Origin of the sequence: Pelomonas caseinilytica (genome assembly GCF_021353235.1) — a bacterium.
GTDB lineage: Bacteria > Pseudomonadota > Gammaproteobacteria > Burkholderiales > Burkholderiaceae_C > Pelomonas > Pelomonas caseinilytica.
Map to the genome: position 1 here is coordinate 113,051 of NZ_JAJTWT010000008.1, position 113,034 is coordinate 226,084.

Genomic DNA, 113,034 nt, shown 5'->3' on the forward strand with positions numbered 1-113,034 from the left:
GCATCATCCTGGCGTCCGCCGCCGGCGCCGTGGGCCTTCAACTGGGCGGTGCCGCGGCGCCCGGCATCACGCCCGACCGGAGCAAGACCTTCGACGCCGGCTCCGAACCCGACACCACCGGCGCTGCCGGCTCCACGGCCGGGGCGCTGCCCCAGCTCGGCCACCTGCAAAGCGTGGTCGGCCTGGTCTGGCGCTCCGTCGTGCTGTGGATGCTGCTGCTGGCGCTGCTGACCCTCGCCAATCTCGTCGGCTGAAGTGAATCTGCCCCCGGCCCAGCCCCGCGCGCTGAACGCGGCGCGTGTCTGGTCCGCCCCCCTAGGGGGCGGCGATGCTTGCGGCATTGAGCCGCAAGCACATCGCCAACGCGGGCCGGCTCGGGAGCGGCCCAGCGCTCGGCCCGCAATACCTCCGTTTCACCAGCTGCGGGTGGCGCGCAGCGCCATGAACAACTGACATGCATTTCCCCGACCTGCCGGCCCTCGCCGAGCCTGATCTCGCCGCGCGCGTCCAGCACGCGCTGGACCACAAGACCAAGCCCCTGGGTGCCCTCGGCCGCATCGAGGCCCTGGCCCTGCAACTGGCCCTCGTCCAGGGCGTGGAGCGGCCCGTCCTGCGCGAGCCCCAACTCGTCGTCTACGCGGCAGACCACGGCCTGTCGCGCCGCGGCGTGTCGGCCTACCCGCGCGAAGTGACGCCGCAGATGGTGGCCAACATGCTGGCCGGCGGCGCCGCAGTGTCGGTGCTGGCGCGCCAGCAGGGCCTGCGGCTGACCATTGCGGACTGCGGCGTGGATGCCCCTCTGGCCGAAGGCGCGCTGGACCTGCGCGTCGCCGCCGGCACGGCGGACGCCAGCACCGGCCCCGCCATGAGCGCCGAGCAGGCGCGGCAGGCCCTGCACCAGGGCATGGCCCTCGTCGAGCGCCTGCCGGGCAACGCCCTGCTGCTGGGCGAGATGGGCATCGGCAACACCTCGTCGGCCAGCCTGCTGATGCAGCGCCTGACCGGACTGCCCCTCGCCGACTGCGTCGGCCGCGGCACCGGCCTGGACGACGCCGGGCTGGCCCGCAAGCTCGCCGTGCTGGCCGAGGCACTCGCGGCCAACGCCGCGGCGCAATCGCCCCTCGAAGTCGGGACGGCCCTGGGTGGCTTCGAGATCCTGACCATGGCCGGCAGCGTCATCGCCGCGGCGGCCGGGCGCCGGGTCGTCGTCGTCGACGGCTTCATCACCACGGCGGCGGTCGCCCTGGCCGAGGCGCTGCGGCCGGGCGTGCTCGCGGCCTGCGTGTTCGCCCACCGCTCGGCCGAAGGGCCGCATGCCCGCTGGCTGGACCGCCTGGGTGCCCGGCCCCTGCTCGACCTGGACCTGCGCCTGGGCGAAGGCAGTGGCGCCGCCCTGGCCTGGCCGCTGCTGACGGCCGCCTGTGCCCTGCTGGCCGACATGGCGAGCTTCGAGAGCGCTGGCGTCAGCAACCGGGACTGAGCGGTGCGGCTGCTGCTGGTCGCCCTGCAGTTCCTGACCCGGCTGCCCGTGCGCTTGAGCGGCTTCCAGCCGGCCTGGCTGAACGACTGCGTGCGCCATTTTCCCGTGGTGGGCGCCGCGGTCGGCCTGGCCGGCGGTGCCGTGCTCGCCGCCGCGGCCCAGGCGTGGCCCGCCTGGATCGCCGCCGTGCTCGCCCTGGCGGCCACGGTCGCCCTGACCGGTGGCTTCCACGAAGACGGCCTGGCCGACACCTTCGACGCCCTCGGCGGCGTCGTGAGCCGCGACAAGGCCCTGGCCATCATGAAGGACTCGCGCATCGGCAGCTATGGTGCCCTGGCGCTGGTGCTGTCGCTGCTGCTGCGCGCCGCCCTGTTGGCCGTGCTGGCCACGCGGCCGATGGGAGCGGCGGTGGCCGCCCTCGTCGTGAGCCACGCCTTTGCGCGGACGGCGGCGGTCGGCGTCATGGTGAGCCTGCCCTACGGCGGCGACCTCGAGCATGCCAAGGCCAAGCCCCTGGCCCTGGCCGTGGCGCCGCGCAACCTCGGGCTGGCGCTGGGCTGGTGCGCGCTGCTGGCGGCCGGGCTGGCGGGCACCGGCACGCCGTGGGGCCGGCTGCTCGCCGCCGCGGCGGCCGCCGCGGTCGTCGCCTGGCTCATGCGTGGCTGGCTGCGGCGCCGCCTTGGCGGCTACACGGGCGATGGCCTCGGGGCCACGGAGCAGCTGACCGAGATTGCCGTGCTGCTGGCCTTCACGGCGTCGGTCTGATGGCCGGTTTCGCGGTGTGGCGCCACCCCAGGCCCCGCGGTGCCGAGGGGCGTTGCATCGGCGGGCGCACCGACCTGCCCGTCGACCCGCGCAAGGCCAAGCGGCTGGCCCACCGCATCCGTGCCCATGCCCGCCGCCACGGGCTGCCGCGCGAAGTCATCACCTCGCCGCTGGCCCGCGCGGCCGACGTCGGGCGCTGGCTGCGGCGCTGGGGCTTTCGCTGGCAGGTCGACGCTGCCCTCGCCGAGATGGACTTCGGCGCCTGGGATGGGCGGCCTTGGGCCAGCCTGCCGCGGGCGGAGTTCGACCGCTGGATGGCCGACTTCCGTGGCTTCGGCTTCGACGGCGGCGAGACGCTGGACGCGCTGCTTGCCCGCGCCGCGGCCTGGCAGCCGCCCTGCGCGCTCGCCGTCGGCCACGCCGGCTGGATCAACGCGCGGCGCTGGGCCGGCGCCCCGCTCACGCCGGCCACCTGGCCTCGGCCGCCGCGATACGGCGAGCGGGTCGACGTGGGCTAGCGGCGGGCGGGATTCTCGAGTGGCTGCTCAGGCGTCGCGGATGTCGGCGATGACGTCCTGGCCGAAGTCCGGCCGCTCCAGATAGCGCAGCACGGCCGCGGCCGTGGCCTCGGGGGTCTGCAACTGGCCGCCGGTCTTCAGGCCCTGGAAGCGAGCCTGCTCCGGGAACTGCGCCGGGTCGGCCCCGCGCAGCTGCACCTGCATGTCGGTGTCGATGACGCCGGGCGCCAGGGACACGACCCCCACGTCGGGCGCCTCCAGCGCCAGGGCGCGGCTGAGGTGGTCCAGCCCGGCCTTGACGGCGCAGTAGGAGGCGCTCCCGGCCATGGCGCGCCGGCCCAGTCCCGAGGAGATGTTGAGGATGCGGCGGCGGCCCACTCCCGCCGTGCCGGCGAGGAAGGCCCGGCTCAGGAGCACCGGGGCCTCCAGCCCGACGCGCAGGGCGGCCGACAAGGCGTCCAGCTCGGTCGCGGCCAGGGGGCCTGGAGGGCTCAGCAGCGCCGCGTTGTTGATCAGCGTGGCACTCTCCCACCCGGTGTGCTCGCGCAGCCAGGCCTGCAGGCGCTCGGCGGCAGGCAAGGGGTCGGCGAGGTCCAGCGTCCACTGCTCGGCCGGCAGTGCCGCATCGGCATGCCGCGCGATGCCCAGGACGGTGTTGTGCGGGGATTGGGCGAGCTGCTGCACGAGGGCCGCGCCCAGGCCACGCGAGCTGCCGGTGACGATGTAGAGGTGCATGGGAGAGACGGAAGGAGGCGAGGCCCGGCCAGTGTGTCAGAACTCCGGTGCGCAGGCGAAGCGATGGCCGCTGACGCTGAGTTCGCTCGCATGCAGCAACAGCCGCGGGCTGGCTGCGGCGGTGTCGGCCATGCCGTAGAGGGTGTCGCCGAGGATGGGATGGCCCAGGGCCGCGAGGTGCACCCGCAGCTGGTGGCTGCGGCCGGTCAGCGGTTCCAGCCTCAGCCGTGTGTGGTCGCCCTCGTGGCCGAGCACGCGCCAGCGGGTCTGCGAAGGCTTGCCGTGCTGGTGGTCGACCTGCTGGCGTGGCCGGTTCGGCCAGTCGGCGCCCAGCGGCAGGTCGATCAGGCCCTCGCCCTGCAGCCGGCCGGCCACGACGGCGACGTAGACCTTGCCGACACGGCGTTCGGCGAAGTCGGCGCTGAGCTCGCGCTGGGCCTGGGCGCCACGCGCGAACAGCAGCAGGCCCGAGGTGGCCTGGTCGAGCCGGTGCACGATGAGGGCGTCGGGGTAGAGGGCCTGCACGCGGGCGCTGGCGCAGTCGGGCTCGGTGCGGCCGGGCACGCTGAGCAGGCCGGCGGGCTTGTCGACGACGACCATGCGGTCGTCTGCGTGCACGACTCGCATCAGCGCGACGACACCACGATGCCAGCCGCGATCAGCACGAAGGCGGCGGCGTGGTACCAGGCTGGCGCCGTGCCCAGCATCACCGCCGAGATCAGGGCGGCGAACAGCGGGGTCAGGTTCACGAAGAAGGCCGCCGTCGCCGGCCCCGCCTCCGCCACGCCGCGGCCCCAGCAGCGGTAGGCCACGAGAGAAGGCCCGACGGCCACGTAGGCCAGGGCGGCCAGCAGTGCCGGGCTCCAGTGGATGTCGGCGGGCGCCACCAGGCGCTCCGCACCCGCGGCCAGGCCCGAGAACGCCGTGCCGTAGACGAGTTGCGCCATCAGGGCTTCGGCCCAGTTCCAGTCGGGTCGCTCGCCGGGGCGCAGCCCCGGCCCCGGCCGGGCCAGCATCCATGAGTACACGGCCCAGGTGAAGATGGCCAGCAGCATCAGCAGGTCGCCGGGCACGAAGTGCACCGCCAGCAGGGCCGCCGGCTCGCCGCGCGCGATCACCAGCGCGACGCCCGCGAGCGACAGGCCCGCGCCGGCGAGCTGGCGCGGCCTCGGCCTGACGCCGTATCCCACCGCACCCACGGCCAGCATCCAGACCGGCATGCTGGCGGTGATGAGCGTCACGGTCAGCGGCGACGACGTGTGCAGCGCCAGGTATTGCAGGGCGTTGAAGCAGCCCATGCCGAGGAAGCCCAGCCAGGCCAGGCCGCGCCAGCGCGACAGCAGCTCGCGCGGACGGCGCAGCAGCGGCAGCGTGAACGGTGCGAGCAGGGCCAGGGCCAGCAGCCAGCGCAGGAAGTTCAGCGTGAGCGGCGGGATGGCATCCCGCACGAGGCGGCCGACGACCGCGTTGCCCGCCCACAGCAAAGGCGGCAGGGTCAGCAGCAGAGCAAGGCGTGGGGTCAGCTTCATCCAGGGAAGACGGGCGGGCAAAGGGCTGGCACGATAGCCCACAACGCAACGAGGAGACCCGCATGAGTGAAAAGGCCATCGTCATCGACGCTCCCGGAGGGCCGGAGCAGTTGAAGCTCGTGGACATGGCGGTGGGCGAGCCGGGACCGGGCGAGATCCGCATCCGCCATCACGCCTGCGGGCTGAACTACATCGACGTCTACCACCGCAACGGCACCTACCCGCTGGCGCTGCCGGCACGCCTGGGGATGGAAGGCGCGGGCATCGTCGAGGCGGTGGGCGAGGGCGTCTCCCACTTGCGCGTGGGCGACCGCGCCGCCTACACCAGCCAGCCGCCGGGCGCCTACGCGACGGCCCGCGTGATGCCGGCCAAGTGCGTGCTCAAGCTGCCCGACGCCATCGACTTCGAGACTGCGGCGGCCATGATGCTCAAGGGCCTGACGGTGCAGTACCTGCTGCGCCGCACCCTGCCCCAGGGCGGCTTGCAGGCGGGCGACTTCGTCCTCTTCCACGCCGCGGCGGGCGGCGTGGGCCTCATCGCCTGCCAGTGGGCGCGAGCCCTGGGCCTGCAATTGATCGCCACCGCGGGCAGCGACGAGAAATGCGCGCTGGCGCTGGCGAACGGCGCCAGCCACGCCATCAACTACCGGCGCGATACGGCCTTCGCCGCCAAGGTGCGCGAGATCACCGGCGGGCGCGGCGTGAAGGTGGTCTACGACTCGGTGGGCGCCGACACCTGGGAAGGCTCGCTGGACAGCCTGGCGCCCTTCGGCCTGCTCGCGAGCTTCGGCGCCGCCTCGGGGCCGGTGCCGCCCATCCAGATCGGCACGCTGGCGGCCAAGGGGTCGGTCTACGTGACGCGGCCGACCATCTTCACCCACATCGCCACCCGCGAGGCCACGCAGGCCATGGGCGACGACCTCTTTGCCATGGTGTCCAGCGGCCAGGTCAGGATCCGCATCGACCGTCGCTACGCCCTGGCTGACGCGGCCGAGGCGCACCGGGACCTGGAGGCACGACAGATCGTCGGCAGCGCCGTGCTGCTGCCCTGACTGCACTGACGGGCGCGGTCGAGGCGGCCGTCAGTCGGCCCGGCCGACGTCGACCTCGAAGCTGAAGCTGGAGCCGAGGCCGGGTTCGCTTTCCACGGCCACCTCGCCGCCCATCAAGCCCACGAGGCGCTGCACGATGGTGAGGCCCAGGCCCGTGCCGCCGTAGCGGCGGGTGATGCTGCCGTCCGCCTGGGTGAAGGGGTCGAAGACCTGGGCAATCTGGTCGCGGGTCATGCCGATGCCGGTGTCGGTGACGGCCATGCGCAGGCGCAGCCTGTCGGCTGGGCGCTCGGGTTCGGCGGGGGCGTCGGCCAGGCCGATTTCGACGCGCACCTCGCCGCGCTCGGTGAACTTGAGTGCATTGCCGACCAGGTTGATCAGAACCTGGCGCAGCCGCAACGCGTCGCCCAGCAGCCGGGCCGGCACGTTGGGTTGCACCAGCACGTGCAGTTCGAGGCCCTTGGCATGGGCCTGCAGCAGCAGCGGCTGCAGCGCCTCGGTCAGGCAGTCGTGCAGGCCGAAGGGCTGCTCGTCGATGACGATGCGGCCCGCCTCGATCTTGGCCACGTCCAGCAGGTCGTTGATGATGGTCATCAGCCCCTTGGCCGAATCGTGGGCCATGGCGATGAAGCGGCGCTGGCGCTCGTTGAGGTCGCCGGACTGCAGCACCAGTTCGGTCAGGCCGAGCACGCCGTTCATGGGCGTGCGGATCTCGTGGCTCATGTTGGCGAGGAAGCTGCTCTTGGCCTGGCTGGCCGCCTCGGCCGCCTCACGGGCCGCTTCCAGGGCCGCCTGGCTGGCCTTGAGGTCGGCAATGTCGCGGGCATTGAAGAGCATGACGGTCTCGCCCGTGACCGGGTCGCGCATGGGCCTTGCGTCCAGCGCATGCCAGCGCGTGCCGGCCAGGGTCTGGAGCTCCACGTCCTGTCGGCAGGCCTCGCCGCGCTTCACGCGGGCGAGGATGCCGGCGGCATCCCCGGCGTGGGCGAAGAGCCGGGCGAACTCGCTCTGGCCGGGCGCGGGCGCCTCGTCGCCGAAGGTGAGGGCGGCGGCCGGATTGCGCATCAGCAGCTCGCCACGGCCCAGGCCGAAGACGGCGATGCGCACCGAGGTGTGCTGCAGGGCCTCGACGCCGCGCAGCATGGCGAGGTCGGCGCCGCCGCCGAGGGAGTCGGCCGCGAACAGCATGACCTGGCGGCGGTCGGGCGTGCGCATGCCGCGCGAGACCAGCATGACCGTGGTGGGTTCGCCCTTGGGGTAGAGGGTCCACTGCTCGCGCACGATCTTGCCCTGGGCATGGTCGGCGGCGGTGACGGCCAGGCGCTCGCGGACGGCGTCGCCATGCTCGGAAAAATCACGCGACAGGAACTCCTCGGCGCTGTCGGCGTGCCAGAAGCGCAGGGCGGCGGCATTGGCCCAGAGGTTGCGCTGCTGGTCGGGGTCGAAGACCCAGAGCGGGACATCGAGCCAGTCGTAATGGCCCAGGCTGGAGAAGTCGAGGAGCATCGGCGGTGATGGAGGGCGCGCGATTGTCGCCGCCCACCCCGCGGGGCCGCCGTGACTTATTGCGCTGGCGGCCCCACCTCGTCGGGGGGCAGGGCGGCACGGTAGGCGTGCCAGCTCGCGTGGCCGAGCCAGGGGCCGACGACCAGCAGGCCCGCGAACCCCGGCAGCATCGCCAGGACGACCAGGACGGTCACGATCAGGCCCCACTGCAGCATGACCAGGGGCTGTCCGAGGCAGAGCTTGAGGCTGGCCAGCCCCGCGCTCACCGCGTCGGTGTCGCGGTCCAGCAGCAGCGGCATGGCGATGACGCTGACGGCGAAGATCAGCCCGGCGAACAGGCCGCCGACGGCCAGGTAGGCGACGATGAAGCCGAGGTGGGAGGCGTCGAGCAGGCGCGAGATGGAGCCGGCGAAATCGGGCATGCCGTCGAAGCTGACGGCGAACACCACCAGGGCCGCGCGCCCCCAGAGCATCTCCAGGATGAGGAGGACCGCGCCGAAGATGGCGATCTGGGCAACGTTGTCCATCCAGGCGCCGAGGACGAGGTGCAGCGACACGGGCTCGCCGCGCTCCAGCCGCCGGCTCACGTCGTACAGGCCCAGGCAGAGCAGCGGGCCGACGAGAAGGAAGCCGGCGCACAGGGCCAGGGTGTAGATGGGGGCGTGGCGGAACACCATCAGCACCGCCAGGCCCATCAGCGCGAAGCAGGCGCCGAAGAAGAGGCCGATGGCCGGCTCGCGGCGCAGGTCCTGCCAGCCCAGGCGCAGCCACTGCCAGGGCGCGGCGAGCGGCAGCCGGTTCAGCCGCGGGCCGATCTCGACCGCAGGCGCCGGTACGTAGGGAACGTAGGGGCGGTAGGCGGGCGGGTCCTCAGGTGCGTCTGACACGTCGGAGTTCATCCAGGATCAGCAGGATGGCTCCGATGGTGATCGCACTGTCGGCGACGTTGAAGGCGGGGAAATACCAGCCGCCGGCATGGACCTGGATGAAATCGACGACGTAGCCGTGGATGGCGCGGTCGATGACGTTGCCCAGCGCTCCGCCGAGGATGAGGGTCAGGGCGCTGGCGAAGAGCTTCTGGTGGCCGTGGCGGCGCAGCAGCCAGACGATGAAGGTGGCGGCGGCCAGGCCCAGGCCCAGGAAGAACCAGCGCTGCCAGCCCGAGGCGCCGTGCAGGAAGCTGAAGGCCGCGCCGAAGTTGTGGGCCCGCACCAGGTCGAAGAAGCTGGTGATGGGATGGACGTCGCCGAGCCGGAAGGCGCCGAGGATGAGGATCTTGGTGAACTGGTCGGCCAGGATGACGACGGCGGCGATCAGCAGCCAGGTGGTCAGGCCGGCGGGCGAGGAGGACGAACGAGAGGCCATGTGTGGGGGCGCGGTGCGGGGGCGGTCAATGTAACTTGCCGGCAGGGTTGTTCTTGTAGGCGCGGGAGAAGCGGCGTAGAAGTGGGACCTCCCTTGCCTTGGAGATCGCCATGCGAAAGCGCATCTACTGGCTGCTGCCCGACCTGGGCAGCGCGCGGCGGACGATGGACGAGCTGCTGCTCGCCCGCGTCACCGAGCACCACATCCACTTCGTCGCCCGCGAGGGCGCTGCCATGGACGGCCTGCATCCGGCCAACGTGCTGCAGACCTCCGACCTCGTCGAGGCGGCCCAGGCCGGCGCGCTGATCGGCTCGGGGCTGGGGGCTGCGGGCGGCGTGGCGGCGGCCTTTGCCTTCGATCCGGGCTCGCCCGCCGCGCTGGTGATCGGCATCGCCGCGGTGGGCGCCATGCTGGGCACCTGGTCGAGCAGCATGATCGGCAGCTCGACCCCGAGCCGGCGGCTGAAGCGCTTCGAGCGCGCCGTCGACGATGGGCAGTACCTGCTCATCGTCGACGTGCCGCGCACGCGGGTGAGCCAGATCGAAGCGCTGCTGCAGCGCACCCACCCGGAAGCGCGCTTCGAGGGGATGGAGCCCAACGTGCCGGCGTTTCCGTGAGCCCCTCGCCCAGGCTTGCCGCGCTGGACGCGGGCAAGTCTGGGCGGTCTTGCAGACTGCGCAGCCGACGGAGCGGCCACGCTTCGATGCCGGCTCAGGCGATGGTGCGCGTTTCGCCCTGGCCGTGCAGGTTGCTGTCGCAGCGGCCGCACAGCGTCGGGTGGGCGGGATTGCTGCCCACGTCGGCACGGTAGTGCCAGCAGCGGTCGCACTTGCCTTGGGTGCTGGGCGTGACGACGACGCCGAGCTGGGCGGCCGACACCAGCTTGACCGCCGAGGTGATGAAGACGAAGCGCAGGTCCTCGCCCAGACTGCGGAGCAGGGCCTCGTCCTGCTCGTTGACCTGCAGCACCAGCTCGGCCTGGAGCGAAGCGCCCACGGCGCCGGTGGCGCGCACGGCCTCGATGGCCTTGTTGACCTCGTCGCGGATCTCGTGGATGCGCTGCCACTTGGCGAGCAGGCCGCCCTCGGTGGCACCGAAGTCCCAGTAGGTCTCGGTGAAGAGGGTGTCGCCCGCCTTCTTGCCGGCGAAAACCTTCCACGCCTCCTCGGCCGTGAAGCTCAGGAAAGGCGCCATCCAGCGCAGCATCGCCTGGGTGATCTGCCACAGCGCCGTCTGGGCCGAGCGGCGGGCCAGGCTCTTGGGCGCAGTCGTGTAGAGGCGGTCCTTGAGGACGTCGAGGTAGAAGGCGCCGAGGTCTTCCGAGCAGTAGACCTGCAGCTTGGCGACGACGGGGTGGAACTCGTAGCGCTCGAAGTGGGCCAGGATGTCGGCCTGCAGCTCGGCGGCGCGGGCGAGGGCGTAGCGGTCGACCTCCAGCAGCTCGGCCGGCGTGACGGCGTCGGTGGCCGGGTCGAAGTCGCTGACGTTGGCCAGCAGGAATCGCAGCGTGTTGCGGATGCGGCGGTAGCCGTCGACGACGCGGGCGAGGATCTTGTCGTCGCCGGCGATGTCGCCCGAGTAGTCGGAGGCCGCCACCCACAGCCGGATGATCTCGGCGCCGAGCTTCTGGGTGACCTCCTGGGGCTGGATGCCGTTGCCCAGCGACTTGCTCATCTTGCGGCCCTGGGCGTCGACCGTGAAGCCGTGGGTCAGCAGGCCGCGGTAGGGCGCGCGGCCCTGCAGGGCGCAGCTGAGCAGCAGCGAGCTGTGGAACCAGCCGCGGTGCTGGTCGTGGCCTTCGAGGTAGAGGTCGGCCTCGGGGCCGCTGGCATGGGCCGCGCCGGCATGGCTGCCCTTGAGCACGTGCTGGAAGGTCGAGCCGGAGTCGAACCAGACGTCGAGGATGTCGTTGCCCTTGGTGTAGTGCTCCGCCTCGTCGCCCAGCCAGTCGCGCGCGTCGAGCTGCGACCAGGCTTCCACGCCGCCGGCCTCCACCAGTTGCGCGGCACGCTCGATGAACTCCAGCGTCCTGGGATGCGCCTCGCCCGTGTCCTTGTGCAGGAAGACGGGCAGGGGCACGCCCCAGCTGCGCTGGCGCGAGATGCACCAGTCGGGGCGGCCGGCGATCATGTCGTGCAGCCGTGCGCGGCCGTTCTCGGGGTAGAAGCTCGTGGCCTCGATGGCGGCCAGGGCCGTCTGGCGCAGCGTCTGCGGGGCCTTGTCGGTCGTGAACAGGCCGTCGCCCTCGTCCATGCGCACGAACCACTGCGCCGCGGCGCGGTAGATGACCGGCGACTTGTGGCGCCAGCAGTGCGGGTAGCTGTGCGTCACCTTGGACTGGGCCATCAGCCGGCCGTTGTCGAGCAGGGTCTGGGCGATGACGGGGTTGGCCTTCCAGATGTGCTGGCCGCCGAAGAGGGGCAGGTCGGCGGCATAGGTGCCGTTGCCCTGCACGGGGTTGAGGATGTCGTCGAAGGCCAGGCCGTGGGCGATGCAGGACTGGAAGTCGTCCAGGCCGTAGGCCGGCGCCGAGTGGACGACGCCGGTGCCGTCGTCTGCGGTGGCGTAATCGGCCAGGTAGACGGGGCTTTCGCGGTCGTAGCCGGGGTGGACGTGGGCCAGCGGATGCTTGAACTTCAGCAGCTCGAGCTTGCGGCCGGGCACGACGGCGACGACGCTGCCTTCCAGCTGCCAGCGCGCCAGGCACTTCTCGACCAGGGCCTCGGCCACGACGAAGTAGCCGCGCGGCGTGTCGACCAGGGCGTAGGGCAGCTCGGGATTGAGGTTGAGGGCCTGGTTGGCCGGGATGGTCCAGGGCGTCGTCGTCCAGATGACGGTGAAGGCCTCCTTGGCCAGCGGCGGCACGCCGAAGGCGGCGGCGAGCTTGTCGGGTTCGGCGCTCAGGAAGGCCACGTCGACGGCCGGGCTCTGCTTGTCGGCGTATTCGATCTCGAACTCGGCCAGCGACGAGCCGCAGTCGAAGCACCAGTACACCGGCTTGAGGCCGCGGTAGACGAAGCCGCGCTCGAACAGGCGCTTGAGCACGCGGATCTCGCCGGCCTCGTTGACGAAGTCCATCGTCTTGTAGGGGTGGTCCCACTCGCCCAGCACGCCCAGGCGCTTGAAGTCGGCGCGCTGCTGGTCGATCTGCTCGGCGGCATAGGCGCGGCTCTTGGCCTGGACCTCGCTGCGCGGCAGGCCGCGGCCGTAGGTCTTCTCGATCTGGTTCTCGATGGGCAGGCCGTGGCAGTCCCAGCCGGGGATGTAGGCCGCGTCATAACCGGCCAGCTGCCGGGCCTTGACGATCATGTCCTTCAGGATCTTGTTGACGGCGTGGCCCATGTGAATCTGGCCGTTGGCATAGGGCGGGCCGTCGTGCAGCACGAACTTCGGGGCGCCGCAGCGCGCGTCGCGCAGCTTCTTGTAGACGCCGTGCTCCTCCCATTCCCTGACCCAGCCCGGCTCGCGCTTGGGCAGGTCGCCGCGCATGGGGAAGGAGGTGTCGGGCAGGTTGAGCGTGGAACGGTAGTCCGGGGTGGTCATGGCGTGCGGCCAGGCGTCGGGCCTGGCGGTCGGGAAACGGGGGAGGGCGAAGGCGAGCGGCGGGGCGCCGCTTCAAATTCGGTCGCGCGTGGTCTGGCGGCGCTGGGAGGCGTGGGTGGCCAGGAAGGCGCGTGCTGCATCCGTGTCGTGGCGAATCGCGGCCGTGAGCGCGTCCAGCCCGTCGTACTTGGCTTCGTCGCGGATTTTGTGCAGCAGTTCCACGCGGGCGAGTTTACCGTAGCCCCCCTCCGGCCCCAGCGGCCAGTCCAGGCAATGCACCTCCAGCAGCACCCGGCCGGCGTCCTCCACCGTGGGCCGGTTGCCCAGGCTGGCGACGCCCGGCAGGGCCCGGTCCGCCAGGCCGTGCACCAGCACCGCGAAGATGCCGTGGGCCGCCGGCTTGTCGTGCCCGAAGTCCAGGTTCAGCGTGCGGAAGCCGTCGGCGGCGCCCGGGGCGCTCTCGCCGAGCTGGCGGCCCAGCTTGCGGCCATGCCCGACGTGGCCCGAGATGGCGTAGGGCCGGCCGAGAAGCGCGGCGGCCGCAGCCATGTCGCCGGCCGCGAGCGCCTGCCGCACGGCCGAGCTGCTGACCCGCAGGCCGTGCACCTCGTAGCTCATCATGCGGGCGACGTCGAAGCCCCTGGCCCGGCCGGCGGCGTCCAGCGTGGCGTAGTCGCCCTGGCGCTTGGCGCCGAAGCGGAAGTCGTCGCCCACGAGGACGTAGCGGGCGCCCAGGCCCTCGCCGAGCACCTGGCGGATGAACTCCTGTGCCGGCAGCGAGGCCAGGGCCTCGTCGAAGCGCAGGATGACGACCTGGTCGACCCCGCAGCGTTCCAGCTCGACGAGCTTGTCGCGCAGCGTGGCGATGCGGGCCGGCGCCAGCTCGGGCTTGCCGGCCTTGGCGGCGAAGAAGTCGCGCGGGTGGGGCTCGAAGGTCAGCACGCAGCTCGGCAGGCCGCGGTGCCGGGCCTCGGATTGCAGCAGCGCCAGCATGGCCTGGTGGCCGCGGTGGACGCCGTCGAAGTTGCCGATGGTCAGCGCGCAGGCCGGCGCGATGCCGCGGTGGTGGAAGCCTCTGAAAACTCGCATGGCCCTCATTGTCCCCAGACCTCGGCGGGGCTGCCGACCCAGCGCCATTGGCCGGGTTCGAGATCGGCGGGCAACACCAGGGCGCCGAACTGGGGCCGGTGCAGGGCCTCCACGCGGTTGCCCACCGCCGCGACCATGCGCTTGACCTGGTGGTACTTGCCCTCCAGCAAGGTCAGGCGCAGCAGGGTGTCGTCGACGATCTCCGCCGCCTCGGCGCGGGTCGTCTCCGGCGGGCGCTGGAACTTGCCTTCCGGCTCTTTCAGCTCCACGCCAGCCAGCAGCTGTTCCGTCATGGCGGCGGTCAGGGGATGCTTGCAACGCGCCTCGTAAACCTTGGGCACGTGGTGCTTGGGCGACGTGAGCTTGTGGATGAGGCTGCCGTCGTCGGTGAGCAGCAGCAGGCCGGTGGTGTCTTCGTCGAGGCGGCCGATGGGCTGCAGGCCGCGTTCACGCAACGGCGCGGGCAACAGGCTCATGACGCTGGGATGGTGGCGAGGCTTTTGCGAGCACTCGTAGCCGGCCGGCTTGTTCAGCATCACCAGGGCCTTGTCGAAGAACGGCCAGTCCTGGCCGCCGACGGTGAAATGCAGGCCTTCGGTCTCGAACTCGGCATCGGGGTCGTCGACCACCTGTCCGGCCACCGCGACCTCGCCGTTCCAGACCAGGCCGGCGCACAGGCGGCGCGTGCCGAACCCCTGGCTGAAGAGGATGTGCGAGAGGCGCTGTTTCAAGGCTTGGGCTGGGCCTGCAAGGGTTGGATGCTGCCGCAGTCGGCGCCCAGCCAGCGGCCTTCGCCGCTGACGCGGGTGGTCTCGGTCTTGCCCTGGGCCTGGCGGCGGATGGTGACGTCGTTGGTGAAGCCCTCGCTGCCCCGCAGGGTCACCGTGGCATCGCCCTCGGAGGCCGGGTCGGTGCAGACGAAGTGCGTCTGGATGACGCTGCCGCTGCGCTTGACCTCCTGCGTGCACTTGCCCTGCTGGGAGACCGGCGCCACGTTGCGCTCGGCCTGCTCCTTGGTGATGCAGGTCTTGATCGTGATGGCGCCGCCCGCCATGTTCACGCTGACGCCGCGCTGGGCCATCATCTGCTCGATCATCTGGCGACGCTCGGGCGGCATGCTGTCCATGGCCTTCTGGGCCTCGGCCATCCGGGCCTGGTGGGCGGGGTCGAGCTGGGGCGTCTGCTTGAACTCCCACAGCCCGGGCTTCATCGTCTGGGCGTGGGCGGAAAGGCTGGCAGCGCCGGCCAGGCCGGCGAGCAGCAGCAATGCGTGGGCTTTCATCGGGACCTCCATGCGGGCCCGATCGAACAGGGCCCTAGGCAAACACCCCTGCAGTGTCCTGCATCCGGGCGCTGACTTCACCGAGGTGATGCAGCGTGTCGCCCCATTGCATCTCCATGACGGTCAGGCGCTTGAAGTAGTGGCTGCCGGCGTACTCGTCGGTGACGCCGATGCCGCCGTGCATCTGCGTGCACTGCTGGCCGACGAAACGCATGGACTGGCCGAGCTGCACCTTGGCCTGCGAGACCGCGCGGCGGCGCACCGCGGCCACGTCCCCGAGGCGCAGGGTGGCGTAGTAGCTCATCGAACGGGCCAGCTCCAGCTGCATCTTCACGTCGGCCGTGCGGTGGCGCAGCGCCTGGAAGCTCGCGATCGCCACGCCGAACTGCTTGCGCGTGTTCAGGTAGTCCACCGTCATCTCCAGGTAGCGCTCCATGGCGCCCACGGCCTCGGCGGCCTGGGCCGCGATGCCGATGTCCGCCGCCAGCTCCAGCAGGGCCAGGCCCTGGTCGGGGCCGGCGATGAGCTGGGCGGGCGTGTCCTTGAAGTGCACTTCGGCCGCGCGCGAGCCGTCGTAGAGCGAGTAGGGCCGCGTGTGCACGCCTGCCGCCGCGCGCTCGACGAGGTAGAGGGCCACGCCATGGGGGGCGTCGTCGCTGCCCGCCACGCGGGCCGGCACGATGAAGGCGTCAGCCACGTCCCCCGCCGGGACCAGGCTTTTGACGCCGGTGAGCTTGCCGTCCACGACGCGGGTTGCCACCTGCTGGAGGCGGTAGCGGGAGCGCGCTTCCTGGTGGGCCAGCACGACCAGGGCTTCCCCGGCGGCCATGCGGGGCAGCCAGGCGGCCTGAAGGTCGTCGGGCGCGCGCTGCAGCAGGGCGGGGGCGATCAGTGCGCCCTGGGCCAGCGGCTCCAGCACCAGGCCGCGGCCGAGTTCCTCCATCACCACCATGCCCTCGACGGCCCCGAAGCCGAGGCCGCCATGGGCCTCCGGGACCGCCAGGGCGGTGAGGCCCAGGCCTGCCAGGCCTTCCCAGGCGGCGCGGTCGAAGCCGCCGGACCGCTCGATCTGGCTGCGGCGCTCGAAGCTGTAGTCCTTGTCGACGAAGCGGCGCACTGCGTCGCGCAGGGCCTGCTGGTCTTCCGTGAAATCGAAATCCATGGGTCTGTCTCCTGCCGGCTTATCCGAGCACCGTCTGGGCGACGATGTTGCGCTGCACTTCGTTGGAACCGCCGTAGATCGTGGTCTTGCGGACGTTGAGGTAGGTGCCGGTGAGCGGGATGGCGTGCGAGGCGCCGCCGATCCAGGCGCCGCCCAGCCACTGGTCGCCCTGCCAGCCCGCCTCCATAGCCTCGTGCACGTGGGGCAGGGCCAGCGGGCCTCCGGCCAGCATCATCAGCTCGGTGTAGCGCTGCTGCAGCTCGCTGCCGCGGATCTTGAGCAGGCCGGCCACGTCCAGCGGCTGCTTGCCGGTGCGCTCGCCGGACAGCACGCGCAGCACCATCATCTCCAGCGCCACGACGTCGATCTCGCACAGCGCGATCTGGTCGCGGAAACGCGGGTCGTCCATCAGGCCTTCGGCCTTGGCGATGCGCTTGAGCCGCTCCAGCTCGCGCTTGGCGCGGTTCACGTCCGCGATGTTGGTGCGTTCGTGCGAGAGCAGGTGCTTGGCGTAGGTCCAGCCCTTGTTCTCCTCGCCGATCAGGTTCTCGGCCGGCACCTCGACGTTGTCGAACCAGACCTCGTTCACCTCGTGCTCGCCGTCGAGCATGATGATGGGCTTGACGCTGACGCCGGGCGACTTCATGTCGATCAGCAGGAAGCTGATGCCGGTCTGCGGCTTGCCTTCGGAAGAGGTGCGCACGAGGCAGAAGATCCAGTCGCCGTACTGGCCCAGCGTCGTCCAGGTCTTCTGGCCGTTGACGATGTATTTGTCGCCGCGGCGCTCGGCCCGGCACTTCAGCGACGCGAGGTCGGAGCCTGAGCCCGGCTCGCTGTAGCCCTGGCTCCACCAGACCTCGCCGCTCATGATGCCGGGCAGGAAGCGCTGCTGCTGCTTGGGCGTGCCGAAGGCCATGATGACCGGCGCCACCATCACCGGGCCGAACGGCACGATGCGCGGCGCGCAGGCGAGGGCGCATTCCTCCTCGAAGAGGTGGCGCTGCACGGCGTTCCAGCCCGGGCCGCCGAACTGCTTGGGCCAGGCCCAGCCGTGCCAGCCCTTGGCGCCGAGGATCTTGGCCCAGCGCTGGAGGTCGTCCTTGTTCAGGCGCAGCGCGTGGCGCACCTTGTGGGCGATGTCGGCCGGCAGGTTGGCGCGCACCCAATCGCGCACCTCGGCGCGGAAGGCCAGTTCCGCCGCGGTGAAGTTGAGGTCCATGTCTCGCTGTGTCGTCGTGATGGGATCCGGCCTTTTTAGCACGGTCGTTCGCTTCCTGGCTGTCCGGCCAGGGACAGCGGCGAGCCGGCCCCAAAAGCAAAAAGGCACTCCGTGGAGTGCCTTTGAGCGGGGAGCGCTGACGCTCGATCAGGCGGCCAGCTTGGCCTTGCGGCGGCGCAGTCCCGCCACGCCGACGAGGGCGACGCTGGTCAGGGCCAGGGTGGCCGGCTCGGGCAGCTTGCCGGTGCTGCTGCCGCCGCACACGCCCTTGTTGTCGACCGTGCTCGTGCACTTGCTGCCGGCCACGGCATAGAGCTTGAAGTAGTCGCCGCCGTTGTCCAGCACGCCGCGGTTCTCGGTGGCGATGCTGGTGCTGCTGGCCGAGGTCTGCTTGAAGCCGGAGTTGTAGGCGCTGATCAACCACCAGCTCGACGACTTGCCCGACGAATTGACCGTGTTGTAGGGGTTGGTGGTGTCGGTGATCATGTCACCGTAGTTGCCCACCAGCTCCCAGCCGGCCATGGTCGTGGAGGCCTGGCCCACCAGCGCGGTGGGGCTGCCCGTCGGCGTGCCGGCACCCGTCCAGCGGAACAGGGAGACGTCGACCTGGGTCGAGCCGTTCTGCAGCAGGGTCCAGTTGCTGCCCAGGCTGGAGCAGCTCTGGTCGTTGGCCAGGGTCTGGGTGGCGTTGGTGACGGTGTTCTTGCAGGTACCGTTGGAGGTGTAGCCCAGGCCGATGCTGCTCAGCACGGTGCTGGCGCTGAAGTTCAGCAGCACGGCTTCGGTGTTGCCGGTGTTGTCCAGGGCGTGGTTGGGGGTCTGGCTGCCGTCGGAGCTCATGCCCTGGCCGTTGCCGCTATACCAGACGAGGGCCGACGATGCCCAGTTGCCGGTGACGACGCCCGAGGTGTTGGTGGCGTAGACGCCGCTCAGCGACAGGCTCGGGTCGCCGGCATTGGTGCCCGACAGGCCGGTGACGTTGCTCTGATTGAAGGTCCAGACCGCGTGCGCGCTCGTCGATGCCAGTGCCGCGGCGGCACCCAAGGTCATCAGGCCCCAGCGGATTTTGCGGATCGTCATTTTTGGTTCCTTCGATTTTGTCGCCCGGCGGCGATGAGGTTTTCGGCAATCTCGTAGCAATCTCGGTGCCAGGCGAGAAATTCCTTGCCGGATAACGGCTTGGCAAAAACCACTCGTCCGTGTGCTAGAAATTGTAAGAAACCCCGACAGGCCGCCAAGCCCTTTGGACCCCTCAGTTGAGGGTGGAGAGCAGCTGTTTGGCCTCCGCCGCCGTGGCGAATGTCGCGTCACCGCGCAGCGCCGCACTCAGCTCGTCCTTCGCCTCGGCCTTGCGGCCGGCCTGGGCCAGCACGGCGGCCAGGTGGTAACGGATGTCGGGGTTGTCCGGCGCGCGCAGGCGGGCGTCGCGCAGCAGCTGCAGGGCGCGATCGGCCTTGCCCCCTCGGTGGTTGGCCCAGCCGGCGGTGTCCAGCAGCACGGGGTTGCGCGGATCGGCCTTGAGGGCACGCTCGGCGACGTCGATGGCGCCGGGGTCCTTCAGCTCGACCAGCACGTTGGCCAGGTTGTTGAGCACGCCCGGGTCTGCGGGGCTGGCCTTGAGGATGGCTTCGTAATGCCTGCGGGCGCCGGCGTAGTCCTTGGCGCGCACCAGCAGCTCAGCGGCGGCGCCGTGCACGGCGGCGTCACTCGGGTTCTTGCGGAGCCACGCGTCGGCCGAGTCGATGGCCGGCTTGAGGCCGCCGGCCTGCGCGGCCTGGGCCCGCATCAGCCGCGTCAGCGTGGTGGACGATTTGTCGATGTCGTGCGCCTTGCGCAAGGCGTCCAGGGCGGCGGCGCTCTGGCCGCGGCGCATCGCCACCTCGGCCAGCAGGTTGTAGCCCAGCGCCGACTTGGGGTTGGCCTCGACGACCTGGCGGGCCCGCTGCTCGGCCTGGGCGGTGTTGCCCTGGGCCAGCTCGACGCTGGACAGCATCGCGATGGCCGCGGGGTCGTTGGGCGTGCCGTTCAGGGCCTTCTCGAGCGAGTAGCCGGCTCCCTTGAGGTCCTGGGCCGCGACCTGCTGGCGTGCCACTTCGACGAGGCGCGGCGTCTCGAAGCCGGCACGCCGCGAGGCGTTGGTCAGCGTGGCGCGGGCGCCGGCTGCGTCGCCGTTGGCGAGCTGGGCGGCGGCATAGGCCTGCAGGGCTTCGACGTCTTCGGGCACCTTGGACAGCAGCACCTTGGCCGCTTCGATGGCGCGGGCCGGCTGGCCCTTGCGCAGATGCCAGGCCACCAGGGCGAAGTTGATGCGCGTCTCGCGCGGGCCGCTGGCGGCGGCGGCGCTGTCCAGCCACTTCAGCGCCTCGTCGTCCCGGCCGCGCAGCTCGTTGACCAGGGCCAGCTCGAACAGGATGCTGGTGTTGCGCTCGTCGTTCTTCAGCGCGTCGCGCAGGCGCTTCTCGGCGGCGTCGTAGCTGCCGGCCATGGCATCGATGCGGGCCAGGCCGAGTTTGGCCTCCAGCTGGCTGGGGTCCAGCTTCAGGGCCTTTTCGTAGCCGGCGCGCGCACCGGCGACGTCACGCGCCTGGCTCTTGGCGTAGGCCTGCACCATCAGCACGGTGGCGCTGTTGGGGTTGGCGCGGGCCAGCGTGTCGGCCACGGCCAGGGCCTTGGGGATCTGCTTGTCGCGCAGGTAGACGGTGACCAGGGCCAGGCCCGCGTAGGTCTGGCCGGGATCGGCCTTGTAGGCCTTGGCGAGCTGGTCTTCGGCCATGCCCGGCTGGCCGGACTGCAGCAGCGACAGGCCCAGAGCCGTGCGGTACTCGGGCGCGTCCTTGGCCTTGAGGGCGTCCTGCATGAGCTGCACGGCGCGGGCGTGGCGGCCCTGGCTCATGTGGGCCGAGGCCAGCATCAGCAGGGCCTGGCCGTCGCCGGGACGCGCCTTGACGTAGCCGTCGAGCAGCTCAATGGCGCGGTTGACGTTGGGCTCGGCCAGCGCCACCTGGGCCAGCAGCTTGATCAACGGGCTGCCCGGTTGCTGGCGAGAGGCCAGTTCCAGGAAGGGCTTGGACTTCTCCCTCTCGCCAAGGCTGTAGTGGGCCAGGCCGTTGAGCATCAGCAACTGGGTGCGGTAGCGGATGTACTCGATAGGCACCGGGTCCAGCAGGTCGGTGATGCGCTTGAGCGCGGCCCGGGCGGTGCGGGCGTCGCCGGCGCGCTCGGCAAGCACCGCTCGGAGATAGGCGCCGCGCGGATCGTTGGGCCTCAAGGTCTGCAGCTCGTTGACCTCGGCGAGGGCTTCGGCGTCGCGGTTCAGGTCGACGAGCAGGCCCGCGCGGCCCAGGTGCGACTCGGCATGCTTGGGCTGGATCTGGATGGCCCGTTCGTAGCCCGCCAGCGCCTGGGCCACCTGGCCGCCGGCGTGGTAAATGGCGGCCTTCTGGTAGAGGGCCTCGCCGTTGTCGGGAGCCAGCTTGATGGCATGGTCGGCCGCCGCCATGGCTTCGGTGAACTGGCGGGCGCGCACGCGCAGCGGCACTTCGGCGATCCAGCTGTTCACGTCCCCCGGGTTGAGGGCACGCGCATCGAGCACGGAGGCCATGGCCGCCTTGCCGTCGCCCATGTCGGACTGCGCCAGGGCGCGTTCAATGAGCAGTTGCTGCTGGATGCCCGCGGGCAGTCCGGCCGGCTGCAGGCGCGGGTCCTCCAGCATCTGCGGCTGCTTGCCCTGGGCGTTCATGGCCATGGCCAGGGCCACGGCCACTTCGGCCCGGTTGACGCCCAGGCGGACGGCTTCGCCCAGCTGGAACTCGGCGGCGGCAGGCTGGCTGTCGGCCAGCAGGGCCTTGCCCAGCAGCACGTGCACCGGCAGTTGGGTCTTGTCGGCCTGCAGGGCGTTCTTGAGCTGGATGATGGCGCCCGGGATGTCGCGCTTTTCGTACCGCTGCAGCGCGTCCTCGTAGAAGCGCGAGGCCTTGGCGGCGTCCTGCGCCTGGGCGGGCGAGGCGGCGCCGATCAGCAGGGCCGCGAGCAGGCCGGGCAGCGAGGCGCGAAATGAGGCGTGGCGAGGGGTCATCGAAGAGGCCGGCTGGATGAGGCGCCGGATTCTTGCAGAAGGCCGTCGCCGCTGCCGCGCCGGCTCAGTACCTGAGCTCCAGGGTCATGACTTCGTTCTCGCGCCGCATCTGGAAGCGGTTCAGGAAGCTGTTGCCCAGCAGCACGTGGCTCAGCGCCCCGGGGATGACGACGGCCTCGATGTCGCGTACCTCGATCTGGCCGATCCGCACGCTGGCGAGCTGGATGACATAGGCGGGCACGATGCCGTTGGCCGTCTGGGTGACGATGCGCTTGCCGTAGAGGTAGCGCAGGCCCAGCTTCTCGGCCTCGACCTGGCTGATGGCGACGCTGCTGGCGCCGGTGTCGACGAGGAAGGTCGTCACCTGGCCGTTGATCATGCCGATGGTCGTGTAATGGCCGCCCGGGCCCATGGCCATGACGATCTGGCGCGGCGGCGCCGCCGACGACGCCACCCGGCCCGGCGTGGCGCCCAGCAGGAGGGCCTCGCGCCGGCCGGCGACGTCGACGACGGCGCGCCCGTCTTCCAGCGAGATCAGCTTCACACCCTTGACCGTCGCGCCGACCTCGACGGTGCGTGGCTCGCCGTCGATGAGGAGCAGTGCGGCGCGTGAGCCCAGCATGCCGTTGAGCTGCACCTGGGCGGGCGGCGGCTGGGCCGCGGCCAGGCCGAGGGCCAGCAGCAGCGGCAAGGGCGCAAGGCGACGCATGGCGCTCAGTCCCGGAAGTTGGTGTAGCTCAGCGGCGTGTCGCTGAAGCTCTTCTTGAGGTGGGCGATGGCCGCCTGAAGGTCGTCGCGGTTCTTGCCGGTCACGCGCACCGCGTCGCCCTGGATGCTGGCCTGCACCTTGAGCTTGCTGTCCTTCAGCGAGGCCACGATCTTCTTGGCAAGCGTCGCCTCGATGCCTTCCTTGATCTTGTAGACCTGGCGCACCTTGTCGCCGCCCAGCTTCTCGATCTTGTCCTGCTTGTCCAGGAAGCTGATGACGACGTCCTGCTTGGTCAGCTTGCCGTAGAGCACCGCCTCGATCTGCTCGAGCTGGAACTCGCTGTCGCCGGTGGCGTGGATCTCCTTGTCCTTGAGTTCCACCTTGGCGCCCGTGCCCTTGAAATCGAAGCGGGTGCCGATCTCCTTGATGCTGTTGTCCACGCCGTTGCGGATCTTGACGTGGTCGGGTTCGAGGACGGTGTCGAAGCTGGGCATAAGTAAAAGCGGGTCGTGGGGTTGCGGTCTGCGAAAATTTTGCCGCTTGCGCGCCGCGCAAGGCGTCCAAAAGTGTCCCATGTCCTTGCCCGCCCAGCCCCCCTCAAACGGAGTGCCCTCCGTCCTCGCCGTCGAGAACGACGTCAATCTCAGGCCCTACAACACCTTCGGCCTGCCCGCCGTCGCCCGGCGCCTGGTGCGCATCCGCGAGGCCGCCGACGTGCGCCGCGTCGTCGACCACCCCGACCTCGGCCGCGCGCCCAAGTTCGTCCTCGGCGGCGGCAGCAACCTCGTGCTCACGCGCGACGTCGACGCCGTGGTGCTGAAGATGGAAATCCCCGGCATCCGGCTGCTGCAGGCCCGCGAGGACGCCTGGATCGTCGAGGCCGGCGCCGGCGTCGTCTGGCACGACCTCGTCTGCTGGACGCTGGACCACGGCTTTCCGGGCCTGGAGAACATGGCCCTCATCCCGGGCACGGTCGGTGCCGCGCCGGTGCAGAACATCGGCGCCTACGGCATCGAGGTCAAGGACCGGCTGGAGTCCGTCGAGGTGATGGACCTCGTCACCGGCCGGCCGGCGCTGCTGCCGGCCGAGGTCTGCCGCTTCGGCTACCGGGACAGCGTCTTCAAGCACGACGACTTCGGCGGCCTGGCCGGCAAGAGCGTCATCACGCGGGTTCGCTTCAAGCTGCCGCGGCCCTGGCAGCCGGTGCTGGGCTACCTCGAGCTGGAGCGCAAGATGGCCGAAACGGGCATCACGGCGCCCGATGCGCGGCAGATCTTCGACTGGATCGTCGCGGTGCGCCGCGCCAAGCTGCCCGACCCCGCCGTCATCGGCAACGCCGGCAGCTTCTTCAAGAACCCGGTGGTCACGGCCGAGCAGTGCCGCGACATCATCGGCCGCGACCCCGGCATCGTGCACTACCCCATGCCGGACGGCAGCGTGAAGCTGGCGGCCGGCTGGATGATCGACGCCTGCGGCTGGAAGGGCAAGACCGTCGGAGGCGCCGCCGTGTACGAGAAGCAGGCCCTGGTGCTGGTCAACAAGGGCCAGGCGCGCGGCGCCGAGGTCGTCACGCTGGCGCGCGCCATCCAGGAGAGCGTCTACGGGCGTTTCGGCATCCGGCTGGAACCGGAGCCGGTGGTGGTGTGAAGGTGAATCCTGCCGCCCGCGGGCGGCAGGCCGGCTCGATGATGGCCGCTTGCGTTCGCTGAGGGAGAGGGCGATGAGTGCAAGGACCGTGAGCCGGCGCGTGGTGCTGGCATGGCTGGCCGGCGCGGGGGCGCCCGCGCTGGCCTTGGAGCCGCTGCTGGCGCGCCCAGCGCCGACGGGCATCGACCCGAGGCCTTACCTGGTCAGCGAGAAGCTCGATGGCGTGCGCGCGCTGTGGGACGGCCAGACGCTGCGCTTCCGCAGTGGCCGCCCGGTGACGGCTCCGGCCTGGTTCATCGCCGCGCTGCCTGCGACGCCGCTGGATGGCGAGTTGTGGATGGGGCGGCGGCGCTTCGATGCGCTGTCGGCCGCCGTCCGCCGCGCCGAGCCGCTGGACGCCGAATGGCGGCGCGTCAGCTATCAGGTGTTCGAGCTGCCGGCGGGCGAGGGTGATTTCGAGCGCCGGGCCGCCGCGTTGCAGGGCCTGGGCGGCGGGGCCGTCGTGCCGGTCGAGCAGCTGCGGCTGCGCTCGAATGCCGAATTGCGGCAGCGCCTCAAGCAGGTGGTCGACGCGGGCGGCGAGGGCCTGATGCTGCACCGCGCCGACGCACCGCTGGCCGCCGGCCGCAGCGACCTGCTGCTCAAGCTCAAGCCACAGGCGGATGCCGAAGCCGTGGTCGTCGGCCACGAGCCGGGCAAGGGCCGCTTCGCCGGGCAGTTGGGCGCGCTGGACCTGCGGACGCCCGAGGGCGTGCGCTTCAGGCTCGGCACCGGATTCAGCGACGCCCAGCGCCGCGACCCGCCGCCCATCGGGGCGACGGTGACCTACCGCTACCGTGACCTGACCCCCTCGGGCAAGCCGAGGTTCGCCAGCTTCGTCCGCGTGGCGGAGGAGTTCTGAGCGGGGCGCTCAGCCTTCCAGCTTGGGCAGCCCGCCGCCAGGCAGCAGGCCCACGTCGCTGTAGACACCCAGCTTGCCGCGCGTGTCGCTGATGTCCAGGTTGCGCATGGTCAGCTGGCCGATGCGGTCGGCGGGGCTGAAGGGCGCGTCCTCGACCTTTTCCATGCTCAGGCGTTCCGGCGCATAGGTGAGGTTGGGGCTGCGGGTGTCCAGCAGCGAGTAGTCGTTGCCGCGGCGCAGCTCGATGGCCACCTCGCCGGTGACGGCGCGGGCCACCCAGCGCTGGGCGGTCTCGCGCAGCATGATGGCCTGGGGGTCGAACCAGCGGCCCTGGTAGAGCAGGCGGCCGAGCTTGCGGCCGTTGTCGCGGTAGAGCTCGATGGTGTCCTCGTTGTGGATGCCGGTGACCAGGCGCTCGTAGGCGATGTGCAGCAGGGCCAGGCCCGGGGCCTCGTAGATGCCGCGGCTCTTGGCCTCGATGATGCGGTTCTCGATCTGGTCGCTCATCCCCAGGCCATGACGGCCGCCGATCTGGTTGGCCTCGGCCAGCAGGGCCACCGGGTCGCGGTACTCGACGCCGTTGAGCGCGACGGGCATGCCCTCCTCGAAGCGCACGGTCACCTCCTCGGCCTTGATCGCCACGTCCTCGCGCCAGAAGGCCACGCCCATGATGGGGTTGACGATGCGGATGCCGCTGCTCAGGTGCTCCAGGTCCTTGGCCTCGTGGGTGGCACCCAGCATGTTGGAGTCGGTGGAGTAGGCCTTCTCGGCGCTCATCTTGTAGGCGAAGCCGTTGGCCGCCATGAAGGCCGACATCTCGGCCCGGCCGCCCAGTTCGTCGATGAAGGTCTGGTCGAGCCAGGGCTTGTAGATCTTGAGCGCCGGGTTGGTCAGCAGGCCGTAGCGGTAGAAGCGCTCGATGTCGTTGCCCTTGAAGGTCGAGCCGTCGCCCCAGATGTTGACGCCGTCGGCCTGCATGGCGGCCACCAGCATGGTGCCGGTGACGGCGCGGCCGATGGGCGTGGTGTTGAAGTAGGTCACGCCGGCCGTGCTGATGTGGAAGGCGCCGGCCTGCAGGGCGGCGATGCCTTCGGCCACGAGCTGGGCGCGGCAGTCCACCAGCACGGCCTTCTCGGCGCCGTAGAGCATGGCCTTGCGCGGGATCTCGTCGTAGTCGGGCTCGTCCGGCTGCCCGAGGTTGGCCGTGTAGGCGTAGGGCAGGGCGCCCTTCTTCTTCATCCAGTGCAGGGCGGCCGAGGTGTCGAGGCCGCCGGAGAAGGCGATGCCGACCTTCTGGCCGACGGGGACGGATTGCAGGATCGTGGACATGGTGGAACTCTCAGGCGACGAAAGGTTGCCACTCGGGGTGGCGCTGGATGTAGGCGTGGACGTAGCTGCAGGCGGGCACGATCTTCAGGCCCTGGGCCGAAGCCCATTGCAGCCCGGCCTCGACGAGGCGGGCTGCCAGGCCCTGGCCCTGGCAGGCCTCGGGCACGCCGGTGTGGGTGAAGGTGACGCGGCCGCCGCCGACGTGGTAGTCGAGCACGCTGACCGGCGTGGTCGGCAGCGTGAAGCGCTGGCGCTCGGGCTCATGCTGCGGAGTCATTCGGCAGCGGCCTTCAGCGCGACGGGATGGATCTCGACCGAGGCGTTCGCGGTGGAGACGTAGATGCTGCCGTCCTGGATGCTGATCTGCAGCTGCATGCTGCGCTCGGCCAGGGCGGCCAGGGCCTGGGACTGCTCGGCCGGGATCTGCCAGACGGCCAGCCTGGGCGCGCGCGTCAGCTTGCCTTCGAGGTTGCGCCACCACACCTCGGTGCTGGAGGCATAGCTGTAGACGCTCACGCGCTCGCTGCGGCCGTGGGCCTTCATCAGCCGGCGGTCGTCGGGTTGGCCGAGGTCGATCCAGTGCACCACCTCGCCGGTGAGGTCGAGCTGCCAGAGGTCGGGCTCGTCGACGTCGGACAGGCCCTTGGTGAACTCCAGCCGGCCGCGTAGCTCGTCGGCCGGCACGTTCAGCGCATAGGCCAGCACCCGGATCATGAGCCTCTCCTCGGTCTCGCTGGGATGGCAGGCGAGGGTGAGGTTGTGGTCGCCATAGACGTGGCGGTCCATGTCGGCGATCTGGAGTTGGGCTTTGTAGATGGTGGCCTTGAGCGCCATGCAGGGGCGGGCCTGCGCGGGCAGGCTCCTGTAACGAAGAGCAGCCGGGCATTATCGGTGCGAAGCCTCGTGGCATCATCCCGCCTCCCGTTGGAACCTTCGCAACCCGAGTTGCGCCCTCGTCATGAAACGCATCCTCCTTCCGCTGGCCCTGGTCTTCGCCGTTTCCGCCCAGGCACAGATCACCACCAACCCCAAGGCCAAGGTCGACCCGAAGAACAACAAGGTCAGCAACCCGGTCGTCGAGAAGCCCAAGGTCAAGCTGATGAGCCGCGACGAGCTGCGCGCCTGCATCGACCAGCAGGAGGCCAACAGCAAGGAGGCCGAGGCCATCAAGGCCGACCAGGCCGCCTACAAGGCCAGCGCCGAGCAGCTCAAGGCCGAAAAGGTCACGCTGGAAGCCAGCGAGGCCGCCCTGGGCAAGCAGGTCGACACCGTCAAGGCCGAGAAGGAAGCCATCCTGAAGGAGCACGAGACCCTGACCGCCGAGGCGCCCAAGCTCGAGAAGGCCGAGCTCAAGGCCCGCAACGAGGCCTATCTCGCCCGCACCAACGCCTTCGGCACCATGGTCGACGCCGTCAAGGCGGCCGACGCCGAGCAGGGCGTCAAGCGCAAGGCCTTCAGCGCCAAGGTCGACGCCCTGGATGCCCAGTTCAAGGCCATCGAGGAGCGCACCGAGAAGCACTACGACGCCAACGACAAGTGGAAGGCCGAGTGCGGCAACAAGCCCTACGACGAGAACGACGAGAAGGCCATCCGCAAGGAGAAGGCCGCTGCCGCCGCCGGCAAGTGACCGCCGCTCGCCGCTGACCCCTCGACGGGCCGCCTCCACCAGGACGCGGCCCGTCGTCTTTTCTGGAAGCCAGCCATGAGCAACCCGCTGCTGCAGGCCTGGACCGGCCCCCACGGCCTGCCGCCCTTCGCCGACGTCGCCCCCGCGCATTTCCCGCCCGCCTTCGAGGCGGCCCTGGCCGAGCACCGCGCCGAGGTCGACGCCATCGCCGTCCAGGCCGAGGCGCCGAGCTTTGCCAACACCGTGGCCCGCTTCGACGCCAGCGGCCGGCGCCTCGCCCGGCTGGAGCATCTCTTCTACACGCTGGCTGCCTCGGCCACCTCGCCTGAACTGCAGGCCGTGCAGCGCGCCCTGGCCGCGCCCCTGGCCGAGCATGGCAGCGCCATCTACATGCACCAGGGCCTGTTCCGCCGCATCGACGACCTGTTCGCGCGGCGCGACGGCCTCGGCCTGTCGCCCGAGCAAGGCCGGCTGCTGGAACGGGTGCACCTCGATTTCCTGCGCGCCGGGGCGCGGCTGGCACCGGCGGCGCGGGAGCGCTATGCCGCCGTCATGGCACGCCTGGCCGAACTCAACACGCGCTTCGCCCAGAACGTGCTGGCCGCCGAGAACGGCTATCAGCTGCGCCTGGCGACCGAGGCCGAGCTCGCCGGCCTGCCCGGCTTCGTCCGCGCCGCCGCACGCCAGGCCGCGGTGGAGCGCGGCCTGGGCGAGGGCGTGCACGTCGTCACGCTGTCGCGCTCCCTCATCGTGCCCTTCCTGAGCTTCAGCGCCCGGCGCGACCTGCGCGAGCAGGCCTGGCGTGCCTGGGTGGGCCGCGGGGACGGCAGCGGGCCGGACGCCGCGGCCACCGACAACCGCGAGATCTGCCGCGAGATCCTCGAACTGCGCGCCGAGCAGGCACGGCTGCACGGCCACGCCTGCTATGCCGACTACGCGCTGGAAGACACCATGGCGCGCGACCGCGGGGCCGTCATGCGGCTGCTGGAGCGCGTCTGGCATCCGGCGCTGGCCGCCCAGTCGCGCGAGCGCGAGGCCGTGCTCGCCGCCATGTCGGCCGCGGGCGCCAGCCACGCGCTCGAGCCCTGGGACTGGCGCTTCTACGCCGAGCAGGCGCGGCGTGCCCGCTTCGAGCTGGACGAGGCCGAGGTCAAGCCTTACTTCCCGCTCGATCGCATGGTGGCCGCGATGTTCGACTGCGCCGGTCGCCTGTTCGGCCTGCGCTTCCAGGCCCGGCCCGACATCGCCGGCTACCACCCCGACGTGCGGGCCTACGAGGTCTTCGGCGCCGACGGCCGCCTGCGCGGCCTCTTCCTGCAGGACAACTTCGCGCGCCCGACCAAGCGCAGCGGCGCCTGGATGAACGCCCTGCGCTACCAGAGCCGGGCCCTGGGGGCGACGCCCGTCATCCTGAACAACAACAACTTCGCCCGCGGCGCTGCGGGCGAGCCCACGCTGCTGAGCTTCGACGACGTGCGCACGCTCTTCCACGAGTTCGGCCACGGCCTGCACGGGCTGCTTTCAGACGTGGAGCACGAGCGCCTGTCCGGCCCGCAGGTGCTGCGCGACTTCATCGAACTGCCCTCGCAGCTCTTCGAGCACTGGATGGCCGAGCCCCAGGTGCTCAAGGCCTTCGCCCGCCACTGGCAGACGGGCGAACCCCTGCCGGATGCGCTGCTGGACAAGCTGCAGGCCGCCCGCCAGTTCGGCCAGGGCTACGAGACCCTGCGCTACACGGCCAGCGCCCTGGTGGACATGGCGGTGCACTCGCTGCCCGCCGCGCCCGACGACGTGGTGGCCTTCGAGCAGCAGACCCTGGCCGCCTGGGGGCTGCCCGCCGAGGTCGGCCTCAACCACCGCCTCACGCACTTCCAGCACCTCTTCAGCAGCGCCGGCTATGCCGCGGGCTACTACGTCTACCTTTGGGCCGAGGTGCTGGACTGCGACGCCTTCGAGGCCTTCACCGAGGCCGGCGACGTCTTCGATGCCGGCGTCGCCGCGCGGCTGCTGCAATGCATCTATTCGAGCGGCAACAGCGTCGAGCCGGGCGAGGCCTTCCGGCGCTTCCGCGGGCGCGACCCGGTCGTCGAGCCCATGCTGAAGGAGCGCGGCCTGCTGCCTGCCTGACGTGAAGCGGCCCCCGGCCCAGCCCGCGCGCTGAACGCGACGCGTGTCTGGTCCGCCCCCCGAGGGGGCGGCGATGCTTGCGGCATTGAGCCGCAGGCATCGCCAGCGCGGGCCGGCTCGGGAGCGGCCCAGCGCTCGGCCCGCAATACATCCGTTTCATCCGCCGGTGGTGGTGACAAGCGCCATAGACAACTGAGACGGCCGTGCCGGTCAGCCCTGGCCGGCGGCCTCCGCGGCCCGCCCGGCTACTTCAGGCCGCCGCTCAGGAACTGCTGCAGCCGCTCGCATTGCGGCCTGAGCAGCATCTCCTTGGGGTTGCCTTCCTCTTCCACCCGTCCCTGGTGCAGGAAGAGGCAGTGGTTGGACACCTCGCGGGCGAAGCCCATTTCGTGGGTCACGACGATCATGGTGCGGCCCTCGGCGGCGAGGTCGCGCATGACCTTGAGCACCTCGCCGACCAGCTCGGGGTCCAGGGCCGAGGTGGGCTCGTCGAAGAGCATGACCTCGGGGTCGACGGCCAGGGCGCGGGCGATGGCCACGCGCTGCTGCTCGCCGCCCGAGAGCTGGGCCGGGTAGACGCCCGCGCGGTGCGAGACGCCGACGCGTGCAAGCAGCGCCTGGGCCCGCTCGACCGCCTCGGCCTTGGACTTGCCGAGCACATGCACCGGTGCTTCGATGACGTTCTCGAGCACCGTCATGTGCGCCCAGAGGTTGAAGTTCTGGAAGACCATGGCCAGCCGCGCGCGCCAGCGCTGCAACTGGTGGGCATCGGCCGCCTTGAGGCTGCCGTCGCGGTCGCGCACGAGCTTGAGCGCCTCGCCCCCCAGGCTCAGCTCGCCTTCGTGGGGCTGCTCCAGCAGGTTCAGGCAGCGCAGCAGCGTGCTCTTGCCCGAGCCCGAGGAGCCGATCAGCGTGACGACGTCCCCGCGCCGGGCCGCGAAGGAGATGCCCTTGAGCACCTCGCGCTCGCCAAAGCGCTTGTGGATGTTGGTGGCTTGGAGTTGGACGGTCATGTCAGGCCCCGAGCAGCTTGCCGGTCCGCACGGCCTCATGGCCCGCTACCTTGGCCACGCGCATGCCGGCATTGGCGAAGCGCAGGAAGTCCCGCGCGAAGAACAGGCCGTCGACGGGGCTCTTCAGCTCGCAGACCTCGGCCGTGATGGGGTCGATGACCTCGGCCAGCACGTCGCCGGCCTTCACCTCGGCGCCCACGTCCTTCAGGAAGGTCAGCACGCCGGGCCTGGGCGCGTAGATGGGCATGCTGCCGGCCAGCGGCCGGGCGTCGCCCTGGGCCTCGGGCAGGGCGGGCTTGTCCCCGGCGATCAGGCCGCGCCAGCGCAGGAAGTCGAGGATGCGCCGGGCATCGGCTGCGGCCAGTTCGTGGGTCACGTCGGTCGCTCCGCGCAGCTCCACCGTGACGGACAGGCAGGCCTGCGGGATGGGGAAACGGCCGGCGAAGTGGCGGTTCCACTTCCACCACACCTGCGAGCAGGCTTCGTCGAAGGGGTTGTCCCCCGAGTCCTGGGCCAGCAGCGTCAGGCGGGCGCCGAGGAAGCGGGCCAGCGGCTCGCAGTCGGGCCAGCAGGGCGTCTCGGTGTAGAGGTGCATGACGGCCTGGGCGTCGCAGTGCAGGTCGAGCACGATGTCGGCATCGCAGGACAGGCCCAGCAGCGTGCGGCGCTGGGACTGCAGCTCGGTGTCCACGTGCGAGGCCTCGACGGCGGCCTTCAGCGCGCGGCGCAGCACGGCCACGTTGGCGGCGGCGTCCTGCCCCAGCTGCGGCTCGACCGCCTGGGCCACGGCCTCGATCTGGTCGGGGTAGTGGCGGTTGAAGTTCTCGCCCGACATCAGCTCGAAGCGGCCGAGGTGGGCATGCAGCAGGAACTGCGACAGGCCGATGGGGTTGGCCATGGGCACGAGGACGATCTCGCCCGTCACCTGCCCGGCCGCGTCCAGGGCGTCGAGCTGCCGGCGCAGATGGTGGGCGACCAGCATGCCGGGCAGCTCGTCGCCATGCAGCGAGGCCTGGATGTAGGCCTTGGGCCCGCCGGGGCGGCCGTAGTGCAGCGAGACGATCTCGCGCTGGGTGCCCGGCGCGGGGGAGAGCAAGGGATGTCGAACAGCTTGCATAGGGGGCATCTCTAGCGGCTCATCATGGGTTTGAGCCAGCGGCCTTCGGCCCAGCGGAACAGCCCGACGAGGCTGACCGTCAGCACGAAGTAGAAGGCGCCGGCCGTGATGAAGGCTTCGAAGGGGAGGTAGTACTTGGCGTTGACCTCGCGCGCGGCACCGGTCACGTCCAGCAGGGTCACGACGCTGGCGAGCGAGGTGCCGTGCAGCATGAAGATGGCCTCGTTGCCGTAGGCCGGCAGGGCGCGGCGCAGGGCCGCCGGCAGCACGATGCGGCGCAGCATCAGGCCGCGGCTCATGCCGAGGGCCTTGGCCGCCTCGATCTCGCCGGCCGGCAGGGCGCGGATGCTGCCCGCGATGATCTCGGTGGTGTAGGCGGCGGTGTTCAGCGAGAAGGTCAACCAGGCGCAGAACGAGGCCGACGACAGCCAGGGCCAGGCCCAGCTCTCGCGCACGGCTTCGAACTGCGCCAGGCCGTAGTAGCACAGGAAGAGCTGGACGAGCAGCGGCGTGCCGCGGAAGGCGTAGGTGTAGGCCCAGACCAGGCGCGATGCCCAGCCGCGCGAGACGGTGCGCACGACGGCCAGCGGCAGGGCCAGGGCCAGGCCGCACAGCAGGGACAGCAGCAACAGCTTGACCGTGACGCCCAGGCCGCTCACGTACAGCGGGAAGTTCTCGCCGATGGCTTCGAAATTCACAGGCGCCCCTCCTTCACGCCGATGGCCAGGTGCTTCTGCGCCCAGGCGAAGCCCAGTTCCGACAGGCTGGTGAAGAGCAGGTAGATGAGGGCCACTGCCAGGTAGAAGCTGAAGGGTTCGCGCGTGGTGCCGGCGGCCTGCTGCCCCCGCGTCATCAGGTCGGACAGTCCGATGACCGACACGATGGCCGTGCTCTTGATCAGCACCAGCCAGTTGTTGGAGATGCCCGGCAGCGCATGGCGCAGCATCTGCGGCAGGGTGATGCGCCACAGCGCCTGGCGGGCGCTCATGCCGAAGGCCAGGCCCGCCTCGCGCTGCCCCGGCGGCACGGCCAGGAAGGCGCCACGGAAGGCCTCGGTCAGGTAGGCGCCGAAGATGAAGCCGATGGTCAGTACGCCGGCCACGAAGGGGTCGATGTCGATGTAATCCTCGTGGCCCAGCATGGGCGCCACGGTGTTGACGGCCACCTGGCCGCCGTAGAAGACGAGCAGCATCAGCACCAGGTCGGGCACGCCGCGGATCAGCGTCGTGTAAACCGTGGCGACGGCCTGGGCCGTGCGCGAGCGCGAGAGCTTGGCCAGGGCGCCGGCCAGGCCGAGCAGCGCCGCCACGGCGAGGGACGACAGGGCCACGGCGAGGGTGACGCCGGCGCCCTCGACGAGGCTGGGAAGGAATCCGTGCAACAGCATGGTCAGCGGGGTGGGGTCACGAGGTCGAGGCTGAAGTAGCGGTCGTTCAAGGCCTTGAGGGCGCCGCTGGAGCGCAGGGCGGCCAGGGCTTCGTCCAGGCGCCTGCCGAGGGTGGGCGCATCGGCCTTGCGCAGGCCCACGCCGATGCCCTTGCCGTAGTAGCGGGTGTCGCGGCTGAAGTCGGGGCCGGCGAAGGCGAAGCCGCGGCCGTCAACCTGCTTGAGGAAGCCGAACTGGGCGATGACGGCGTCCACCAGGGTGGCGTCCAGCCGGCCGGCCTTGAGGTCGAGGAAGACCTGGTCCTGCGTGGCATAGCGCAGCACCTGGCTGCGCTTGAACGTCTCGGCAGCGAAGCGCTCGTGGATGGTGCCGCGCTCCACGCCGATGCGCCGCCCTTGCAGGCCGGCCGGCGTGGCCTCGAACCGGGCATCGCCGCGCACGACCAGGCGCACCGGCGAGTAGTAGTAGGGCGCCGTGAAGGCGATGACCTGCTCGCGCTCCGGCGTGATGGACATGGACGCCATGATGGCGTCGATCTTGCGGGCCTGCAGGGCCGGCACCAGGCCGTCGAAATCCAGGATGGTCTGGCCGAGCTGCAGGCCCAACCGCGCGCACAACTGCTGGGCGAGGTCGACCTCGAAGCCCTTGAGCTGCCCGTCGCTGCCGATCTCGCTGAAGGGCGCATAGCCCACGGCGAAGCCCACGCGCAGGCGCGGCGGCGCTTCGGCGCAGGCCGCCGCGCTCCAGGCGAGGCCGGCGGCGAGGGCGGTGCGTCGTCGCATCACTGCTTGGTGCGCGGCGCGATGTCGTAGTCGAAGTACTTGTCGGCCAGCTTCTTGAACGTGCCGTTGGCCTGCACGGCGTCGATGGCGGCGTTGAATTTCTTGCCCAGCGTGGCTTCGTCGGCCTTGCGCATGCCCACGCCGGTGCCGACGCCGAAGATCTTGTCGTCGAGGATGACGGGGCCTGAGAAGGCGAAGCCCTTGCCTTCGGGCTTCTTCAGGAAGCCGAAGTCGCCGGCCGGCGTGTCCATCAGCGTGGCGTCGATGCGGCCGCTCTTGAGGTCGAGGAAGACCTGGTCCTGGCTGCCGTAGCGAACGATCTCGCTCTGGGTGAAGTTCTTGCTGGCGTAGGTCTCGTGGGTCGTGCCGCGCTGCACGCCGATCTTCTTGCCCTTCAGGCCGGCGGCCGTGGGCTCCAGCTTCACGCCCGCCTTGGCGATGAGGCGGGCCGGGGTGTTGTAGTAGGGCTTGGAGAAGGCGATGACCTTCTGGCGCTCCTCGGTGATGGCGACGCTGGCGAAGATGGCGTCCACCTTGCGCGACTGCAGGGCCGGGATGAGGCCGTCGAAGTCCTGCTGCACGAGGGTGCACTGGGCTTTCATCTCGGCGCAGTAGGCCTGCACCAGCTCGATCTCGAAGCCCTTGAGCTTGCCGTCGGGGCCGATCTCGGAAAAGGGCGGGTAGGCGCCTTCGACACCGATGCGGATCTTTTTCCAGTCGGGGGCCTGGGCATGGGCCAAGGAGGCGGTGGCCAGCAGGGCCAGGGCGAGCAGCGAGCGTTTGTTCATGTCGGACCTCTTGGGTGGGACGGTGTTCAGCGGGCGACCTCGGGTAGCCAGTCGCGCAAGGCCGCAAGGGTAGCAGCCGGGTCTTCCTCCTGAGGCACATGGCCCAGCTTCGGGAAAACCACCAGGCGGCTGCCCGGGATGGCCTGGTGGAAGGCTTCGCCCCAGGGCGGGGGGATGAGGCGGTCGCGGCCGCCCCAGAGGATGAGGGTGGGCACCTTGATCTCGGGCAGGCGCTCGACGGGGCCGGGGGCGAGCTGGTCCATGCGCTGCATCAGCGCCACGCGGTTGCCCTCTCGCAGCGTCAGCTCGTAGTAACGGTCCACCAGCGCGGTATTGACACGGGACGGGTCGCCGTAGACGTTGAGCACGCTGTCCTCGATGGCGCGGCGCGGCAGCACCCAGCGCATCAGCTCGCGCACGCCGTGCATGCGGGCGACGCGAAAGCCCAGGGGCAGGGATTCGGGCACGAAGTCGTAGCCCCCGGCGTCCACCAGCACCAGGCCGGCCACGCGGCCCGGGTCGGCCAGGGCCAGCTGCCAGGCGATCTCGCCACCCAGCGAGTTGCCGGCCACGATGGCGCGGCCCACGCCCAGCCGCGACAGCAGCTGCCGCACGAAGGCGACGTAACGGGCGTCGCGGTAGTCGCCCTCGGGGTTCGGTCCCGTCAGGCCGAAGCCGGGCAGGTCGAAGCTGATGACGCGGCGCGTGGCGCTCAGGTCGGCGGCCCAGCCCTCCCAGGTGTGCAGGCTGGCGCTGGTGCCGTGGATGAGGACGAGGGGCAGCGGGTCGCTGCTCGGGCCCTGGTCGCGGTAGTGGACGAGTTGGCCGTCCAGCTCGAGGAAGTCCGACGGCGGCGGCGCCCAGCGCGGCACCAGGCTTTCCAGGGAGCGGTCCGGCGCCTTGCTGACGGCGAACCCCAGCGCCGCCAGCATCAGCAGGATGCCGAGCGCCTTGAGGGCCCAGTCGCCGAGGTGTTTCATCTTGGTTGCGCCAGCCCGCAATCGCGGCAGGCGCGATGAAATGCAACCACAGAGGCACGGAGACACAGAGAAAGGTCGTCTCCGTGTTGACTCTGTGCCTCTGTGCCTCTGTGGTTGCCTTTGGATTCCACGTTGGGGGACTTCACTTCCGGGGCGACAGGTCGGGAGCGAGCGCCTCGCGCTCGTCGAAGACGAAGCAGCCACCGTGGTAGTGCGGGCCGCCGGTCTCCTCGAAGTACTTGAGGATGCCGCCGTCGAGCTGCCATGCGTGCAGGCCCTGTTCGGCCAGCACCATGGCGGCCTTCTCGCAGCGGATGCCGCCGGTGCAATAGCTCACCACGGTCTTGCCGGCCAGTTCGTCGCGGTGGGCGGCCAGGGCGGCGGGGAAGTCGCTGAACTTGTGGAGCCGCCAGTCGATGGCGCCGTCGAAGGCGCCGTGGTCGACCTCGAAGCCGTTGCGGGTGTCCAGCATGACGACCTGGCGCCCCTCGTCGTCGTGGCCCTGGCCCAGCCAGCGGGCCAGCGTCGCTGGAGCCAGCGCCGCGGCGCGGGGCGCGCGGTCGGGCCGCACCGTGGGCTGGTTCATGCGGATGATCTCGGCCTTGACCTTGACCTTCAGGCGCTGGAAGGGTTGGGTCTCGCTCCAGCTTTCCTTGGGCGTGAGGGCGGCGAAGCGCCCGTCGGCGCGGAGTTCGTCCACCCAGGCGCGCACGGCGTCAGCGGGGCCGGCCAGGAAGAGGTTGATGCCTTCCTCGGCGATCAGCACCGTGCCCTTGAGACCGAGCGATGCGGCGCGGGCGTGCAGCCGCTCGCGCAGGGCCGCGGTGTCGTCCAGCGAGACGAAGAGGTAGCAGGAGATGTTGAGGATGGGGCCGGAATGCATGAGGCGGCGGATTATCGCGGCGCCCTCAATCGGCCCACCGCGACGCGATCGCTTGCACCTCGTCCAGGCAGGCGTCGAGGGCCTCGACCACGCGGGGGTCGAAATGGCTGCCGCTGCCGCGGCGGATGAAATCCAGTGCCTCGTCGTGGCTCATGGCCTGCTTGTAGGGCCGCACGCTGATCAGGGCGTCGTAGACGTCGGCCACCGCCATGAGCCGGGCGGACAGCGGGATGTCCGGCCCCGCCAGGCCGTCGGGGTAGCCGCTCCCATCCCAGCGTTCGTGGTGATGGCGGGCGATCTGCTTGCCGAAGGTCAGCATCAGGCCGGCATCGTCGCCCAGGCGGTCGATGGCGCGCTGCAGCAGGTCGGCGCCCTGTTCGGCATGGGTCTTCATCACCTGCCATTCGTCGGGCGACAGCTTGCCCGGCTTGAGCAGGATGCCGTCCGGAATGGCCACCTTGCCGATGTCGTGCAGGGGCGCGGCCTTGGCGAGCTCGTCGATGGTGGCCTCGGTCAGGTCGGCCGGGCCGTCGGGCTGGGCGGCGATCCAGCGCGCCAGCGTGCGCACGTACTCCTGGGTGCGCTGGATGTGGTAGCCGGTGTCGGCGTCGCGGAATTCGGCCAGCCCGACCATGACGAAGAGGGTGGTGTCGCGCAGCCGCTCGACCTCGCGGCGGCGTGCGTCGAGCTCGCCGCTGAGCTGGGCGTTGTGGCGCCGCAGCTGATCCTCGGCCTGCTTGAGCTGAAGGTGGGTGCGCACGCGCGCCAGCACGGTGGCGGGGTTGAAGGGCTTGTGGATGAAGTCGGCGCCGCCGGCCTCGAAGCCGGCGCTCTCGTCCTCGGGGCGGGTCAGCGCGGTCAGGAAGATGACGGGCACGCGGCGCGTGGCGGGGTCGGCCTTGAGGCGGCGGCAGATCTCGTAGCCGTCCAGCTCCGGCATCATGACGTCGAGGACGATGAGGTCGGGCGGCTGGCGGCGGCAGATCTCCAGCGCCTTGGCGCCGCTGACGGCCAGCTGCACCCGGTAGTCGGGCTTGAGCACCTGGGCCAGCAGGGTGAGGTTGGCCGGCGTGTCGTCGACGACGAGCACGGTGGCCTGGGGCGCGAAGTTCTCAGCCATCATGGTCGGCTCCGGTCGCGCCGCGCAGGGCGGCCTGGGCCTCGTCGAAGTCGAAGCGCTGCATCGCACCGGCCAGGGCCTTGGCCCGCTGCGCCGGCAGGATTTCGATGAAGGCGGATTCGTGCCGCTCCCACAGCGTCAGCGCGTGGCTGTCCGCCTCGCCGAGCAGGGTGTCGAGTTCGCTGATGAGGGCGGCCGGGTCGGTCACCGGTGCGGGCGCCTCGGGCGGTTCGGCGGCAGCCTCGGAGGGCAGGGGTCGGTCCAGGTCCAGCAGGCGGCGCAGCGTGTGCGGCAGCAGGGGCTTGGCGCACAGCGCATGGGCGCCCTGGCGCTGGGCGCGCTCGCGCAGCACCGGCGTGTCGAAGGCGCTGAGCAGCACGACGCGGCGCGCCCGGGGCGGGTCGGCCTCGGCCAGCCGGGCCAGCAGTTCGCCGCCCTCCATGTCGGGCAGTACCCAGTCCACCAGCAGCAGGTCGTGGGGCTGGCTCACGGGCGTCTCGGCCAACCGGGCCAGCGCGAGCTGGCCCTGCGCCAGCGTCGCCACGCGGGCGGCCGGCGCCAGCACCTGCAACAGGCCGATCAGCGCCTCGTGCCCCGCGCTGTGCGCGGCCTGCACGACGACGATGCTGCGCAGCGTCGCCGCGGGCGGCGGCGGCAGTTCGGGGCAGGGAGGCAGTGGCAGCACGAGCTCGAATTCGCTGCCGCGACCGGGCATGCTGCGCGCGGTCAGCGTGCCGTGCATGCGCTCGGCGAGCGCCCGGCAGATGGCCAGCCCGAGGCCCGTGCCGCCGAAGCGCCGCGAGGCCCCCGCCTCGGCCTGGGCGAAGGGCGTGAAGAGCCGGTCGAGCTGCTCGGGCTTGAGGCCGACGCCGCTGTCGCGCACCGTCAGCCGCCAGGCGCCGTCGGCATCGAGCCTGGCGGTCAGCCTGACCTGCCCGGCCGGCGTGAACTTGACGGCGTTGACCAGCAGTTCGGTCAACAGCTGCGTCAGCCGCGCCGCGTCCGCACGCCGCGACCCGGCGGCACCGAGCAGTTCGGGCGAGGCGATGTCGCAAAGCAGCTCCAGCTGCTTGGCCTGCGCGGCGGGGCGCACTGCGTCGAAGGCGCTGCCGAGCAGTTGCTCCAGGCGCACGGGCTCGCTGGCGAGCTGCATGCGGTCGGCGTCGAGGTCGGCATAGTCGAGCAGGCCGTCGATGAGCCTCACCAGGGCTTCGCCGGCGCGGGCCACTTCCTGGAGCTGGGCGCGCTGCTCCGCCGGCAGCCGCCCGCCCAGCAGCAGCCGCGTGCGTCCCAGCACGGTGTTCATGGGTGTGCGGATCTCATGGCCGATGTTGGCCAGGAAGTCGGACTTGGCCCGTGACGCGGCTTCGGCGGCGGCGCGGGACCGTTCCAGCTCGGCCACGCGCGCGGCGACGAGGTCGTCCGCCGTGGCCACGCCCTTGGGGGCCGGCGCGAGCTGGGCCAGCCGCGCCAGCTGGCGCGACAGGCCCCACAGGGCGATGCAGAACATGGTCTGGCACAGCGCCAGGTTGGCCAGCAGCGGCCAGGCGCCGACCAGCCATTGCGGTGGCTGCCCGGAAAAGCGCAGCAGCGTCGGCGGCGCCAGCATCGCCGCCAGCAGGGCCAGCGAAATCCACAGCGCCTGGCCGGCCCGCCAGGTGGTGAAGAGCAGCAGGCAGCCGCCCAGCGTCCACGGTGCGAAGCTGCCCAGCGTGTAGAGGCTGGGCCCGGGGTCGGGCCGCAGCGAGAAGGCCAGCATGCCCAGCGTGAAGTACAGCGCCAGCAGCGTCACGCCCCAGCGCTGCCAGTGCCCCAGCCGTTGCGGGCGGCGCCAGGCGAGCAGGCTCAGCACGCTGAAGGCGGTCGCGATGGCCGGATAGCCGATGCGGTCGTTGGGGTCCAGCACGCCGAGGCCGCCTTCGCTGGCCCAGGCCGCCAGCGCCGACACGACGACGAGACCGAAGAGCCATCGCGTGCCGACCGGCCCGAGCAGGACGAGAGTGGGCCGTGTCATGCGTCCGGGCTCCCCAGGGCCTGGGCGGCTGCGTCGAAGTCGAGCGCCGCCAGCGCGGCCTCCAGGCGCAGCCGCGTGGCGGCGTCAAGCCCGGCCGCGGCACCGTGGGCCTGCCACCAGTCCAGGGCGCGGCTGTCGCTTTGGCGCACCAGTTCGCGCAGCTCGGCAAGGTCGCCCTGTCCGTCTCCGGCGGGCGCTTCGTCGCCGTCGGCGAGGACACGGCGGACTTCGTCCAGCAAGGCCGTCAGCGCGGCGTCGACCTGCGCCAGCTGGCCCGCGGCGCCGTCGCCGTCCTGCGCGGCGGCGCTGTGCTCCAGGGCCAGGGCGAGCCGGTGCAGGGGCTGGGCGCCGACGGTGGCGGCCAGGCCCTGCAGGGTGTGGGCGGCGCGGCGCAGCCCGGCCCAGTCGCCGGCGGCCAGCCAGCCGCGCCAGGCGAGCAGGCCCGCGGCGTACTGGTCGGCAAAGCCCCGTAGCGTGCGGCGGTAGAGCTGGGCCTGGCCGCTGAACTGGCGCAGGCCGGCGGCCAGGTCGAGCTGGGCTGGCGAGGGGGGCGGCGTGGCCGCGCGCCGGTAATGCTGCAGCTCGTGCACGAGGCGGGCCACCTCCAGCGGCTTGGCGATGTGGCCCTGCATGCCGGCCGCCAGGCATTCGGCGCGCTCCTCGGCCATGGCATAGGCCGTCATGGCCAGCACAGGCAGGGTCTGGAAGCCGGGCAGGGCGCGCAGCTGCCGCGTGGCGCTCAGGCCGTCGAGCACCGGCATCTGCAGGTCCATCAGCACGAGGTCGTAGGCCTCGGGGCCGAGGGCCTGCAGCCGCTCCAGCCCCTGCTGGCCGTCGTGGGCCACGTCGACCTGGGCGCCGCGGCTGCTCAGCAACCGCAGCGCGATCTCCTGGTTGACGGGGTGGTCCTCGACGAGCAGCACGCGCAGGCCCGACAAGGACTGGGTGTCCACCCCCGCGGGCGAGCCGGCCGGCCCGCCCTCGAGCAGGCGACGCAGTTCGCCGGGCAGCAGCGGCTTGGGGCACAGGGCGCGCGCGCCGAAGGCCCGCACCGCGGCCAGGCCCACGCCGTCTCCCGGTCCCGGCGGGCTCAGCACGGCGATGCGCAGCGACGGATGGTCTCGGCGCAGCCGGGCGAGCAGTTCGGCCCCGGTGGGGCCGGGGCCGGGCAGTCGCCAGTCGAGCAGCAGCCAGTCGAAGGCGCGCCCGGCGCGGCGGGCCTCGTCCAGCGCGGCCAGGGTGGCGGGCGCGTCGGCGGTGGCGGCCAGCCCTTGCGCCAGCCCGAGGTGGCGCAGCAGGGCCGCTGTGGCCTCGCGGCTGTCGGCCCGCGACTCGGCCAGCAGCAGCGGGCGCGGGCGCACGGGCGGCGGCGGCAGGGCGGCGCCGTCCAGCGGCAGGGCGAGCTCGATCTCGAAGCGGCTGCCTTGCGCGGCTTCGCTGCGGGCATCGAGGCGGCCGCCCATCAGCTCGACGAGGCGGCGCGTGACGGCCAGGCCCAGGCCGGTGCCGGCGTAACGCCGCGGCGGCGCGGCGCCGGCCGCGCCCGGCCCGCCCAGCAGGCCGGCGAGCTGCTCGGTACTGGTCTCGACACCGCCGTCCTGCACGGTCAGGCGCAGCGGCACGCGGCCGTCGGCCTGGGTGGGCCCGGCGGCCAGCCTCAGCACGACGGCCCCGGCAGGCGTGGCTCGCATGCCGTGCGCGAGCAGGTGGACGAGCACCTGCTGCAGCCGCTCGGCGTCGCCCCGCAACTGGCCGCGCGCGCCCAGCAGGCTGGCGTCGGCCCAGTCGCAGATCAGCTCGACCGCCGGGTTGGCATGCACTGGGCGGATACGCTCGACGGCCTGGGCGATGACGTCCTCCAGGCGCAGCGGCAGCGACTGCAGCTCGATGCGGCCGGCCTCGATGCGCGAGACCTCCAGCACGTCGTTGACGAGGCCGAGCAGGGTGCGCGAGGCGGCGTCGGCCTTGGTGAGGAGATCGCGCTGCTCGGCGGTGAGCGGCGTCTGCAGGGCCAACTGGGTCATGCCCATGATGGCGTTCATGGGGGTGCGGATCTCGTGGCTGATCTCGGCCAGGAAGCGCGCCCGGGCCTCGCTGCCCGCCTGCGGGGCGGGCTCGGCGGGAGCGTCGCGCTCGCGCCGGCGCAGGGACAGCAGGCCGAGCACGGGCAGGGGCAGCAGCAGGGCGTTCAGCGCCAGGGCGGCATCGACGGCGGGGTGCAGGGCGGCACCGGTGCTGCCGCGCAGCCCCAGCAGCAGTCCGAAAAGCGCCAGCAGCGCCGCCATGGCAAGCCAGAGAAGGCCGGACGTGATCGCGCGCTGGGGCATGGGACGGTCGCGTGGAGCTGGTCGATTATGGGCATGCGGCCGGTCCCGAATGTGCGACGTAATGCACGCCTGCGCCCTGGGGAAAACCTCCGTGCGCACCGGGGCGGGGCGCTGAAACCTGCGGTTATCCTGAACCGCCATGCCGCTCATCCTCGTCGTCGATGACCAACCGAGCAACATCCACGCGCTCTACCAGCTGCTGGTGGACGAGTGCGAGGTCTCGATGGCGACGAGCGGCGCCGAGGCCCTGGCCTTCTGCGCCCAGCAGCTGCCCGACCTGATCCTGCTGGACGTGCTGATGCCGGAGATGAGCGGCTACGAGGTCTGCGACCGCCTCAAGGCCGACCCCCGCACGCGGGCCGTCCCCGTCATCTTCGTGACCGTGCAGGGCAGCGCGGCCGACGAGGCCGAGGGCTTCGCCCATGGCGCGGTCGACTACATCCCCAAGCCCTTCGTCGATGTGGTCGTCAAGGCGCGGGTGCGCACGCAGCTGGCGCTCAAGCTGGCCTCCGAGAGCTTTGCGCGTTCGCAGATCGAGCTCTTCCAGCGCGACAAGCTCGCCTCGGTGGGCCGCACCATCGCCGGCATCGCCCAGGAACTGTCCTCGCCGCTGGGCAACGCCCTGATTTCGGCCTGCACCCTGCAGGACGACCTCGCCCACCTCGGCGGCCTGGTGCAGGCCGGCAGCCTCAAGCGCAGCGACCTCGACAAGCACCTGCGCGTCAGCGAGGAGAGCGTTGGCCTGGTGCTGTCCAACCTGCAGCGCACCCTGTCCATCGTCGACTCCTTCCTGCAGTCCACGGCCGACAACTTCGGCGACCAGCGCCGCAGCTTCTCGCTGCTGGAACTCATCCACGAGGTCGTCGCCTCGCTGGCGGGCGCGCTCGAGTCCCACCAGGTGCGCTGCGAGCTCGATGCCGGCGAGGACCTGCACCTGCTGAGCTTCCGCGGGGCGCTGGCCAAGGTGCTGTCGACGCTGTTGCAGAACGCCGTCAAGCACGCCTATCGAGAGGCGGGCGGCGAGGTCCACATCCGCGTGCGGCCGCTCGGGAGCGACCAGCTCACCATCACCGTGCAGGATCACGGGGTCGGCATCCCGCCGGGCGTGCTGGGCCGCGTGTTCGACCCCTTCTTCTCGACGCGCTTCGGGCCCAACCGCAGCGAGCCGGGCCTGTACATCGTGCGCAACCTCGTCACCTTCGCCCTGGGCGGGCAGATCCAGGTCGAATCGACGCCGGGGCTGGGCACCACCGTGAGGCTGACGCTGCCGATGATCTCGCCAGAGGCCCGGCGCGCGGCCGGTTGAGGCTCGCCATGAAGACGCGGCTGGCGTGGCTTGGCGGGCTGGCGTTCGGGCTGGCGCTGGCCGCGGCACTGGCGGGTTACTTCATGCGCCGTCCCGCCGAGGGGCCCATCGTCATCGGACTGCTGCAGGCGACGAGCGGGCCGATGTCGCTCAGCGAGGCACCGCTGGCTGCCGCGGTGAAGCTGGCCGTCGAGGAGATCAACGAAGGCGGCGGCCTGCTGGGCCGGCCGGTGGAGCTGCGCATCGAAGACACCGGGGCCGATGCGGCGGCGGCTGCAGCGGCCGGGCGGCTCATCGACGGGCATCGGGCCGCGGCTCTCTTCGGCTGCTGGACGTCGGCCTGCCGGCAGGCGGTGCGGCCGGTCGTCGAGGCGCGGCGTCACCTGCTCTTCTATCCACTGGCCCACGAGGGCATGGAGCAGTCGCCCCACATCGTCTACACCGGGCCCACGCCCAACCAGCAGCTGCTCCCGGCCACCGACTGGGCGCTGCACGGCTTCGGCCGCCGCGTGATGCTGCTCGGCACCGAGGGCCCCTATTCGAGCCGCGTGCATCCGATGCTGCGCGACTTCGTCCAGCTCGGCGGCGGGCAGGTGGTTGGCGAGCGCCTGGTGCGCCTGGGGGCCCCCGACATGGCCGCCGTCGTCGCCGACCTCGAACGGCTGCAGCCCGACCTGGTGCTGAGCACCCTGCGCGGCGACGGCAACGGCGCCCTGTTCGATGCCCTGGTGGCGGCCGGCCTGACCGACCTGCCGCTGCTGTCCTTCGGCGCCTCCGAGCCCGAGATGCGCGCCTGGGGCGGTGGCCGGCTGGACCGGCACTTCACGGCGTGGAGCTATCTGCAGTCGCTGCCAGGGCCGGCCAATGAGGCCTTCCTGGCGAGGCTGCGCGCCAGCCAGGGCGAGGCGGCCCAGGTCGGCGACCCGGCGGTGTCGGCCTACGTGGCCGTGCGGCTGTGGGCGGCGGCGGTGCGCGAGGTGGGCAGCCCGCTGGTCGAGGCGGTGAACGCCAACGTGGCGCAGCAGAGCGTCAGCGGGCCGCTGGGCTTTGCGGCGGTGGACGGGCAGACCCGCCACCTCTGGCGCACGCTGCGCATCGCCCAGGTGCGCCCTGACGGCCAGCTCGCCGAGGTGCTGCAGCTGCCGCGCGCCATTAAGCCGGCTCCCTGGCCGCCCTTCCGCTCGGCCGAGCATTGGGCGGCGGTCGCGTCACGGGCGGGAGCCAGGCCATGAGCGCCGCGCCGGCCCTCGAATCGACGCGGCGATCCTGGCGCATCGGCCCGGCCCTGCTGCTGGGCTTCGTGCTGCTGTCGGCACTGCCGCTCGGGCTGGCGGGCTTGTGGCAGCTCGTGAGCTTCGAGGACAGCCTGCGCCAGACGGTGACCCGCGGGCTGGCAGCCATTGCCCACAAGAAGGTCGCCGAGATCGACGCCTACCTGGGCGAGGTGCAGGTCGATGCCCAGCTCACCGCCCAGGCGAGCGACACGCGGGAGCTGCTCGCCCAGGGCGCCGACGCGGTCGCCACCCGCGTGCCGGCGGCCAGCCGCACCTTCTACGAGCGCCTTTACGAGACGGGCAAGTACACCAACGTGCTGCTCGCCCAGCCCGACGGACGCATCAGCTTCGCCATGAAGCGCCCGGCCGGCTCCAGCCCCGAGCTGGCCCGGCTGGATGGCGGCGTCTACGCGGGCAGCGAGCTGCTGGCGGCGCACCGCAGCGCCATCGGGCGGCTGGACCCGCAGCTGACGCCGGCCCTGCAACTGCGCGGCGAGCCGGGGCGCACGGTCTTCCTCGTGCAGGCCGTGATCGACGGCGACCGCGTGCTGGGCAGCCTCGTGCTGCAGCTCGACCTGCAGCGCCTGCTGCGCGTGGCCACCGAGCGTTCCGGCCTGGGCCTGACCGGCGAGACCGTGCTGACCCAGCGCGACGGCGACAAGATCGTCTTCATCACCGGCCAGACCCCGGTGGCGCCGCCGAACGAGGCCCTGCCCACGGTGCGCGGCCTGCTCGGCGAGAGCGGCAGCGGGCTGGCCCACAACCATGCGGACGTGGAGGTGATCTCGTCCTGGCGCCACCTGCCGGCGCTGGGATGGGGCATCGCCGTCAACATCGATGCCGACGAAGCCTTCGCGCCCGTGCGCACCCTGCGCGACCGCCTGCTCATGGCGCTGGGGCTGTCGCTGATGCTGGCCCTGGGGCTGGCCCTGCTCGTCGGCCGCCGGCTGGTGGAGCCGGTGCAGGCCTTGAGCGGCGCCGTGGCCCGCATCGCCGGTGGCGGCCTGGACGAGCGTGCGCCGGTCTGCGGCTTCACCGAGTTCCGCGAGCTGGCGCGCAGCTTCAACCACATGACCGAGCAGCTCGTCGTCGAGAAGCAGCTGCTGGAGGCGCGGGTGGAGCAGCGCACCCGCGCGCTCAACGACAGCGAGCAGCGCTTTCGCGGCGTGTTCGAGCGCGCCCAGGTCGGCATCGCCCTGTGCGACGCCCACGGCGTCATCCTCGACGTCAACCAGGCCCTGACCGCCATGCTCTGCCGCACCGCCGACGAACTGCGCGGCGGCAAGCTGGCCGACCTGCCCGACTTCCGCACCGGGCGGCTGCTCGGCGGCGAGCTCAACCGGCTGGCCACGGGGCGGCTGGAGCATGTGCGCTTCGAGCGGGGCTTCGCACTGCCCGGCGGGGGCGAGCTCTTCGTGGACGCCAGCGCCAGCGCCATCCGCGACCGCCGCGGGCGGCTGGTCAACGTCGTGCAGATGCTCATCGACGTGACCGAGCGCCACCGGGCCGAGATCGAGCTGGTGCGCGCCCGCGTGGCCGCCGAGTCGGCCAGCCAGGCCAAGAGCGACTTCCTCGCCAACATGAGCCACGAGATCCGCACGCCGATGAGCGGGGCCCTGGGCATGCTCAACCTGCTGCTGCGCACCGAGCTGACGCCGCGCCAGCACGACTACGCCAGCAAGGCCCGCACGGCCGCCGAGGCGCTGCTGGCCGTCATCAACGACGTGCTGGACTTCTCCAAGGTCGAGGCCGGCAAGATGGAAGTGGACCCGCACCGCTTCGAGCTCAGCGACTTCATGCGCGAGCTGGCGGTCATCCTGTCGGCCAACGTCGGCCCCAAGGATATCGAAGTGCTGTTCCGCATCGACCGGCGGCTGCCGCCGGCCCTGGTGGGCGACACCACGCGGCTGCGTCAGGTGCTGCTCAACCTGGCCGGCAATGCGCTCAAGTTCACCGAGCATGGCGAGGTGGTGCTCGCCCTCACGCTGCTGGGCGAGGAGGGCGGCCAGGCGCGCATCCGTTTCGAGGTCAGCGACACCGGCATTGGCATTCCCTCGGACAAGCTGGAGCAGATCTTCGTCGGCTTCAGCCAGGCCGAGCAGTCCACCTCGCGGCGCTACGGCGGCACGGGCCTGGGCCTGGCCATCAGCCGGCGCCTGGTGGCGCTGATGGGCGGGGAGCTGCGGGTCGACAGCCGCGTGGGCGAAGGCAGCCGCTTCCATTTCGAGCTCACCCTGCCCGAGGCGCCGGCCGAGGCCCATGACACCGCGCCTGCCCGGCCCGGCTTGAAGGTGCTCATCGTCGACGACAACCCCATGGCCCGCGAGGTGCTGCAGGGCATCGGCGAAAGCCTGGGCTGGGATTGCGACCTGGCCTCCAGCGGCGAGCAGGCGCTGTCCCTCGTCCACCTGGCCGCCGAGCGCGGCGAGCCGCACTACGACCTGATCCTGATGGACTGGCGCATGCCGGGCCTGGACGGCTGGGAAACCTCGCGCCGCATCCGCGAGAGCCACGAGTCGGACGCGCCGGTCATCATCATGGTCACGGCCCATGGGCGCGAGCTGCTGGCCGAACGCAGCGAGCAGGAGATCCAGACCCTGGGCGGCTACCTCGTCAAGCCCGTGACGGCCTCGATGCTGCAGGATGCGGTCGCCGAGGCAACCCGCGACGGCATGCGGCCGGCGCAGGCCCCGGGCGCCGCACGGCGCCTGGCCGGCATGCGGCTGCTCGTCGTCGAGGACAACGCCTTCAACCGCCAGGTCGCCCAGGAGCTGCTGCAGGACGAGGGCGCCAGCGTCGCGCTGGCCAGCGGCGGCGTGGAGGGGGCCCATCTCGCCCTCGCCGCCGAGCCGGCCTTCGACGCCATCCTGATGGACCTGCAGATGCCCGACATCGACGGCTTCGAGGCGACGCAGCGCATCCTCGAGCGGCGGCCCCGCAGCCTCGTCATCGCGATGACGGCCAACGCCATGGAGGCCGACCGCCAGGCCTGCCTGGCCGCCGGCATGCGCGACCACGTCGCCAAGCCGGTGGACCTGGAGCAGCTCGTCGCCTGCCTGCGCCGCCATGTCGGCCCGCCAGCAGCCTCCGCCGCAGGGCCGGCTGCCCAGCCCGCGGCTCCGGCGCCCGCCCTGCTGGACCGGGCTGCCGCCGTGCAGCGCCTGGGGGGCCGCCAGGAGCTGTACGAGCGGCTGGTCAAGTCCTTCACGCTGGATGCGCCGGCCGAGCTGGAAGCGCTGCGCCGCCACCTGCGCCAGGCCAGCCTCCCCGACGCCCAACGCGCCCTGCACACGCTGCGCGGCCTGGCCGGCGCCGTGGGCGCCGAGGCCCTGGCCGCGGCGGCCGGCCGCCAGGAGCAGGCGGTTCGCCAGCAGGCCGCGCTTGCGGAGGTCGACGCCGAAGCCCTGCAGCGCTTGCTGGACGAAAGCCTGGCCGCGCTCGTGCCTGCGCCGGCGCCGCCGGCTCCGCCCCCGCCGGCGGCCGACGAGGTGACCGACCCGCTGGAAGCGCTGCGGCGGCTGCGCCAGCTCCTCGTGGAGCGCAACATGCGCTCAGTGGCAGCCTGCGAGCAGTTGGCGGCTCATTCCGGCCCCGCCCTGGGCCTGGACTTCGCCGCACTCTCCACCGCCGTGGCGCGGCTGGATTTCGCGCGGGCGCTCAAGGCCTGCGACCGGCTGCTCGAAAGCCTCAATCCGCGCTGAACTGCACGCATGGCGCCGCAGTCGCGCGTTCGCCACGGCAAGCCGGTCCGGCAAGGACTACAATGAGAATCATTCTCATCAAACCACTTACCGCCGAGCCGCCATGTCCGAGACGCTGCCCTCCAGCCTCGCCGCCGCCCCTGCCGGGTTGGCGCTGACCGTCCAGCAGGTGAGTGCGCCGGGCCATTCGCCGGAGTGGGCGTCCTGGCTGGCGGATCTGGGCTTCCTGCCGGGTGAGGCGGTGCGCATCCTGCGCCGTGGCGCCAGGCGCACCGGCAACCTCGTCGTGCGGGTCGGGCAGTCGACCTTCGCGCTGAGGCATGCCGAGGCGGAATGCATCGCGGTGACACCGCGATGACCGAGGCGGTCATCCATGTCCATCGCGGCGGCAAGCTGGTCGCCCTCGTCGGCAATCCCAACTGCGGCAAGACGGCCCTCTTCAACGGCCTGACGGGCAGCCACCAGAAGGTGGCCAACTATGCTGGCGTCACCGTCGAGCGCAAGGAGGGCCGCCTCGTCACCCCGGCCGGCAAGGTGCTGCGCCTGCTCGACCTGCCCGGCACCTACAGCCTGCACCCGCGCTCGCCGGACGAGCGCGTCACCTGCGACGTGCTGGCCGGCCGCGCCAAGGGCGAGAAGCGGCCCGACCTCGTCGTCTGCGTGCTCGACGCCACCAACCTGCGGCGCAACCTGCGGCTGGTGCTGGCCGTGCGGCGCATGGGGCTGCCCGTCGTCGTCGCACTCAACATGGCCGACCTCGCCGCCCGCCGCGGCCTCAAGGTCGATGCCGCCGCCCTCGCGGCCCAGCTGGGCCTGCCGGTGGTGCGCACCGTCGCCATCCACAAGGAAGGCCTGGACGAGCTGCGCGGCCTGCTCGACCGGCCCGAGGTCTGGGAGGCGGCACCGGTCGCCTCGGCGGCCGAGCAGCAGGTCGACGACCACGTCGCCGTCAAGACTCTGCTGCGCGCCATCCACCTCGACGAGGACCTGCCCGAACTGCCCAGCGACCGCGTGGACCGCGTGCTGCTGCACCCGCTGGCGGGCTCGGTCCTGTTGGCGGTGCTGCTCTTCCTGCTCTTCCAGGCGGTGTTCTCCTGGGCCGAGCCGCCCAAGGACGCCATCGAGGCCGGCGTGGCCTGGGTGGGCGAGCGGGTGGGCCAGGCCCTGCCACCGGGCTGGTTCCACAGCCTCATCGTCGACGGCGTGATCGCCGGGGCTGGCAGCGTGCTGGCCTTCCTGCCGCAGATCCTCATCCTGTTCTTCTTCATCCTCGTGCTGGAGGAGTCGGGCTACCTGCCGCGCGCGGCCCTGCTGCTGGACCGGCTGATGGGCAGCGTTGGACTGTCGGGGCGCAGCTTCATCCCGCTGCTGTCGAGCTTCGCCTGCGCCATCCCCGGCATCATGGCCACGCGCTCCATCGCCAACCCGCGTGACCGCCTCGTCACCATCATGATCGCGCCGCTGATGACCTGCTCGGCGCGGCTGCCTGTCTACGCGCTGCTGATCGGCGCCTTCATCCCGCACCGCCGGGTCGCCGGGCTGGAGCTGCAGGGGCTGGTGCTGTTCGGCCTCTATCTCGCCGGCATCCTCGGGGCGCTGGCCGTGGCCTGGGTGCTCAAGCGCTTCACGAGCGCGGGTCGCCTCGTGCGTCCGCTGATGATGGAGCTGCCGGCCTACCACTGGCCGCATCCGCGCAGCATCGCCATCGGGCTGTGGCAGCGGGCGATGATCTTCGTCAAGCGCGTGGGCGGCATCATCCTCGTGCTGACGCTGGCACTGTGGCTGCTGGCCAGCTTCCCCGCGCCGCCCGAGGGCGCCACGGGCGCGCCCATCCAGTACAGCGTCGCGGGCTGGCTGGGCGCGGGCCTGGCCAAGGTGTTCGAGCCCATCGGCTTCAACTGGCAGATCAGCCTGGCGCTGGTGCCCGGCCTCGCGGCCCGCGAGGTGGCCATCGGCGCCCTGGGCACGGTCTACGCGCTGTCCAGTACGGGCGACGAGGCCGCGCAGGCCCTGGCGCCGCTGATCGCCCAGAGCTGGAGCCTGGCCACGGCGCTGTCGCTGCTGGCCTGGTACGTGTTCGCGCCGCAATGCATCGCGACGCTGGCGGCGGTGAAGCGCGAGACCGGGGGCTACAAGCTGCCGCTGATCATGACGGGCTATCTGTTCGGACTGGCCTACCTGGCGTCCTTCGTCACCTACCGCGTGGCGCTCTGGCTGGGCGCCTGACGTGCCTGCCCCCGGTCCAGCCCCGCGCGCTGAACGCGGCGCGTGCCTGGTCGTCTTGCAGACCGCGCAGCCGGCAGTGCGGCTGCCCTTCGGCAGGCACGACAAGTCCGCTGGACTTGTCGTGTCCGGCCTCAGCCCCCCGAGGGGGCGGCGATGCCTGCGGCATTGAGCCGCAGGCACATCGCCGCCGGGCCGGCTTGGGAGCGGCCCGGCGCTCGGCCCGCTATCCCGCCGTTTCGTCTCCTGGGGCTTCAGGGCACCGCGCGTGTTGGCACGACGGCGCTGCAGACGTCGATGTGGCCCGGGCTGTGCACGAACCAGCCGCCGCGAAAGCGCCGGGCGTCCAGCAGCTGCGCCCACGTCGCCGATTCCGTGCGCAGCACCTGCAGGGCAGGGCGCTCGGTGGCCGGCACGTCGGCCAGCAGGCGCACGCGCGGGATGGCGGTGCGCTGCTCGGGCTTGTCGTAGAAGCCCATGGCGCCCGTGCCGCGGGGCAGGGCGGAGAGCAACTCCATGCCCTTGAGCACGCGGCCGACGACGGTGATGTTCAGGTCCAGCCCGCGCGGCGCCTGGCCGATGACGACATAGAGCTCCGTGCCGTTGCTCGAATCGACGGCGTCGCCGCGGCCCGCGCCGACCATGCCGTAGCAGTGCGTGAGCCAGGCGCGCCTGGTCTTGGGGTCGGCCGCGACAGGAAAGCCCTCGGCGAAGCCGGTGCGCGGCGCCCAGCCATCGACGTCCGGCAGCCGCGTGAAGCCGGCGTTCTTGCCGACGCGGTCGATGGGCACCGAGAACTCCGCGGGCAGCCGGGCCTGGGCGCCGGCGGGCAGCGGCCGGGCCTTGCCCGCCTCGTCGCCGTCGGGGTCGCCCCACTGCGTGACGAAGTTGTCCTGCACGCGCACGACGGCCAGGCCGTCCCAGTAGCCGCCGTGGGCCAGGGCGCGGATGTTGGCGACGTGGGCCGGCGCGAAACGCGGCGCCAGCTCGATGAGGACCTGGCCCGAGGGCAGCTCCATCAGCAGCGTGTTGTCGGGGTCGAGGCCGCGCCAGTCGGTGGCGGGCGAGGCGGCGAGGATGTCCTGGGCCGACGTCCTGGCCGGCGGCTTGATGGCCGGCTTGGCGGCCGATGGCCTGGCAGCGCCGGGCCTGGCCTCAGCGGCAGTGAACAGGCCGCAGGCGAGCAGCAGGGCGAGGGCGGTCGTTTTCATGCGGCCGAGCTTAACGGCGCCGTCGGGCGGCGTGAGCCCGCGCAAACCTCAGGACGGCGGCGCAGGCAGGAAGCGGTGCAGCTCGCGGGCGCGCAGCGCCTGCGCCAGCCGGGCGGCCAGAGCGGGCGCGTCGGACGGCTCCTGTTCGGCGCGCGAGGCCTGGCAGCCGTCGCCGCGCAGGCAGGCCAGCCAGACCTCGGGGTCGCGCTCGTCGCAGGCCAGGCCGAAATGGCAGGGCAGCAGGCGCACGGCGGCCAGGGCCGTGGCGCGGCTGGCCTCGTCGTCGAAGCGCCGGCCGTCGAAATACAGCACCGGCTCGCCGCCGATGCGGCGCAGCAGCAGCCGTGGGCCGAGTTCGTCGAGCAGCAGCGGGTCGGGTCGGGCCATGACCGTATCCAGCAGCGTCGCGTCGCTGGCGCCGCCTTCGAGCAGGGTCAGCAGCGGGTCGTCGGCCGTGGGCTCGTCGGCGGCGATGTTGACCAGGCTCAGCCACTCGGCGTTGGCGAACTGGCTGCAGCCGGTGGCGAGGCCGGCTTGGCGGGCCAGGGCGCGCTGGTGGCGCGGGTCGTTGGCGTCCGGCGGCGCGGCGGGCGGCGGCAGGCCGGCCAGCGCGGCGCAGCGGCGCGCCAGGGCGCGGGCATACAGGCGCCCGCCCTGGGCGCGTGCCGCAAGGGCGGCCTGCAGCGTCGCGCGCAGGCTGGCTTCGGGGGCGGTCAGCAGGCTGGCGAGGCCGGTGTCCGCTGCCGGTGCCGCTGTCGTTGGAGCCTGGCGGACGGCGGGCCGCACCTCGGGCGGGGCCCAGGCCGGGCGGGTGGGCGCCGGCAACGTCGATGCCTGCGAGGCCGCCTGCGCGACGGAGGGCGCTTCGGCATCTGCCAGGGGCTGTCCCCACCAGGCCCAGCCCACCAGGGCCAGGGCCAGCACCGCCGGCGACGCGATCACCAGACGGCTTGCGGCCACCCGTCCGAGCCCCAGGTCACGTTGTTGATGAAGAGCACCGGCGCGCCGTTGTTCTGGGCGTCGTAGGCATGCCAGGCCATCACGGAACCGTCGGCCAGCAGGGACTGACCGCCCGGGCCCTTGAAGCGCGTGCCGCTGGACGCCAGCACCGTGCCGCCACCCGACAGCATGGCCACGCCGGCCTTGTCGACATAGGGCCCGGTGATGGAGGTGGAGCGGCCGACGACGATGTAGTAGGTGCTGTTGGCGCCCTTGCAGCAGGCGCCCTTGGAGGCGAAGAGGTAGTAGTAGGTCGTGCCGCCGATGGCCTTCTTGACGACGAAGCCGTTCTCGATGCCGTTGACGCTGTCCTTGGCGATGTTGACGATCCCGCCCGTCGGCGGCTTGAGGTTGACCTTGCTGACGCGGGTGATGTGGATGCCGTTCCAGAAGGAGCCGAAGACGAGGTAGGGGTCGCCGTTGGCCGCGAGCACGAAGCTCGGGTCGATGGCGTTGTAGCCGTCACCCGACTGCGACGTCAGTGCTGCACCCTGGTCCACCCACTGGCTGGCGGCGATGCCCCCGGCCGAGGTGGTCAGGCCGATGGCCGACTTCTGGGAACCGAAGCTGGAGATGGCGTAGTAGCAGTAGCCCAGGCCCGCGTACTCGCCGCAGCCGGGTGCCCAGACCATGGCCGTCTTGCCGGCCGGCAGATAGGTCTTCCACCAGGACAGGCCGCCGCTGAAGATGGGCAGGCCCTGGGTCCAGGCGTGGCCGTCGCTGGAGTATTTGACGCCGATGCCGCCGTTGTCGGTGGTCTCGAAGATCCACCAGGTGGAGCTGGTCTTGTAGATGTTGGGGTCGTGCGTGCCGATGGCGCCGCTCAGTGCCCAGGGGGCGGCGCCGGCGGGCGCGAGGAGGGCCGCGAGCAGGCCGGCGGCTGCCAGGCGCACGAGGCGCTTGCAAGTCAGGAACATGGGGTTTGTCTCCGGGTTGCGGGCCGCCTCGATGGGGTCGGCCTCGTGGTTGACCGGGCTGGCGCCAGCCCGGTACGAACCAATTAAACATGACTATTTATGGCCAAATACCCTCGATTACGCCGATTCTGAAATGCGTATCGATAAAAAGTAATACTTAAAATTTTTGACCTCAGTGGAGGTCCGAGCGGCCCAGACCCTGCCGAGCCGGCTTCCTACAATGCCGCGATGTCCGAGACCGCCCCGCAAGACCTGCCCTTCGTCCACCTGCGCATGCACACCGAATACTCGGTGGTGGACGGCACGCTCCGCACCGACGACGCCGTGGGTGCTGCGGCCAAGGATGGGCAGGTCGCGGCGGCCATCACCGACCTGGCCAATCTCTTCGGCGGCGTCAAGTTCTATTCGGCGGCGCGCAAGAAAGGCGTGCAGCCCATCCTCGGGGCCGACTGCTGGCTGGAGGCCGAGGCGACCGACAAGCCGCCGACGCGGCTGCTGCTGCTGGTGCAGAACAAGCAGGGTTATCTCAACCTCAGCGAGCTGCTGTCGCGCGCCTGGATACAGAACGTGCAGCGCAACCAGGCCTGCCTGAAGTGGGAGTGGCTGCAGGAGCTGGGCGGTGGCCTGATCTGCCTGTCCGGGGCCCAGCATGGGGGGCTGGGGCAGGCCCTGTTGCAGGGCGACAAGGCCCGGGCGCGTGACTGGGCCGAGCGCCTGTCGGGCGTCTTCCCGGGCCGTTTCTACATCGAGCTGCAGCGTGCCGGCCTGCCCGGCCAGGAGGCCCTGGTGCAGGCCAGCGTGCCGCTGGCGGCGGAACTCGGCCTGCCGGTCGTCGCGACCCATCCCATCCAGTTCCTGGCCGAAGAGGACTTCGAGGCGCACGAGGCGCGGGTCTGCGTGGCCGAGGGCGAGACCCTGGCCAATCCCAAGCGCATCAAGCGCTTCCTGCCCAGCCAGTACTTCAAGACCCAGGCCGAGATGCGCAGGCTCTTCGCCGACATCCCGAGCGCCATCCGCAACACCTTGGAGATCGCGCGGCGCTGCTCGCTGACGCTGACGCTGGGCAAGAACTTCCTGCCCGACTTCCCGACGCCGGTGCTGGAAGACGGCAGCCACATGCCCATGGAGCAGTACTTCCGGGAGCTGAGCTATGCCGGCCTGGACGAACGGCTGGCCATGATCTTCCCCGACGCGGCCAGGCGTGACGCCGAGAGGCCGCGTTATGTGGAGCGGCTGGAGTTCGAGCTGGAGACCATCATCAAGATGGGCTTCCCGGGCTACTTCCTCATCGTGTCGGACTTCATCCGCTGGGCCAAGAACAACGGCTGCCCGGTCGGCCCGGGCCGGGGCTCGGGCGCCGGCTCGCTGGTGGCCTATGCGCTGTCCATCACCGACCTCGACCCGCTGCAGTACAACCTGCTGTTCGAGCGCTTCCTGAACCCGGAGCGGGTCTCCATGCCCGACTTCGACATCGACTTCTGCCAGGGCAACCGCGACCGCGTCATCGAGTACGTCAAGGAGAAGTACGGGCGCCAGGCGGTCAGCCAGATCGCGACGTTCGGCACCATGGCCGCCAAGGGCGCGCTGCGCGACATCGGCCGCGTGCTGGGCATGGGCTTCGGCCACGTCGACTCCATCGCCAAACTCGTGCCCGCGCCGCCGGGCAAGACGGTGACGCTGGCCAGGCTGCCGCCCAACTTCGACCCCGACAAGGCCAAGATGGTCTATGCCCGCCACGAGTCGCCGGAGATCGAGGAGCGGGAGAAATCTGACGAGGAGGTGGCCGGCCTGCTGGAAATGGCCGCGCGCGTGGAGGGCACGGTGCGCTCCATCGGCATGCATGCCGGCGGTGTGCTGATCGCGCCGGGCAAGATCACCGACTTCTGCCCGCAGTACCAGCAGCCGGGCTCGACCAGCGCGGTCAGCCAGTTCGACAAGGACGACGTGGAGGCCATCGGCCTGGTGAAGTTCGACTTCCTGGGCCTGGCCACGCTGACCATCCTGGAGCTGGCCAAGGAGTTCATCGTCAAGCGCCACCCGGGGCAGGAGAACTTCTGCTTCGAGAAGATCCCGCTGGACGACCGCAAGGTCTACAAGCTCTTCTCCGACGGCCTGACCGAGTCGGTGTTCCAGTTCGAATCGACCGGCATGCAGAAGATGCTGCGCGAGGCCAAGCCCTCGCGGCTGGAGGACCTGATCGCGTTGAACGCGCTGTTCCGCCCCGGCCCCATGGACCTCATTCCCACCTTCGTCGCGCGCAAGCACGGCAAGGAGCCCGTGGAGTACCCGCACCCGCTGACCGAGCCGGTGCTGGCCGAGACCTACGGCATCATGGTCTACCAGGAGCAGGTCATGCAGACGGCCCAGGTGCTCGGCGGCTACAGCCTCGGCGGCGCCGACATGCTGCGCCGGGCCATGGGCAAGAAGAAGCCCGAGGAGATGGCCCAGCACCGGCTGCTGTTCCGCGCGGGCGCGGCCAAGAAGGGCATCGACGAGGCCAAGGCCGACGAGGTCTTCGACCTGATGGAGAAGTTCGCGGGCTACGGCTTCAACAAGTCGCACGCCGCCGCCTACTCGCTGCTGGCCTATCACACGGCCTGGCTCAAGGTGCATTTCACGGCCGAGTTCTACGCCGCGAACATGACCATCGAGATGGACGACACCGACAAGCTCAAGGTGCTGCTCAACGACGCCAAGATCTTCGGCATCGAGTTCCAGCCGCCCTGCGTGAACAAGGGCGTCTACCGCTTCGAGCCCATCCACAACCGCCTGGTGAACTACGGCCTCGGCGCCATCAAGGGCACGGGCCGAGGGGCCATCGAGGCCATCATCGCGGCGCGCGAGGCGGGCGGCCCCTTCCTGAGCTTCTACGACTTCTGCCTGCGCGTGGACCGCAAGGCCGTCAACAAACGCGTCGTCGAGGCGCTGATCAAGGCGGGTGCCTTCGACAGCATCAACCCGGAGCGCTCCAAGCTGCTGGCCAGCGTCGCGCGCGGCTACACGCATGCCGAGACGACCGAGGCCAATGCCGACCAGGGCGGCCTGTTCGACTTCGGCGACTCCCATGCCTCGTCCACGGTCGAGCCCGACCTCGTCGATGCGGCGCCCTGGAGCATCAAGGAGAGGCTGTCGCTCGAGAAGACGGCCATCGGCTTCTACCTCTCGGGCCATCTCTTCGACCAGAGCGGCGCCGAGGTGCGTCGCATCGTCAAGCGCCAGATCGCCGACCTGCAGGACAGCCGCGAGCCGGTGCTGGTGGCCGGCATCGTCAGCGGCCTGCGCGTCATCAACGGGCAGCGCGGGCGGGTGGCCATCTTCAAGCTCGACGACAAGAGCGACGCCATCGAGGCCGTGGCCAACGAGGAGCTGCTCAACGCCAACAAGGAGCTGCTGGCCGAGGACGAACTCGTCATCGCCCAGGGCAAGGTGCAGAACGACCGCTTCTCCGGCGGCCTGCGCATGAACGTGCAGGCGCTGTGGAGCCTGCCGGCGGCGCGGGCCCGCTTCGGCCGCCACCTGCTGCTCAACGATGCGGGCGCCGCCGGTCTCATCCAGGAGCTGGTGCAGCGCTTCCCGCCGCGCACGGTCGAGACGGAGGAGGGGCAGTCGCGCCCGCTGGGCCTGCCGGTGCGCGTCGCCCTGCGGGCCGAGGCCGCGGACGGCCAGGTCGGCGCGCGCTGGCTGGTGGAACTGGGCGAGACGAGCCGTCTGTGGCCGGCGGACGAGGCCCTGGCCCGGCTGGGCCAGGCGGCCGAGGTCGTCTACGAGGCGAGCTGAGCGTGCCGGCACCCGCGGACCCGAACGACCCGGCGGGCCTGCCCAACCTCGGCCCCAAGTCGCGCGAGATGCTCGCCGCGGCGGGCATCGCCGGCATCGACGAACTGCGCCGGCTCGGCGCCGTGGCGGCCTATGCCCGCGTGAAACGGGCCGACCCGCGCGCCAGCCTCAACCTGCTCTGGGCGCTGGAAGGGGCGTTGTGCGGCCTGCATTGGCGGGACGTGGCCCGGGAGCGCCGCACCAGCCTGCTGCTGGCGCTCGAAGACCACGAGCGTCCGCCAATTCGGCGATGATTTCGCCTCGATGCTGCCCACCGTCCCCAGGCCCCTTGCCGACCTCGCGCGCCCGCAGCCGGTCACGGGCCTGATCCTGACCGGTGGCGGCGCCCGCGCGGCCTACCAGGTGGGCGTGCTGGCGGCGGTGGCGCAACTGCGCCGCGATGCCGGCGCCACCCATACCAACCCCTTTCCGGTCATCAGCGGCACGTCCGCGGGGGCCATCAACGCCTCGGCCCTGGCCTGCCATGCCGACGATTTCGACGGTGCCGTCGACGGCCTGGTGCACCTCTGGCAGAGCCTGCACGTCGAGAGCATCTACCGCGCCGACGCCTTCCAGGCCGTCAAGAGCGGCGCGCGCTGGGTCAGCATGCTGAGCCTGGGTTGGGCCCTGGCGCGCTGGACGCGCACCCGGCCGCGCAGTCTGCTCGACAACAGCCCGCTGCGGGAGTTGCTGGGCCGCTACCTGAACATGGACCGCGTCGAGGCCATGCTCGACGCGGGCCATCTGCGCGCCCTGGCGCTGACCGGCTCGAGCTACACCTCGGGCCAGCACGTCACCTTCTTCCAGACCCACCACCACGTCGTGCCCTGGCTGCGCGAGCAGCGCATGGCCGTGCAGGCGCGGCTGACGCTGAGTCATCTGATGGCCTCGTCGGCCATCCCCTTCATCTTTCCCGCGGAGCTGCTGGACCTGGAGGGCGAGCCCGAATGGTTCGGCGACGGCTCCATGCGCCAGAGCGCGCCCATCTCGCCGGCCGTGCACCTGGGGGCCGAGCGGGTGCTCGTCATCGGCGCCGGGCGCATGAAGGAGCCCGAGGGCCGCCGCCACCAGGCCACGGACGAGCATCCCAGCATGGCCCAGGTGGCCGGCCACGCTCTGTCCAACATCTTCCTGGACGCGCTGGCCGTGGACGTCGAGAGGCTGCGCCGCATCAACCGTACCCTGGCCCTGCTGCCGCGGGAGTCGCGCTCGGCGACGGCGCTCAGGCCCATCGAGTTGCTCGTCATCGCGCCCAGCCGGCGCCTGGACGACCTCGCCGGCGAGCACCAGGCCAGCCTGCCGCCGTCGGTGCGGGCGATGCTGAGGGCCTTCGGCGTCAGCGGCAAGGGCCGCACCACCAGCGGCTCGGCCCTCATCAGCTACCTGCTCTTCGAGCCCAGCTTCGTCGGCGAGCTGATCAACCTGGGCATGAGCGACACGCTGGCGCGCCGGGCGGAGGTGCAGCGCTTCTTCGGCTGGCCGGCAAAGGCGCCGCAGCTCGACCCGGCAGCCCTGCGCCGCAGCCGCTCAGCCGGCTTCGCCGCCGGGTGCTGACCCGAACGCCCGGCCGCCCACCCGCAGCCCCGCCGCCGACAGCTTCCTGGCCATGGCGGCCTTGATCCCGGGCACGCGGCGCATCAGGTCGGCCCAGTCCTCGAAAGGCCTGGCGGCGAGCAGGCGCTGCGCCAGTGCAGGCCCGACGCCGGGCAGGGATTCGAGGTCGGCGCGGCTGGCCGTGTTGGCATCGAACTCGGCCTGGGCCAGGGCCGGCGCCATGGCTGCCGCCCAGAGGAGCAGCAGCCGGCGCTTCACGGCTCGCCCGCCTGGGCCCGCACCATGGCGGCGTAGGCGCCGTCACGGGCGATCAGCTCGGCATGCGTGCCCGTCTCGATCAGCCGCCCGGCGCCCAGCACGTGGATGGCGTCCGCATCGCGGATGGTGGACAGGCGGTGGGCGATGACGATCAGCGTCTTGCGCCCCGCCCATTGCGCCAGGGCCTGCTGGACGGCGCGCTCGCTCTCGGTGTCCAGGGCCGAGGTGGCTTCGTCGAAGATCCAGACGGGGGCTTCCTTGTAGAGCGCACGGGCGATGGCCAGGCGTTGCCGCTGGCCACCGGAGAGCTTGCTGCCGTTGGCGCCGACGGCCGTCTCCACGCCCTCGGGCAGGCCCTGCACGAAGTCCCAGAGATGGGCGGCGCGCAGGGCGGCTTCGAGGCGGCTCTCGTCGCGCGGCTGGGCGTAGGCGATGTTGTTGGCCACCGAGTCGTCGAAGAGCACGATGTCCTGCGACACCACGGCGAACTGGCGGCGCAGGCTGGCGCGGCTGAGCGTCTGGATGTCGATGCCGTCCAGCGTGATCCGGCCGGCGTCCGGCCGGCCGAAGCCGAGCAGCAGGTGGATGATGGAACTCTTGCCGGCGCCCGAGGCGCCAACCAGGGCGGTGGTGCGGCCGGCGCGGAAGTCGACGGTGAGGCCATCCAGCGCAGCCTGGCCGGCCCCGGGGTAGGTGAGGGCGACCTGCTCCATCGCGATGTCGCCCTGGGCCGGGCCGGGCAACTCCCGCGTGCCGGTGTCGACTTCCTTGGGCGCGTCCATCAGTTCGAAGCAGCCCTTGGCGATGACAGTCGCACGCGTGAAGGGAGCGGCGAGGTCCGACAGGTGACGTAGCCGCGAGGTCAGCAGCAGCAGCGCCGTGACGAACTCGACAAAGGCCTGAACACCGGAGCCCGTCGTGCGCGCCTGCCAGATCGCCACGCAGATGATGAAGGACAAGCCGACGCTGGCCACGAGCTGGGACAGCGGCTGGGCCAGGGCTCCGGCCGTGGCGGTCTTGAGGTTATTACGCCGAACTTCCTGGGATACGGCGGCGAAGCGGTCCCGCTCATAGCCGGCCGCGCCGAACTGACGCACGACGCGCCAGGCCCGGGTGATGTCATCCACCTTGTTGACCAGCAGGAGCTGCGAGTCGTAAGAGCGCGTCGCCATCAATCGCATCCGCTGATTGACCTTCTTCATGACGAAGGCCATCAACGGCGTAACGACCAAGCTCAACAAGGTCAGCTGCCAATTGACATAGAAGAGGTAGCCCAACATCGCGACGGCAGGCAGGCCGTCGCGTAACACGCTCATGCCGATGTCGCCGATCAGCTGAAGGATCTGCTGAGGATCATTGACAACCTTACTGACGGCAGTACCCGGCTGCATGCGCGTGTAGACCTGGGCGTCAAGCCGCAGCAGGGCGTTGACGAGGGCGGCGCGGAAGTCCATAACGCTGCGCGTCACCGTCCAGTTGAACAGGTACTGGCCCGCGAAGCCGAACAGGCCGCGCATCAAGTACAGGCCGATCAACACGACTGGGATCATCCAGATGGGGAAGGCGCCCTTCGTGAATCCCTCGCCGAAGACGAAACCGATGAGCTTGGGCAGCATGGGTTCTGTCGCCGCCGCACCGACATAGGCCAGCACGGTGAGCAGAGCGCCCCAGCGGTGGGGGTAGACGAACTTGCCCAGACGCTGGGCTGTCGAGACGTTGGTGTCGGAAGACATGAGGCGCGATTGTCTCTCCTACACTGCGCGGCCATGCGTCACGAGAGCCCACTGTCCCAACGTCCCCGTGTCGTCCATTTCGTGACTGGTGGCTTCTCGGGCGCGACGCAGGTGGCGGCCGACTTGTGCTTGGCGGCGCTGCGTGGCGGTCCCTTCGAACCCCTTCTTGTCTTGCGACTCAAGCGGCACACGCCTATGGCCCGTGTCGAGGTGTTGCGCCAGCAGGGCTTGACAGTCCATCTAGTGTCGGGTTGGTCCCATCTTGCGACCATTTACGAGCTGGCCGCTCTATTGCGCGAGCTGCGACCCATGGCATTGCTGGCCCATGGCTTTCCTGAGCACCTGATCGGCCGGCATGCCGGCGTGCGAGCAGGCGTGCCGGTGCTGATCCAGGTGGAGCACAACTCTCGCGAGCGCTACACGCCCTGGAGCCGCTGGCAGAGTCGTCGGCTAGCGCAGCGCACAGCGGCCATCGTCGGCGTCAGCGAGGGTGTGCGTCAAAGCCTGCTGGCCCAGGGCCTGCCCGCCGACAAGACGGTGACCATACCCAATGGAATCGACCTGACGCGCTTTTCACCTGCACCAAGTGCGCAGCGTGAACCCGGCCTGGTGATGTCGGCCCGGTTCGCGCGCCAGAAAGACCATGCGACTTTGATCGATGCCCTGGCGGTCCTTGGCGCGCGGCACGGTCTGTGGCCGTCGCTACACCTGGCTGGCCAGGGGCCGCTGCTCGGTCGCATACAGGCCCGCGTTGCCAGGCTGGGCTTGCGTGGACAGGTCATGTTCCTCGGTCAACATCACGAGATACCGGATTTGCTGCGCTCACAAGCGATCTTCGTGCTATCTACGCATTTCGAAGGTATGCCGCTGGCCTTGGTTGAAGCGATGGCCGCTGGCTGTGCCTGCATCGCATCCGACGTCATCGGAGTACGCGGCGTGCTTGAGCCGGAGTTGACTGGTCTGCTCGTGCCAGAGGGAGATGTGCCGGCACTGGCCGACGCCATTGCCAGGCTGCTGCGCGACCCTGCGTTCGCGTTGCGCCTGGGCGTCGCGGCTCGCGAGCGGGCCTTCGCCGAGCATGGGATGGCGTTGATGCGACAGCGCTATGAGGCGCTGATCACGCGCTGTGCCACCACTGCAGCCCACGCAGCCAGCGCCCGCGCCTGAAGTAGGCCGCCGTCAGCTCGCGGCGCGTGAGCGGCGAGCTGCGGTCGAAACGCTCCGCGTCGGTCTTCAGCCCGGCCAGGGCTTCGCCGCCCAATTGCAGCCGGCGCCGCTTGGCGCGCAGCAGGGTGCGGGCGCAGAAGTGGGCGATCTCGAACCTGGCGTCGTCGCCCAGCGGCGGCAGTTCGGCGGCGTAGCCGTCCAGCGAGAGGGTCCAGTCGTCCAGGCGTTTCACGTCCAGCGCCGAAAGCAGGCTGCCCTGGCGCTGGCGGTAGGCGATCCAGACCTCGGCGACGTGCAGGTGCCGCGCGGTGTGCAGGGCCAGCCGCGGGAAGAGGGCCATGTCCTCGAACACGCGGCCCTCGGGAAAGCGCAGGTCCGCAGGCCAGCAGCTGCGCCGCACGACTTTGCTCCAGGGGTGGAACTGGCCGTGGACGAAGAAGCCCCGCAGCCGCAGGTCGACGTCGTCCATCACGATGCCCGAGGGGCCGTCGAAGCTGGCGATGTGGCGGTGGCGGGGCTTGGTCGATGCCGTCGACGGGCCATCGTCGAAGGCGCGGAAGTCGCAGGTGAGCAGGTCGGGGTCGTGCCGCTGGAGCAGGGCCTTGAGGCGGGGAATGACGCCGGGCTCGACCAGGTCGTCGGGGTCGATGAACCACAGATGGTCGCCTCGGGCCTCCTGCAGCAGGCGGTTGCGTGCCGCGCTGACCCCTTGGTTGCTGGGCAGCCGGATGACGCGCGCCTGGGGCAGCGCCTGCTCGACCAGGGCGGCCGAGTTGTCCGGCGAGGCGTCGTCGACGAAAACCAGTTCGACGCCCTCGTCCAGCTGCGGCTTCAGCGAGGCGATGCACGCACCCACCCAGGGCTCCACCCGGTACATCGGGAACAGCAGGCTCAGCCAGGGTGTCGCTGCGGTCATGGCGTGGGGCCGAGAAGACGGGCCAGGACGCTCGACTGCAGCATCCGGCCACGCAGCCAGTTCCGCTCGGCCAGCGTGCGGTCGCCGCCGCGCAGCTTGACGAGGGCGGGCAGCCGGCGCGGCGCGGGCGTCAGGGCCAGCCGGGCGAAGAGGTGGCGTTTGCGCCACCCGACCTGGGCCAGCCAGGCGAAGGGGCCGTCCTCGGCGCGCAGCAGCGCCAGCCGGCCCAGGTCCGGCTGGCGGTCGAGGATGTCGGCCGCGGCCACGTGCATGAGCAGGTAGCGCTGGAAGTCTTCGGTGAGCGCCTGTACCACCCGGTCGCGCCGGCCTTCGTCCTGCAGGCGTTGCAGCACCGGCTCGGCACCGTCGTCGAGTGCGCGGTCAAAGGCCGCGGCCAGGGCCGTGGCGAAGCGCCCACCCGCGACGGAGGCCATGAACCAGTTCTCGATGAGGGGCAGTTCGGGCCGGGTCGAGTAGCGGCCGATGTAGAAGCCGACGTACTCGGCCTGCGCCTCGTCTCGGGCGGCGTGAAGCCAGCCGAGGTCGCGGCTCAGCAGGGTCGAGGCGTCCATCCAGATGCCGCCGTGGCGGGCCAGCAGGTGGATGCGCAGCCAGTCGGCCTGGCGGTAGGCCGGCAGGCTGTCGAAATCGGGCCGCAGCGAAGGCAGCCATCGGGCGACGCCGGCGCGGTCGATCAGGCGGACCTCGTGGTCGGGCGCGAAGCGGCGCCAGTTGCCCAGGCAGGCCTGCACGAAGGGCGGCGCGGGCGAGGCATGCCAGTAGGTCCAGATGACCTTGGGAATGGTCGCATCGCAGGGCGGCGCAGCCTTGCCGACGAGGGTCGACCGCTGGTCCACGGGCACCTCGGCGCGCAGCACGGTCAGCACCTCGCGCAGCAGTAGCGCGGCCACGACGGCAAGGACCGCGACGGTCAGCCAGGTCATCAGGTCAGCTTGCGGCCGAGCAGGCGCTCGAGGATGGCCAGCGGGCTGGCCGTGGGGTCCACCTGCGCCTCGGCCGGCAGGTGCAGGGTCTGTTCCATCATGAACTGGCCGGACATGACCGCGTGGGAGGTCTGGTCGGAGTAGCAGACCCAGGTCGAGCCGGGCGGGAAGGGCTGGGTGACCTGGGGGCAGGTGCGCTGGTAGTCGAGATCCCGCTTCATGCCGTCGTGCAGCTGCAGCATCAGGTGGTCGTACTCGGTGCGCAGCGACTTGGTGACGCGCAGGGCCCTCAGGGCCCGGGCCTGCCAGGCCACGTAGGGCTTGGTGCGCGGCACGAAGCGGCGGGCGAGGTCCTCGAAGGCCTCGCCGATGCGCCAGACGCGCGGCTCGCCGGCCGGGTTGAGGTTGGTGAAGACGCGCAGGATGCGCTCGCCGCGGTTGGGGCGGGAGGGGAAGGCGTCGACGTGCAGGCGGCGGTCGTCGGCGCGCCAGGACTGCACGCGGCCTTCGACCTGGGTCGGTCGGTAGCTCGTGGGCGCCAGCCGCAGTGCCGGCTTGTAGGCCGGCGCGATGGCGTCGATGAGGGCGCAGGCCTGGGTGCGGAAGCGGCCGATCATGGCGGCCAGGCGGGACTTTTCGTCGCCCTGGGCTGCCGCGCCGGCCAGGGCGCCATCGTTGCGCAGGCTGATGTTGCGGGCCTTGTCGTCGCGCACGTCGGCGCGAAGCAGCCGCGCCTCGTCGTCGGTCAGCTCGAAGCGCAGGTCAGGAAAGAACAGCACCTTGCCGGCTTCCAGCGCGGGCACCAGGCCGGTGATGGGCCGGGCCCAGTCGCGGCTGTCGACGGTGACGATGCGGTCTTTCATGCCTGGAGCCTATTCTTTCCAGTGGTCGGCGATCCAGGTCGCCGGGCGGGCGTGGCGCCAATTGCCCTGCGAGCGCCCGACCAGCGCGTCCGGCGGGTTCATGACGCCGTGGAAGACCAGCACGCGGGCGCCTTCGGGAATGAAGGGGTCGCGCCAGAAGCTCGTCGGCCATACCGGCAGGCAGTGGTACTTGTAGCTGGCGCACCAGTCCTTGGGCCAGTAGCCGAGCTTGCCCTGGGCGTGCAGGAAGTGGCTGAGGTATTCCTGCTCGTTGCGGTACTTGGCGCGCACCTCGTCCTGGTGGGCGATGAAGTTGGCCAGCACGTCGGCATGAGCGCCGATGCGAAAGCGGTAGACCGAGGAGTTGCCGGTCACGCGCCAGGGGCGCTTCCAGTCCTTGATGATGAGGAAGTCGCCGGGGAGCTCGAAGAAGCCGGTGAGGTCGCCGACGATGACGACGTCGAGGTCCAGGAAGAGGGCGGTGCCCTTCAGGCCGAAGAGGTCCGCCTGGTAGGTGCCCAGCTTCTTCCAGCCGCCGTCGCGCTTGCCAGGGCTGGCATGGGTCTCGGGCAGGGGCAGGCATTCCACCTCGGGGCGGACGCCGTTCGTGTCGTCGGTGAAGCACACGAAGCGGAAGGGGCCGCGCAGGTGGCGCGCCGTCATGCCGTAGAGGCGGTTGACATATTCGGGGCCGTACTTGGTGCCCCACTTCATGCAGATGACGAAGCGGTCGTCAGTCACGGCGGGGGGCGCGGTGGCGCTCATCAGTTCAGCTCTTCGATGGGTTGTGGCGGGTAGCTGTCCCAGTTCAGGCAGGCCGGGCATTGCCAGAAGTAGTGGGCAGCCTCGAAGCCGCAGGCGGCGCAGCGGTAGCGCTGCAGCGGCTTGGCGGCGCGCTCCAGCGTGCGGATCATGGGAGCGGCTTCGTCGGGCGGGAGGGCGCCGGCGTTGAGCTTGAGCAGCTCGGTCGCGGCCGACAGGGCCGGTTGTTCGCGCAGATGGGTGGCCAGGCGCTCGCGCTGGGGCTCCGGCTGCAGGCTGGCCAGCGCCCGCAGCAACTGCATGCCCGGTGCGCGCTGGTACTGCTCCGTCAGCAGCGCGATGGCCCGCTCAGGCTGGCCCAGGGCCTGGGCGGCGGCGGCGCAGTCCGCCGCGACGAGGTTGAAGGCGGGCGGATTGACGGCGATGAGGCGGGCGAAGGCGGCGAAGGCGGCCTCGGGCTGGCCGGCCTTGAGCAGCAACTGGCCCTGCAGCACATAGGCGCGGGCCGACTCGGGCGCCCGGCGCTGCGCCTGGCCCAGCAGTTCCTGGGCAAGGTCGGCATGGCCCTGTGAATGGGCGACCAGGGCTTGTTCGCACAGGTAGTGGGCGATGCGGTTGGAGAAGGAGCCGGTGCCGGCGGCTTCCAGCTCGGCGGCCACCTCGGCGGCCTTGGCCCAGTCGCGCGAGCGCTCGTAGAGCGACAGCAGGGCCAGGCGCGCCTCGCGCTCGAAGGCGGTACCGCGCAGCTCGGCATAGGCGGCCTCGGCGCGGTCGAAGAGGCCGGCCTTGAAGAAGTCCTGGGCCAGCTCGTGCTGGGCGCGGTCGCGGTCGGCCTTGGCCAGGTCGCCGCGGCGCAGCAGGTGCTCGTGCACGCGCACGGCGCGCTCGGTCTCGCCGCGGCGGCGGAACAGGCTGCCGAGGGCGAAATGCAGCTCGGAGGTGTCGGGGTCGTTCTGCACCGCCTCGATGAAGGCGTCGATGGCCTTGTCCTGCTGTTCGTTGAGCAGCAGGTTCAGGCCTTTGAAGTAGGCCTTGGGCGAATCACGCTGTTCGAGCTTCCATTGCCGGGAATCGAGCTTGGAGGCGAGCCAGCCCAGGACGAAGACGACGGGCAGGACGAAGAGCAGCCAGCGCGGATCAAACTCCATCTTGGTGGGCGGCGTAGGGGACGGCAGTCGCGTCGGGTGCGGGAACGGGCGTGGCGGGCAGGGGCTCGAAGCGCTGTGCCGCGCGGCGGTGGCGCCACCAGGCCGGCACCATGGCCAGCACGCCGAAGGCAGCGCCCAGGCCGAAGGCCAGCAGCACGATGATGACCTGAGGCGCCCGCCACTCGTGGCCGAAGAACCAGCGCACGACGGCCTCGTGGCTGTTGTTCAACGCGAAGGCGAACAGCGTGAAGAAGAGCAGGGCCCGCAGGAGCCAGACGAGGGTGCGCATGGCCCGGGATTTTGCGTCACTCGGTCACGGGCAGATGCTCGTCAACGGCTTCGCGCAACGCCTTGCCGGGCTTGAAATGAGGTGCGAGCTTCTCGGGGATCATGACCTGCTCGCCGCTGCGCGGGTTGCGGCCGACGCGGGGCGGGCGGCGGCTGATCGAGAAGCTGCCGAAGCCGCGGATCTCGATGCGATGGCCCCGGGCCAGGGCGTCGCTCATGGCGTCGAGGATGGTCTTGACCGCGAACTCGGTGTCGCGCTGGGTCAATTGACCGAAGCGTTCGGCAAGCACGGCGACGAGGTCGGAGCGGGTCATGGCGGCGGAGGTCTTCGGAGTCGGAATTGAAACAGGCCCGCTGGCTGAGGCCGGCGAGCCTGTGGGGAGCATACCCGTCCCCGCACGCGGCGGGGCGGGTCGGATCAACCAGATCAGCTGTTCTGGTTGTCCAGCTTGGCGCGCAGCAGGGCGCCCAGGCTGGTCGTGCCGGCGTTCTCACGCTCGTTCGACTGGCTGATGCGCTGCATGGCTTCCTGTTGGTCGGCGTTGTCCTTGGCCTTGATCGACAGCTGGATGTTGCGGGTCTTGCGATCCACGTTGACGATGATGGCGGTGACTTCGTCGCCTTCCTTCAGCACGTTGCGGGCGTCTTCCACGCGGTCGCGGGAGATTTCCGAAGCGCGCAGGTAGCCGGTCACGCCGTCAGCCAGCTCGATCTCGGCGCCGCGCGGGTCGACGGTCTTGACCTTGCCGGTCACCGAGGCGCCACGGTCATTGATCGTGGTGAAGGCGGTGAACGGGTCGCTGTCCAGCTGCTTGATGCCCAGCGAGATGCGCTCGCGCTCGACGTCCACGGCCAGCACGACGGCTTCGACTTCCTGGCCCTTCTTGAAGTTGCGGACGGCGGTCTCGCCGGTCTCGTCCCAGGACAGGTCGGACAGGTGCACCAGGCCGTCGATGCCCTGGGCCAGGCCCACGAACACGCCGAAGTCGGTGATCGACTTGACCGGGCCCTTGACCTTGTCGCCGCGCTTGACGTTCTCGGCGAACTCTTCCCAGGGGTTGGCCTTGCATTGCTTCATGCCCAGGGAGATGCGACGCTTGTCTTCGTCGATTTCCAGGACCATGACTTCGACCTCGTCGCCCAGCGAGACCAGCTTGCTGGGGGCGATGTTCTTGTTGGTCCAGTCCATCTCGGAGACGTGCACCAGGCCTTCGATGCCCGGCTCGATCTCGACGAAGGCGCCGTAGTCGGCGATGTTGGTGACCTTGCCGAACAGGCGGGTGCCGGTCGGGTAGCGGCGCGAGACGCCGAACCAGGGGTCGTCGCCCAGTTGCTTGATGCCCAGGGAGACGCGGTTCTTCTCGGCGTCGAACTTCAGGACCTTGGCGGTCAGTTCCTGGCCGACCTGAACGACTTCGCTCGGGTGGCGGACACGGCGCCAGGCCATGTCGGTGATGTGCAGCAGGCCGTCGATGCCGCCGAGGTCGACGAAGGCGCCGTACTCGGTGATGTTCTTGACCACGCCGTTGACGATGGCGCCTTCGGACAGCGTCTCGAGCAGCTTGGCGCGCTCTTCACCCATCGAAGCCTCGACCACGGCACGGCGCGACAGCACGACGTTGTTGCGCTTGCGGTCGAGCTTGATGACCTTGAATTCCATGGTCTTGCCCTCGAACGGGCTCATGTCCTTCACGGGGCGGGTGTCCAGCAGCGAGCCGGGCAGGAAGGCGCGGATGCCGTTGACCAGGACGGTCAGGCCGCCCTTGACCTTGCCGGAGACGGTGCCGGTGACGAAGTCGCCGGACTCCAGGGCGGTTTCCAGGCTCAGCCACGAGGCCAGGCGCTTGGCCTTGTCGCGCGACAGGATGGTGTCGCCGTAGCCGTTCTCGATGGCGTCGATGGCGACGGAGACGAAGTCGCCGACCTGGACTTCCAGTTCGCCCTGGTCGTTCTTGAACTCGTCGATGGGCACATAGGCCTCGGACTTCAGGCCGGCGTTGACGACGACGAAGTTGTGCTCGACGCGAACGACCTCGGCCGAGATCACTTCGCCGGCGCGCATGTCGGAGCGCTGCAGCGACTCCTCGAACATCGCGGCAAAGGATTCCATGCCGGAGGATTGGGCGGTTTGGGTTTGGGACATGTTGATTGGATCCTGATGCGCCGGAGATTCCGGCGCGGCGGTGTAGGCAAGCCTACGGGGTTAGGTTGTCGACATCGCCGGAAATGAGCAACTTGTGTCGCTCCTGGCAACCGAACTGGCGTTCGGCGGAAACCGGCGGGCCCTGTGCCTTGCGGCGTGGCTTCTCAGGCCTGGACCGGGCCGACCGCGGGCGCGGTCAGAACGGCCGGCGCTTTTGCCACCAATCCAGCACCTGGGCCACCGAGGCTTCGATGGTCAGCGCCGAGTTGTCGAGCAGCTGCGCGTCCTGCGCGGGGGTCAGCGGCGAGGCCGAGCGGTTCTTGTCCCTCTCGTCCCGAGCCTCCAGATCTTCGCGCAAGCCTTTGATATTAGCTGAAATCCCTTTGGAAATCAATTGCTTATACCGCCGCTCGGCGCGCGTGGCGGCGCTGGCCGTGAGGAAGACCTTGAGCGCCGCATCGGGAAAGATGGCGGTGCCCATGTCGCGGCCGTCGGCCACGAGGCCGGGGAGGCGACGGAAATCCAGTTGCAGCTGATGAAGGGCCTCACGCACCGGGGCGTGGGCCGCCACCTGGGAGGCCAGCAGGCCAGTCGCCTCGGCGCGCAGCCGGGCGCTAACGTCCTCGTCGCCGAGAAAGACGTGGCCGTCGCGGAAACTGAGCTGAAGTGTCGGGACGAGGGCGGCCACGGCGGCGCCGTCGTCCAGGTCCAGGCCGGCACGGCGGGCGGCCAGGCCCGTGACGCGGTAGAGCGCGCCGGAGTCCAGCACGCCGAAGCCCAGGGCCTTGCCGACCTCGTCGGCCAGCGTGCCCTTGCCGGAAGCGGTCGGCCCGTCGATGGTGATGACGGGGATGTCGGCAGAGTCGGCGCGGACGACGCCGAACAGGGTCTCGAAGTAGTCCGGGAAGGTCTTGGCCACGCAATGCGGCTCGAGGATGCGCACCGGCACGGCCTGCTTCGCCACCAGGCCGTTGAAGGCGGCCAGCGAGAAGCACATGGCCACGCGGTGGTCGTCGTAGGTGTGGATGGCAGCGGCCCTCCAGTCGCGCAGGGGCTGCACGCGGATCCAGTCGGGGCCTTCCTCGACGGTGGCGCCGAGCTTGCGCAGCTCGGTGGCCATGGCGGCGATGCGGTCGGTCTCCTTGACGCGCCAGCTGCCGATGTGGGTCAGCGTCGTGGGGCCGTCGGCGTACAGGGCCATGACGGCCAGCGTCATCGCCGCGTCGGGGATGTGGTTGCAGTCGAGGGTGATGCCCTTGAGCGGCCAGGCCCCGCGGCGTACTTCCAGCCAGTTGGGGCCGGTCTTGACGTCGGCGCCCATGGCCGCGGCGGCCTCGATGAAACGCACGTCGCCCTGCAGGGATTCGCTGCCCACGCCCTCGATGCGGACGGGCGCCTGCGTGGCGGCGATGGCTCCCAGCCCGACGAAGTAGGACGCGGAGGAGGCGTCGCCTTCGACGAAGACCTCGCCCGGCGAGCGGTAGCGGCTGCCGGCCGGGATGACGAAGGCGGACCAGCCTTCACGCTGCACGTCGATGCCGAAGCGGGCCAGCAAGGCCAGCGTGATCTCGATGTAGGGCTTGGAGATGAGTTCGCCGATGACCTCGATGCGGACGGCCTGTTCGGCGACCAGCGGCAGTGCCAGCAAAAGCGCCGTCAGGAACTGGCTGGACACGTCGCCGCGCACGCGCACGGGCGTGTCCAGCGCGAGCGGGGCGGGGCCGCGCAGGCGCAGCGGCGGGTAGCCCGGGTTGCCGAGGTCGTCGATGGCGCAGCCCAGGCCGCGCAGCGCGTCGACCAGGTCGCCGATGGGGCGCTCGTGCATGCGCGGCACGCCCGAGACCTCGAAGCTGCCGCCCTGCGTGGCGGCCAGCACGGCCAGGGCCGCCGTCAGCGGGCGCATGGCCGTGCCGGCATTGCCAAGGAAGAGTTGGGCGTGCTTGGCCAGCAGCTTGCCGCCCAGGCCGACGATGCTGACGGTGTCGCCGTCCTGCGCCACGCCGCAGCCCAGCGCGCGCAGGGCGTCGAGCATGACGGCCGTATCGTCCGAGGCCAGCAGGTCGCGCACGATGGTGCGTCCTTCACTGAGGGCCGCCAGCAGCAGCACGCGGTTGGAGATGCTCTTGGAGCCGGGCAGGCGCACTGTGCCCGCGGCGCCGCGCAGGGGCGGCAGGTCGAGGAAGGGGATCTTGAACATCACTTAGCCGTAGGCCGGCCGGGAGGGACTGCGGGGGTGGGAAGGCTCCAGGCCGAGCGGCCTTCGGAAATCGGGCGCAGTGCGGCGTCGAGGGCGGCGGCGTCCCCGGCCTCGATCAGGGCTTCGATCTGGTCGAGGGCACTGCGGAAGCGCTTGGACTGGGCCAGGACCTCGTGCTTGTTGGCCAGGAAGATGTCGCGCCAGACGGCGGGCTCGCCGGCAGCGATGCGCGTGAAGTCGCGGAAGCCCGGTCCGGCCAGGCTGAGGTAGTCGCGCGCCGCAGGCTGCTCGGCAATGGCCTGGAAGAAGGCGAAGGCCAGCAGGTGGGGCAGGTGGCTGACGGCCGCGAAGGCGGCGTCATGGTTGTGGGGGCGCATTTTCAGCACCGTGGCGCCCAGGGCCGACCAGACGTCGGTCGCCCGCTGCACGAGCTGCGGATTGGTGAAGGGCTGGGGCGTGAGGATGACCTGCCGGCCCTCGTAGAGCGTGGCCTCGGCATGCTGGACGCCGCCCGATTCCTTGCCGGCGATGGGATGGCAGGGCACGAAGCTGGAGGCCCGCTCGCCCAGGGCCCGGCGGGCGGACTCGATGACGTCGCACTTGGTGGAGCCGACGTCCATGAAGAGCACACCCGGATTGACCAGGTGGCGGATGGCCTTGAGCGTGCTCTCCGTGGCCGAGACGGGTACGGCGATGAGCACGATGTCGGAGCCCGACACGGCCAGCAGGGCCGACTCCGCCGCCACGTCGATGACGCCGAGCCGGCGCGCCTGCTCGGTCGTCGACGGCGATTTGCTGTAGCCGATGACGCGCCGGACCAGCCCGGCCTTCTTCATCGCGAGCGCGAAGCTGCCGCCCATGAGGCCGCAGCCGATGACGCCGAGTTGCTGGAACATCGTCGGCCGCCCGCTCAGTTCTTGACCGGGTAGGCGCCCAGCATCTTGAAGAAGGCGCAGATCTCGCGCAGTTCGGCCAGGGCCGCCGCGACGTTCGGCTGGCTGGGATGGCCGTCGAGGTCGATGTAGAAGTAGTAGTCCCACTGGCCGGTGCGGGCCGGGCGCGACTCCAGGCGGGTCATGGAGACGCCGTGGGTCTTGAGCGGCACCAGCAGGTCGTGCATGGCGCCCGGGCGGTTGGGCACGGAGACGACGAGGCTGGTGCAGTCGCGGCCGGTGGCTGGCGGCGTGGCCATGGTCTGCGGCAGGCAGATGATGGCGAAGCGGGTGCGGTTGTAAGCCTCGTCCTGGACGGCGTGGGCGACGATGTGCAGGCCGAACAGGGTGGAGGCGCGCTCGCTGCCGAGGGCGGCCCAGGACGGGTTGGTGGCGGCCAGGCGTGCACCTTCGGCATTGCTGGAGACGGCGCGGCGCTCGACGTCGGGCAGGTGCTTGTTCAGCCAGCCCTGGCATTGGGCCAGGGCCTGCGGATGGGCGAGCACCGCCTGGATGCCGCGCATCGACGGCTCCTTGCACATCAGGTTGTGGCGGATCAGCAGGCTGACCTCGCCGACCACGTGGCAGGGCGTGTGCAGGAAGAGGTCGAGCGAGCGGGTGACGACGCCCTCGGTCATGTTCTCGACACCGACGACGCCGAACTGGGCGCTGCCGCTGGCCGTGGCGTGGAAGACCTCGTCGAAGCTCGTGCAGTAGACGAGGTCGGCGGCGCCGCCGAAGTATTCGATGGCGGCCTGCTCGCAGAAGGTGCCCACCGGGCCGAGCACGGCCACGCGCTGCGGCGACTCGAGCGCCAGGCAGGCCGACATGATCTCGCGCCAGATGGCGGCCACGTGCTCGGCCTTCAGCGGGCCGGGGTTGGCGGCGCGGATCTTGTCGATGACCTGGGCGACGCGGTCAGGGCGGAAGAAGGGCGTGCCTTCTGCGCGCTTGATCTCGCCCACCTGCTCGGCCACGCGGGCGCGCTGGTTCAGCAGGTCGAGCAGCTGGCGGTCCAGGGAGTCGATCTGGTCGCGCAGGGCGAGCAGGGCGGCCGAGGCGACGGGCTCAGCCATGGCGGGCCTCGAAATCCTTCAGGAAGCCGACGAGGGCCTGCACGCCTTCAAGCGGCATGGCGTTGTAGATGGAGGCGCGCATGCCTCCGACCGTCTTGTGGCCCTTGAGCTGCAGCAGGCCGGCCGCCTTGGCCTCGGCGAGGAAGGTCTCGTTGAGGGCTTCGTCCTGGAGGAAGAAGGGCACGTTCATGCGGGAGCGGCAGGCCAGGTCGACGCGGTTCTCGTAGAAGCCCGAGGCGTCGAGGGCCGAGTACAGCAGGCCGGCCTTGTCGATGTTGCGCTGCTCGAGGGCCGCGAGGCCGCGCTTGCCGGCGTACTCGAACTGCCTGGCCCACTGGAACACCAGGCCGGCCACGTAGATGGCGAAGGTGGGCGGCGTGTTGAACATCGAGTGCGCCGCCGCCACGGTGGCGTAGTTGAAGGCCGAGGGGCAGATGTCCAGGGCGTGGCCGAGCAGCTCCTCGCGCACGAAGACGAGGGTCAGGCCGGCCGGGCCGATGTTCTTCTGCGCGCCGCCGAAGGCCAGGCCGACGCGGCTCCAGTCGATGGGGCGGGACAGCAGGTGGGACGAGCAGTCGATGACCAGCGGCACGCCATGGGTGAGATGGGGCAGGTCGTGGAACTCGACGCCGTCGATGGTTTCGTTCGAGCAGACGTGGACGTAGGCCGCGTCGTCGCGCAACCGCCAGTCGCGCGGGATCTCGCGGCCATTGCCTTCGGCGGCGATCTGCACGTTGGCATAACGGCGAGCTTCGGCGGCGCTCTTGCGCGACCAGGAGCCAGTGACGACGACGTCGACCTTGCCGCCACGGCTCAGGTTCATCGGCACGATGGCGTTCTCGCCCAGGCCGCCGCCCTGCATGAAGAGCACGCGGAAGCCCTCGGGCACGGACAGCAGCTCGCGCAGGTCGCGCTCGGCCGCCTCGGCGATGGAGATGAACTCCTTGCCGCGGTGGCTCATCTCCATGACGCTCATGCCGCTGCCGTGCCAGTCCAGCATCTCGGCCGCCACCTGGCGGAGCACGGGTTCGGGCAGGGTGGCGGGACCGGCGGAAAAGTTGAACGGGCGGGCAGAGGTCATCGAGCGGATGGGAGCGGGCTACTTCTTGGGCGTGGACGCCGCGGGCTTGGGGGCGGCCGCGGGCGGGGGTTGCAGGCCGAGCTGCTTGGCCAGGTTGGCCTGCAGGGTCTTGAGCCGGCCGTCCAGGGTCGGGCCGGCTTCGGACATCACCTTCTGCGCAACCGCCTTTTGCAGCTCGACACTCGCCAGGCCGAACTTCTGGCTGACCGGCGATTCTGCCCAGGCCAGGATCTGCTTCAGTTCGTCCTCGTTGAAGCGTTCGTCCAGCAGGGCCGAAGCCGTGTTGGGCACGGCCTTGGAGATCTTGTCCTTCAGGTAGGGCACGTTCTCCTCGACGAACTTCTTCAGGTCGCCGTCCATGGCCTTGGCCGTGGCTTCCCGCTTGTCAGCGGGCACCTGTTGAAGGGCGGCGCGGCCCGCCTGGGTCAACTGCGACAGCGGGCCCTGGATGATGTTGGCGGCCAGCCCTTCGGCCAGGCCCTGCTGCTGCAGCGCGACGATCTTGTCGATGAGGGCCTTCTTGGCGGGGGAGGGGTCCGCCAGGGCGGTGCCGGCGGCGAGGGCCAGGGCGAGGGCCAGGCCCAGCTTGCGAGAAGTCATGTCAGTCCTTGGGTGCTTCGGGGGTGTCGTCGGTCGGCGCGGCATCGGTGGGGTCGGCTGCCGTGTCGGCCTCGTTGGCGTCGTTCTCGACGATGCGCTGCAGGCCCGAGAGCTTGCTGCCGTCGTCGAGGGCGATCAGCGTGACGCCTTGCGTCGCGCGGCCGAGTTCGCGGATCTCGCTGACGCGGGTGCGCACCAGCACGCCCTTGTCGGTGATGAGCATGATCTCGTCCTCCGGGCGCACCAGCGTGGCGGCCACGACGCGGCCGTTGCGCTCGCTTTGCTGGATGGCGATCATGCCCTTGGTGCCGCGGCCGTGGCGGGTGTATTCGACGATGGAGGTGCGCTTGCCGTAGCCGTTCTCGGTGGCGGTCAGCACGCTCTGCGTCTCGTCCTCGGCCACCAGCATGGCGATGAGGCGCTGGTCGGGCTCGAGCATCATGCCGCGCACGCCGCGGGCGGTACGGCCCATGGGACGCACGTCGTCCTCGTCGAAGCGCACGGCCTTGCCGCCGTCGCTGAACAGCATGACGTCGTGCTGGCCGTCGGTCAGCGCGGCGCCGATGAGGTGGTCGCCCGCGTCCAGGTCCACGGCGATGATGCCGGCCTTGCGCGGGTTGCTGAAGTCCTTCAGCGAGGTCTTCTTGACCGTGCCCATGGCGGTGGCCATGAAGATGAAATGGTCTTCAGGGAAGCTGCGGAATTCGCCGGTCAGCGGCAGCACGACGGTGATCTTCTCGTCCGCCTGCAGCGGGAACATGTTGACGATGGGTTTGCCGCGCGAGTTGCGCGAACCCTGCGGCACTTCCCAGACCTTGAGCCAGTAGACGCGGCCACGGTTGGAGAAGCACAGGATCCAGTCGTGCGTGTTGGCGATGAAGAGCTGGTCGATCCAGTCGTCGTCCTTGGTCGCGGTGGCCTGCTTGCCACGCCCGCCGCGGCGCTGGGCGCGGTATTCGGAGAGCGCCTGGCTCTTGATGTAGCCGGTGTGGGACAGCGTCACGACCATGTCGGTGGGCGTGATGAGGTCTTCGGTGCCGAGTTCCTGCGCGTTGTGCTCGATGACGCTGCGGCGCGCGCCCAGCTTGGTCTGCCCGAACTCCGTCTTCAGCTGCAGCAGTTCCTCGCCGATGATGGTGGTGACGCGCTGCGGCGTGGCCAGGATGTTCAGCAAGTCGGCGATCTGCGCCATCACGTCCTTGTACTCGCCGACGATCTTGTCCTGCTCCAGGCCCGTCAGGCGCTGCAGGCGCATCTGCAGGATCTCGCCGGCCTGCGCCTCCGACAGCCGGTAGAGGCCGTCCGCCTGCATGCCGAACTGGGGCTCGAGGCCCTCGGGGCGGAAGGCGGCCCGGCCGCCGGGCGTCTGGTTCTCGGCGCGCGACAGCATCTCCCGCACCAGCGACGAATCCCAGCTCTTGGACATCAGCGCCGCCTTGGCGACCGGCGGCGTCGGCGAGGTCTTGATGGTCTCGATGAACTCGTCGATGTTGGCCAGGGCCACGGCCAGGCCTTCCAGCACGTGGCCGCGCTCGCGGGCCTTGCGCAGCTCGTAGATCGTCCGGCGGGTCACCACTTCGCGGCGGTGCTCCAGGAAGACGACGATCATGTCGCGCAGATTGCAGAGCTTGGGCTGGCCGTCCACGAGGGCGACCATGTTCATGCCGAAGCTGTCCTGCAGCTGGGTCTGCTTGTAGAGGTTGTTCAGGACGACCTCGGGCACCTCGCCGCGCTTGAGCTCGATGACCACGCGCATGCCGGACTTGTCGGACTCGTCCTGGATGTGGCTGATGCCCTCGATCTTCTTCTCGTGCACCAGCTCGGCGATGCGTTCGAGCAGGGTCTTCTTGTTGACCTGGTAGGGGATCTCGTCAACGATGATCGCCTGGCGCGAGCCCTTGTCGATGTCCTCGAAGTGCACCTTGGCGCGCATGACCACGCGGCCACGCCCGGTGCGGTAGCCGTCGCGCACGCCGGCCAGGCCGTAGATGATGCCGGCGGTCGGGAAGTCGGGCGCCGGGATGATTTCCATCAGCTCGTCCACCGTGCACTCGGGGCTCTTGAGCGCGAACAGGCAGGCGTCGACGACCTCGTTGAGGTTGTGCGGCGGGATGTTGGTGGCCATGCCGACGGCGATGCCGGCCGAGCCGTTGACCAGCAGATTGGGCAGCCGGGTCGGCAAAACCAGGGGCTCTTTTTCGCTGCCGTCGTAATTCGGCCCGAAATCGACGGTTTCCTTGTCGATATCGGCCAGCATTTCGTGGGCGATCTTGTCCAGGCGAATTTCGGTGTATCGCATGGCCGCGGCGTTGTCGCCGTCGACCGAACCGAAATTGCCCTGTCCATCGACCAGCATGTGACGCAGGGAAAAATCCTGCGCCATCCGCACGATGGTGTCGTAGACGGCGGTATCGCCGTGCGGGTGATATTTACCGATGACGTCGCCGACGATACGGGCCGATTTCTTGTACGGCCGGTTCCAGTCGTTGTTCAGTTCGTGCATGGCGAACAACACGCGGCGATGCACGGGCTTGAGGCCGTCGCGCGCGTCGGGCAGGGCGCGTCCCACGATCACGCTCATCGCGTAATCGAGGTAGGAGCGGCGCATCTCCTCCTCAAGGCTGATCGGCAGGGTTTCCTTGGCGAACTGGGTCATGCGCAGCTGGGCTCGCGCCTACATGGGCGCGGCGTCCTTGGAGGTAGGTGAAAAGCGCGAATTCTAAGGCGCGCGCCTCCTTGTAGCAGCAGCGCAACATCGTCACCGTGCCCACGAACGTAGGCCGCCACAATGCGTCCGTCTCGGTGCCCACATGGCACAATCGTCGAGTCCCTAGGAGAAACCCTAAAGTCTCTCCTAAGGTTAGAGGTTGAGTACTGACTCTCGCAGGGCAACTGCGGCATTCCTTGAGAGGAGAATCATGAAGAAACTGAATCGCGTGGCGTCGCTGTTTGCGGTGGCTGCGGTCGCCGCTGCGGCGTCGTCGAGCGCGCTGGCACAGACGGTCGACAACTGGCGCGCTACCGACGGTACCGTCTGGAAGAACGGCACCAACGAATATTGCTGGCGCGACAACTTCTGGACGCCCGCCACGGCCGCCAAGGGTTGCGACGGCGAGATCAAGCCCGCACCGAAGGTCGAGGCCCCGGCTCCGGTCGCCCCCCCGCCGCCGTCGCCCCCGCCGGCTCCTCCGAAGGCCGTGACGCCTCCGCCGGCCCCGGTCAGCGAGAAGGTCACCTTCGCGGCTGACACCTTCTTCGACTTCGACAAGTCGACGCTGAAGCCTGAAGCTAAGGCCAAGCTGGACGACCTGGTCAGCAAGACCAAGGGCATCAACCTGGAAGTCATCATCGCCGTCGGCCACACCGACTCGGTCGGCAGCGACGCCTACAACCAGAAGCTGTCCATCCGCCGCTCGGAAGCCGTCAAGGCCTACCTGGTGAGCAAGGGCGTCGAGCCGAACCGCGTCTACACCGAAGGCAAGGGCGAGAAGCAGCCCGTGGCCGACAACAAGACTGCGGAAGGCCGCGCCAAGAACCGCCGCACCGAGATCGAAGTCGTCGGTACGCGCAACAAGTAAGGTCCAGGCGCCCTCGGGCGCCTTGTGAAGCCTTCAAGCCCCGCACGGTCCGCCGTCGGGGCTTTTCTTCTTGTCCCCGCCATGATCAATGCCGACCCGCAAGAGCTCGCCAAGTTCGGCGAGCTGGCCCACCGCTGGTGGGACCCTGAAAGCGACTTCAAACCCCTGCACGACATCAATCCCCTGCGGCTGGCGTGGATCCAGCAGCTCTGCCCCCTCGCTGGCAAGCGCGTCGTCGACGTGGGATGCGGCGGCGGCATCCTGAGCGACTCCATGGCTCGCGCCGGAGCCCGTGTGCTGGGCATCGACCTGTCCACCAAACCGTTGCGCGTAGCCGAGCTGCACGCCATGGAGGCCGGCACCGAGGGCGTCGAGTACCGCGAGATCGCCGTCGAGGCGCTGGCCGCGGAGCAGCCCGGCGCCTTCGATGCCGTCACCTGCATGGAGATGCTGGAGCACGTGCCCGACCCCGCCTCGGTCGTGCGCGCCTGCGCCACCCTCGTGAAGCCGGGCGGCTGGGTGTTCCTATCGACGCTCAACCGCAATGCCAAGGCCTTCCTGCTCGCCATCGTCGGTGCCGAGTACGTGCTGCGCATGCTGCCCAAGGGCACGCACGAATACGCCCGCTTCCTCAAGCCGTCCGAACTGGCGCAGTTCTGCCGCGATGCCGGGCTGGAACTCGAGGCCAGCCGCGGCCTCAGCTACAACCCGCTGACGCAGCGGTACAGCCTGGGCAGCGATACGGACGTGAACTACCTGCTGGCCTGCCGGCGGGCTCCGTGAATCCTGCCGTCCGCTGGAGTCACCTGCGGGCCGTGCTCTACGACCTGGACGGCACGCTGATCGACAGCGTGGCCGATCTGGCTGCCGCGGCCAACGCCATGCGGGCCGGCCGCGGGTTGGAGCCCTTGCCTTTCGCCGCCTACCGGCCCCATGGCGGGTCCGGCGCCCGCGGCATGCTGGGCCAGGCCTTTGGCGTCAGCCCAGGCGCTGCAGGCTACGACGCGCTCAAGCGCGAGTTCCTCGACGTCTACGAAGGCTTGATGTTCGACAGCACCCGGGTGTTCGAAGGGATGGCCGCCGAACTCGACGGTTTGGCGGACTCCGGTCTCGCCTGGGGCATCGTCACCAACAAGGCCGAGCGTTTTGCCCTGCCGCTGGCCAGGGCCCTCGGCCTCCAGGCCGGTGCCATCATCGGCGGCGACACCACCGGCCACACCAAGCCGCATCCCGCCCCGCTGCTGGAAGCCGCCCGGCGCCTGGGAGTGTCACCGCAGTCCTGCCTCTATGTCGGAGACGACGAGCGCGACATCGTGGCCGGCCGGGCCGCCGGCATGGCGACGGCCGTTGCGACCTGGGGCTATCTCGGCCCGCAGGCCGATCACCGTCGCTGGGGCGCCGACCTGGCGCTCGCTGCGCCCGGCCACCTCTTGAAGAGTCTGGGATTGCCCTAAGATACGAAGTCCTGGGGCCGACCTGGTTTCGACGTGGGTGCGGATCCGGAGTAGGGCATGCCGAGCACCAGTCCGCTCGTAAAACCACTGGAAACAAAGTAACTGCAAACGACTCTACGTTCGCACTCGCCGCTTAATTGCGGTTGAGCTTCTCAACGGTTCGCCGATGGGCCGGGCCAAGCGCCGCAAGGTGCAAGGCTGAGAAGTCATTCACATCGGCTGGCGTCGTGCGGGGTCACTCTGTGCGGCGCGAGATTCAGTGACTGGCGGGAAAACTAGCGTGCCGCTGCGCGAGTTGACCGTGAGATTCAAATCAGCCGGCTAAGCATGTAGAACTGCCCGGTGATGGCTTGCGGACGCGGGTTCAATTCCCGCCGGCTCCACCATCCTCGCGAAAGGCGTCTGGCGAATGCATCGCCAGACGCCTTTCCTTTTTCCGCAATCCGCGCTTATTTCGGCCGAGCTGTCGCCCGGTCGGCTGGTGTGCCGAAACCCGGTGCTCCGGGGCGCGGTTTATCCATGAATTCCTGTGGCAACGGGGCCCCGCGCGCGCCGATGGGGCTGTCCAAGCCGAGTTTGCGGGTGAGCGTTGCGGCGTCGTAGGGCGCGTGCACCTTCACGTCGTTGTCGAAGTAGCAGTAGACATCCCGCCGCGCGCGCCGCGGTGCGGCCTGCGGTGACGCCTGGCGTGCATCCGCCACCTGGGCGCCGCGGCTCCAGGCGTCGAACCGCGCCGCCCAGCGGTCCAGGGCCTCGTCGCTGTAGCCGCTGGCATACAGCTCCTTGTCGCCGTGCAGGCGCACGTAGACGAAGTCTGCCGTCAGGTCTTCCAGAAGTGGCCATTTGCCAGCGGTGTCCGCCACGACCAGGGCGATCCGGTATCGGCGCAGCAGGGCGATGAAGGTCGGGTCAGCAAAGCTCGGATGCCGGATTTCGACGGCATGGCGCATCGGCCGCTTGCGGTCGATGGCCAGGGTGACACGGCCGTGCACCCGCTCGTCGTGCGCTTGCGCCAGCGCCGCGGCGGCCTCGGTGTCGTGGGGCAGCATCTCGAAGAAGGCTTCGAAGCGGTCCGGCTTGAAAGGCAGCATGGGCGGGAACTGCCAGAGGATGGGGCCCAGCTTGTCGCCCAGCTCGAACAGTCCATTGGCCATGAAGTTGGCCAGCGGTGTGCGCACGTCCTTCAGGCGGCGCAGGTGGGTGATGTATTTCGGCCCCTTCACGGCGAACACGAAGCCGTCGGGCGTTTCGTCGCGCCACTGGGCGTAGTAGTCGGGGTGCTGCAGCGAATAGAAGGAGCCGTTGATCTCGAGGGTCGGCACCATGCGCGAGGCGAATTCCAGCTCGCGGCGCTGGGCCAGGCCTTCAGGGTAGAAAACGCCCCGCCAGGGCGCGTACCGCCAACCGGAAATACCGATGCGGATATCCCCTCGCGAAGCTGCCTTTGCGCTGCCCATGTCTGGCCAGGGCAGGGCGCGTGCCAGGCCGTAAAAGGAGCGGGCCCGGCCCGCCAGGACCAGGCCCGTTCAGCGCCGGCGAGCCGGCTTAATTGAAACCCTGGCCGCGGATCAGGCCGACCGCGAGGCCTTCGATGGAAAAGCCTTCGCTTTGCTCGTTGACGAGGATGGGCTCGAAGTCAGGGTTCTCGGGCAGGAGCTGGATGCCCTCGGGCCCGCGCTTGAAGCGCTTGACCGTGACCTCCTCGCCCACCCGGGCCACGACGATCTGGCCGTTGCGGGCTTCCTTGGCCGACTGCACGGCCAGCAGGTCGCCGTCGAGGATGCCGATGTCCTTCATGCTCATGCCCTTGACCTTGAGCAGGTAGTCGGGCTTGCGGGCGAAAAGACTGGGTTCGACGGCATAGGTCTGCTCGACGTGCTCCTGCGCCAGGATGGGGGCGCCAGCGGCGACGCGGCCGATCAGCGGCAGCGTCAGTTGGGCAAGGGCCGGCAGGGGCAGGGTGGCCTGGCGAGCGCGGTTGACGGCATTCAGGGTGTCGGACTTGAGCCGAATGCCGCGGGACGTGCCGCCCACCAGCTCCAGCATGCCTTTGCGGGCCAGCGCCTGCAGGTGTTCTTCGGCGGCATTGGCGGATTTGAAACCCAGCTCGGCAGCGATCTCGGCGCGCGTCGGCGGGGCGCCGGTCGTCTCGATGGCCTGGCGGACCAGGTCGAAGATCTGTTGCTGACGGGCGGTAAGCTTGGGTCGGTCTTGCACGGGCGGCCTTTTGATGGGCTGGCAATCTGTCCAGCACCTGTATTTTTGTCCAGGAAACCAATAAATTGCAAACCCTCGATTCCTTGATCGTCATCCTCGGTACCGGTGGAACCATTGCCGGCACCGCCAAAACCGCCAGCGACGGCGTCGGATATACAGCCGCGCAATTGCGCGTGGAGGATTTGCTGGCTGCCGTGCCGGCCCTGGCCGGGCGGCGCCTGGAGGCCCACCAGGTCGCGCAGCTCGATAGCAAGGACATGGACGTCGCGACCTGGCAGCGGCTCGCGGCGGCCGTGCAGGAGCACCTGGCCCGGCCGGAGGTCGGCGGTATCGTCGTTACGCACGGCACCGACACGCTGGAGGAGACGGCCTACTTCCTGCACCGCGTGCTGGCGCCGGCCAAGCCGGTCGTGCTGACGGCCGCGATGCGCCCGGCCACCGCGCTGGCGCCCGACGGCCCGCAGAACCTGTTCGACGCGGTCCAGGTGGCCGCCGCGGAAGGGGCGAGCGGCGTCGTGGTCGCCTTCGCCGGCCGCGTGCATGACGCCGTGCAGGTGCGTAAGACGCACAGCTATCGGGTCGACGCCTTCGAGTCGGTCGACGGAGCCCTCGTCGCACGCGTGGAGGAGGGGGTCGTGCGCCTGCTGGGCCGCTGGCCTGCGGGCGAGGCCCTGGGGCTGGCGCGCATTGCACGGCCGGCCGCTCGCTGGCCGCGTGTCGAGATCGTCATGAACCACGCCGGCGCCAGCGGCGGCATCGTGGATGCCTTGCGGCAGGCCGGCGTCGACGGCCTCATCGCCGCGGGAACCGGCAACGGCACGCTCGCCCATCCGCTGGACGAAGCGCTGCGGGCCGCGGCTGCGGCCGGCGTGAAGGTGTGGCGCAGCACGCGCTGCGATGCGGGCCCGGTGATGAACCTGCCGGGATTGCTGCCGAGTGCCGGTGCCCTGAGCCCCGTGAAGGCCAGGATCGAGATGATCCTGGCCCTGCTCGCCGAGGCCTGATCAGCCGCCTCGACGGCGGCGCGCGGCGACACCCACCGCGGCGAGGCCGGCCAGAAGCATCGCGTAGCTGCTGGGCTCGGGTACGGCCGCGGCGATGGACTGCGGAACCAGGTTGCCGCCTTCGAAGCCGAAGACGTAGAACTGGTTGCCGTAGGCGATGGGCGTCGAGCCGCCGTTGGGCACGGTGCTGCTCAGGAAGTCGTTGTCGTTGGCGAGGTACAGCGTGTGCATGGTCTTGCCGTTGACGGTGACGTCCTGGCCGAAGGCGATGCCTTCGAGCTTGGCCGGGATCTGCGCGTCCGGAATGCCGGCTGCGTTCAAGGCGGCGCGGATGTCCAGGAAACGCGTGCCGACGACGGCCGCGGCCGGCTGGGTGCGCAGGTCGGCGATGCCGCTGACCTCGGTCGCGCCGCCCAGGTCGATCTTGACGAGCTGCTTGACGGCCGCCTTGGAGCCGTCGCCCAGGCCCTTGCCGTCGCGCTCCAGCACCAGCAGCTCGTGGTCGTTCAGCGCGAGCAGTTCGCTGCTGTTGTAGGCCTTGCCGTTGATCTGGTTGTCGAAGGCGAACTGGCTGACCGCGCCACTCGCGACGTCGATCTTGACGATGCGGTTGTAGCGGCCGCCGTCCCCGCCATCCTGCGCGAGCGGGCTCTGCATGAAGCCGAAGAGGGTCTTGCCGTCGGGCGAGATGGCCAGGCCCTCCATGCCCTTGTTGGCGACGCGGCCGGTGGTGTTGCCGGCGATCTCTGCCGCGCCGGACGAGCTGAGGTGCGACGCGGCGAAGCTGTCGGGCAGGGTGTAGGTGCGCAGGCGCTGGCCCGTGGCGCGGTCGAACTGGTAGACGTAGGGACCGTACTCGTCGGAGATGAAGACGCTCTTGCCGTCGTTGGAGACGCGCAGGCCTTCGGGGTCGAGGCGGGCGTTGTTCGGGTTGGTCGACAGGCCGGCGGCGAAGTTGTCGGAGCGGCCCGAGAAGTACTGGGTGCTGCCGGCTGGCTGGCTGCCTGCGCCGACGAGGCCGGTGAGCGTTGGCACCATGGCGCCGTAGTTCAGGGCCGTGGGGCTGGACAGCAGCGTGGTCCCTTGCAGAGTCGGCGTCAGGGTGTAGGGCAGGGCCGAGCCGGCGGCGCTCGCCACGAGGCTGAGCTGCAGGGTGTGGAAGCGGCTGATGAACGAGGTCGTGTTGTCGAGCTGCGCGGCGCCCCAGTCGTTGGCATTGGGACCTCGGTCGGGCAGGGCCAGGAAGGTGTTGCCGCCCGCCCAGGCGAGGCCGGAGCCGAGGCCGCCGAGCAGGCTGGCCGACAGGCCGCTCTCCAGGTTGTAGTTCAGGCCGGACAGATCGCTCATGGCGCCGCTGAGGCTGCCCATGCCGATCAGCACCGGTTCGGCTGCGCGGCTTTGCGCGGCAAGTGCCAGCAGGGCGCTGGCGAACACGGTGGGCAGGAAGCTGGGGCGCATCGCGGGTCTCCGGGGGGCTGGAAAGCCCGCGATGCTCGGCGCCGGCCGTGACGACGGCGTGACGGTGGCGGCCGGGGCCTCCACTCGATCAGGGGGTCAGGCGATGGTCAGCGTCACGTCGACGTTGCCGCGCGTGGCGTTCGAGTAGGGGCAGACCTCGTGAGCCGTGGCGACGAGGGACTCCAGCTGGCCGCGCTCCATGCCCGGGACCGAGATCTTCATCGCGACCTGGATGCCGAAGGCGCCCGGCTTGTTGGCGTGGGGGCCGATGCCGACGTCGCTGGTGATCGAGACCTCGGCCGGCAGGGCGATCTTCTGGCGGGCCGCGACGGCCTTCATCGCGCCGATGAAGCAGGCGGAATAGCCCGCGGCGAACAGCTGCTCCGGGTTGGTGCCCGGGCCGCCGGCGCCGCCGAGTTCCTTGGGCGTGGACAGCGCCAGGTCGAGCACGCCGTCCGACGACTTGGCGGTGCCGGTGCGGCCGCCCGTGGCGGTGGCGGTGGCGGTGTAGAGGGCTTTCTCGATGGCCATGAAGGGCTCCTTGGGTGGTGGTGGGGCGGGAAAAAACTCAGTCGTGGCTCGCCTTGGCGAACTGCGCACGCAATTGGTGGAGTCGCTGGGTCAGCGACACCAGCTCGTCGAGCTCGCAGGCGGCGGCGCAGGCCAGCTGGCCGGGGATGTCCAGGGCCCGGGCCTTGAGGGCACGGCCAGCCGGCGTGAGGACGATGTCGACCCGGCGCTCGTCGTCGCTCGCCCGGCGCCGCTCGATGTGGCCGAGGGCTTCCAGGCGCTTGAGCAGGGGCGTCAGCGTGCCGGAGTCGAGCGAGAGGCGCTGGCCCAGCTGCGAGACGCTGAGGCCGTCGGCCTCCCACAGCACCAGCATCACGAGGTATTGCGGGTAGGTGAGGCCCAGGGGTGCCAGCAGGGGCTTGTAGAGCTTGGTGGTGGCCAGCGAACTGGCGTAAAGGGCGAAGCAGAGCTGGCGGTCCAGCTGGAGCCATTGCTCCCGGGGATCCGCGGCGGGGGTGGGGGTCTTGCTGCGCGCCATGGATGGAAATGTATGGCGCAATTCAATTGCACGCAATTCAAATGGTCTTTTGCGCGACACGTCATCGTGCGGCGATCTGCGAGGATGCGCCACCCCCAACAACGACAAGACGAGGAGCGAGGCGATGCAGACCTTGGCTACCGTGCTGGCGGCGCTCGTGGCGCTGCTGCACCTGTACTTCCTGGTGCTGGAGATGTTCTTCTGGACGAAGCCCCTCGGCCGCAAGGCCTTCGGCCTCGACAAGGATTTCGCCGAGCGCAGCAAGGCGCTGGCGGCCAACCAGGGCCTCTACAACGGCTTCCTGGTGGCCGGGCTGGCCTGGGGCCTCGTGCAGGGCGCCGCAGGCGCCGGCCGGCCCTGGCTGGTGTTCTTCCTGGGCTGCGTGGTCGTGGCCGGCGTGTTCGGCGCGGCCACGGCCTCGCGCAAGATTCTCTTCGTGCAGGCCCTGCCGGGCGCGCTGGCGCTGGCCGCCGTGCTGGCCAGCTAGACCGACATCGCCTCGATCTGCTCGCCGAGTTCCAGCCAGCGCATCTCGGCCGCCTCAAGTTCGTCGCCGATGGCCTTGAGCCGGCGGCCGATCTCGGCGATGGCGCTGGCGGCGGCGCCGTCGGCCAACTGCTGCTCCAACGCGGCCTTCTCCTCGGCCAGCACGCCCATCTGCTTGTCGATCTGCTCCATCTCACGGCGCAGCGGCCGTGTCAGCTCCGACCGCTTGGCGCGGGCCTGGCCAGCGGCCTTGCGGTCTTCGCGCGAGGCCGGCGGCGCGGCGGCGACCACGGCCGCTGGCGCAGGGGCCGGGCCCGGGGCGGCCGCCGGCTTGCGGGCCGCGCGTGAGGCCTCGCGGCTCTGGTCGAGCAGCCAGCGCTGGTAGTCGTCCAGGTCGCCATCGAAGGGCTTGACGACGCCGTCGGCCACCAGCCAGAACTCGTCGCAGACCTCGCGCAGCAGCGCGCGGTCGTGGCTGACCAGCATGACCGTGCCCTCGAACTCGTTGAGGGCCATGGACAGCGCCTCGCGGGTGTTCAGGTCGAGGTGGTTGGTCGGCTCGTCCAGCAGCAGCAGGTTGGGGCGCTGCCACACCAGCATGGCGAGCACGAGTCGCGCCTTCTCACCGCCCGAGAGGCTGCCGACCTGCTGCGTCACCATGTCGCCCGTGAAGCGGAACTGGCCGAGGAAGTCGCGCAACTCCTGCTCGCGCCCGGGCGGGCCGACGTCCTTGGCCAGGCGAACCATGTGTTCGAGCGGACCTTCGTCCAGGCGCAGCACGTCCAGCTCCTGCTGGGCGAAGTAGCCGATGCTCAGGCCCTTGCCCTGGGTCATGCGGCCCGCCAGCGGCGGCTGGGCGCCGGCAATGGTCTTGACGAGGGTGGACTTGCCCTGGCCGTTCGCGCCCAGGATGCCGATGCGCTGGCCGGCCAGCACCGAGCGGTCCACGCCGCGGACGATGACCTTGTCGCCATAGCCTGCCGACAGTTCGTCGAACATCAGCATCGGGTTGGGCAGGCTCACCGGCTCGCGGAACTCGAAGTCGAAGTCCGCCGCCGTCAGCACCGGCGCGAGCTTCTCCATGCGCTCCAGCGCCTTGACTCGGCTTTGCGCCTGCTTGGCCTTGCTGGCCTTGGCCTTGAAGCGGTCGATGAACTTCTGCAGGTGGGCCATCTTCTCCTGCTGCTTCTCGAAGGCCGCCTGCTGCAGCACCATGCGCTCGGCGCGCTGGGTCTCGAAGCTGGAGTAGTTGCCGCCGTAGCGGACGAGCTTGCCCTCATCGAGGTGCAGGGTGACCTTGGTGATGGCGTCGAGGAACTCGCGGTCGTGGCTGATGACGATGAGCGTGCCCTCGAAGCGCTGCAGCCAGGCCTCCAGCCACACCAGGGCGTCGAGGTCCAGGTGGTTGGTCGGCTCGTCCAGCAGCATGAGGTCGGCCGGGCACATGAGCGCGCGGGCCAGCTGCAGTCGCATGCGCCAGCCGCCGGAGAAGCTGTTGACCGGCGCGTCCAGCTGTTCGATGCGGAACCCCAGGCCCATCAGCAGCGTCTGGGCGCGGGCGCGGGCATCGAAGGCGCCCGCGTCGGAAAGAGCCGCATGGGCCTCTGCCATGGCATGGCCGTCGTTGGCCGCCTCGGCGGCGGCGAGGGCGGCCTTGGCGGCCTGCAGCCGCACGTCGCCTTCCAGCACGAAGTCGGTCGCGCCGTCGTCCGTCTCGGGCATGTGCTGGGCCACTTCGGCCCGCATCCAGTGCCGCGGCACTTCGACCTCGCCGCGGTCGTTGGACAGCCGGTGGGTGAGCAGCGCGAAGAGGCTGGACTTGCCGGCGCCGTTGCGGCCCACGAGGCCGACCTTCTCGCCGGGTTGCAAGGTGGCGGAGGCGCCGTCGAGGACGACCTTGGTGCCCCGCCGCAGGGTGACGTCGCGCAAGGTGATCATGCGAGCTGCTCCCGCGTGAGCAGCAGCACCTGGTCGGCGCCGGCCGAGGTCTCCAGCCACACCGCCTCGAGGGTGGGGAAGGCCGCCTCGAAGTGCTCGCGTTCGTTGCCGATCTCGAGGACGAGCACGCCGTTCTCGGTCAGTGCGGCCGGTGCGTCATGCAGCAGCTGGCGGATGAAGTCCATGCCGTCGGCGCCGCCGGCCAGGGCCAGCTCGGGCTCGGCGCGGTACTCGGCCGGCAGGGCGGCCATGCTGGTGCTGTTGACGTAGGGCGGGTTGCACAGGATGAGGTCGTAAGGGCCTTGCGCGCCCTCCAGGCCGTCGCCCTGCAGCAGGCGCACGCGCAACGCCAGGTTGTGGCGTTCGACATTCAGCCTCGCGACGGCGAGCGCGCCGAGGTCGATGTCCAGCGCATCCACCTCGACGTCGGGCCAGGCCATCGCCGCCAGCACCGCCAGGCTGCCGTTGCCGGTGCACAGGTCGAGCACGCGGCGGGTGTCTGCACTGAGCCAGGCATCGATGCTCGCGTCGGCGATCAGCTCGGCGATGAAGCTGCGCGGCACGATGGCGCGCTCGTCCACGGTGAAGGGCACGCCCTGCAGCCAGGCCTCGCCGGTGAGGTAGGCGGCCGGTTTGCGGGTGGCGATGCGCTCGTCCACGAGGGCCGCGATGGCGGCGGCCTCGGCGTCGCTCAGCTCGCGCTCGGCGTGGTCGTCGAGGGCGTCGAGCGGCAGCCCGAGGCGCCACAGGGCGAGCCATGCGGCCTCGTCGAAGGCATTCGTGGTGCCATGGCCAAAAAACACGCCCGCTTGGGTCAAGCGGGCGGCTTCGGTGTCGATGCAGGTGATCAGCTTCAAGTGCTGCGGACGTCCAGGGTGATTTCGGTGAAGCTGGCCTCGTCGGGCGCCTTCTCTTCCTTGCGCGGCGCGGTGGCCAGGCGGGCGCCGGGCGTCTCGTTCTGCAGCCGCCACAACAGGTTGGTGGGAGAGTCGGCGAAGGCCAGGCCTTCCTCGCGGGTGATGATGCCTTCGGTGATCAGCTTGGCGAAGTGTTCTTCGTAGGTCTGCGAGCCCTCGGCGATGGACTTCTCCATCGCTTCCTTCACGCCGGCGAAGTCGCCTTGTTCGATCAGTTCGGCGGTCAATTTGGTGTTCAGCAGGATCTCGACGACGGGCACCCGGCCGCCCGCCGCCGCGCGCACGAGGCGCTGCGAGACGATGGCCTTGAGGCCGGCGGCCAGGTCATTGAGCAGCGCCGGGCGTGATTCCGGCGTGTAGAACGACAGGATGCGGTTGAGCGCGTGGTAGGTGTTGTTGCCGTGCAGGGTGGCCAGCACCAGATGGCCCGACAGCGCGTAGCTGATGGCCGCCGTCATGGTGTCGCGGTCGCGGATCTCGCCGATCAGGATGCAGTCCGGCGCCTGGCGCAGGGCGTTCTTCAGCGCGACCTGCAGCGAGGCCGTGTCCCGCCCGATCTCGCGCTGGTTGACCACCGAGCGCTTGTTGCTGAAGAGGTATTCGATCGGGTCCTCGATGGTGAGGATGTGACCCGTCATCGTTTGGTTGCGCAGCTCCAGCATGGACGCGAGCGTCGTGCTCTTGCCCGTGCCGGTCGCGCCCACCATCAGGATGAGGCCGCGCTTTTCCTTGATCATCTGGCCCAGCACCGGCGGCAGGCGCAGGCTGTCCAGCGTCGGGATGTCGTGCGGGATGTGGCGGAACACGCCGGCGATGGAGCCCCGCTGGCGGAAGCCCGACAGGCGGAAGCTGCCCACGCCGCTCACCGAAACGGCCATGTTGAGCTCGCCGGTGTTGTCCAGCTCGGCCAGGCTGGCCGGGTCGACGACCTCGGCGATGAGCTGCCGCGGCTGGGGCGGCGTCAGGAGTTGGTCCGACAACTGCACGGTCTGGCCGTTGATGCGGATCAGCACCGGCATGTTGGCCGACAGATAGCAGTCCGAAGCACCCTTGTCGGCCATCAGCCGCAGGATGCGCTCCATGTTGCCTGCCATATCAGTTTTCCATTCCGCGTTTGTATTCGGGCCGAGCGCCGGGCCGCTCCCGAGCCGGCCCGCGCTGGCGATGTGCTTGCGGCTCGATGCCGCGGGGGGCGGACCAGACACGCGCCGCGTTCAGCGCGCGGGGTTGGGCCGGGGGCCGTTCCATATCAGGCGCGCAGCAGTTCGTTGATGCTCGTCTTGGAGCGCGTCTGCGCATCGACCCGCTTGACGATGATGGCCGCGTACAGCGAGTAACGGCCGCCATCCTTGGGCAGGCTGCCCGAGATGACGACGGAGCCGGCCGGCACGCGGCCGTAGCTCACGGTGTCGGTCGCGCGGTCGTAGATGGGGGTGCTCTGGCCGATGTAGACGCCCATGGAGATCACCGAGTTCTCCTCGACGATGACGCCTTCGACGATCTCGGAGCGCGCACCGATGAAGCAGTTGTCCTCGATGATGGTCGGGTTGGCCTGCAGCGGCTCCAGCACGCCGCCGATGCCCACGCCGCCGGACAGGTGCACGTTCTTGCCGATCTGGGCGCAGGAGCCCACCGTGGCCCAGGTGTCGACCATGGCGCCTTCGTCCACGTAGGCGCCGATGTTCACGTAGGAAGGCATCAGCACCACGTTCTTGGCCTGGAAGCTGCCGCGGCGCGCGACGGCTGGCGGCACCACGCGCACGCCGGTGGCGCGCAGCTGGGCCTCGCTCATGCCGGCGAACTTGGTGGGCACCTTGTCGAAGAAGGTCAGCTCCTTGTCGCCCATGATGCGGTTGTCGTTCAGGCGGAAGGACAGCAGCACGGCCTTCTTGATCCACTGGTGCACCGTCCACTGGCCGACGCCCTCGCGCGAGGCGACGCGCAGGCGGCCGTGGTCCAGCTCGGTCAGCACGTGCTCGACGGCCTCGCGCAGTTCGGGCGCATTGGTCGGGTCCAGGGAGGCGCGGTTGTCCCAGGCGAGGTCGATCAGGCTTTGCAGTTCAGCGGCGTTCATGGGAGGGAGTTCGTAAAGGAGACGATGCGGCGGGCGGCTTCGAGGCATTCGGCCTCGTCGGCGACCAGGGCCAGGCGGATGCGCCCGGCGCCCGGGTTGTGGCCGTGGGCCTGTCGGGCCAGCAGGCTGCCGGGGAGAACGGCGAGATTGTATTGAGCGAGCAGGCCCTGGGCGAAGGCGACGTCATCGCCGCCCGGAACGCCGGCCCAGAGGTAGAAGCCCGCGTCGGGGAGGGCCACGTCCAGCACCTCGGCGAGCAGCGGCGTCACCTCCGCGAACTTGTGGCGGTAGCGGGCGCGGTTCTCGACGACGTGGGTCTCGTCGCCCCAGGCCGCGATGCTGGCGGCCTGCACGAGCGGGCTCATGGCGCTGCCGTGGTAGGTGCGGTAAAGCAGGAACTTCTTCAGCAGGGCGGCGTCGCCGGCCACGAAGCCCGAGCGCAGGCCCGGCACGTTGGAGCGCTTGGACAGCGAGGTGAAGGCGATGAGGTTGCGGAAGTCGTGACGCCCCAGCTTGGCGGCAGCCTCCAGGCCGCCGAGCGGCGCCTCCTCGCGGAAATAGATCTCCGAATAGCACTCGTCCGAGGCGATGACGAAACCGTGGCGGTCGCTCAGCTCGAACAACGCCTGCCACTCGGTCAGCGGCATCACGGCGCCGCTGGGGTTGCCCGGCGAGCAGACGTAGACCAGCTGCGTGCGCGCCCAGGTGGCGTCGTCGACCTGGCGCCAGTCCGGCGCGAAGTTGCGCGCCGGGTCGGAGTTGGCAAAGGCGACCTCGGCCCCGGCCAGCAGGGCGGCGCCTTCGTAGATTTGGTAGAACGGATTGGGGCAGACGACGGTCGCCCCCGGCCGGCTGCCATCGACCACCGTCTGCGCGATGGCGAACAAGGCCTCCCGCGAGCCGTTGACCGGCAGTACCTGGGTCGCGGGGTTCAGGTCCAGCCCGTAGCGCCGGGCCATCCAGGCGGCAATGGCCTCGCGCAGGGCCGGCGTTCCGGCCGTGGCGGGATAGACCGAAAGGCCCTTCATCGCGCCCTGGATGGCCTCCCCGATCAGCGCCGGGGCGGCGTGGCGGGGTTCGCCAATGCCTAGCGAGATGGGTGCCAGCGCCGGGTTGGGCGTGATGCCCGCCGTCAGCTCGCGCAGGCGTTCGAAGGGGTAGGGCTGGAGCCGGTCGAGCAGGGGATTAGTCATGTCTGCCCCTCGTCAGCGAAATACGCTGCCGATCCCCCGCGGGGATGCGTGCCGGCTTGGGAGCGGCCCGGCGCTCGTCACGCGAAGTCATCCCAGCATCCCCGACTCGAAGCCGTGGGCCGGCAGCTCCACGCGGGGGGCCGGCGTCCAGCCCGGCTTGCGGTGCTCGGCCACGACGTTGGTGTAGATGCCGCCGCGCACGTACCACTTGGCCGTGATGCGGATGAAGCGCGGGTCGGTCACGGCAACGATGTCGTCGAGGATCTTGTTGGTGACCTTCTCGTGGAAGGCGCCCTCGTTGCGGTAGCTCCAGAAGTACATCTTCAGGCTCTTGAGCTCCACGCAGAGCTCGTCCGCGATCATGTCGATGGTGAAGTGGGCGAAGTCGGGCTGCCCCGTCAGCGGGCAGTGGCAGGTGAACTCGGGCACCTGGAACTGGATGACGTAGTCCCGCTCCGGGTTGGGGTTGGGAAAGACGAGGATGTCCTTGCTGGGCTTGGACGGTGGGTTCGGGGGCACCTCGCGCATCTTGGGCTTGTTCTTCTTGGCGGCGGGGGCAGGGGACTTCTTGGTGGCCATGGTCGGGGGCAATCTCGCAAGGGGGCGAATGCTATCATCCGGCCCCGTCGAAGCGCCCTTGAAAGGCGCTTTTCTTTAGCCAAATCAAGGGCTTAGGAACTCCTCGCCAGACCCATGCGGCTGAATTCGATCAAGCTGGCCGGCTTCAAATCCTTTGCCGAGCCCACGACCTTCCAGCTGCCCGGGCAGCTCGTCGGCGTGGTCGGCCCCAACGGCTGCGGCAAGTCCAACATCATGGACGCCGTGCGCTGGGTGCTGGGCGAGAGCAAGGCCAGCGAGCTGCGTGGCGAGTCCATGCAGGACGTCATCTTCAACGGTTCGGGCAACCGCAAGCCCGCGGGCCGCGCGAGCGTGGAGCTGGTGTTCGACAACCAGTCCGCCCGCGCCGGCGGCCCCTGGAACCAGTTCACCGAGATCGCCGTCAAGCGCGTGCTGACGCGCGACGGCACCAGCAGCTACTTCATCAACAACCAGCCGGTGCGCCGCCGCGACGTGCAGGACGTCTTCCTCGGCACGGGCCTGGGGCCGCGGGCCTACGCCATCATCGGCCAGGGCACCATCTCGCGCATCATCGAGAGCAAGCCCGAGGAGCTGCGCCTCTTCCTGGAGGAGGCCGCGGGCGTCTCCAAGTACAAGGAGCGCCGCCGCGAGACCGAGAACCGCCTCAAGGACACGCGCGAGAACCTCACCCGCGTCGACGACATCCTGCGCGAGCTCAACGCCAACCTCGAGAAGCTCGAACGCCAGGCCGAGGTGGCGGCCAGCTACCGCCAGCTGCAGGACAGCGGCACGCTCAAGCTGCACCAGCTGTGGTTCCTGAAGGCCCGCGACGCTGGCAACGAGGCCACCCGCGTGAAGGCCGCCCACGCCGAGGCCGTCAACGCGCTGGAAGCCCGCCTGGCCGAGCTGCGGGCCGTCGAGGCCACGCTGGAGGAGGTGCGCCAGCAGCACTACGCCGCCGGCGACGAACTGCACGCGTCGCAGGGGCGTTATGCCGAGGCCCAGCTGGAGGTGAGCCGGCTGGAGGAGCGCATCCGCTTCGTCGTGGAGAGCCGCAACCGTGCCCAGCAGCGGCTGGCCGAGCTGCATGCCCAGGACCGGCAGTGGCGCGAGCGGGTCGAGGCCTCGCAGGAGGAGCTCGAAGGCATCGCCGGGCAGATCGCCGGCGCCGACGAGCAAAGCGAGATCCTCGCGGCCCAGGCCGAGGAGCAGCAGGCCCAGCTGCCCCTGGCCGAGGACGCCCTGCGCGCCGCCCAGGCACGCGCCAATGAACAGCGCTCCGCCGTCGCCCAGGTGCAGCAGCAGATCCAGGTGCTGGCCGCCGAGAGTCGCAGCCTCGACGAGCAGGCCCGCAGCCTGCGCCAGCGCGAAGACCGCCTGACGGCCGAGTCGCGCGCCCTCGGCGCGCCCGACCACGAGGCCCTGGAGGCCTTGCGAGCCCGCAGCGCCGAGGCCGACGAGGCCCGCGACCTCGCCGAAGCCCGCATGCAGGAGCTGGCCGAGCAACTGCCCCAGCTCGAGGAGCAGCGCCGCGATGCGCAGCAGGACACCAATGCCCAGCTGGCCCGGCAGTCCGAACTGACGGCCCGCCTGGAGGCGCTGAAGGCCCTGCAGGAAAAGGTGCAGACCGAAGGCAAGCTCAAGCCGTGGCTGGCCCGGCATGGCCTGGACGGGCTGCAGGGCCTGTGGACGCGGCTGCACATCCAGCACGGCTGGGAGAACGCGCTGGAGGCGGCGCTGCGCGAGCGCATGGGAGCCCTGAGCGTGGGCCGGCTCGACACGGTGAGAGCCTTCGAGGCCGACGCGCCGCCGGCCCGGCTGGCCTTCTATTCGACCCCCGCCGGGTCCATCGCCAACACCCACGAGACCCTGCCCAAGCTCAGCGCGCTGCTCAGGCTCGAAGACGACGGCCTCGTCGCGCTGCTCAACGACTGGCTGGAGGGCGTCTACACCGCGCCCGACCTCGACGCGGCCCTGGCGGCACGCGGCCGGCTGACCCATGGCGAGCTCATCCTCACGCCCCAGGGCCACGCCGTCGGGCAGTTCTCGGTCGCCTTCTATGCCCCGGACTCCGAACAGGCCGGCCTGCTCGCCCGGGCCCAGGAAATCGAGCAGCTGACCACCGCCCAGCGGGCCCAGAACCTGATCGCCGACGAGGCGCGGTTGAGCCTGAGCCGCCTCGAACACCAGTTCAACGAGGCCAACGGCCGCCTCTCGACGCTGCGCCGCGAGGCCAGCGAGACGCAGACGCGCGCTCACCAGCTCCACGTCGAGCTGCTGCGCCTCACCCAGCAGGCCGAGGCCAGCCAGCAGCGCCGCACGGCCCTGGACGCCGAACTCGCCGAGATCGCCGCCCAGCAGGAGGCGCTCCAGGAGCGCCGCGCCGTCGGCGAAGCCCGCTTCGAGGAGCTGGACATGCAGCTCGGCGACGCCCAGCAGCGCCATGCCGAGCTGGAGGACGGCGTCATCGCCGCCGAGCGCAAGCTGGCCGACGCCCGCGAACAGCTGCGCGTGCTGGAGCGCCGTGCCCAGGAGGCCCGCTTCGCCACGCAGACCCTGGCGGCTCGCCGCGGCGAGCTGCAGCGCGGCATCGAGACGGCCCAGACGCAGATCGCCACCGTGGCGGCCTCCGCGGCCAGCCTGCAGACCGAGCTGGACGGCTTCAACGACGCCGCCGCCCAGGCCGGCCTGCAGGACGCCCTCGCCCTCAAGCTCGAACGCGAGCAGCAGCTCGCCGCCGTGCGTGCCGGCTACGACGACCTCTCGCTGCGCCTGCGCAAGGCCGACGAGCAGCGCCTGGCTTTCGAGCGCAGCCTCGACCCGTTGCGCGAGGCCATCACCAAGTTGCAGCTCGAGGAGCAGGCCGCCCAGCTCGGCGGGGCCCAGTACCGCGAGCAATTGGAGGCGGCGCAGGTCGACCAGGAGGCGCTGGCCAGGTCCATCGAGGAAGGCGGCGTCAAGCTCTACGGCCTGCAGGGCGAGATCGACCGCATCAACCGCGAGATCGCGGCGCTCGGTGCCGTCAACCTGGCCGCGCTGGACGAACTGACCGCCGCCCGCGAGCGCAAGACCTTCCTCGACTCGCAGTGCGCCGACCTGAACGCCGCCATCAAGACGCTGGAAGACGCCATCCACAAGATCGACCTGGAGACGCGCGACCTGCTCGGCTCGACCTTCAACCAGGTCAACGACCATTTCGGGCGCATGTTCCCCAGCCTCTTCGGCGGTGGGCAGGCGCGGCTCGTCATGACGGGCGACGAGATCCTGGACGCCGGCGTGCAGGTCATGGCCCAGCCGCCGGGCAAGAAGAACAGCACCATCCACCTGCTGTCGGGCGGCGAGAAGGCGCTGACGGCCATCGCCCTGGTGTTCGCCATCTTCCAGCTCAACCCCGCGCCCTTCTGCCTGCTGGACGAGGTGGATGCACCGCTGGACGACGCCAACACCGAGCGTTATGCCAAGCTGGTGTCGCAGATGAGCGCCGGCACCCAGTTCCTCTTCATCTCGCACAACAAGATCGCGATGGAGATGGCCGAGCAACTGATCGGCGTGACGATGCAGGAGCAGGGGGTGAGCCGCATCGTCGCCGTCGACATGGACAAGGCCCTCGAGATGGCGGAGATGTAGGCCCCTCGCCCAGTCTTGTCCCCGCTGGACGCGGGCAAGCCTGGCCGGTCCCCCGAGGGGACGGCGATGCTTGCGGCATTGAGCCGCAACCACATCGCCTGCGGGCCGGCTTGGGGCGGCCCTGCGCCGGTCCGCGTTTCGATGCCGCGAATGCAAAATGGATAACTGATGAGCGTCACCCTGACCCAACTTCTCGCGATGGCCGGCGGCGTCGTGCTGGCCGGCGTCGTGGCCCATGGGGCCTGGCAGGCCCGCAAGGCAGGCCCCAAGCGCGCCCTGCCGCCGCTGGAGGAGCCGCATTTCGACGCGCCGCCCTTCGCCGGCGGCGAGTCCGCCACGGAGGCCGCTGCCGTCGTCGCGCCGGATTCGCTGGACGTCACCATGCCGGCCGTCGCCCGCCCGCTGCGCCGGCCCTCCAACCGCATCGACGCCCTCATCGACGCCATCGCCACCATCACCGTCGAGCAGCCGGTGGCCGGCGAACTGGCCCTGCAGCACCAGCCCGGCAGCCGCCGCGCCGGCACCAAGCCCTTCCAGATCGAAGGCCTGAACGCCCAGACGGGCGACTGGGAGCTGCCCGCACCCGGCCAGCGCTACGGCGAGTTCCAGGCCGGCCTCAAGATGGCCAACCGCGGCGGCGCCCTCAACGAGATCGAATACTCCGAGTTCGTGCAGAAGGTGCAGGGCTTCGCCGACGGCATCGGCGGCTTCGTGCAGTTCCCCGACATGCTGGACGTCGTCGCCCGCGCCCGCGAGCTGGACCAGTTCGCGGCCAGCCACGACGCCCAGCTCGCCCTGCTGCTGCGTGCCCGCGGTGCCGCCTGGACGCCCGGCTTCGTGCAGCAAGCGGCCGCCCGCCACGGCTTCGTGGCCGGCGCCCTGCCGGGGCGGCTGGTGCTGCCTTCGGCCGAGGAGGGGGCGCCGCCGGTGCTGACCCTGCAGTTCGATGCCCAGGCCGCCCTCGCCGACAACCCCGAGGCCCAGTCACTGCGCGAGCTGACCCTGTCGCTGGACGTGCCCCAGACGCCCGCCGAGCAGGAGCCCTTCGCCATCTGGCAGGAGTCGGCCCGCGCCCTGGCCCGCGACCTCGAAGCCGAGGTCTGCGACGACCGCGGGCAGGCCCTCGGCCTGCATGCCTTCGCGGCCATCGACGTGGAGCTGAAGAAGCTCTACGAAGCCCTGGCCGGCCGCGACCTGGCGGCGGGTTCCCCCGCGGCACGGCGCCTGTTCAGCTGAGAACCATGAACACAGCCGCAGAGACACAGAGACACAGAGAACGTGGCGTTCTCTCTGTGCCTCTGTGTCTCTGTGGCTTTGTTCCTTCGTCGGTGGCTTGATGGCGATGTCATTGCTGCTGATCGGCCTGCTCATCCTCAGCAGCGCCTTCTTCTCGATGGCCGAGCTCTCGCTGGCCGCGTCGAGGCGGCTGAACCTGCAGCAGCGCGCCGACGCCGGCGACGCCCGTGCCGCCAGGGTGCTGGGCGTGCAGGCCCACCCGGGCGACTACTTCACCGTCGTGCAGATCGGCGTCAACACCGTCGCCATCCTGGCCGGCATCGTGGGGGAGGGCGCCTTTACGCCTCATTTCGAGAGCCTGCTGCGGCTGGCCCTGGCGCCCGAGCTGGCGGCGACCCTGGGCTTTGCCGCCTCCTTCGCCAGCATCACGGCCCTGTTCATCGTCCTGGCTGACCTGGTGCCCAAGCGGCTGTCCATGAACGAGCCCGAGCGCGTGGCCATGGCCCTGGTCGGCCCCATGCTGCTGCTGTGCCGGCTGCTGCGGCCCCTGGCCTGGCTGTTCAGCGGCATCACCGAGGGCCTGATCCGCGTGCTCGGCCTGCCGGCCAAGCGTGACGAGACCATCAGCTACCGCGACATCCTGGCGCTGACCGAGGCGGGCTACCAGGCCGGCGTCGTCGCCGGCGAGGAGCAGCAGGTCATCGCCAACGTCTTCGAGCTGGACACGCGCACCGTCGAGACGGTGATGACCACCCGCGAGCGCATCGTCTTTTTCTCGCGCAGCGACGACGACACCCTGATCCGCAACCGCATCGCCGCGGCGCCGCATTCCACCTACCTGGTCTGCGACGGCGACATCGACGAGGTCGTCGGCTACGTCGACGCGACGGACCTCTTCCAGCGCGTGCTGCGCGACGAGGCCCTGTCGCTGCGCGAAGGCGGCAGCGATCTCGTCAAGAAGGTCCTCATCGTCCCCGACCGGCTGACGCTGTCGGAGATGCTCACGCAGTTCCGCGAGGCGCACGAGGACTTCGCCGTCATCGTCAACGAGTACAGCCTCGTCGTCGGCGTCGTGACGCTCAACGACGTGATGAGCACCGTGATGGGCGCCCTGGTGGCGCCGCACGACGAGGAGCAGATCGTGCGCCGCGAGGACGGCTCCTTCCTCGCCGACGGCGTGACGCCCATCCCGGACGTCGAGCGGGCCCTCGGCATCGAGGGATGGCCGCATGCCGGCACCTACGACACCCTGGCCGGCTTCCTGATGGTGATGCTGCGCCGCATCCCGCGACGCACCGACGTCGTCGAGTGGAAGGGATGGCGCTTCGAGGTGGTCGACGTGGACAGCCATCGGGTCGACCAGGTCATGATCACGGCCAAGGCCGGCCAGCCCGGCGCGCAAGCTTGATGCTCGTCAAGCAGGCGAGGGCGACCCGCGCCGAGCATCCGGGGCGCCTGTCGTCTCGGCGTCGACGGGAGATGGCCAGCCGGGGCGCGGCCTAACATCGACCTTTTACGGCGTCAGCCACCTCGCCATGCGTCTATCCGAACGGATCCTCAACCGCGCCGAATTCGAGAAGTCGGGACTGGGGCAGCGCATCCAGAGCCTGCACAGCATCCTGCTGGCCCGCTATCCCTTCATCGACCGCATCGCGCTGGCGCTCTACGACCCCGACACCGACCTGCTCAAGACCTTCGCCAGCAGCAACCAGGGCGGTCCCACGCTTCAGCGCTACGAGGCGACGCTGGCCAGCGTGCCGTCGCTGGGGAAACTCGTCGAGGAGCGCGCCTCGCGCGTCGTCGACGACATCGACGAGAGCTTCCATGCCGTCACGCCCCACGGCGACTGGCTCAAGTCGCGCCACTACCGCAGCAGCTACACCCTGCCCATCTTCCGCGGCAAGGTGCTCTCGGCCTTCCTCTTCTTCGATTCGGTCGAGCCGGCAGCCTTCACGCCCGAGGTTCGCGGCGTGCTCGATCCGTTTGCCGACATCATTGCCCAGCTCTACCTGCTGCGCCTGTCGGCGGTGCAGCACCTCATCGGCGCCGTGGACATCGCCACGGGCCTTGCGCGCATCCGCGACGTGGAGACCGGCCAGCATCTGGAACGCATCGCGAAGTACTCGCGCCTCATCGCCCGCCGCGTGGCCGAGCACTACGGCCTGGACGACGAGACCATCGAATACCTGCACCTCTTCGCGCCGCTGCACGATATCGGCAAGGTCGGCATTCCTGACGCCATCCTGCTCAAGCCGGGCAAGCTCGACGCCGAGGAATGGCGCCTCATGCAGCAGCACGTGGCCATCGGCGAACAACTCGTCGAGCACATCGTCGCCGACCTTGGCCTGGAGGGCGACATGGCCGCGGCCGTCATGCGCCAGGTCGTGGCCGGCCATCACGAGCGCGGCGACGGCAGCGGCTATCCGCGGGGCCTGGGCATGGCCGAGATCGCCGTGCCGGCGCGCATCGTCGCCGTGGCCGACGTGTACGACGCACTGTCTTCGGCACGCCCCTACAAGGAGTCCTGGGAGGAAGCGCGCTGTGCCGCCGAACTGCGCGACCAGGCCGCGCGCGGCCAGCTCGACGCCGCCTGCGTCGAAGCCCTGCTGGCCGACGACGAGGCCCGGCGCGCCATTCGCGAGCGCTTCGCTGATTGATGTAAGCCCCTCGCCCGGTCTCGCTTCGCTGAACGCGAGCGAGCCCAGTCGGTCCCCCGAGGGGACGGCGATGCTTGCGGCATTGAGCCGCAAGCTTCGCCAGCGCGGGCCGGCTTGGGAGCGGCCCAGCGCTCGGCCCGCAATGCAAAACTGAGATGGCTCAGCCGCGCCGGCGTGCGGCCATCTCGGCGCCCATGGCTGCGCGTGCCGTCTCGTCGAGCTGCGATGCGGCATGGGCAAAGGCCTGGGTTTCTTCCACGGCCATGTGCCCGGCGTAGAGCGCGGCATAGGCCGCGCAGGCGTGCGCGTCGAGATCCACGGCGTCGCCACGGGCGATGCACTCCAGCGCCGTGCGCAGGGCCGCCCATTGCCGGCCCATCTCGGCGTGGTCGGCCGACAGCCGGTCGGCCAGCTCGCCGCGGCCCGTGGCGCGCAGCCGTGGCAGCACGTGGCGCTCCTCGTCCTCGTGGTGGGCGGGTCCGGCCAGGTCGAAGTAGCGCAGCACGTCGGCCGCCGCGTCGCGGGCCTGGGCGTCGACGCCATGCCGGCTCACATGGGCCTGCAACCGCAGCAGCAGGTCGAGGCTGCGGCGCACGCGCTCATGGCAGGCGGCCAGCATCTCGAAGGGCTGGTCGAAACCGACGGCCGGGCCGGCATGCAGGGTGAGGGGGGAAGTCATGCGCCGCATTCTCCGGCCGCGACAATGCCCCCATGACCGCGACACCCGCCCAGCGCGCCGCCGAGTTGCGCGCCCAGCTCCACCACCACGCCCACCTCTACTACGTGCTCGACGCGCCCGAGCTGCCGGATGCCGAGTACGACAAACTCTTCCGTGAGCTGCAGGCCCTGGAAGCCGCGCATCCGGACCTGGTGACGTCCGACTCGCCGACGCAGCGCGTCATCGGCGCTGTCCTGCCCGGCCTGACGCCGGTGCGGCACGTGGTGCCCATGCTGTCCATCACGACCGAGACGGACACCACCGAGGGTGGCGCCATCGCCTTCGACGCCCGCGTGCGCCGCGAGCTGGGGCTGGCGGAGGCCGATCCGGCGGTGGAATACAACGCCGAGCTGAAGTTCGACGGCCTGGCCATCAACCTGCGCTACGAGGACGGCGTGCTCGTGCAGGCCGCCACGCGCGGTGACGGCGAGACCGGCGAGGACGTGACCCACAACGTGCGCACCATCGGCCAGATCCCGCTGAAGCTGCGCGGCAAGGCGCCGCCGGTGCTGGAGGTGCGCGGCGAGGTCTATATGCGCCGCGACGCCTTCGAGGCGCTGAACGAGCGCCAGCGCGCCAAGGGCGAGAAGACCTTCGTCAACCCGCGCAACACGGCGGCCGGCGCCATCCGCCAGCTCGACTCCCGCCAGGCGCGCGACAAGCCGTTGAGCTTCTACGCCTATGGCATCGGCGAGGTGCAGGGCTGGGAGCTGCCGGCCACGCAGTCGGGCCTGCTGGATGCCCTGGAGGCCTTCGGCGTGCCCGTCAACGGCATGCGCGAAGTGGCCGCAGGCCCGGCGGGGCTGGTCGCCTTCCACCAGCGCGTGGCCGCCGCGCGCGACGGCCTGCCCTTCGACATCGACGGCGTCGTCTACAAGGTCGACTCGCGCGAGCTGCAGGCCAGGCTCGGCTTCAAGACCCGCGAGCCGCGCTGGGCGGTGGCCCACAAATACCCGGCCCAGGAGCAGGTCACGACGCTGCTGGCCATCGACGTGCAGGTGGGCCGCACCGGCAAGCTCACGCCGGTGGCGCGGCTGGAGCCCGTCTTCGTCGGCGGCACCACGGTCAGCAACGCCACGCTGCACAACGTCTTCGAGATGCGCCGCAAGGGCGTGCGCGTGGGCGACAAGGTCGTCATCCGCCGCGCCGGCGACGTCATCCCCGAGGTGGTGGGCCGCGTGCCCGGTTCGCGGCCGAGCTACGTCCCCAACTTCCACATGCCGCGCGAATGCCCGGTCTGCCGCAGCGCGGTGGTGCGCGAGAAGCGGGGCATCGAGTACCGCTGCACCGGCGGCGTCTTCTGCCCGGCCCAGCGCAAGCAGGCCATCCTGCACTTCGCCGGCCGCCGCGCCATGGACATCGAGGGCCTGGGCGACAAGCTGGTCGAGCAACTCGTCGACGCCGGCATCGTGCAGAGCCTGCCGAGCCTTTACAAGCTCGGCGTGGCCAAGCTGGCGGCCCTGGACCGCATGGCCGAGAAGAGCGCGCAGAACATCGTCGACGCGCTGGAGAAGAGCAAGCATCCGACGCTGGCGCGCTTCCTGTTCTCGCTGGGCATCCGCCAGGTCGGCGAGACGACGGCCAAGGACCTGGCCCGTCACTTCGGCAAGCTCGACGCGTTGATGGACGCCAGCGTCGAGCAACTGCTGGAGGTGCCCGACGTCGGGCCCATCGTCGCGGCCAGCATCCACACCTTCTTTGCCCAGCCGCACAACCGAGAGGTGGTGGAGCAACTGCTCGCGGCCGGCGTCGCGCCCCAGGAAAGCGACGGCGAGGCCGACGACCGCCCGCGCCCGCTGCTGGGCAAGACCCTGGTGCTGACCGGCACCCTGCCGACGCTGTCCCGCGACGAGGCCCAGGCCTTGATCGAGGAGGCGGGCGGCAAGGTCAGTGGCTCGGTGTCGAAGAAGACGAACTACGTCATCGCCGGCGAGGAAGCGGGCAGCAAGCTGGAAAAGGCCCGGACGCTGGGCGTGACGGTGCTGGACGAAGAGGGCTTGCGCGCCTTGCTGGCCGGTTAGCGCAGGGCCTCGGGCCCGAGCACGCCCTTGACGTGCGCCCATTCGGGCACGGTCTCGAACAGGTGGTCGATGAAGGCCCGCGTCTTGGCCGGCATCAGCCGGCGGCTGGCTGTCAGCAGCGTCACGGGCAGGGGCTCGTAGCTCCATCCGGGCAGCACCGGCACCAGGGTGCCCGCCTCGACGTCGCCGGCGACCATGCCGAAGGGGAAGCTGGCAATGCCGCCACCGGCCCGTGTCAGCGACAGCACCAGGCCGATGGAGTTGGCCTCCAGCGGCCCGCGCATCTCGACCTCGGCCGTCTGCTTGCCGTTGAGCAGCTTGCGGTACATGCCCTTGGCCTGGGTCAGCACGACGAAGTCATGGTCGGCCAGGTCGGCCGGGGCCTGTGGCGCCGGCCGGGCCTGCAGGTAGACGGGGCTGGCGTAGAGGCCGCGCTCCAGCAGCATGTAGCGGCGGGCGATGAGGTCGGGTTCGTCCACGGGGCCCATGCGGACCACGACGTCATAGGGCTCGTTGAACAGGTCGACGCGTCGTGGCGTCGTGTCCACCTCCAGCTCCACCCGGGGATAGCGCCGCACGAAGCGGGCGAAGCTGTCGGCCAGCACCAGCATGGCGAACTCGGCCGGCACGGAGACTCGCAGCCGGCCCTGGGGCGTGGCCTCCCGCGAGGCCAGCCAGTGGCGCGTTTCGGCGATGTCGTCGTCATGCCGGGCGGCGCGCTCGGCCAGCTGTTCGCCCAGCTCCGTCAGCGTCAGCCGGCTGGCGCCGGGAACGAAGAGCCGGGCGCCCACGGAAGTCTCCAGCGCTGTCAGCCGCCGGCTCAGCGTGGCCTTGGGAAGGTTGAGCTGGCGCGACGCCTCGGACAGGGAACCCGCCTTGTGGACCTGGGCCAGCAGCAGGAGGTCGTCGATCTTCATCTCGTTTTATTTCGTTTCGTTTCTGGAACGGTGCGTTTGAGATTTGCGGCTGTTCACAGGAAATGGAACTCTCTACAGTCCGCCGCACGATGTCAACCGCCCGTCTTCTGCAGCCCAAAAGCCACCGCATCGGTGCCGGCTTCCAGGCCGATGGCCTGCGCGAGCCGCTGGAGTTGCTCGACCCTTTCATCATGGTCGACCACTTCCGCATGAGCGAGCCGGTGTTCGCGCCCCATCCCCATGCCGGCTTCTCGGCGGTGACCTATCTTTTCGACGACTCGGCCGCGGGTCTCCTGAGCCGCGATTCCCTGGGCGGCCAGCATGCCATCCCTCCGGGGGGCCTGCACTGGACCGTCGCCGGCCGCGGCGTCATGCACGACGAATATCCCGCCGCGCCGGGCCGCGAGACCCACGGCCTGCAGATCTTCGTCAACCTGCCGGCCGACCAAAAGCTGCGCGGCCCCGCGGTCATGCGCCTGGGGCCTGAGCAGATGCCGCACAGCGCCGGCGCCGGCTGGCGTGCCGTGCAGGTTTTCGGCGGCACGTCCGGACTGGCCCTGCCCACCGCCGCGAGCCTGTCCATCGTCGACATCGATGGCGGCGCCCAATTCGACTGGCAACTACAGCCGGGCGAGCAGGGCTTTGCCCTCGTCGTCCAGGGCGGCGGCCAGGCGGGCGAGTTGCCACTCTCCGCCGGCCGCGCGCTGAGCCTGCCGGAAGGCGGGCATGCCTGCATCGCCGCCGAGGCGGCCACGCGCCTGGCCGTCTTCAGCGGCCGGCCGCTGCGCGAGCCCGTCGTTCGCCATGGGCCCTTCGTCATGAGCGACGAGGGCCAGATCGTCGCCGCCCTGCAGCGCTTCCAGACCGGCGGCATGGGCCGGCTCAGCCCCAGAAACACCCCGAACGCCTGATCCCCGAGGAACTCGAACAATGAACGCACCGCAAGACAACGCTTCCAAGCCCGCCGCGCAGCCCGCGCCCCAGAACGGCAAGAAGAGCGGCCCGCCCGTGCCGCTGCTCGTCATCGGCGCCCTGCTGCTCGTCGGCGGCCTCGGCCTCGGCGGCAGGATGTGGTGGCGCAGCCAGCATCTCGTCGAGACCGACAACGCCTTCGTCGCGGGCCGCCTGCACCCGGTGGCCACGCGCGTCGCCGGCGTCGTGACGGAGATGCACATGCAGGACAACGCCCTGGTCAAGGCCGGGGACGTGCTGCTGCGCCTGGACCCGGCCGATGCGGCCGTGCAGGTCGAGCGGCTGAAGGCCCAGGTCGCCCAGGCCGACGCCGCCATCGCCACCAGCGCCGCCCAGGTCGCCCAGGCCAAGGCCCAGGCGGCGGCCACAGGCTCCCAGGTCGCCCAGGCGGAGGCCGTGCTGGCGCGCACGGAGCTCGATGCCAAGCGCAGCCAGGCCCTCTTCGGCGCCGAGCTGCGCGCCACCAGCAAGCAGGAGCTGGACGCGGCTCTTGCCGCGCGCGACGTCGCCCGCGCCGACCTGGCCGCCCGCAAGGCCAGCGCCAACGCGGCCAAGGAAGCCGTCGCGGCGGCGGAAAGCGCCCGCCAGTCGGCCAACGCCCAGAAGAGCGCCGCCCAGGCCCAGCTCAAGGATGCGATCAACCAGCTCGGCTACGTCGAGGTGCGCGCACCGGCGGACGGCCGCATCGGCAAGCGCACCGTCGAGGTGGGCCAGCGCGTGCAGCCGGGCCAGCAACTGGCCGCCGTCGTCGAGCCCGAGGCCTGGATCGTCGCCAACTTCAAGGAGACCCAGCTGGCGAAGATGAAGGTGGGCCAGAAGGTCCACGTCAAGGTCGACGCCTTCCCGGGCCACGAGCTGCTCGCCCGCGTCGACAGCTTCTCGCCGGCCTCCGGCGCGAGCTTCGCCCTGCTGCCGCCCGACAACGCCACGGGCAACTTCACCAAGATCGTCCAGCGCGTGCCGGTCAAGCTGACCTTCGACCCCGAGAGCCTCAAGGCGCTGGGCGAGCAGGCCGCGCGCATCGTGCCGGGCCTCTCCGTCCAGGTGGAAGTCGAGATCGCTGAATAAGTCCGGGGCCAGCATGGGCAACGAAAACTACCTCCCCCCGCCGCCGGGCGAGAAGGTCAGCGGGCGCACCTGGCTGGCCGTGCTGTCCAGCCTGCTGGGCGCCTTCATGGCGGTGCTGGACATCGCCATCACCAACTCCTCGCTGAAGGACATCCTCGGCGCGTTGTCGGCCACGCAGGAGGAGGGCTCCTGGATTTCCAGCGCCTACCTGGTGGCCGAGATCGTCGTCATCCCCCTGGCGGGCTTCCTGGCGATGGTGTTCTCCACGCGCCGCTACCTGGTCGTCAACGTGGCGCTCTTCCTCGTCTTCAGCACTTTGTGCGGCGTGGCCTGGAGCCTGGAGAGCATGATCGCCTTCCGGGCCGCCCAGGGCTTCACCGGCGGGGTCATGATCCCGATGGCGATGACCCTGGTCACACGCAAGCTGCCGCTCAAGAAGCGTCCCATCGGCCTGGCCCTGTTCGGCATGACGGCCACCCTCGCGCCGACCCTCGGCCCGACGGTGGGTGGCTACCTCACCGAGCTCTACGGCTGGCCCAGCATCTTCTACATCAACTGGGTGCCCGGCGCACTGCTGATGCTGGGCGTCAGCATCGGCCTCGAGAAGGAGCCGATGAACCTGAAGCTGCTGCGCGACGTCGACTGGTGGGGCATCCTCTTCATGGCCGTGGGCCTGGGCTCGCTGACCGCGATGCTGGAGGAGGGCAATGCCAAGGACTGGTTCCAGAGCCGCTTCATCGTCACCGCCGCCGTCTTCGCCATCGCCGGCCTCTACGGCTGGGCCTGGCGGGGCCTGACGCGCAAGAACACCTTCATCGACCTGCACATCCTCGGCCGCCCGAGCTTCCTCATCGCGGGCGTCATCGCCTTCACGACGGGCATGGGCCTGTACGGCTCGGCCTTCATCCTGCCGCTCTACCTCGGCCAGATCGCCAACTACACGCCGATGCAGATCGGCCTCGTGATCATGTGGATGGGGCTGCCGCAGCTCTTCATCATGCCCTTCGCGGCGCGCCTGTCCACCAAGCTCGACAACCGCGTGATGATGAGCGTGGGCCTCGCCCTGTTCGCCGCGTCGTGCTTCATGAACACCCACATGAGCGCCGACACGGCCGGCCCCGAGCTGATCGCCGCCCAGGTGGTGCGGGCGCTCGGCCAGCCGCTGATCATGATCACGCTGACCAACTTCGCGGTGAACGGCATCCCGCCCAACCTGCTGCCCAGCGCCTCGGGCATGTTCAACATGATGCGCAACCTCGGCGGCTCGGTCGGCATCGCCACGCTGGCCACGCTGCTGACCAACCGCGAGCACCTGCACAGCGCCCGCGTCGGCGAGGCCGTCAGCCTCTACGAGCCGGCCACGCAGGCGCGGCTGGAAGCGCTGTCGCAGAACTTCGCATCCAAGGGCTTCGACCTCGCCACCGCCCAGGACATGGCCATCAAGGCGCTGGACAACGTCGTGCGCCGCGACAGCTTCGTCATGGCCTACAACGACGCCTTCCTGGTGCTGGGCATCGCCCTCGTCAGCTGCGTGGCCATCGTCTGGCTGAGCAAGAAGGTGCTGGGCGGCGCCGCTTCCGCCGAAGCCGCGCATTGATGGCCCACCCCCGAAGCGCTCCGCGCTCCCCTCAAGGGGGCGCAGCCAGTGGCCCGGCAAAGCCGGCTCCACGGCTGCCGCTGGATCGAACCCTCTGATTCGGAGAATGAAATGAATGCCAAGTTTGTCCTGACGCTGCTGATGTCCGCCGCGCTCGCGGCCTGCTCGACGCTGGGCCCCAACTACCAGGCGCCCGCCGCCAACGCGCCTGAGGCCTACCGCGCCGCCGCGCCCACGGCCGGCGCCGAACTGCAGCGCGACTGGTGGCGCATGTTCGGCGACGCTCAGCTCGACGCCCTCGAGGCCCAGGCCCTGCAGGCCAGCCCCACGCTCGCCGCGGCTGCCGCCCGCATCGAGCGGGCCCGCGCCGTCTACGGGGCCACGCGTGCCGACGAGCTGCCGCGCGTCGAGGTCGGCGCCAGCGAGACCGGCCTGCGCACCTCGGCCAAGTCCGTCACCACGCCGGTCCTCGGCGGCCAGCCCATCACCTTCGAGGGCTGGCAGACCGGCGTCCAGGCCACGCTCGGCTGGGAGATCGACCTCTGGGGCCGCGTCAAGCGCCAGGCCGAGGCCGCTCAGGCCCAGCTCGACGCCTCCTCGCTGGACGCCGCGGCCGCCCGCGTCGCCCTGACGGCCGACGTCGCCGCCGCCTACTGGCAGTGGCGCGCCCTGGCCGACGAGGCCCAGGCCCTGCAGCGCCTGCGCGACAGCCGCGCCAAGGCCTTCCAGGTGGCGCAGACGCGCTTCGACGCCGGCGCCTCGACGACGCAGGACCTCGAGCGCGTGCGTGCCGAGCTGGCCGCGGCCGACGCCGACGTGGCCGACCTGCCGCGCCGCCAGGCCCTGGTGCTCAACCAGCTCGCGGCCCTGACCGGCCAGCCGGCGGCCGAACTCAGGCTGCAGGCCGCGCCCCTGGCCACGCCGCCGCAGATCCGCGCCGGCCTGCCTTCCGAGCTGCTGCAACGCCGGCCCGACCTGGCCCAGAGCCTGGCCCAGCTCCACGCGGCCACGGCCCAGGTCGGCATTGCCGAGGCGGCCTTTTACCCGTCCATCCGCCTGACCGGCAGCTTCGGTTACCAGAGCAAGGACCTGAGCGACCTCGTCTCCGCCCCGGCACGCCTCTACAACTTCGGGCCCAGCATCTCGCTGCCCATCTTCGAGGGCGGGCGCAACAAGGCCAACCTGGCGGGCGCCAAGGCCCAGGTCGACGAGTCGCTCGCGGCCTTCCGCGGCCGCATGCTGCAGGCCCTGCGCGAGGTCGATGACGCCCTGGCCGAACTGCAGGGTCGCGCGGCTGTCGTGGAGGCGCAGAACCGTACGCTGGCCTCATCCGGCCAGGCGCTCGCCGTGGCCCGCAGCCGCTACGACAAGGGTGCGGTCAGCTACCTCGACGTGACGGAGGCCGAGCGCACGCCGCTGACCACCGAGCGTGCCCTGGCCCAGTTGCGTGGCGCGCAGTGGGCGGCGACGGCGCAGCTCGTGAAGGCGCTGGGCGGCGGGTGGGGCTCCCGGGACGAGGGCGCGGGCGGCTGAGGCCGGCGCGTCAGGGCGGCGAAGGAGTGGGGTGCGAAACCGCCAGCAAGGCGTCCGCCATGCGGCCGGCGGCACCACGGTTCGCGCCGGCGAAGGCCAGGGCGGCTGCGGCCATCGTCCCACGCGACGGGGCGTCAGCGCAGAGGGTCAGCCCGCGCGTGACCGCCTCGCCCAGCGTCGCACAGCGCTCGGCCGCCCCCGCCGCCAGCGCCAGCTCCGTCGCCTCGGCGAAATTGAAGGTGTGCGGCCCGGCCAGCACCGGGCAGCCGCAGGCCGCCGCCTCGATGAGGTTCTGGCCGCCCAGCGGCTCGAAGCTGCCGCCCAGCAGGGCGACGCTGGCCAGGCCGTAGTACAGCGGCATCTCGCGCATCGAGTCGCCCAGCCACACGTCCGCCGCCAGCGCCTGGGGCGGCGGCTCGTCGGTCCAGGTGCTGCGGCGGGCGAGGGCCAGGCCGGCCTGGGTCACCAGCGCGGCCACTTCGTCGAAGCGCTGCGGGTGGCGCGGCACGATGGCCAGCAGCGGGCGAGGCGAGGGCTGGCGCACCCAGAGGTCGAGCAAGGCCTGCTCCTCGCCTTCGCGGCTGACGGCCAGCATCAGCACCGGGCGGCCCAGCCGCGCCGCCCAGGCCTGGCCACGGGCGATGAGGGCGGGGTCCACGGCGATGTCGTACTTCAGGTTGCCGGCCACCTCGACGCGCGGCGCGCCCATGGCGCGCAGCCGGCCGGCGTCGGCCTCGGTCTGGGCCAGCACCAGGGCCAGGCGCCGGGCGGCGGGGCGCATCAGCGACTCGAAGCGCAGGCCCTGGCGCAGGCTCTTCTCGGACAGGCGTGCATTGGCCAGCACCATCGGCAGCCGGGCGCAGCGGGCCTCGTTCTGCAGCACGGGCCAGACCTCGGTTTCCATCAGCACGCCGAGCCGCGGCTGCCAGTGCCGCAGGAAACGGCGCACGGCACCGGGCGTGTCATAGGGCAGCCAGGTCAGCGCATCACCGTCGCGCAGCAGGACCTGGGCGGCCTCGCGGCCGGTGGCGGTGGAGTGGGTCAGCAGGATGCGCAGGCCCGGCTCCCGCTCGCGCAGTGCGGCGACGAGGGCGCTGGCGGCGCGGGTCTCGCCGAGGGACACGGCATGGATCCACAGCCGGCCGCGTTCGGTAGAGGCGCCACCGTAGAAGCCCAGGCGCTCGCCCAGGGCCTGGCGGTAGAGCGGCTCGCGGGCGCCGCGCCGCCACAGGCGCAGCAGGTACAGGGGCGTCAGCAACCGCAGCGCGGCGGCATAGAGGGCCAGCGCGAGGCCCTCGGGCATCAGCCGCCCTTCCTGGCCAGCTCGTGGGCCGCCTTCAGGCGGCGCATGACCGGTTCGTTGAGCTGACGGCTGACGGGGTTCCACTGCCGCACTTGGCGATCGATCTCGGTCTGCAGCCTGGCCGCAGTGGCGGCATCACCGCTGGCCAGCGCCCAGATCGAGTACTCGGCATGCGCCTCGAAGCTGCCGTAGCGGCGCACGGCCTCCTCGAAGCACTCACGTGCCTCGGCCGTGCGCGAGGTGCCGGCGTAGCTGCGCGCGAGCAGCAGCAGGACCTGGTCGGGCCGGTAGTCGGGGCGGTCGCCCTTGAGCGCCTGCAGGTGGGGCAGGGCGTCGGCGTAGCGCTGGCATTCCACCCAGGCCCACACGGCACCGAAGCGGATGTCGGGGTCGTTGGCGAAGGGCCCCTTGAGCGCGCCTTCGTAGAGCTGCGCGGCCTCGGCGGGCTCGCCGGCGCCGAGCAGGGCCTCGGCCAGGCGCATCTGGTTCTGGGCCGAGGGCGACGCGTCGAGCGCCGCCCGGGCCTCCCGCACGTCACGCCCCGGGTCCATGGCCCGCGCGGCGGCCGTCACGGCCTTGCGCGCGCCATGGTCCAGCCGCGAATTGGGCAGGTAGACGGCGAAGAAGTACACCAGGCTGCCCAGCAGCGGGAAGGCGAAGAGGATGAAGAGCCAGTACAGCTGCTGGCCGCTGCGCACGACGTGGACCGCGCACAGCAGCGCGATCAGGATGTGCAGGCCGCCGATCAATGGCATGTCGTTCTCCCTGGATGATCTTCTGCGGGCCGAGCGCCGGGCCGATCCCAAGCCGGCCCGAGGGGCCTCAATGCCCCGCGGCGAATTTCGCGTCGGGCTTCACGCGCTTGAGCTGGGCCAGCACGTCGTGCTGGATGCGCTCCAGCGCCTCGGGCGTGTGGCCCTCGAAGCGCAGCACCAGCACCGGCGTGGTGTTGGACGGGCGGATCAGACCGAAGCCGTCGGCGTACTCGAAGCGCATGCCGTCGATGGTGTTGATCTCCAGCACGCCGGGCAGGTCCTTCTCGGTCACCAGCGCCTTGAGCTTCTTGACCACCTCGTGGTGCTCGCCCTCGGCGCAGGGCACGTTGATCTCGGGCGTGTTGAAGCTGTTGGGCAGGGCCTTGAGGGTGGCGCTCGGGTCGGCGTCGCGGCTCAGGATCTCCAGCATGCGGCCGGCCGTGTACATGGCGTCGTCGAAGCCGTACCAGCGCTCGGCGAAGAAGATGTGTCCCGACAGCTCGCCGGCCAGCGGCGCGCCGGTCTCCTTGAGCTTGGCCTTGGCCAGGGAGTGGCCCGTCATCCACATCAGCGGCTTGCCGCCGTGTTCGCGGATCCACGGCGCCAGGCGCTGGGTGCACTTGACGTCGAAGATGATCTCGGCGCCCGGCAGGCGCTTGAGGATGTCGGCCGCGATCAGCATGATCTGGCGGTCAGGCATGATCATCTCGCCGTCCTTCGTGACGATGCCGAGGCGGTCCCCGTCGCCGTCGAAGGCCAGGCCCAGCTCGGCATCGCAGGCGTGCACGATGCGCTTGAGGTCCTCGAGGTTCTCGGGGCGGCTGGGGTCGGGATGGTGGTTGGGAAAGTCGCCGTCCACCTTGGAGTAGATGTCGACGACCTCGCAGCCCAGCGCGCGCAGGATGGCCGGGGCCGAGGCGCCGGGGATGCCGTTGCCGCTGTCCACGACGATCTTCATCGGCCGGGCCAGCTTGCAGTCCCTGACGATGCGGGCGGTGTACTCGGGCACCACGTCCATCCGGCCGACGCGGCCCTTGCCGGTGGCGTAGTCCTCGGCCTCGATGCGCTGGCGCAGGCGCTGGATCTGCTCGCCGTAGACGGCGGCGCCCTTGAGCACCATCTTGAAGCCGTTGTAGTCCTTGGGGTTGTGGCTGCCGGTGACCTGGATGCCGGAGTTGCAGCCGTGCTTGCCGCGCGTGGCGGCCACGTAATAGAGCATGGGCGTCGTCACGGCGCCGATGTCGACGACGTCCAGGCCCGTCGAGGCGATGCCGCGGATGAGCGCGGCGACGAGGCCGGGGCCGGACAGGCGGCCGTCGCGGCCCACGGCCACGGCCTTCTCGCCGGCGGCGCGGGCCTCGGTGCCGAAGGCGCGGCCCAGGTGCTCGGCGAGTTCCTCGTTCAAGGTCTGGCCGACGACGCCGCGGATGTCGTAGGCCTTGAAGATGGATGCGTGAACCTGCATGGATGCCTCGGAAGCTGGGGTTTGAAAATCGCGGCGGAT

Annotated in this window: 97 protein-coding genes, 1 other RNA gene and 2 pseudogenes (1 of these 100 running past the window's edge); 34 read left to right on the forward strand and 66 right to left on the reverse strand. The window is 70.5% G+C overall.

The window, feature by feature from the left end; genetic code table 11:
- From LXT12_RS18610 to LXT12_RS18625, 4 genes are all read left to right on the forward strand, one after another.
- A protein-coding gene (locus tag LXT12_RS18610; RefSeq protein ID WP_233393787.1) for a CobD/CbiB family protein crosses the window boundary here: on the forward strand, positions 1-254 show its 3' portion. 736 nt of this gene lie to the left of the window's left edge; 254 of the gene's 990 nt are visible here — the last part of the coding sequence; the start codon falls outside the window, past its left edge; it ends in the stop codon at positions 252-254.
- Positions 255-454: 200 nt separating this feature from the next.
- Positions 455-1,480 (forward strand): nicotinate-nucleotide--dimethylbenzimidazole phosphoribosyltransferase, encoded by a 1,026-nt coding sequence (gene cobT, locus LXT12_RS18615; protein ID WP_233393788.1) that lies wholly within the window; start codon positions 455-457, stop codon positions 1,478-1,480.
- 3 nt (positions 1,481-1,483) lie between these two features.
- On the forward strand, positions 1,484-2,245 hold the full coding sequence (gene cobS / locus LXT12_RS18620; protein ID WP_233393789.1) for an adenosylcobinamide-GDP ribazoletransferase: 762 nt from the start codon (positions 1,484-1,486) through the stop codon (positions 2,243-2,245).
- Positions 2,245-2,763 (forward strand): histidine phosphatase family protein, encoded by a 519-nt coding sequence (locus tag LXT12_RS18625; RefSeq protein ID WP_233393790.1) that lies wholly within the window; start codon positions 2,245-2,247, stop codon positions 2,761-2,763. Before cobS ends, LXT12_RS18625 begins: the two co-directional genes overlap by 1 nt.
- Positions 2,764-2,790: 27 nt before the next feature.
- Here the strand turns inward: LXT12_RS18625 and LXT12_RS18630 are convergent, their stop codons facing one another.
- From LXT12_RS18630 to LXT12_RS18640, 3 genes are read right to left on the reverse strand one after another with little or no spacing between them, the layout of a single operon-like run.
- Positions 2,791-3,498 (reverse strand): SDR family NAD(P)-dependent oxidoreductase, encoded by a 708-nt coding sequence (locus tag LXT12_RS18630; protein ID WP_233393791.1) that lies wholly within the window; start codon positions 3,496-3,498, stop codon positions 2,791-2,793.
- A 36-nt stretch (positions 3,499-3,534) separates the two neighbouring features.
- Entirely contained in the window at positions 3,535-4,125 is a 591-nt protein-coding gene (locus tag LXT12_RS18635) for an RluA family pseudouridine synthase (RefSeq protein ID WP_233393792.1), read from the reverse strand.
- Entirely contained in the window at positions 4,125-5,027 is a 903-nt protein-coding gene (locus LXT12_RS18640) for a DMT family transporter (protein WP_233393793.1), read from the reverse strand. The genes LXT12_RS18635 and LXT12_RS18640 overlap by 1 nt, the downstream gene beginning before the upstream one ends.
- A 62-nt stretch (positions 5,028-5,089) precedes the next feature.
- Between LXT12_RS18640 and LXT12_RS18645 the strand changes: the two genes are divergently transcribed.
- On the forward strand, positions 5,090-6,079 hold the full coding sequence (locus tag LXT12_RS18645; RefSeq protein ID WP_233393794.1) for a quinone oxidoreductase family protein: 990 nt from the start codon (positions 5,090-5,092) through the stop codon (positions 6,077-6,079).
- A gap of 30 nt (positions 6,080-6,109) precedes the next feature.
- On the opposite strand, the gene LXT12_RS18650 is transcribed toward LXT12_RS18645, so the two are convergent.
- Genes LXT12_RS18650 through lspA form a run of 3 tightly spaced genes read right to left on the reverse strand, consistent with a single transcriptional unit; the run spans position 6,110 to position 8,950 of the window.
- Positions 6,110-7,585, reverse strand: coding sequence for a hybrid sensor histidine kinase/response regulator (locus LXT12_RS18650; RefSeq protein WP_233393795.1), 1,476 nt, complete (start codon positions 7,583-7,585; stop codon positions 6,110-6,112).
- A 56-nt stretch (positions 7,586-7,641) separates the two neighbouring features.
- A complete protein-coding gene (locus LXT12_RS18655; protein WP_233393796.1) occupies positions 7,642-8,472 on the reverse strand; it encodes a DUF2189 domain-containing protein in 831 nt (276 codons plus the stop codon).
- Entirely contained in the window at positions 8,456-8,950 is a 495-nt protein-coding gene (gene lspA / locus LXT12_RS18660; protein WP_233393797.1) for a signal peptidase II, read from the reverse strand. Before lspA ends, LXT12_RS18655 begins: the two co-directional genes overlap by 17 nt.
- Positions 8,951-9,060: 110 nt before the next feature.
- On the opposite strand from lspA, the gene LXT12_RS18665 reads away from it, so the two are divergent.
- Positions 9,061-9,567, forward strand: a complete 507-nt coding sequence (locus LXT12_RS18665) for a DUF1269 domain-containing protein (protein ID WP_233393798.1) — start codon at positions 9,061-9,063, stop codon at positions 9,565-9,567.
- Positions 9,568-9,661: 94 nt separating this feature from the next.
- Here the strand turns inward: LXT12_RS18665 and ileS are convergent, their stop codons facing one another.
- From ileS to LXT12_RS18715, 10 genes are all read right to left on the reverse strand, one after another.
- On the reverse strand, positions 9,662-12,493 hold the full coding sequence (ileS, locus tag LXT12_RS18670) for an isoleucine--tRNA ligase (RefSeq protein ID WP_233393799.1): 2,832 nt from the start codon (positions 12,491-12,493) through the stop codon (positions 9,662-9,664).
- A 72-nt stretch (positions 12,494-12,565) separates the two neighbouring features.
- Positions 12,566-13,582, reverse strand: coding sequence for a bifunctional riboflavin kinase/FAD synthetase (locus LXT12_RS18675; protein ID WP_233393800.1), 1,017 nt, complete (start codon positions 13,580-13,582; stop codon positions 12,566-12,568).
- 5 nt (positions 13,583-13,587) lie between these two features.
- Entirely contained in the window at positions 13,588-14,313 is a 726-nt protein-coding gene (locus LXT12_RS18680) for a pseudouridine synthase (protein ID WP_233393801.1), read from the reverse strand.
- Complete coding sequence (locus LXT12_RS18685; RefSeq protein ID WP_233393802.1) at positions 14,310-14,864, reverse strand: DUF3617 domain-containing protein; 555 nt, start codon at positions 14,862-14,864, stop codon at positions 14,310-14,312. The genes LXT12_RS18680 and LXT12_RS18685 overlap by 4 nt, the downstream gene beginning before the upstream one ends.
- Positions 14,865-14,898: 34 nt before the next feature.
- Positions 14,899-16,026 carry an acyl-CoA dehydrogenase family protein gene (locus tag LXT12_RS18690; protein ID WP_233393803.1) on the reverse strand — a complete coding sequence of 376 codons (1,128 nt, stop codon included), beginning with the start codon at positions 16,024-16,026 and terminating at the stop codon, positions 14,899-14,901.
- Positions 16,027-16,045: 19 nt separating this feature from the next.
- Complete coding sequence (locus LXT12_RS18695; RefSeq protein WP_233393804.1) at positions 16,046-17,245, reverse strand: acyl-CoA dehydrogenase family protein; 1,200 nt, start codon at positions 17,243-17,245, stop codon at positions 16,046-16,048.
- A 147-nt stretch (positions 17,246-17,392) separates the two neighbouring features.
- Positions 17,393-18,325: a PEP-CTERM sorting domain-containing protein gene (locus tag LXT12_RS18700; RefSeq protein WP_233393805.1), complete on the reverse strand. Its 933-nt coding sequence runs from the start codon at positions 18,323-18,325 to the stop codon at positions 17,393-17,395.
- A 172-nt stretch (positions 18,326-18,497) separates the two neighbouring features.
- The gene (prsT, locus tag LXT12_RS18705) at positions 18,498-21,320 is read right to left on the reverse strand and encodes an XrtA/PEP-CTERM system TPR-repeat protein PrsT (protein ID WP_233393806.1); all 2,823 of its coding nucleotides are present in this window, start codon (positions 21,318-21,320) and stop codon (positions 18,498-18,500) included.
- A gap of 64 nt (positions 21,321-21,384) precedes the next feature.
- Positions 21,385-22,029 (reverse strand): retropepsin-like aspartic protease family protein, encoded by a 645-nt coding sequence (locus LXT12_RS18710; protein ID WP_233393807.1) that lies wholly within the window; start codon positions 22,027-22,029, stop codon positions 21,385-21,387.
- Between the two features lie 5 nt (positions 22,030-22,034).
- On the reverse strand, positions 22,035-22,523 hold the full coding sequence (locus tag LXT12_RS18715) for a YajQ family cyclic di-GMP-binding protein (protein WP_233393808.1): 489 nt from the start codon (positions 22,521-22,523) through the stop codon (positions 22,035-22,037).
- 79 nt (positions 22,524-22,602) lie between these two features.
- Between LXT12_RS18715 and murB the strand changes: the two genes are divergently transcribed.
- Both murB and LXT12_RS18725 read left to right on the forward strand, forming a co-directional pair.
- Positions 22,603-23,676, forward strand: coding sequence for a UDP-N-acetylmuramate dehydrogenase (gene murB / locus LXT12_RS18720; RefSeq protein ID WP_233393809.1), 1,074 nt, complete (start codon positions 22,603-22,605; stop codon positions 23,674-23,676).
- A gap of 73 nt (positions 23,677-23,749) precedes the next feature.
- On the forward strand, positions 23,750-24,577 hold the full coding sequence (locus LXT12_RS18725) for a DNA ligase (protein ID WP_233393810.1): 828 nt from the start codon (positions 23,750-23,752) through the stop codon (positions 24,575-24,577).
- 9 nt (positions 24,578-24,586) lie between these two features.
- On the opposite strand, the gene argG is transcribed toward LXT12_RS18725, so the two are convergent.
- The 3 genes from argG to LXT12_RS18740 are packed head-to-tail and all read right to left on the reverse strand — an operon-like array spanning position 24,587 to position 26,740.
- On the reverse strand, positions 24,587-25,906 hold the full coding sequence (gene argG / locus LXT12_RS18730; RefSeq protein WP_233393811.1) for an argininosuccinate synthase: 1,320 nt from the start codon (positions 25,904-25,906) through the stop codon (positions 24,587-24,589).
- A gap of 10 nt (positions 25,907-25,916) precedes the next feature.
- Complete coding sequence (locus LXT12_RS18735; RefSeq protein WP_233393812.1) at positions 25,917-26,183, reverse strand: GNAT family N-acetyltransferase; 267 nt, start codon at positions 26,181-26,183, stop codon at positions 25,917-25,919.
- Positions 26,180-26,740 carry a YaeQ family protein gene (locus tag LXT12_RS18740; RefSeq protein WP_233393813.1) on the reverse strand — a complete coding sequence of 187 codons (561 nt, stop codon included), beginning with the start codon at positions 26,738-26,740 and terminating at the stop codon, positions 26,180-26,182. The genes LXT12_RS18735 and LXT12_RS18740 overlap by 4 nt, the downstream gene beginning before the upstream one ends.
- A 124-nt stretch (positions 26,741-26,864) precedes the next feature.
- Between LXT12_RS18740 and LXT12_RS18745 the strand changes: the two genes are divergently transcribed.
- Together LXT12_RS18745 and LXT12_RS18750 are read left to right on the forward strand one after the other, a co-directional pair.
- The gene (locus tag LXT12_RS18745) at positions 26,865-27,533 is read left to right on the forward strand and encodes a hypothetical protein (RefSeq protein WP_233393814.1); all 669 of its coding nucleotides are present in this window, start codon (positions 26,865-26,867) and stop codon (positions 27,531-27,533) included.
- Between the two features lie 75 nt (positions 27,534-27,608).
- Entirely contained in the window at positions 27,609-29,660 is a 2,052-nt protein-coding gene (locus LXT12_RS18750; RefSeq protein ID WP_233393815.1) for a M3 family metallopeptidase, read from the forward strand.
- 245 nt (positions 29,661-29,905) lie between these two features.
- On the opposite strand, the gene LXT12_RS18755 is transcribed toward LXT12_RS18750, so the two are convergent.
- From LXT12_RS18755 to LXT12_RS18805, 11 genes are all read right to left on the reverse strand, one after another.
- On the reverse strand, positions 29,906-30,673 hold the full coding sequence (locus LXT12_RS18755; RefSeq protein ID WP_233393816.1) for an ABC transporter ATP-binding protein: 768 nt from the start codon (positions 30,671-30,673) through the stop codon (positions 29,906-29,908).
- Position 30,674: 1 nt separating this feature from the next.
- The gene (locus LXT12_RS18760) at positions 30,675-31,790 is read right to left on the reverse strand and encodes a succinylglutamate desuccinylase/aspartoacylase domain-containing protein (protein WP_349255039.1); all 1,116 of its coding nucleotides are present in this window, start codon (positions 31,788-31,790) and stop codon (positions 30,675-30,677) included.
- A gap of 11 nt (positions 31,791-31,801) precedes the next feature.
- Positions 31,802-32,488: an ABC transporter permease gene (locus LXT12_RS18765; protein ID WP_233393818.1), complete on the reverse strand. Its 687-nt coding sequence runs from the start codon at positions 32,486-32,488 to the stop codon at positions 31,802-31,804.
- A complete protein-coding gene (locus LXT12_RS18770; protein ID WP_304622773.1) occupies positions 32,485-33,177 on the reverse strand; it encodes an ABC transporter permease in 693 nt (230 codons plus the stop codon). The genes LXT12_RS18765 and LXT12_RS18770 overlap by 4 nt, the downstream gene beginning before the upstream one ends.
- Before the next feature lie 2 nt (positions 33,178-33,179).
- Positions 33,180-33,959, reverse strand: a complete 780-nt coding sequence (locus tag LXT12_RS18775; RefSeq protein ID WP_233393819.1) for a transporter substrate-binding domain-containing protein — start codon at positions 33,957-33,959, stop codon at positions 33,180-33,182.
- Complete coding sequence (locus tag LXT12_RS18780; RefSeq protein WP_233393820.1) at positions 33,959-34,747, reverse strand: ABC transporter substrate-binding protein; 789 nt, start codon at positions 34,745-34,747, stop codon at positions 33,959-33,961. The genes LXT12_RS18775 and LXT12_RS18780 overlap by 1 nt, the downstream gene beginning before the upstream one ends.
- 26 nt (positions 34,748-34,773) lie before the next feature.
- Complete coding sequence (locus LXT12_RS18785; protein ID WP_233393821.1) at positions 34,774-35,727, reverse strand: alpha/beta fold hydrolase; 954 nt, start codon at positions 35,725-35,727, stop codon at positions 34,774-34,776.
- A gap of 142 nt (positions 35,728-35,869) precedes the next feature.
- Positions 35,870-36,610, reverse strand: coding sequence for a sulfurtransferase (locus LXT12_RS18790; protein WP_233393822.1), 741 nt, complete (start codon positions 36,608-36,610; stop codon positions 35,870-35,872).
- A gap of 25 nt (positions 36,611-36,635) precedes the next feature.
- Entirely contained in the window at positions 36,636-37,733 is a 1,098-nt protein-coding gene (locus LXT12_RS18795) for an HD-GYP domain-containing protein (RefSeq protein ID WP_233393823.1), read from the reverse strand.
- Positions 37,723-39,744, reverse strand: coding sequence for an ATP-binding response regulator (locus LXT12_RS18800; protein WP_233393824.1), 2,022 nt, complete (start codon positions 39,742-39,744; stop codon positions 37,723-37,725). The genes LXT12_RS18795 and LXT12_RS18800 overlap by 11 nt, the downstream gene beginning before the upstream one ends.
- A complete protein-coding gene (locus tag LXT12_RS18805) occupies positions 39,741-42,071 on the reverse strand; it encodes a response regulator (protein ID WP_233393825.1) in 2,331 nt (776 codons plus the stop codon). Before LXT12_RS18805 ends, LXT12_RS18800 begins: the two co-directional genes overlap by 4 nt.
- A 139-nt stretch (positions 42,072-42,210) precedes the next feature.
- Between LXT12_RS18805 and LXT12_RS18810 the strand changes: the two genes are divergently transcribed.
- From LXT12_RS18810 to feoB, 5 genes are all read left to right on the forward strand, one after another.
- On the forward strand, positions 42,211-43,377 hold the full coding sequence (locus tag LXT12_RS18810) for an ATP-binding response regulator (protein WP_233393826.1): 1,167 nt from the start codon (positions 42,211-42,213) through the stop codon (positions 43,375-43,377).
- A gap of 8 nt (positions 43,378-43,385) precedes the next feature.
- Positions 43,386-44,609, forward strand: coding sequence for a transporter substrate-binding protein (locus LXT12_RS18815; protein ID WP_233393827.1), 1,224 nt, complete (start codon positions 43,386-43,388; stop codon positions 44,607-44,609).
- Positions 44,606-48,352 carry a response regulator gene (locus tag LXT12_RS18820; protein ID WP_233393828.1) on the forward strand — a complete coding sequence of 1,249 codons (3,747 nt, stop codon included), beginning with the start codon at positions 44,606-44,608 and terminating at the stop codon, positions 48,350-48,352. Before LXT12_RS18815 ends, LXT12_RS18820 begins: the two co-directional genes overlap by 4 nt.
- A gap of 103 nt (positions 48,353-48,455) precedes the next feature.
- Positions 48,456-48,710: a FeoA family protein gene (locus LXT12_RS18825; RefSeq protein ID WP_233393829.1), complete on the forward strand. Its 255-nt coding sequence runs from the start codon at positions 48,456-48,458 to the stop codon at positions 48,708-48,710.
- Entirely contained in the window at positions 48,707-50,578 is a 1,872-nt protein-coding gene (gene feoB, locus LXT12_RS18830) for a ferrous iron transporter B (protein WP_233393830.1), read from the forward strand. Before LXT12_RS18825 ends, feoB begins: the two co-directional genes overlap by 4 nt.
- A gap of 251 nt (positions 50,579-50,829) precedes the next feature.
- Here the strand turns inward: feoB and LXT12_RS18835 are convergent, their stop codons facing one another.
- Genes LXT12_RS18835 through LXT12_RS18845 form a run of 3 tightly spaced genes read right to left on the reverse strand, consistent with a single transcriptional unit; the run spans position 50,830 to position 53,702 of the window.
- Positions 50,830-51,786, reverse strand: coding sequence for a peptidylprolyl isomerase (locus LXT12_RS18835; RefSeq protein ID WP_233393831.1), 957 nt, complete (start codon positions 51,784-51,786; stop codon positions 50,830-50,832).
- A gap of 48 nt (positions 51,787-51,834) precedes the next feature.
- A complete protein-coding gene (locus LXT12_RS18840) occupies positions 51,835-52,746 on the reverse strand; it encodes a hypothetical protein (protein ID WP_233393832.1) in 912 nt (303 codons plus the stop codon).
- Complete coding sequence (locus LXT12_RS18845) at positions 52,725-53,702, reverse strand: glycoside hydrolase family 43 protein (protein ID WP_233393833.1); 978 nt, start codon at positions 53,700-53,702, stop codon at positions 52,725-52,727. Before LXT12_RS18845 ends, LXT12_RS18840 begins: the two co-directional genes overlap by 22 nt.
- 228 nt (positions 53,703-53,930) lie before the next feature.
- Here LXT12_RS18845 and dnaE point away from each other — a divergent pair, with 228 nt between their 5' ends.
- The 3 genes from dnaE to LXT12_RS18860 are packed head-to-tail and all read left to right on the forward strand — an operon-like array spanning position 53,931 to position 59,072.
- Entirely contained in the window at positions 53,931-57,479 is a 3,549-nt protein-coding gene (dnaE, locus tag LXT12_RS18850) for a DNA polymerase III subunit alpha (protein WP_233393834.1), read from the forward strand.
- 2 nt (positions 57,480-57,481) lie between these two features.
- Complete coding sequence (locus LXT12_RS18855; protein WP_233393835.1) at positions 57,482-57,772, forward strand: TfoX/Sxy family protein; 291 nt, start codon at positions 57,482-57,484, stop codon at positions 57,770-57,772.
- A gap of 10 nt (positions 57,773-57,782) precedes the next feature.
- Positions 57,783-59,072 (forward strand): patatin-like phospholipase family protein, encoded by a 1,290-nt coding sequence (locus LXT12_RS18860; protein ID WP_233393836.1) that lies wholly within the window; start codon positions 57,783-57,785, stop codon positions 59,070-59,072.
- Here the strand turns inward: LXT12_RS18860 and LXT12_RS18865 are convergent.
- Positions 59,046-59,330 carry a ComEA family DNA-binding protein gene (locus LXT12_RS18865; protein WP_233393837.1) on the reverse strand — a complete coding sequence of 95 codons (285 nt, stop codon included), beginning with the start codon at positions 59,328-59,330 and terminating at the stop codon, positions 59,046-59,048. The genes LXT12_RS18860 and LXT12_RS18865 overlap by 27 nt on opposite strands.
- On the reverse strand, positions 59,327-61,063 hold the full coding sequence (locus LXT12_RS18870; RefSeq protein ID WP_233393838.1) for an ABC transporter transmembrane domain-containing protein: 1,737 nt from the start codon (positions 61,061-61,063) through the stop codon (positions 59,327-59,329). The genes LXT12_RS18865 and LXT12_RS18870 overlap by 4 nt, the downstream gene beginning before the upstream one ends.
- A 33-nt stretch (positions 61,064-61,096) precedes the next feature.
- On the opposite strand from LXT12_RS18870, the gene LXT12_RS18875 reads away from it, so the two are divergent.
- Entirely contained in the window at positions 61,097-62,230 is a 1,134-nt protein-coding gene (locus LXT12_RS18875) for a glycosyltransferase (RefSeq protein ID WP_233393839.1), read from the forward strand.
- Here the strand turns inward: LXT12_RS18875 and LXT12_RS18880 are convergent.
- From LXT12_RS18880 to gyrA, 14 genes are all read right to left on the reverse strand, one after another.
- On the reverse strand, positions 62,181-63,146 hold the full coding sequence (locus LXT12_RS18880) for a glycosyltransferase family 2 protein (RefSeq protein WP_233393840.1): 966 nt from the start codon (positions 63,144-63,146) through the stop codon (positions 62,181-62,183). The genes LXT12_RS18875 and LXT12_RS18880 overlap by 50 nt on opposite strands.
- Positions 63,143-64,090, reverse strand: coding sequence for a glycosyltransferase family 32 protein (locus LXT12_RS18885; RefSeq protein WP_233393841.1), 948 nt, complete (start codon positions 64,088-64,090; stop codon positions 63,143-63,145). The genes LXT12_RS18880 and LXT12_RS18885 overlap by 4 nt, the downstream gene beginning before the upstream one ends.
- Positions 64,090-64,953 carry a Kdo hydroxylase KdoO gene (locus tag LXT12_RS18890; protein ID WP_233393842.1) on the reverse strand — a complete coding sequence of 288 codons (864 nt, stop codon included), beginning with the start codon at positions 64,951-64,953 and terminating at the stop codon, positions 64,090-64,092. The genes LXT12_RS18885 and LXT12_RS18890 overlap by 1 nt, the downstream gene beginning before the upstream one ends.
- 9 nt (positions 64,954-64,962) lie before the next feature.
- The gene (locus LXT12_RS18895) at positions 64,963-65,718 is read right to left on the reverse strand and encodes a glycosyltransferase (protein WP_233393843.1); all 756 of its coding nucleotides are present in this window, start codon (positions 65,716-65,718) and stop codon (positions 64,963-64,965) included.
- Entirely contained in the window at positions 65,718-66,863 is a 1,146-nt protein-coding gene (gene lapB, locus LXT12_RS18900) for a lipopolysaccharide assembly protein LapB (RefSeq protein ID WP_233393844.1), read from the reverse strand. Before lapB ends, LXT12_RS18895 begins: the two co-directional genes overlap by 1 nt.
- Complete coding sequence (locus LXT12_RS18905; RefSeq protein ID WP_233393845.1) at positions 66,853-67,152, reverse strand: LapA family protein; 300 nt, start codon at positions 67,150-67,152, stop codon at positions 66,853-66,855. The genes lapB and LXT12_RS18905 overlap by 11 nt, the downstream gene beginning before the upstream one ends.
- 16 nt (positions 67,153-67,168) lie before the next feature.
- Entirely contained in the window at positions 67,169-67,465 is a 297-nt protein-coding gene (locus tag LXT12_RS18910) for an integration host factor subunit beta (protein WP_233393846.1), read from the reverse strand.
- A gap of 113 nt (positions 67,466-67,578) precedes the next feature.
- The gene (rpsA, locus tag LXT12_RS18915; protein ID WP_233393847.1) at positions 67,579-69,294 is read right to left on the reverse strand and encodes a 30S ribosomal protein S1; all 1,716 of its coding nucleotides are present in this window, start codon (positions 69,292-69,294) and stop codon (positions 67,579-67,581) included.
- 196 nt (positions 69,295-69,490) lie between these two features.
- A complete protein-coding gene (locus LXT12_RS18920) occupies positions 69,491-71,491 on the reverse strand; it encodes a bifunctional 3-phosphoshikimate 1-carboxyvinyltransferase/cytidylate kinase (protein ID WP_233393848.1) in 2,001 nt (666 codons plus the stop codon).
- Complete coding sequence (locus LXT12_RS18925) at positions 71,491-72,387, reverse strand: prephenate dehydrogenase (protein WP_233393849.1); 897 nt, start codon at positions 72,385-72,387, stop codon at positions 71,491-71,493. Before LXT12_RS18925 ends, LXT12_RS18920 begins: the two co-directional genes overlap by 1 nt.
- A 14-nt stretch (positions 72,388-72,401) precedes the next feature.
- On the reverse strand, positions 72,402-73,499 hold the full coding sequence (gene pheA, locus LXT12_RS18930) for a prephenate dehydratase (protein WP_233393850.1): 1,098 nt from the start codon (positions 73,497-73,499) through the stop codon (positions 72,402-72,404).
- Positions 73,492-74,580: a 3-phosphoserine/phosphohydroxythreonine transaminase gene (gene serC, locus LXT12_RS18935; protein WP_233393851.1), complete on the reverse strand. Its 1,089-nt coding sequence runs from the start codon at positions 74,578-74,580 to the stop codon at positions 73,492-73,494. Before serC ends, pheA begins: the two co-directional genes overlap by 8 nt.
- 18 nt (positions 74,581-74,598) lie before the next feature.
- A complete protein-coding gene (locus LXT12_RS18940; RefSeq protein WP_233393852.1) occupies positions 74,599-75,180 on the reverse strand; it encodes a DUF2059 domain-containing protein in 582 nt (193 codons plus the stop codon).
- Between the two features lies 1 nt (position 75,181).
- Positions 75,182-77,836 (reverse strand): DNA gyrase subunit A, encoded by a 2,655-nt coding sequence (gene gyrA, locus LXT12_RS18945; RefSeq protein WP_233393853.1) that lies wholly within the window; start codon positions 77,834-77,836, stop codon positions 75,182-75,184.
- 262 nt (positions 77,837-78,098) lie between these two features.
- Between gyrA and ompA the strand changes: the two genes are divergently transcribed.
- The 4 genes from ompA (at position 78,099) to ssrA (ending at position 80,598) form a co-directional block, all read left to right on the forward strand.
- Positions 78,099-78,758, forward strand: a complete 660-nt coding sequence (ompA, locus tag LXT12_RS18950; RefSeq protein ID WP_233393854.1) for an outer membrane protein OmpA — start codon at positions 78,099-78,101, stop codon at positions 78,756-78,758.
- Between the two features lie 81 nt (positions 78,759-78,839).
- Positions 78,840-79,541 (forward strand): bifunctional 2-polyprenyl-6-hydroxyphenol methylase/3-demethylubiquinol 3-O-methyltransferase UbiG, encoded by a 702-nt coding sequence (gene ubiG / locus LXT12_RS18955; RefSeq protein ID WP_233393855.1) that lies wholly within the window; start codon positions 78,840-78,842, stop codon positions 79,539-79,541.
- Positions 79,542-79,573: 32 nt separating this feature from the next.
- Entirely contained in the window at positions 79,574-80,212 is a 639-nt protein-coding gene (locus LXT12_RS18960; protein WP_233393856.1) for an HAD family hydrolase, read from the forward strand.
- A gap of 13 nt (positions 80,213-80,225) precedes the next feature.
- Positions 80,226-80,598, forward strand: a transfer-messenger RNA (tmRNA) gene (gene ssrA / locus LXT12_RS18965).
- A 63-nt stretch (positions 80,599-80,661) separates the two neighbouring features.
- On the opposite strand, the gene LXT12_RS18970 is transcribed toward ssrA, so the two are convergent.
- Positions 80,662-81,669, reverse strand: a complete 1,008-nt coding sequence (locus LXT12_RS18970) for a DUF72 domain-containing protein (RefSeq protein WP_233393857.1) — start codon at positions 81,667-81,669, stop codon at positions 80,662-80,664.
- 88 nt (positions 81,670-81,757) lie between these two features.
- Positions 81,758-82,429: a transcriptional repressor LexA gene (gene lexA, locus LXT12_RS18975; protein ID WP_233393858.1), complete on the reverse strand. Its 672-nt coding sequence runs from the start codon at positions 82,427-82,429 to the stop codon at positions 81,758-81,760.
- A gap of 65 nt (positions 82,430-82,494) precedes the next feature.
- Between lexA and LXT12_RS18980 the strand changes: the two genes are divergently transcribed.
- Positions 82,495-83,433, forward strand: a complete 939-nt coding sequence (locus tag LXT12_RS18980; protein WP_233393859.1) for an asparaginase — start codon at positions 82,495-82,497, stop codon at positions 83,431-83,433.
- Here LXT12_RS18980 and LXT12_RS27145 read toward each other — a convergent pair.
- The 4 genes and pseudogenes from LXT12_RS27145 to LXT12_RS18995 all read right to left on the reverse strand — a co-directional run.
- Positions 83,434-83,532: pseudogene (locus tag LXT12_RS27145) on the reverse strand (PEPxxWA-CTERM sorting domain-containing protein); the annotation flags it as partial.
- Positions 83,533-83,640: 108 nt separating this feature from the next.
- Positions 83,641-84,891, reverse strand: a pseudogene (locus tag LXT12_RS18985) (esterase-like activity of phytase family protein); the annotation flags it as partial.
- Positions 84,892-84,987: 96 nt separating this feature from the next.
- Entirely contained in the window at positions 84,988-85,422 is a 435-nt protein-coding gene (locus tag LXT12_RS18990) for an organic hydroperoxide resistance protein (protein ID WP_233393861.1), read from the reverse strand.
- A gap of 37 nt (positions 85,423-85,459) precedes the next feature.
- A complete protein-coding gene (locus LXT12_RS18995; protein ID WP_233393862.1) occupies positions 85,460-85,939 on the reverse strand; it encodes a MarR family winged helix-turn-helix transcriptional regulator in 480 nt (159 codons plus the stop codon).
- Positions 85,940-86,063: 124 nt separating this feature from the next.
- On the opposite strand from LXT12_RS18995, the gene LXT12_RS19000 reads away from it, so the two are divergent.
- A complete protein-coding gene (locus LXT12_RS19000; RefSeq protein WP_233393863.1) occupies positions 86,064-86,426 on the forward strand; it encodes a DUF1304 domain-containing protein in 363 nt (120 codons plus the stop codon).
- On the opposite strand, the gene LXT12_RS19005 is transcribed toward LXT12_RS19000, so the two are convergent.
- The 6 genes from LXT12_RS19005 to queF form a co-directional block, all read right to left on the reverse strand.
- Positions 86,423-88,363, reverse strand: a complete 1,941-nt coding sequence (locus LXT12_RS19005) for an ATP-binding cassette domain-containing protein (protein ID WP_233393864.1) — start codon at positions 88,361-88,363, stop codon at positions 86,423-86,425. The genes LXT12_RS19000 and LXT12_RS19005 overlap by 4 nt on opposite strands.
- Positions 88,360-89,220: a 50S ribosomal protein L3 N(5)-glutamine methyltransferase gene (prmB, locus tag LXT12_RS19010; protein WP_233393865.1), complete on the reverse strand. Its 861-nt coding sequence runs from the start codon at positions 89,218-89,220 to the stop codon at positions 88,360-88,362. The genes LXT12_RS19005 and prmB overlap by 4 nt, the downstream gene beginning before the upstream one ends.
- Positions 89,217-90,374 (reverse strand): PilT/PilU family type 4a pilus ATPase, encoded by a 1,158-nt coding sequence (locus tag LXT12_RS19015; RefSeq protein ID WP_233393866.1) that lies wholly within the window; start codon positions 90,372-90,374, stop codon positions 89,217-89,219. Before LXT12_RS19015 ends, prmB begins: the two co-directional genes overlap by 4 nt.
- Positions 90,375-90,529: 155 nt before the next feature.
- Positions 90,530-91,354: a 2,3,4,5-tetrahydropyridine-2,6-dicarboxylate N-succinyltransferase gene (gene dapD / locus LXT12_RS19020; protein WP_233393867.1), complete on the reverse strand. Its 825-nt coding sequence runs from the start codon at positions 91,352-91,354 to the stop codon at positions 90,530-90,532.
- A complete protein-coding gene (gene dapC / locus LXT12_RS19025) occupies positions 91,351-92,547 on the reverse strand; it encodes a succinyldiaminopimelate transaminase (RefSeq protein ID WP_233393868.1) in 1,197 nt (398 codons plus the stop codon). Before dapC ends, dapD begins: the two co-directional genes overlap by 4 nt.
- 87 nt (positions 92,548-92,634) lie before the next feature.
- Complete coding sequence (queF, locus tag LXT12_RS19030) at positions 92,635-93,075, reverse strand: preQ(1) synthase (RefSeq protein ID WP_233393930.1); 441 nt, start codon at positions 93,073-93,075, stop codon at positions 92,635-92,637.
- A 165-nt stretch (positions 93,076-93,240) separates the two neighbouring features.
- On the opposite strand from queF, the gene smc reads away from it, so the two are divergent.
- The 4 genes from smc to LXT12_RS19050 all read left to right on the forward strand — a co-directional run bounded on the left by smc (position 93,241) and on the right by LXT12_RS19050 (position 100,646).
- Positions 93,241-96,753: a chromosome segregation protein SMC gene (gene smc, locus LXT12_RS19035; RefSeq protein WP_233393869.1), complete on the forward strand. Its 3,513-nt coding sequence runs from the start codon at positions 93,241-93,243 to the stop codon at positions 96,751-96,753.
- 168 nt (positions 96,754-96,921) lie between these two features.
- Positions 96,922-97,989, forward strand: coding sequence for a cell division protein ZipA C-terminal FtsZ-binding domain-containing protein (locus LXT12_RS19040; protein WP_233393870.1), 1,068 nt, complete (start codon positions 96,922-96,924; stop codon positions 97,987-97,989).
- Positions 97,990-98,089: 100 nt separating this feature from the next.
- Positions 98,090-99,397, forward strand: coding sequence for a polyamine export protein PaeA (paeA, locus tag LXT12_RS19045; protein WP_233393871.1), 1,308 nt, complete (start codon positions 98,090-98,092; stop codon positions 99,395-99,397).
- Between the two features lie 127 nt (positions 99,398-99,524).
- Positions 99,525-100,646, forward strand: a complete 1,122-nt coding sequence (locus LXT12_RS19050; protein ID WP_233393872.1) for an HD-GYP domain-containing protein — start codon at positions 99,525-99,527, stop codon at positions 100,644-100,646.
- A 160-nt stretch (positions 100,647-100,806) separates the two neighbouring features.
- Here LXT12_RS19050 and LXT12_RS19055 read toward each other — a convergent pair whose 3' ends face one another.
- The gene (locus LXT12_RS19055) at positions 100,807-101,325 is read right to left on the reverse strand and encodes a hemerythrin domain-containing protein (RefSeq protein WP_233393873.1); all 519 of its coding nucleotides are present in this window, start codon (positions 101,323-101,325) and stop codon (positions 100,807-100,809) included.
- A 32-nt stretch (positions 101,326-101,357) separates the two neighbouring features.
- On the opposite strand from LXT12_RS19055, the gene ligA reads away from it, so the two are divergent.
- The gene (gene ligA, locus LXT12_RS19060; RefSeq protein ID WP_233393874.1) at positions 101,358-103,385 is read left to right on the forward strand and encodes an NAD-dependent DNA ligase LigA; all 2,028 of its coding nucleotides are present in this window, start codon (positions 101,358-101,360) and stop codon (positions 103,383-103,385) included.
- On the opposite strand, the gene LXT12_RS19065 is transcribed toward ligA, so the two are convergent.
- Positions 103,382-104,302, reverse strand: a complete 921-nt coding sequence (locus LXT12_RS19065) for a LysR family transcriptional regulator (protein WP_233393875.1) — start codon at positions 104,300-104,302, stop codon at positions 103,382-103,384. The genes ligA and LXT12_RS19065 overlap by 4 nt on opposite strands.
- An 89-nt stretch (positions 104,303-104,391) precedes the next feature.
- On the opposite strand from LXT12_RS19065, the gene LXT12_RS19070 reads away from it, so the two are divergent.
- The 4 genes from LXT12_RS19070 (at position 104,392) to LXT12_RS19085 (ending at position 109,472) form a co-directional block, all read left to right on the forward strand.
- Positions 104,392-105,213: a pirin family protein gene (locus LXT12_RS19070; RefSeq protein ID WP_233393876.1), complete on the forward strand. Its 822-nt coding sequence runs from the start codon at positions 104,392-104,394 to the stop codon at positions 105,211-105,213.
- A gap of 19 nt (positions 105,214-105,232) precedes the next feature.
- Positions 105,233-106,342: an HlyD family secretion protein gene (locus LXT12_RS19075; protein WP_233393877.1), complete on the forward strand. Its 1,110-nt coding sequence runs from the start codon at positions 105,233-105,235 to the stop codon at positions 106,340-106,342.
- Between the two features lie 13 nt (positions 106,343-106,355).
- On the forward strand, positions 106,356-107,939 hold the full coding sequence (locus tag LXT12_RS19080; RefSeq protein WP_233393878.1) for a DHA2 family efflux MFS transporter permease subunit: 1,584 nt from the start codon (positions 106,356-106,358) through the stop codon (positions 107,937-107,939).
- A 111-nt stretch (positions 107,940-108,050) separates the two neighbouring features.
- The gene (locus tag LXT12_RS19085; protein WP_233393879.1) at positions 108,051-109,472 is read left to right on the forward strand and encodes an efflux transporter outer membrane subunit; all 1,422 of its coding nucleotides are present in this window, start codon (positions 108,051-108,053) and stop codon (positions 109,470-109,472) included.
- Between the two features lie 10 nt (positions 109,473-109,482).
- Here the strand turns inward: LXT12_RS19085 and LXT12_RS19090 are convergent, their stop codons facing one another.
- From LXT12_RS19090 to LXT12_RS19100, 3 genes are all read right to left on the reverse strand, one after another.
- Positions 109,483-110,775: a 3-deoxy-D-manno-octulosonic acid transferase gene (locus LXT12_RS19090; protein ID WP_233393880.1), complete on the reverse strand. Its 1,293-nt coding sequence runs from the start codon at positions 110,773-110,775 to the stop codon at positions 109,483-109,485.
- Positions 110,775-111,530, reverse strand: coding sequence for a tetratricopeptide repeat protein (locus LXT12_RS19095; RefSeq protein WP_233393881.1), 756 nt, complete (start codon positions 111,528-111,530; stop codon positions 110,775-110,777). The genes LXT12_RS19090 and LXT12_RS19095 overlap by 1 nt, the downstream gene beginning before the upstream one ends.
- Before the next feature lie 67 nt (positions 111,531-111,597).
- Positions 111,598-112,995 (reverse strand): phosphomannomutase/phosphoglucomutase, encoded by a 1,398-nt coding sequence (locus tag LXT12_RS19100; RefSeq protein WP_233393882.1) that lies wholly within the window; start codon positions 112,993-112,995, stop codon positions 111,598-111,600.
- Between the last annotated feature and the right edge of the window lie 39 nt (positions 112,996-113,034).

Coding starts and splice junctions, on each gene's coding strand:
- LXT12_RS18805 (WP_233393825.1), bottom strand. CDS start 42,071: ATGCCCCAGCGCGCGATCACGTCCGGCCTTCTCTGGCTTGCCATGGCG.
- LXT12_RS18785 (WP_233393821.1), bottom strand. CDS start 35,727: ATGAAACACCTCGGCGACTGGGCCCTCAAGGCGCTCGGCATCCTGCTG.
- LXT12_RS19085 (WP_233393879.1), top strand. CDS start 108,051: ATGAATGCCAAGTTTGTCCTGACGCTGCTGATGTCCGCCGCGCTCGCG.
- LXT12_RS18860 (WP_233393836.1), top strand. CDS start 57,783: ATGCTGCCCACCGTCCCCAGGCCCCTTGCCGACCTCGCGCGCCCGCAG.
- LXT12_RS18970 (WP_233393857.1), bottom strand. CDS start 81,669: ATGGGCAGCGCAAAGGCAGCTTCGCGAGGGGATATCCGCATCGGTATT.
- LXT12_RS19095 (WP_233393881.1), bottom strand. CDS start 111,530: ATGCCATTGATCGGCGGCCTGCACATCCTGATCGCGCTGCTGTGCGCG.
- dapC (WP_233393868.1), bottom strand. CDS start 92,547: ATGACTAATCCCCTGCTCGACCGGCTCCAGCCCTACCCCTTCGAACGC.
- LXT12_RS18870 (WP_233393838.1), bottom strand. CDS start 61,063: ATGTCTTCCGACACCAACGTCTCGACAGCCCAGCGTCTGGGCAAGTTC.
- LXT12_RS18895 (WP_233393843.1), bottom strand. CDS start 65,718: ATGAGCGCCACCGCGCCCCCCGCCGTGACTGACGACCGCTTCGTCATC.
- LXT12_RS18940 (WP_233393852.1), bottom strand. CDS start 75,180: ATGACTTCTCGCAAGCTGGGCCTGGCCCTCGCCCTGGCCCTCGCCGCC.
- LXT12_RS18750 (WP_233393815.1), top strand. CDS start 27,609: ATGAGCAACCCGCTGCTGCAGGCCTGGACCGGCCCCCACGGCCTGCCG.
- LXT12_RS18925 (WP_233393849.1), bottom strand. CDS start 72,387: ATGTTCCAGCAACTCGGCGTCATCGGCTGCGGCCTCATGGGCGGCAGC.
- LXT12_RS18760 (WP_349255039.1), bottom strand. CDS start 31,790: ATGCAAGCTGTTCGACATCCCTTGCTCTCCCCCGCGCCGGGCACCCAG.
- LXT12_RS19050 (WP_233393872.1), top strand. CDS start 99,525: ATGCGTCTATCCGAACGGATCCTCAACCGCGCCGAATTCGAGAAGTCG.
- lspA (WP_233393797.1), bottom strand. CDS start 8,950: ATGGCCTCTCGTTCGTCCTCCTCGCCCGCCGGCCTGACCACCTGGCTG.
- LXT12_RS18690 (WP_233393803.1), bottom strand. CDS start 16,026: ATGGATTTCGATTTCACGGAAGACCAGCAGGCCCTGCGCGACGCAGTG.
- prsT (WP_233393806.1), bottom strand. CDS start 21,320: ATGACCCCTCGCCACGCCTCATTTCGCGCCTCGCTGCCCGGCCTGCTC.
- queF (WP_233393930.1), bottom strand. CDS start 93,075: ATGCGCGAGGTGCCCCCGAACCCACCGTCCAAGCCCAGCAAGGACATC.
- LXT12_RS18640 (WP_233393793.1), bottom strand. CDS start 5,027: ATGAAGCTGACCCCACGCCTTGCTCTGCTGCTGACCCTGCCGCCTTTG.
- LXT12_RS18775 (WP_233393819.1), bottom strand. CDS start 33,959: ATGCGACGACGCACCGCCCTCGCCGCCGGCCTCGCCTGGAGCGCGGCG.
- LXT12_RS19055 (WP_233393873.1), bottom strand. CDS start 101,325: ATGACTTCCCCCCTCACCCTGCATGCCGGCCCGGCCGTCGGTTTCGAC.
- LXT12_RS18910 (WP_233393846.1), bottom strand. CDS start 67,465: ATGACCCGCTCCGACCTCGTCGCCGTGCTTGCCGAACGCTTCGGTCAA.
- LXT12_RS19075 (WP_233393877.1), top strand. CDS start 105,233: ATGAACGCACCGCAAGACAACGCTTCCAAGCCCGCCGCGCAGCCCGCG.
- LXT12_RS19080 (WP_233393878.1), top strand. CDS start 106,356: ATGGGCAACGAAAACTACCTCCCCCCGCCGCCGGGCGAGAAGGTCAGC.
- LXT12_RS18890 (WP_233393842.1), bottom strand. CDS start 64,953: ATGAAAGACCGCATCGTCACCGTCGACAGCCGCGACTGGGCCCGGCCC.
- LXT12_RS18770 (WP_304622773.1), bottom strand. CDS start 33,177: ATGCTGTTGCACGGATTCCTTCCCAGCCTCGTCGAGGGCGCCGGCGTC.
- rpsA (WP_233393847.1), bottom strand. CDS start 69,294: ATGTCCCAAACCCAAACCGCCCAATCCTCCGGCATGGAATCCTTTGCC.
- LXT12_RS19065 (WP_233393875.1), bottom strand. CDS start 104,302: ATGAAGATCGACGACCTCCTGCTGCTGGCCCAGGTCCACAAGGCGGGT.
- LXT12_RS18725 (WP_233393810.1), top strand. CDS start 23,750: ATGAGTGCAAGGACCGTGAGCCGGCGCGTGGTGCTGGCATGGCTGGCC.
- LXT12_RS19070 (WP_233393876.1), top strand. CDS start 104,392: ATGTCAACCGCCCGTCTTCTGCAGCCCAAAAGCCACCGCATCGGTGCC.
- LXT12_RS18990 (WP_233393861.1), bottom strand. CDS start 85,422: ATGGCCATCGAGAAAGCCCTCTACACCGCCACCGCCACCGCCACGGGC.
- LXT12_RS19090 (WP_233393880.1), bottom strand. CDS start 110,775: ATGCCCGAGGGCCTCGCGCTGGCCCTCTATGCCGCCGCGCTGCGGTTG.
- LXT12_RS18880 (WP_233393840.1), bottom strand. CDS start 63,146: ATGACCGCAGCGACACCCTGGCTGAGCCTGCTGTTCCCGATGTACCGG.
- LXT12_RS18710 (WP_233393807.1), bottom strand. CDS start 22,029: ATGCGTCGCCTTGCGCCCTTGCCGCTGCTGCTGGCCCTCGGCCTGGCC.
- LXT12_RS18825 (WP_233393829.1), top strand. CDS start 48,456: ATGTCCGAGACGCTGCCCTCCAGCCTCGCCGCCGCCCCTGCCGGGTTG.
- LXT12_RS18875 (WP_233393839.1), top strand. CDS start 61,097: ATGCGTCACGAGAGCCCACTGTCCCAACGTCCCCGTGTCGTCCATTTC.
- LXT12_RS19015 (WP_233393866.1), bottom strand. CDS start 90,374: ATGGCAGGCAACATGGAGCGCATCCTGCGGCTGATGGCCGACAAGGGT.
- LXT12_RS18685 (WP_233393802.1), bottom strand. CDS start 14,864: ATGAAAGCCCACGCATTGCTGCTGCTCGCCGGCCTGGCCGGCGCTGCC.
- LXT12_RS18715 (WP_233393808.1), bottom strand. CDS start 22,523: ATGCCCAGCTTCGACACCGTCCTCGAACCCGACCACGTCAAGATCCGC.
- LXT12_RS18755 (WP_233393816.1), bottom strand. CDS start 30,673: ATGACCGTCCAACTCCAAGCCACCAACATCCACAAGCGCTTTGGCGAG.
- LXT12_RS18625 (WP_233393790.1), top strand. CDS start 2,245: ATGGCCGGTTTCGCGGTGTGGCGCCACCCCAGGCCCCGCGGTGCCGAG.
- LXT12_RS18795 (WP_233393823.1), bottom strand. CDS start 37,733: ATGATGGCTGAGAACTTCGCGCCCCAGGCCACCGTGCTCGTCGTCGAC.
- LXT12_RS19005 (WP_233393864.1), bottom strand. CDS start 88,363: ATGATCACCTTGCGCGACGTCACCCTGCGGCGGGGCACCAAGGTCGTC.
- LXT12_RS18650 (WP_233393795.1), bottom strand. CDS start 7,585: ATGCTCCTCGACTTCTCCAGCCTGGGCCATTACGACTGGCTCGATGTC.
- LXT12_RS18995 (WP_233393862.1), bottom strand. CDS start 85,939: ATGGCGCGCAGCAAGACCCCCACCCCCGCCGCGGATCCCCGGGAGCAA.
- cobT (WP_233393788.1), top strand. CDS start 455: ATGCATTTCCCCGACCTGCCGGCCCTCGCCGAGCCTGATCTCGCCGCG.
- LXT12_RS18885 (WP_233393841.1), bottom strand. CDS start 64,090: ATGACCTGGCTGACCGTCGCGGTCCTTGCCGTCGTGGCCGCGCTACTG.
- LXT12_RS18780 (WP_233393820.1), bottom strand. CDS start 34,747: ATGAACAAACGCTCGCTGCTCGCCCTGGCCCTGCTGGCCACCGCCTCC.
- LXT12_RS18635 (WP_233393792.1), bottom strand. CDS start 4,125: ATGCGAGTCGTGCACGCAGACGACCGCATGGTCGTCGTCGACAAGCCC.
- LXT12_RS19040 (WP_233393870.1), top strand. CDS start 96,922: ATGAGCGTCACCCTGACCCAACTTCTCGCGATGGCCGGCGGCGTCGTG.
- LXT12_RS18810 (WP_233393826.1), top strand. CDS start 42,211: ATGCCGCTCATCCTCGTCGTCGATGACCAACCGAGCAACATCCACGCG.
- LXT12_RS18845 (WP_233393833.1), bottom strand. CDS start 53,702: ATGTTCCTGACTTGCAAGCGCCTCGTGCGCCTGGCAGCCGCCGGCCTG.
- ompA (WP_233393854.1), top strand. CDS start 78,099: ATGAAGAAACTGAATCGCGTGGCGTCGCTGTTTGCGGTGGCTGCGGTC.
- feoB (WP_233393830.1), top strand. CDS start 48,707: ATGACCGAGGCGGTCATCCATGTCCATCGCGGCGGCAAGCTGGTCGCC.
- pheA (WP_233393850.1), bottom strand. CDS start 73,499: ATGGCTGAGCCCGTCGCCTCGGCCGCCCTGCTCGCCCTGCGCGACCAG.
- LXT12_RS18665 (WP_233393798.1), top strand. CDS start 9,061: ATGCGAAAGCGCATCTACTGGCTGCTGCCCGACCTGGGCAGCGCGCGG.
- lapB (WP_233393844.1), bottom strand. CDS start 66,863: ATGGAGTTTGATCCGCGCTGGCTGCTCTTCGTCCTGCCCGTCGTCTTC.
- LXT12_RS18745 (WP_233393814.1), top strand. CDS start 26,865: ATGAAACGCATCCTCCTTCCGCTGGCCCTGGTCTTCGCCGTTTCCGCC.
- LXT12_RS18790 (WP_233393822.1), bottom strand. CDS start 36,610: ATGCATTCCGGCCCCATCCTCAACATCTCCTGCTACCTCTTCGTCTCG.
- dapD (WP_233393867.1), bottom strand. CDS start 91,354: ATGAACGCCGCTGAACTGCAAAGCCTGATCGACCTCGCCTGGGACAAC.
- LXT12_RS18645 (WP_233393794.1), top strand. CDS start 5,090: ATGAGTGAAAAGGCCATCGTCATCGACGCTCCCGGAGGGCCGGAGCAG.
- gyrA (WP_233393853.1), bottom strand. CDS start 77,836: ATGACCCAGTTCGCCAAGGAAACCCTGCCGATCAGCCTTGAGGAGGAG.
- LXT12_RS19100 (WP_233393882.1), bottom strand. CDS start 112,995: ATGCAGGTTCACGCATCCATCTTCAAGGCCTACGACATCCGCGGCGTC.
- LXT12_RS18815 (WP_233393827.1), top strand. CDS start 43,386: ATGAAGACGCGGCTGGCGTGGCTTGGCGGGCTGGCGTTCGGGCTGGCG.
- dnaE (WP_233393834.1), top strand. CDS start 53,931: ATGTCCGAGACCGCCCCGCAAGACCTGCCCTTCGTCCACCTGCGCATG.
- LXT12_RS18905 (WP_233393845.1), bottom strand. CDS start 67,152: ATGCGCACCCTCGTCTGGCTCCTGCGGGCCCTGCTCTTCTTCACGCTG.
- LXT12_RS18740 (WP_233393813.1), bottom strand. CDS start 26,740: ATGGCGCTCAAGGCCACCATCTACAAAGCCCAACTCCAGATCGCCGAC.
- LXT12_RS18920 (WP_233393848.1), bottom strand. CDS start 71,491: ATGTTCAAGATCCCCTTCCTCGACCTGCCGCCCCTGCGCGGCGCCGCG.
- LXT12_RS18835 (WP_233393831.1), bottom strand. CDS start 51,786: ATGAAAACGACCGCCCTCGCCCTGCTGCTCGCCTGCGGCCTGTTCACT.
- LXT12_RS18735 (WP_233393812.1), bottom strand. CDS start 26,183: ATGACTCCGCAGCATGAGCCCGAGCGCCAGCGCTTCACGCTGCCGACC.
- LXT12_RS18800 (WP_233393824.1), bottom strand. CDS start 39,744: ATGACACGGCCCACTCTCGTCCTGCTCGGGCCGGTCGGCACGCGATGG.
- LXT12_RS18675 (WP_233393800.1), bottom strand. CDS start 13,582: ATGCGAGTTTTCAGAGGCTTCCACCACCGCGGCATCGCGCCGGCCTGC.
- argG (WP_233393811.1), bottom strand. CDS start 25,906: ATGTCCACGATCCTGCAATCCGTCCCCGTCGGCCAGAAGGTCGGCATC.
- ubiG (WP_233393855.1), top strand. CDS start 78,840: ATGATCAATGCCGACCCGCAAGAGCTCGCCAAGTTCGGCGAGCTGGCC.
- smc (WP_233393869.1), top strand. CDS start 93,241: ATGCGGCTGAATTCGATCAAGCTGGCCGGCTTCAAATCCTTTGCCGAG.
- ileS (WP_233393799.1), bottom strand. CDS start 12,493: ATGACCACCCCGGACTACCGTTCCACGCTCAACCTGCCCGACACCTCC.
- serC (WP_233393851.1), bottom strand. CDS start 74,580: ATGACCTCTGCCCGCCCGTTCAACTTTTCCGCCGGTCCCGCCACCCTG.
- paeA (WP_233393871.1), top strand. CDS start 98,090: ATGGCGATGTCATTGCTGCTGATCGGCCTGCTCATCCTCAGCAGCGCC.
- LXT12_RS18695 (WP_233393804.1), bottom strand. CDS start 17,245: ATGGACCTCAACTTCACCGCGGCGGAACTGGCCTTCCGCGCCGAGGTG.
- murB (WP_233393809.1), top strand. CDS start 22,603: ATGTCCTTGCCCGCCCAGCCCCCCTCAAACGGAGTGCCCTCCGTCCTC.
- LXT12_RS19000 (WP_233393863.1), top strand. CDS start 86,064: ATGCAGACCTTGGCTACCGTGCTGGCGGCGCTCGTGGCGCTGCTGCAC.
- LXT12_RS18700 (WP_233393805.1), bottom strand. CDS start 18,325: ATGACGATCCGCAAAATCCGCTGGGGCCTGATGACCTTGGGTGCCGCC.
- LXT12_RS18630 (WP_233393791.1), bottom strand. CDS start 3,498: ATGCACCTCTACATCGTCACCGGCAGCTCGCGTGGCCTGGGCGCGGCC.
- ligA (WP_233393874.1), top strand. CDS start 101,358: ATGACCGCGACACCCGCCCAGCGCGCCGCCGAGTTGCGCGCCCAGCTC.
- LXT12_RS18820 (WP_233393828.1), top strand. CDS start 44,606: ATGAGCGCCGCGCCGGCCCTCGAATCGACGCGGCGATCCTGGCGCATC.